Origin of the sequence: Paraburkholderia sp. GAS42 (genome assembly GCF_050436565.1) — a bacterium.
In the GTDB taxonomy this organism is placed as follows: Bacteria; Pseudomonadota; Gammaproteobacteria; order Burkholderiales; family Burkholderiaceae; genus Paraburkholderia.
Genome location: NZ_JBNDML010000002.1, coordinates 342,903 through 458,245 on the forward strand (window position 1 = coordinate 342,903; position 115,343 = coordinate 458,245).

Here is a 115,343-nt window from a genome sequence, read left to right on the forward strand (position 1 = left end):
CGTGGAAGCCGCGGCAGCACATAACTGACGTTGCGTTGTCCGTACAACGGTCAACTGTTGCGCCGCGATGGCGGCGGCGCGCGGGACAACAGCACGTTCGTTCGCACGTGTGCCTTGAGCGCTTTGCCCGTCACGTTGGTCGACGATGCCGTCACGATCGCACCTCTTACGGTACCCGTTGTGACCTGCTTGACGATTGACCCGCCTTCATGCGTTGCCTTGCACTGGATGATATTTAGCGCACCGCGCCATGCGTGGAGCGCCGTCGAGCGCTTCGCAAACCCCCGACTGCCGTGATATAAGCGCAGAACCGACTTGTTCATCGCTGCATCGGAAGTTGACCTGGGGGATAAGCAATGAAGCTGTTTAACAATGCGAAATCGTCGGCAACGGGCTTTGCGCTGGTTGCGCTGGTATCGGCTTCGACGGCCTTTCTCGAGACCACGCCGGCCGTTGCGAAGGGCGTCGTCAAACCACAACCGGCCGTACTGAACGCGTCGGCGATCGCGGTCGCCGACAAATACAGTGCGGATGCTGCCGAACAGATCTTCAAGGAAGGCGGCAACGCGGTCGATGCTGCTGTCGCGATCGCCTTTACGCTTGCCGTGACGTATCCGGAGGCGGGCAACATTGGCGGTGGCGGCTTCATGTCGCTGTACGTGAACGGCAAGCCGTATTTCATCGACTATCGCGAGCGCGCGCCGCTCGCCGCGACCCGCAACATGTACCTCGATGACCAGGGCAACGTCATCAAGGGCAAGAGCCTCTTTGGCTACTACGCCGTCGGCGTGCCGGGCACCGTGGCGGGCATGTGGGAAGCACAGCACCGCTTCGGCCGGCTGAGGTGGAAGCAGGTTCTTGCACCGGCGATCAAGTACGCAACGGACGGTTTCGAAGTCGACGAGCAGCTCGACAAACGTCGCGAAGCAGCGTCGAAAGATTTCGACGGCAAGACCAACTTCGACACGTATTTTGGCAACCTGAAGCAGGGCGTCAACTTCAAGCAGCCTGATCTGGCCGCGGTGCTGACGCGCATCGCGCACGACGGCCCGAAGGACTTCTACAACGGCAAGACTGCTGATCTGATTGCGGCATCGATGCGCGGCCATGGCGCGATCACGAAACGGGACCTGCAGGACTATCGTGCTGTGTGGCGCAAGCCGATCGAAGCGAACTGGAATGGCTACCACGTGATTACGGCGCCGCCGCCGAGCTCGGGCGGTATTGGCCTTGTGCAGCTGTTGAAGATGAAGGCGGATCTCGCGCCGGACTTCAAGGATGTGTCGTTGAATTCGGCGCAATACGTGCATCTGATTGCGGAGATCGAGAAGCGCGTATTTGCTGACCGCGCGCAATACCTGGGCGACCCGGATTTCTACAAGGTACCGGTCGCGCAGTTGACTGACGACGCCTACATTGCAAAGCGCGCTGCCGAGGTGAACCCGACTACGCCGTCGGACACTAAGAGTGTGCAACCGGGCCTTGGCACATCGATGCCGGAGAAGGCGGAGACGACGCACTTCTCGGTGGTGGACAAGTGGGGCAATGCGGTGTCGAACACGTACACGATCAACGGCTACTTTGGCTCGGGCGTCGTGGCGGAGGGGACGGGCATTGTGTTGAACGACGAGATGGACGACTTTGCGGCGAAGCCTGGCGTGCCGAACATGTTTGGCGTGGTGGGGAGCGACGCGAACTCGATCGAGCCGAAGAAGCGCCCGTTGTCGTCGATGTCGCCGACGATCTTGACGAAGGACGGCAAGGTATCGCTGGTGATTGGCACGCCTGGAGGCTCACGCATTTTCACGTCGATTTTCCAGGTGATCAACAACGTTTACGACTTCAGGATGCCGTTACCGGAAGCGGTGTCCGCGATGCGCTTCCACCACCAGTTGCTGCCGCCGAACACGATTTTCTGGGAGCCGTACAAGCCGATCGATGGCGAGCTGGCGAAGGAGATCGAGGCGAAAGGTTACGTGCTGAAGGGCCAGGACTTTAGCGGCGACATCCAGGCGATCAAGATCAACGGCGACACCCCGGAACCCGTTTCCGACCCACGGGGGAGAGGCGTAACGCGGGTAGTTCAGTAAGCGTCGTAGCTGAAACGACGCAACAGGACGGGCATCGAAATTCGATGCCCGTCTTTTATTGGAAAAGCAGCACTTCACACGAAATACTGCACGGCGACGCACGAAGTGCGAAGCCGGATGAATGAGCGCTGTGTCACGAGCGATGCTGTGCGAGGGAACGGCCCGTGCGCGGACCCATACCGCGTGAAGTGCGGGGGCGACACTTCATGGGGTGCCATTCCCCGACGATGATGCACCGAGAGGCGGGGCGTTATCGAAGCGCCTTTCTTTTGCCTACTTTTCTTTGGCAAGGACAAAGAAAAGTAGGTGCCGCCCCGCACAGGGGCGACGCCAATAGACCGACACGAATACAAGGAAAGGCCAAAACAAACCAAACCAAACCCAAACCAGAACCAACCCTAAAGCTTCAAAATCCGCTCAAAAAACCGACACCACGCGGCAGCGTGATCCGCATCATCAGAAGAAGATAGAGATGACGACAAAGAAGAAAAAGCCTCATCCCCAGCCCGCCGGCAGGCAAAAACAAACCGTTCAAGCGCTTCGCGATCAGCGAACTCAAGTTCATGCTGCGCAGCAACAACCACAACCCGCGCGGGTCCGCGCCTGACTCTGGGAATGCCGGAATCATCATATCCAGCGATATCCCGTGCAACTTTCACCTGGTAGTCACGGGCCAAGTCGCTCTCCTCAGCAGCTGATCGATCTCCCCAGTATAGGCAACGAAACGGCTAACTGGCCTGCTCAACCGGTGTCAACGCCAACTCAAGCTTTTGCGCGCCACGCAGCACGGCCACCGAAACGACCCGATCGATCCGCGAAGCACCGAGCGCGCGCTGCAATCCATCGACGCTATCCACTTCCACGCCGTCAACCGCAACAATCGTATCGTCCATGCGCACGCCGGCCGCCGCCGCCGGACTGCCTTTGACGACCTCCATCACATGCACCCCGCTGACCAAATTCAGCCCGAAATACCGCTGCACACGCCGCGAGATGGGCGTCGTCGTGCCGGCCACGCCAATATAGGCGCGCCGCACGCGCCCATACGCGAAGAGCTGCATGATCACCCACTTCGCCGTATCGATCGCCGTCGCGAAGCAGATCGCCTGCGCGCCGGGGATGATCGCGGTGTTCACGCCAACCACCTGGCCCGCCGAATTGATCAGCGGGCCGCCCGAGTTGCCCGGGTTCAGCGCGGCGTCGGTCTGGATCACGTCGTAGATCATGCGTCCGGAGTTCGAGCGCAACGAGCGGCCGAGCGCCGATACCACGCCCGTCGTGACCGTCTGCGCAAGCCCGAGCGGATTGCCGACCGCGATCGCGATCTGCCCGACGCGCAGCTTGCCGGATTCGCCCAGCTCGACGTGTGGCAACGGTTCGGGCGAGCCGATCCGCAGCACCGCGAGATCGCTGTCCGGATCGTCGCCGACGAGATCGGCGTCGAATTTCGCGCCGTCGGCGAGTGTCACGCGAATATGCGTCGCGCCGTGCACGACGTGGCTGTTGGTCAGCAGATAGCCGTCAGGCGTGAAGAGAAAGCCCGAGCCAGTGCCACCGCGCGTGCCGCGGCCGTGGCCATGATGGCCATTAGCGTCGCCCGGCAGGCGCCGTTCGACCGAAATGAACGCGACGGCCTGCTGCACGCGTTCGAGTGCGCCGATGACCGTGCGGGAGTACGCGTCGAGCAGCGCGTCGTCGTCGGCGAGGGGGAGCGCAGCGGTAGCGTCGGCCGCATCGGGCGCGCCGGGCGGCAGATCATCGATGAAACGGGGACGGCTTCCCATGATGAAGCTCCAGATAGATGGATACGCAGATGCAGGGTCGCGCCGCCGTTTTTCAAGAGCCCTGAAGAGCGCGTGCACAGGCGCCTGTGAGACACTTCCCTGACGCCTGCCTTGCAGCGGTCTTCAGGGACCCGCGGGGCGGCTCAGCGAGCCGTGGCGCGAGGACGGCAAGACTCAACGGACCTGCCATGCCGCCACGCCGCAGCGGCCCGCAGCGCCAAAGGAGCACGACAGCATGAACCAGCCAGCGAACCCGTCCACCCCGAACGCGCCGCGTGTCGAATCGCTGAGCGCGATCACGCTCGCGACGCACGACATGGCGCGCGCGGTGGCGTTCTACGAGGCGCTCGGTTTTCCTCGCCGGTTCGGTGGTCCTGACGAGGCATTTACATCATTCGCGCTGGGCACGTCATTCCTGAACCTGATTGCCGACACGCGCGGTCCGATCAACTGGTGGGGGCGCGTGATCATCCATGTGTCGGACGTAGACGGCATGTACCGGAAGGCGGAAGCCGCCGGCCTCAAGCCGGAATTCGCGCCATCCGATGCGCCGTGGGGCGAGCGATACTTTCATATCGTCGACCCGGACGGGCACGAGTTGAGCTTTGCGCGTCCGCTGCAAGGCGACAACAGATAAGTCCGTCTTCGCTGTCCGCCCGTTTCGAAACGCAGGAAAAGCGGCTGCCGTCAGGCTTCTGATCGTCGCCAGAAACTCGCTATGATGTCCCTTTGCCGTTTGCAAATGACTCAGGACAGGGCCTCGGCCGCTGGCCTCGCCGCATACGTCAAGACGAACCACCGCCGCACCGTATGACAGCCACGCCGGGGTAACACGCTTGACACCTCGCGCTTCGATAATCGACCCGCCGACGCTGCACGCATCTGGCGTGCAGCCCCCGTTTTGCAGCCTGCTTCCGTCGCACAGGAGAATGACGATGAAAGAACATGACATGGCCCACGACGCCGCGGCATTCGCGGAACGTCAGCGCCGTTTCGAAGAAGACCTCATCGATGCATACGACGAGGAACTCGAAATGGAAGTGGACGATCGCATCATCGACGGCGCGGACGGCCTGACCGCTGAAGCCCGCGAAGCGCGCAAGCACTATTTCCGCGAGCTGTTCCGCCTGCAGGGCGAACTCGTCAAACTGCAGGACTGGATCGTGCACACGGGTCACCGGCTCGTCGTGATCTTCGAAGGCCGGGATGCAGCGGGCAAGGGCGGAGCGATCAAGCGCATCACGCAGCGTCTGAACCCACGCGTGTGCCGCGTGGCCGCGCTGCCTGCGCCGAACAACCGCGAACGCACGCAGTGGTATTTCCAGCGCTATACGCAGCATCTGCCGGCCGGCGGTGAAATGGTGCTGTTCGATCGCAGCTGGTACAACCGGGCGGGCGTTGAGCGCGTGATGAATTTCTGCTCCGACGACGAGTACGAAGAGTTTTTCCGCTCAGTGCCGGAGTTCGAAAAGATGCTGGTGAGAAGCGGCATCCAGATCGTCAAATACTGGTTTTCGATCACCGACGAAGAGCAGGAAATCCGCTTCCAGAACCGCATTCACGATCCGCTCAAGCAATGGAAGCTGAGCCCGATGGACCTGGAAAGCCGCCGTCGCTGGGAAGCCTATACGCAGGCGAAAGAAGTCATGCTACATCGCTCGCACATTCCCGAAGCGCCGTGGTGGGTCGCGCAGGCCGTCGACAAGAAGCGCGCGCGTCTGAACTGCATTCACCATCTGCTGAGCCAGGTGCCGTATCACGAGATCGAGCATCCGACGATCTCGCTGCCCGACCGCGTGTTCAACACGGAGTACATCCGCCAGCCGGTGCCTGCTTCAATGATCGTGCCGGAAATCTACTGATTCGACCGGGCATAAAAAAGGCGGCGCGCAGTTCAATATGTGCGCGCCGCCTTTTTCGTTATGTCGATGCCGCTTTAGAACACGTGGCGGAACACCCAGTAAAGCCCGCCCGCCAGCACGATCGAAACCGGCAGCGTCAGCACCCATGCCATCACGAGGCTGCGCACGGTGTTCCATTGCAGGCCGGAACCGTTGGCGGCCATCGTACCCGCCACACCGGACGACAGCACGTGCGTCGTCGAAACCGGCAGACCGTACACGTCCGCCGCGCCGATCGTCAGCATCGCGACCAGTTCGGCGGATGCACCTTGCCCGTACGTCAGATGCTGCCTGCCGATCTTTTCGCCGACTGTCACGACGATCCGCTTCCAGCCGACCATCGTGCCGAGCCCCAGCGCGATCGCGACCGCGACCTTCACCCACGTCGGAATGAACTTGGTGGCGTGGTCGGTCTGCTTCTTGAAGTTGTCGATGGCCTTGAGGTCGTCGGCGGCGAAGGCGGGTTGCTTCGCCTTTTCCATCAGACGGATCGCTTCGGACGCGACGTACATGTTGTTGCGCACGTTATCGACCATGTCCTTCGGCACGCTGGCCATCGAACCCGACGAGCCGACCTGCTGCCCGATCAGGTCGATCAGCTGTTTCAGCGCCGGCACCGTCGCGGGCGCGAGCTGGCGCGTCTGCACGAAGGCTTCCACGTCGGCCCGCGGATTCGCCGACAGCGGCGCGCCGTTCGTGTACTTCGCGAGCGTCGTGGACGTCTGTTGCGCAACGGCGAGGAACGTCTGCGTTTCGGAGGTCGTCACGGCCTTGTTCAGTGCGAATGAAGTGGGCACCGTGCCGATCAGGATCAGCATGATGAGGCCCATGCCTTTCTGGCCATCGTTGGAACCGTGCGCGAACGAAACGCCCGTACAGGTGAGGATCAGCAGGCTGCGGATCCAGAACGGCGGCGGCTTTTTGCCCTTCGGTTCCGCGTAGAGCGACGGCACGCGCACGACCGCCTTCAACACGAGCAGCAGCAGTGCGGCCGCCAGAAATCCGATCAGCGGCGAAAACAGCAGCGCCTTGCCGACGCCGAGCGCCTGGTTCCAGTCCACGCCGCTCGTGCCCGACGAACCATGAATCAACTGGTTCATCAGGCCCACGCCGATGATCGAGCCGATCAACGTATGCGAACTCGACGACGGCAGCCCGAAATACCACGTACCCAGATTCCAGATGATCGCGGCGATCAGCAGCGCGAACACCATCGCGAAACCCGCGCTACTGCCGACCTGCAGGATCAGCTCGACAGGCAGCAGCTGCAGGATGCCGAACGCGACCGCGCCGCTCGACGTCAGCACGCCGAGAAAATTCCATGCGCCCGACCAGACGACGGCAAGATTCGGCGTCAGCGAATGCGTATAGATGACGGTCGCGACGGCGTTCGCGGTGTCGTGAAAACCATTGACGAACTCGAACCCCAGCGCGATCAGCAACGCAACGCCGAGCAGGAAGTACGGCACAAAAGCGTTGGGGCGAAGCGGCTGCAGATCGTCGATCAGATGCGTGGCGACGTAAAAGGCGCCCACGGCGATGACCAGCATGAAGACGATGAGGCTCGCGCTCCGGCCTCGTCCAGCTGCTGCTTCCGGTTGCGGATAGGAGAGTTCTGGCATGGGCTTGCCCTGGAGAGATCGGTTTGGGGGGACTTTCGATCGTGCAGGGCGTGTATGTCCGGCTGATGACAGAACGGTGTCGGTATGCCCCTTAAATCGTGCCGAAGAGCGCGCGCGGGCGATCTTTCAGCGTGCCCGCAAGCAACCGCAGCGCGCTCACCAGCTGGTCGCGGCTCGACGCGCACGCGAGATTGATCCGCACGCCGTGCTCGATCTCCGAGCGGTCGACTGCAAAGGCCGACGACGGCATCACGATCACGCCGCGCGCCTTCGCATTGGCCGCGAAATCGTCGGCGCGCCACGGTGGCGGCAGCCTGAGCCAGACAAACATGCAGGCCGGATCGGACTCCAGCAGTTCCTGAGGCAGCAGTTCGCGCGCGAGGTCGTGCCGTGCGCGGATTTCGGCGAGTTGTGCATTCATGATGTGGCGCGCGGTGCCGTCCTCGATCCATATCGACGCGATCAGCATCGACATCGGCGCAGGCATCCACGCGGTGGTGCGCACGGCCTCCGCACAAAGCGCGGAGCTATCCGGTGGACTCAGCAAATACCCAAGACGCAGGCCCGGCGCCAGGATCTTCGACGTCGCGGCGATGTGAAACGTCAGTTCGGGGCAGAGACTTGCGATGGCCGGCAGACGCTGGGACACAAGCGGACCGTAAACGTCGTCTTCGATGATGGTGACGCCGTGCCGGCGCGCGACATCGACGAGTGCCATCCGGCGTTCGAGGCTCATCGTCGTGACGGTCGGGTTCTGCAGGTTCGGCACGGTGAAGATTGCTTTCACCCGCGTGCGGCGGCAGAGGCGGTCGACTTCATCCGTCAGCAGCCCGTCGCGGTCGCTCGGCACGCCGACAATCTCGAACTGGAACACGGGCGCGAGCGCCTTCAGGCCGTAGTACGTGAGCTGGTCGGCGAGGATGACGCCGTCCGTGCCGATCAGGCTGTTCAGCACGGCGTAGAGGCCGTGCTGCGCGCCGCTCGTCACCACGACATGATCCGGCTCCGGCGTGAAGCCGGGCGCGGCCATCCACTTCGCGCCGGCGGCGCGCGCCCACAGCGGCCCCTGCGGCGGCTGGTATTCCTGTAGCGACGGATAGCGCGGATCGCGCGGCAACTCGGCAAGCGTACGCGCGAGGCAGTTCAGGAATTCGCCTGTCGCCGGACGGTTCACGGTCAGATCGACGGCCGCGTTGTTCACGGCGCGTGCCGGTTCGACGCTCGGCATCGCGCCACCCGTCACGAGCGAGCCGCGCCGTTTGCTGCCGATCACGAGGCCACGCAGCTGGAGTTCCCTGTACGCGCGCGATACCGTCGACACGTTGATACCCAGCTCCGTCGCAAGCTGGCGCTGCGGCGGCAGCCGGCTGCCCGGCGGATAGACGCCGCTGCGGATCTCATCCTCGATCGAACTCGATACCTCGACATACGTGGCGCGTTTTGCTCGCGTTGGCGAACGCGCCGCTGTTTCTGACGCGCCTGCGCCATTGTCGGCCCGCGTTGCTGGTTTGTCCGAAGCCATTCTCTTGCGCGTCTCCATACAAAACCGGTTTTGTCCGCAGCTTCGCGGCAAGTGTCCCGATTCTATACCAGTTAAGGCGCGCTACAACGTCCTGAAGGGTGGCAAAGAGTGCGCCAGCATCGCGCCAGGGAAAATCCCATGCCACACAATCAGTATTTTAATTGCACACAAAAAATTCTTGTGTGATTCTAGAGTCATGGTTTGTCTGGTGCGTGGACGCGACCGCCGGTCGTCGAGCGTCGCACCGGTATGCGGAGGGGAAAGGGAATGGCGGAGATTGCCATCGTCGGCGCCGGATTTATCGGGCTTGCGAGCGCTGCCTGGCTGATGCGCGACGGCCATCGCGTCACGTTGTTCGACCCTTCGGGCGTCGGGCAGGGGGCGTCGTTTGGCAACGCGGGAACGTTCGCGCACTACGCGTGCATTCCGGTGAACAACCCGTCCGTGTTTCGCGATCTGCCGCGCTTTCTGCTATCGAGCGAAAGTCCGTTCCGCTTGCGCTGGCGCTATCTGCCGCACCTCGCGCCGTGGCTGGTCCGTTTCCTCATGAGTTCGACGCCGCATCGGTACGAGGCGAGCGCCCGCGCGCTGGCCGCGCTGCTTGGGCACGCGCAGGCCGGTTACGGGCCACTCCTCGCCGGGCCTGAACTCCAGCAGTTCGTGCGCTCACGCGAATGCCTGTACCTGTATTCGAACGGTGCGTCGTTCGATGCGGCGCGTCGTGCGCTGGATCTTCGACAGAAGCTCGGCGTCAGCTTCGACGTGCTGGCCGCGGATGACATCCGGCAACTCGAACCCGCGCTCGCGCCGATCTTCGAGCGCGGCGTGCTGTTCAGCGACAGCTGGCATTTCTCGAATCCGCAAAGCTTTCTGCAGACGCTCTTTGAACACCTCGCCGCTGGCGGACTGACGCTCGAACGCTCGACGGTGAGCGCCGTACAACCGGCGGCCGATGGCGCGTCGCTGGTTATCGAAGGCGGCACGCAACGTCGCTTCGATTACGTGGTGATCGCTACCGGCGCGCGCTCCGCAACGTTCGCGCAGCAGTGCGGCGATCGCGTGCCGCTGGATACCGAGCGTGGCTATCACGTGCGTTATCCCGGCGCCACGCAGCTGATTTCGCGGCCGGTCGGCTGGGCCGAACGCGGCTTTTACATGACGCCGATGAGCGATGGCATCCGCGTCGCAGGCACGGTCGAACTGGGTGGATTCAGCGATACGCGCAACCGCTCGCTGCTCGATCTGCTGACGTTTTCTTCGAAGCGCGCGCTACCGGGGCTCGATTCACCGGATAGCAGCTGGCTCGGGTTTCGTCCGACGCTACCCGACGGCCTGCCGGTGCTCGGCCGGTCGCGGGCCAGTGAGCGCGTGATCTACGCGTTCGGTCACCAGCACCTGGGGCTGACGCTCGCGGGCGTGACGGGCCAGATCGTGGCCGATCTGGTGGCACGGCGAGCGCCGCCACTCGACCTCGGGCCTTACGCAGCGGCGCGTTTCTAACGATCGAAGGAACCGCGCGAAAGCGCCGCATCGGATTGCTGCCATCGCAGGACGACCTCGACGTGTCGCGCGTCGGGCCAGTCGATACCACCACGCGCGACGTTTATATCGTAAAGGAGCGCATCATGAATCGCCGCTATTGGCTTTTGAGTCTGGCAGTCTGCGCGCTGGGTGCGCAGATACCGTCTTCGTGGGCTGCCGATCCCGACGTTGTCAAAATCGGTTTTGTCGGGCCATTGACGGGCCCGGTTGCGCGTGTCGGCAAGGATCTGCAATACGGCGCGCAGCTCGCGCTCGACGAGGAAAACGCGAAGCATCCGACCGTCGCGGGCAAGCCCGTCAAGTTCGTGCTCGACGTGCAGGACGATCAGGCCGACCCGCGCGTCGCGATCCAGGTCGCGCAGAAGCTGGTCGATGATGGTGTTGTAGGCGTGATCGGCCATTACAACTCGGGTTGCAGCATTCCCGCATCGACGGTCTACCATCAGGCGAACGTCGCGATGATCACGCCTGGCTCGACCAACCCGCAACTGACCAAACAGGGCTTCAAGAACGTGTTCCGCACGATGGGTCATGACGGTGTGGGCGGCATCGTCGCGGGGCATTTCGTTGTCGAGCAGCTGAAGGCGAAGCGCATCGGCATCATCGACGATCGCACGGCGTTCGGTCAGGGCCTCGCCGATGCATTCGAAAAAGGCGCGAAGGAGGCGAACGGTAACATCGTCGATCGCGAGTTCACGAACGACAAGGCCGTCGACTTCCGCGCGATCCTGACAACGTTGAAGAGCAAGAATGTCGACGTGATTTTCTTTGGCGGTCTGGATGAGCAGGGCGCAATGCTCGTCAAACAGATGCGTTCACTCGGCATGACGGCCCAGCTGTTCGGTGCGGGCGCGCTGAAGAGCAATGCCTTCCTGCAGATTGCCGGCACATCGGGTGAACGCACGCAGGATCTGGAGCCGGGTCCTGCGCTGGACAAGCTGCCCGCTGCCCAGGAATTCGGCAAGCGGTACAAGGCGCGCTTTAACCAGGACGTCGAGTTATACGCGCCGTTCGCGTACGACGCGGCGCTGGCGATGATCAAGGCCATCCACGATGCGAATTCGCTCGACCGGCAGAAGATTGTCGATAGTCTGGCGAAGGTGTCGGTGACAGGCGTCACGGGCAAGATCTCGTTCGATCCCTATGGCGATCTGATCAAGCCGCCTTATACGCTGTTCGAAGTGCAGCAGGGACAGTGGAAGAGCCAGAAGACGATTGGCGGCACCTGATTTTCGGGTGCATCGAAGCGGCCGGCTGCGTTTTCGCAGCCGTCCGCTTCAAGCCGGCTGGAACAGATCGCGCGTCCGTTTTTGCATCGAAAAGGCCGTTCCGACATCGTTGTCGAACGGTCTTTTTCTTTTTGCGCGCGTGTGCCTGGATGCAATCCCTTCTGATGCAAAACGTTATGCGTGTAGCTTTGCGTGGCGACGCGTTGACAACCGATAGCGATTACGAAGACGCCTCGGGAAAAATCGCGCGGCCTTGCGTCATGTCGCGCAAGGCATCGCGCGCGCCGTCGATCGCGGTGACGGGCAGGCGGATGGTCAGCTGCACGGCCATGCCGTAAGCGCTTTCGGCGAGTGCGTGATTTTCCTGCTCGATCCAGCGGCGCACGCGCGCTTCGTCCGGGTAACTGATCTCGACAGTCAGCGACGCCTGGGCGATGCGCTCGACGCGCGGGGCATCCTGAAGCGCTGTCGCGATCGCATCGGTATAGGCCCGCACGAGCCCGCCCGCGCCAAGTTTGACGCCGCCGTAATAGCGCACGACCGCGGCGAGCACACCGTCCAGGTCGTGATGCCGCAGCACCTCCAGAATCGGCCGGCCCGCGGTGCCCGAAGGCTCGCCATCATCGGACATGCCGGATTGCCCGCCTGCCAGCAAGGCCCAGCACACGTGCGTGGCGCCCGGGTGCGCCTCGCGCAGACGACGCAGTTCGGCCATCGCCGCATCGCGGTCCTCGACGGGAATGGCGTGCGCGATAAAGCGGCTCTTGCGGATCTCGAGTTCGGCAGTGAGGGCGTCGGGAAGCGTGTAGGTCGGCAAGGCGAGGGCGTGCTGCGAAGAGAGGGAAACGTCGGCCGTAAAGAAAGGTTCAGGCGTCATGGTAACGGATCGCCTGCGCGCGGGCGTTCTCCCGGATCGTCACAACGCTTTGGCGAATTTCGCAACGGTGTCTTGCATGAACGCGTAGTGACGTTCTCCGGGACGAACCGCATAATGGCTTCTGTGGCGGATCTAGCTCCCGGCTGGGGCGAAACCGGGTTCCTCACCTGGTCGATCCGTCATCTCTCTTTCGTCCATTGCGTCCATTTTGTCCTCTATCACGCTCACGGCCGAGCGGCATTCTTCGATCAAACCCCGGAACGTCGTGGTGCTGAGTGTGCCGGCCGGCACGCTATCAGGTGTGCCGTCCAGCGGCGCGCCGAAGGCGAGAATGAGCGTGGCGGGCGTCTCCCGCGCGCGCACGCGTCGCACGAGATTGCGCAGATAAGGCGGCGATTCTGCCGCGTCAAGCGAAATCACAGACATCACCGGTACTCGATTGACATCGAGCGTGGCCGCATCGCCGCGACGGAAGCGCTCGTACGTCGTCGAGACGCAGGCTATCCGGTAGCGCGTCAGCAACTGCACTGCCATCGCAGTCGCGACTTCATCGAACGCGCCACGCCCGGAGATGCACAGCACGGGCTCCGCGCGTAACGCGACTGTCGATGCCTTCGCCTCATCGTCAGATGTCGCTGTGGCATCGGGAAGCGCAAGCACATCCTGCACGCCTTCCACCGCTTCGAGATTTTCGACGATATCGACCAGCGCCTCGTTGATCCGCGTGAGCTGTTCCGAATGCAGCACGCCGCGCAGCGCATCGTTGCGTGCGAGACGAAGCCCTTCGAGCACCACCTGATCGTAGTAATCGATCAGCGACATCTCACCGAGCAGCCGCTCGGCCTGCACGATGGCTTCATGCAGATCGTTCGCCAGCAGCCGTTGATAGAAATTCTGCGCAGGCGTCAGCGCCGGCTGGTCGCCCAGCAGCACGGTCAGGAAATTGAGCCGGTCGGCGTAGCGGCCGAGTGTGACGACGCACAACGTGAGCGGCGTCGACAGCACGAGGCCCACCGGGCCCCACAGCCAGCTCCAGAAAATCGCCGCGACGATCACCGCGAGCGGGGACAGCCCCGAACGATGTCCATACAGGAACGGCTCGGCGATCTGCCCGGCCACGACATCGACGACGATGAACAGCACGAGCGTCCACACGGCCATAGTCCATTGCGGCTGGATGGCGGCCGCGAGACACACGGCCAGCGCCGCCGCAATCCAGATTCCGATATACGGGACGAACCGGAGCAGGGCGGCGATCACGCCAAACAGCAGCGCACCCGGTACGCCGAGCAGCGCGAGTCCGATCGCGATCACCGCACCGACGCCGAGATTCAGACCCAGCTGCGCGATGAAATAGCGGCTCAGACGAACCGCGGCGTCATCGATTGCGGTGGTCGCGCGATGCAGGTCGCTGGATCCGAAGAGGCTGATCAGGCGATCGCGCAGATCCTCGCGTTGCAGCAGGATAAAGATCGTCACGACCAGCACGATGAAGGTCGTCTCGATCGGCGCGATCGCGGGAGAAAACGCGCGTTGTGCAAGCTCGAGCGGCGTCGGTACAGGCTCGTGGACCTCGACCGGCATCGGCACGGCGGGCGTGCCGCGGGCGGGCCGGCCTGTTACGCGCGGCGCCGGTCGCGAAGGAGCGACGCGTTGCAGCGTGCTCGCGGCCCGGCTGAGCCATACGTCGGCGCGGCCGACCGTCTTCTCCTGCACGGTTTCGATCTTGCGCTCGATCGCCTGCTGATACTGGGGCAGGTCGGCCGCGAGCTGGACGATCTGCGCGCCGATCAGCGCGCCCGCGCCCAGCAGTACCGCGAGCGCGAGAAATACCGCGATGAAGATCGACGGCAACTGGCCCATATGCAGGCGCCGCAACGTGGTGACGAGTGGCGCGAGCAGGAAGCTGAGCAGGACCGACAGAATGATCGGAATGAGGACGGCGCGCCCGAAGTACAGCCCGCAGACCACCACGACGCCTGTGACGACCGACGCCAGACCGTGCAGCGTCGGCGTACGCGGCGGATACACGCGATTGGGCCTTCCGTGTGGGGGCAACGGGAGTTTCATGGATCAGGGTTCCGGGTGACAGGGTGCATCGCCGCGCGAAGGCGGCCTTAGCAAATAAACAGGGAAGTCGCAGCAATCCGCATGCCCGATGGTGTTCAGCCGGCGCGTCCGGAACGCCCGGCGCCGGCGGAACGATCGGTGCGATCGCGACGATCAGTGCGTCCTTCGAGTATGCGCTGTGATGCGGGGCGGGGCCAACAGGATTGACCCCACCCTGGGCGCGTTCACGGGCAATGCCATCTGACGGCTTCAGACCTCGCTGCCGGCCGTGCTCGCCGGATCGGCGCTGCGCCCATCGGCCGCTGCTTTTTCCTCTTCACGCCACTGCTGCCGCGAGCGGTACATCTTTTGCAGTGCGAGCCTCGCCATCTTGACCCAGCCTGACGGACGAGGATCGGCCAGCATGCTGAGTGCGCGCGCGTAATCGAGCGTCAGACCGGGCGTCCAGGCCATCGTCGTCGCGCGTTTGCGGATCTGCGCGGCCACCCAGAGTTCGGGTGTGGTCAGCACGCGCACGAAGGGCCGCCAGCCACCCTTCCGGTGCCACACCCGGGCCGACGCGCCTTCGATCGCGGCTTCCAGCGCGCGCGAGACGGTGCTCGAGCAGTTACGGTGCGTGAGGTTGTAGGTCGCGTCCTGCCGGTACGCCTGCCAGAACCGGCGCAGCCGCTCGGGATCGTAATTGCGGATGCGGACCTGGATCGTCGATGGACACCATGCTTTCGATTCGGTCGCGTAGTCGGGCTGAAACACGCCGGGCACGTCGTTCTCGGGCGTAGCGCGGAGGATGCGCGTGAAGTCATCAGGCGAACGGTCGATTTCGACGCCCGGATACAGGCTGATATAGATGCCTTCGGGTGATTCGAGCGCGGCGTGGCCGGTCGAGATCACGCCGTTGCGATCCACCGCGGCGATATAGCGGTCGACGATCAACTGACGCCGCGCTTCCGACTTCGACGACCCGACGGGCGTCCACACGTGCACGGTCAGCGCGGGCTCGTCGGGCGCGGGCGGCCCATCCCATTCGACGACACGGTGCTTCTGCCGCTCGACCGGTGTCGCGCTCGCCACCTGTGCGGCAGCTTCGCGTTCAACGGCCGGATTTGCCGCGAGTCGCCGCACGCGTGAGGCAAGCAGGATCATGTTCCAGCCGGCGAATATCAGGCCGAGCCCAAGGCAATATGGCACCGTACCCACATACCAGGTGGGAAACGGCTGATAGAAAAAGATCGCAAGCGCGATTTCGACGATGCCGCCCGCTATCGCAAGACGCCACGTGCGATAGCGCACGACTTTCGCGGAGACGATCTGCAGCAGGCCGTCGGCGAGAAAGAGCGTGCCGAAAATCATCGAGAGGATGAAATTGCCGTGGTGATGGCCGGCCAGAATCAGCAGGGCAGCGACGCTGAACGCCGTGCCCTTCACATAGCGCAGCGTGCGCTGGCCGCCCATGCCGGTCCATGCGACGGCCAGCGTTGCCAGCCCTTCCAGCAATAAAAGAAGCGCAAACGGCGTGATCGGGAAATACAGCGCGTTGTCGAGTGCGTCGATGAAGACGACGACGCCGACGATCACGCTGATCCAGCCCATCATCATCAATGGCCGCCAGCGTGTGCGCAGATAGTCGACACCCAGCAGGATCATCACCAGACGAACCATCGCAATCCTCCAGAAACCGTGTCAGTTGCGGGACAGTACACGCGGGCGCCCTGTATTCACATGGCGACGTCAGGTAAGGCCGGATCAAGTCTTCGCTTGATATTAGCGGTTCGGTTCAGCGAGAACAAATGTGGGTGGCCGCCACGATCATCGTCAGGCCGGAGGGGCCGGGTCGCCGGTCGTCGCATCTGCTATCCTCATTCACGGAGACGTTTTGCAAGCCACAACTTGAATCGTCATAGGATCGCGAATCGCGCCTGATGCAGATCAGCCATCTATTCCGTCGTCTGCAGACGCTCATCGGTTCGCCGCGGATGGTGATCGCGGGCGGCGTAGTGACGGCGCTCGGCATGCTGGGCATCTGCGCCGTTCTGCTGTATGAAGGTCGTCAGGATGCGCTCGCGCATGCGACTGAATCCTCGCGCAACACACTGCTCGTGATCGAGCGCGACATCGCGCGCAACGTCGAACTTTACGATCTCTCGTTGCAGGCAGTGGTCGATAACGTCCGTCAGCCCGATGTCATGTCGTTGCCGGATCAGCTACGCAACGAGCTGTTGTTCGACCGTGCCGCCACCGCCAAAGACCTGGGTTCGATGCTCGTGCTCGACAGGGCGGGCAACGTCATCATCGATTCAGGCTCGGAGATTCCGCGTCGGGGCAACTTTGCCGACCGAAACTATTTCACCGTCCACCGCGATAACCCTGACGTAGGCCTTTATCTGAGCCCGCCGTACGAATCGCGTTTGCGCGGCGGCGACCCAAGCATTGCGCTAAGCCGTCGCATCAATAATCCCGATGGTTCGTTTGCCGGCGTCGTAGTCGGCGCGGTCCGGCTCGAGTATTTCCGGCGGTTGCTGTCTGGCCTTCAGCTCGGCCCGCACAGCACGATGGCGCTTATTCACGCGAACGGGCAGTTGATCATGCGCGCGCCTTACGACCCGAAGATCATTGGGCGCGATCTGAATGGAACCGGTCCGTTCGAGCGGATGATCGCGCAGCCCGAAGGGCAGTTTGTCGATCAGGCGTCGATCGACGGTATCCGTCGCGTCTACACATACAAACGGCTGACCGGTCTGCCGCTGATCATGGAAGTGGCGCCCGCCGAGGCCGACATTTACGAGGCGTGGAAGGGACGGGCCGCCCGGATCGCGATTCTGATGACCGTGTTCGGCCTGACGTTTATCGGACTGTCGGTGCTGCTGGCGTCGTCGCTTGCAAAGAAAGCGCAGGCGGAACTGATGCTGACGATGCTGTCGCGAACCGACAGCCTGACCGGCCTGAACAACCGCCGCGCCCTTGATGATCTGCTGGCCCGCGAATGGCAGCGTGCACGACGCTCGAAGGAATCGCTGTCGATACTCTTCGTCGATGTGGATTACTTCAAGGCCTATAACGACGCATATGGCCATCAGGCCGGCGACGACGCACTCGCGGCGGTTGCGCGCTGCATCTCGGCCAATATCCGTCGCCCCGGCGACAGCGCGGCGCGCTACGGCGGCGAGGAATTCGTGATCGTGTTGCCGGATACGTCCGGGCCCGGTGCACTCGGCGTGGCGGAGACCATTCGCATGAAAGTGGCGGCGCTCGGGGTCGAACACGCGACGAGCCAGCAGGGGCGCCTCACGGTAAGCATCGGCGTCGCGACGTGGCAGGGCAAGAAAACCGATACCGTCTACCACGTCATCCGGGCCGCCGACGAAGCGCTTTACACCGCGAAAGCCTCGGGTCGCAACACGATATCCGCGACCATTCTGGCGTGAGCCTGAGCCCTGGCATCGGCGAGCCCGCCCGCTCAACTGTCGACGATCGTACTCAGGTTGTTGCGCACCCTTTGCAGCAGTGAAATAAGCTGCTGCGCTTCCTCATCGCTAAAGCCGTTTAACGCTTCGGCCGCAACCTCATCGCCCACGATGCGCGCCCTGCCGAGCGTCTGTTCCGCCTTTTCGGTCATCCGGATCTGCCGTTCGCGGCGATCCTGCGGATTCATCGAACGCTCGATCCAGCCGCCTTCCGCCATCCGGTCGAGCAGGCGCCCCGCCGAAATGGGTGCGACTTCAAGCAGATCGGCGAGTCGCGCCTGATTGACGTCGCCGTAATGCGACAGGTAGGCGAGCGCGCGGCACTGGGCGCGCGTGAGATCGATCGACGACTTCGCGAGGTCGTCGAAGCGCTTGCCAGCAAGGCGCCCGACATCCGACACCAGAAAGCCAAAGCGCTGTTCAAATGGGGTTTTCATCGGCCAATTATACGAAAGCTTGCGGCATCAAAGCGGCGCGCGGAGCTATCGTCTCTACCCATTGCGAGGCAGACGGCGATCTATATAATAAGCATGCTTACTATTTATGACGCTTCGTGTGATTCCTCCTCATGTCATCTGAAACACATCCGGACAGCGCCGCCGAACCGCTCAACCGGCCCATGATCACGATCTCGATCATGCTCGCGACGCTCATCCAGACGCTCGACAGCACGATCGCCAACGTTGCGCTGCCTCATATGCAGGGCACGCTGTCCGCGTCGCAGGATGAAATTACATGGGTGCTGACGTCGTACATCGTTGCGGCGGCGATCGCCACGCCGCTGACCGGCTGGCTGTCCGACCGCCTCAGCGTGAAGCGGCTGCTGGCGCTGTCGATTGCGGGCTTCACGGTGGCTTCGGCGTTGTGCGGGCTATCCGAAACGTTGACGCAGATTGTCGGGTCGCGGCTGTTGCAGGGCATTTTTGGCGCGTCGCTGGTGCCGCTGTCGCAATCGATCCTGCTCGACATCAATCCACGCGAGAAGCAGGGGCAGGCGATGGCGGTGTGGGGCATGGGCGTGATGGTGGGGCCGATTCTCGGGCCGACGCTCGGGGGATGGCTCACCGACAGCTATAACTGGCGCTGGGTATTCTTTATCAACGTGCCGATCGGCGCGTTCGCGCTCTTTGGCGTCTTGACGTTTTTACCTTCGCGGCCTGCAGAACACGATGCGAAATTCGATGCGTTCGGCTTCGCGACGTTGAGCCTTGCGATCGGCGCGTTTCAGGCGATGCTCGATCGCGGTGAACAACTCGACTGGTTCGGCTCGCTGGAAATTCGTATCGAGGCGCTACTGGCTGCACTCAGCTTCGCATTCTTTCTCGTGCACACCGCGACGGCTGGCGCAAAGTCGTTCTTTCGCTACGAGTTGCTGAAGGACCGCAATTTCGCCACAGGTACGTGCTTCATCTTCGTGATCGGCGCGGTGATGTACGCGACGCGTGCGTTGCTGCCGCCGATGTTGCAGAACCTGATGAACTATCCGGTCGCAACGACGGGCCTTGTGACGGCGCCGAGCGGCGCCGGTACGATGATCGCGATGCTGTTTGCTGGCCGGCTGCTCAAACGCGTGGACGCGCGCGTGCTTCTACTGGCAGGCTTCCTGATTTCGGCGTTTGCGCTGTGGCAGATGATGCACTACACGATCGTGCTATCGGCGTCCGACATCATCTGGCCGGGCGTGATTCAGGGCTTTGGGCTCGGCCTCGTGTTCGTGCCGCTGAGCGCACTGGCATTCTCGACGCTCACAGCCAGCCTTCGCGCGGACGGCACTGCAACATATAGCCTCGCGCGCAATATCGGCAGCAGTATTGGCATTTCGATCGTGCAGACGCTGGTGACGCGTAATACGCAGGTCGCGCACGCCGGCCTTGCGGCGAACGTCACGGTATTCAATCCCGCGGTCCGGCCGATGCTCGACAGTGGTTCGAACTACAACATGGCGGTGCTGGACCAGATGATCAACCAGCAGGCTTCAATGATCGCGTATCTGAACGACTTCAAGCTGATGTTTGTTGCGACGCTGCTGGTCGTGCCGCTGATTCTGCTGATCCGTCCTGCGAAGGCGCCGGCAGGTGCAATGGCCCATGTAGCGATGGATTGAGCGCGCACGCACCTTTAGCGGGTCAGGCGCGATCGGGTCAATCCCGGTATATTGACCGGGTTGTGCGCGATCTGGAGCCGGTCCCGGTCCGCGCGCACTGAATCGACCGATACCAGGCGCCACGCGCGCCCCAGGCAGGAGACACCATGTTCGACCTGACGACCCTCAGCACCTTCGTAGCCGTGGTGCTCGGCCTGTTCCTGATTCCCGGGCCGGCCGTGCTGCTGGTCTTGACCCGCACCGTGCAGGGTGGTCGCAAGACCGGCATTCTCACCGGGCTTGGCATTGCAAGCGGCGATTTCGTTCACACGCTGTGTGCGTCGGTCGGACTGTCCGCGCTGCTGATGACATCGGCACTCGCGTTTAACGTCGTCAAACTGGTGGGTGCCGCTTACCTCGTCTATCTCGGCGTGCGCGCGCTGATGGAAAAGCCGTCAGACCCGACGCTGCCGAAAGTGGCGGCCGTCACGCCCTCACGCGCTTTCTTTCAGGCGATCCCCGCGGAAGTGCTGAACCCGAAGACCGCGCTCTTCTTTCTCGCGTTTCTGCCGCAGTTCGTGCACCCGGAGCATGGCTCGTCGTTCGTGCAGTTCACGGTGCTCGGGCTGATCTTTGTGGGCTTGAGCGCGGCTTATACGACGGCCATCGTGCTGACTATCCGTCCGCTCGGAAAGCTCGTGAAGCGTCTGTCGTGGTTAAGCCGCTGGCAGGGCAAGATCGTCGGCACGATCTTCATTTCGCTCGGACTGAAGGTGGCGACGCAGCATCGCTAACCGCCCGCGGCTCGCAGATTAACCATCGGCCAGCATCAGTTGCCAGGAAATGCCGAAGCGATCGTCTTGAACCACGCCTAACGTCTGCTAAACGCCTACGCGATAGCGTGTGGCCTGCCGGTAAACCTCGCCAGGACGCAACACCACACGCTCGCGCTCGCTTTCTTCCATGTTGATCTGGTTCGGGAACGCGCCGGGCTCGAGACACAGCCCGGCGTGCTTGCGATACACCGCGCCATTGCGACCCACGATACCTTCCACATAGTTGCCCGTGTAGAACTGCAGACCGCGTTCATCGGTCGAGACGGTGAGCTCGCGGCCGCTGCCTGGTTCGTACACGCGCGCCACCTGGCGTACCGGACGCAACGTTGCCTCGGGCGCGGGCATATCGTCCAGCACGTAGCAATGATCGAAGCCGCCGGCGCGTGCAAGCTGCGCATGCGGCCAGTCGAGCCGTGCGCCGACCGGCGCGCTCTGCCGGAAGTCGAAGGCATTGCCGGCCACTTCCGCGCGACGGCTGGGGATCAGCTCCGTGTCCACTTCGAAGAACGTGTCGGCCTCGATCGTCATCACGTGGCCGCGAATGTCGGTATCCGGCTGGCCCGTCAGATTGAAATACGGGTGACTCGTGAGGTTGAGCGGCGTGGGTGCATCCGAAACCGCTTCGTAGTCGATGGCGAGCGTGCCGTCGTCGTCGAGCGTGTAGCGCACCTGAACCGTCACGTTGCCCGGAAAGCCCGCGTCACCTTCCGCGGATTCAAGCCGCATGACGAGCGCGCCATTATCTTCGCTGACGTCCCACATCGCCCGGTGGAATCCCGCTGCGCCGCCGTGCAGCAGATTAGGGCCGTCATTGCGATCGAGTGTGTATTCGATGCCGTCGAGCGTGAAGCGCGCATGCGCGATACGGTTTGCCCAGCGGCCAACCAGCGCGCCCATATACGTCGAGGCCGCGAAGTATTCGGCGGGCGTGTCGTGGCCGAGCAGGATATCGTCCAGACGTCCTGTGCGATCGGGCGCGTGCCACGAGACAAGCGTCGCCCCGAGATCGCTGATCGCGACCTTCATGCCATGTGCGTTGCGCAGCGTGAAGAGCTGCACAGGGTCGCCGCTCGCGAGCGTGCCCCATGAGGCGGAAGAAAGATGGGCGCTATTGATCATGTCGTCGAAAAATGTGAGGTGGGGGTACAACCCGGAATCAACCCGGCGCAGCCGACGACTTCGCGCGTTCCTGATACTCGCGCGGCGTGCAGCCGAGTTCGCGACGAAACACCGCGTACATGTATTGCAGTGACGTGAACCCGCAGCGGATCGCGACTTCCGCGCTCGACGCGTCGCGCTTCGCAAGCATGGTTTTAGCGGCATCGAGTTTGTGACGCAGGATTTCCTGATGCACGGTGCACTGCAACTCGCGGCGGAAATACTCTTCAAGCGATGAGCGTGATACGCCGACATAATCGGCGACCTGTTCGGTACGGATGCCCTGACAGGCGTATTGGCGGATGAAGTGCCGTGCGCGCATCACGTACGGACTCGAAAGCGGTTGATGCTTTGTCGATTCAAGCACATTGATGCCGACAGGCGGCACCAGGATGCGACGTCCCGGAAAACGCGCACCATGCAGCATCTGATGCAAGAGATGCGCAGCGGTACGGCCCATCTCCTCGGTGCCCTGAATCACCGAAGAGAGTGGAATACGCGTGAGCGTACGCGTCAGCGGATCGTTGTCGATGCCGATGATCGCGACTTCCTCCGGCACGGAGATGCCGGCCATCAAACACGCCTGCAACAGATGTCGTGCGCGCGCGTCGGTAACGGCAATGATGCCGATGGGCTTGGGCAATTCCTTGAGCCACGCCGCGAGTTGCTCGCTTGCCTGATTCCAGACCGGTGCGCTTGTCGGCAGGCCGCGATAGATCTCGATATCGAGGCCTTCCGCATCGAGCAGATGCGTGAACGCGAGTTCGCGCTGCTGCGCCCAGCGGTTCTCGGGGGCTTCGGGCAGGCTGTAGAACGCGAAACGCTGCAGGCCTGCTCCAATCAGATGCGTGAATGCAAGCGAAACGAGCTTGGCGTTATCGGTCGCGATATAGGGAAGGCCAGGTGGATACTGCGTCGCGTCTTCATACGATGAGCCGACGGCGACGACTGGCAGCGCACAGTCGCTTAGGGCCTCGCAAACGGCGGGATCGTCGAAATCCGCGATGATGCCGTCGCCGTCGAACCGCTCGATGCCCGCCAGCCGGCAGCGAAAATCGTCTTCGAGGAACAGGTCCCAGGCGACGCGCGTCGACAGCAGATAGTTGCCGATGCCCGTAATGATCTCGCGGTCATACACCTTGTTCGCATTGAACAGGAGCGCGATGCGGTGAGTCTTCTGGGGTGTCAGGGCTCGGGTCATCACTCGGATGGCGTGCGATGTAACGACATTCGCCAACCATTGTCTCCTGTTGGGCACGGCGGCCAGGCCCGCGCCGGTTTTAAGTGTCCGGTTATTTTAGGCCCGGAAACCCGCGCCTGGGCGACCGATTCACGTTACCCGCGAGAAACATCACACAAGCTGCGCAATTTCGCAATTGCCGGGCTGTGTCGCGCACGGCAGCATGGCGTCACCCCTGCATCAACCGGCCCGATGTGACGGGCAATTCCGGTTGCGGCGCAACATGACATCAGGAGACACCATGTCCTTTTTCGAACACATTCCCGCAGTGCAATATGAAGGTCCGCAATCAGACAATCCGCTCGCTTACCGGCATTACGACCGGAAAAAAGAGGTGCTCGGCAAGACGATGGAAGAGCATCTGCGGGTTGCCGTCTGTTACTGGCACACGTTCGTGTGGCCGGGCACCGACATCTTCGGGCAGGGCACGTTCAAGCGCCCGTGGCAGCAACCAGGCGATGCGATGGAGCGTGCGCAGCAGAAGGCGGATGAAGCATTCGAGTTTTTCACAAAGCTTGGCGTGCCGTACTACACGTTCCATGACACCGACGTTGCGCCGGAAGGCACGAGCCTCAAACACTACGTCGAGAATTTCTCGCGCATGAGCGACTATCTCGCGCGCAAGCAGCAGGACACCGGCATGAAGCTGCTGTGGGGTACGGCGAACCTGTTTTCGCATCCGCGCTATGCGGCGGGTGCGGCAACGAGCCCGAATCCTGAAGTGTTTGCCTATGCTGCAACGCAGGTATGTCACGCGCTCGACGCGACGCTCAAGCTCGGTGGCGACAACTATGTGCTGTGGGGCGGCCGTGAAGGCTATGACACGCTGCTCAACACCGATCTCGTTCGCGAGCGCGACCAGTTTGCGCGCTTCCTGAACATGGTGATCGAGCACAAGCATCGGATTGGCTTCAAGGGCGCGCTGCTGATCGAACCGAAGCCGCAGGAGCCGACGAAACATCAATACGACTACGACGTCGCGACCGTACACGGCCTCCTGCGCCAATACGGCCTGCAGGATGAGATTCGCGTGAATATCGAAGCCAATCACGCGACGCTCGCCGGGCACTCGTTTCATCACGAGATCGCAACGGCGTTTGCGCTCGGCATATTCGGCAGTCTCGACGCGAATCGCGGTGATCAGCAAAACGGCTGGGATACGGACCAGTTTCCGAACAGCGTCGAGGAAATGACGCTCGCGCTCTACGAAATCCTGCGTCATGGCGGCTTTACGACGGGCGGCATGAACTTCGACGCCAAAGTACGGCGGCAGAGCGTCGATGCAGAAGACCTGTTCTATGGCCACGTCGGTGCGATCGATGTGCTGGCGCTCGCGCTGGAACGTGCCGCGGTGCTGGTCGAGAACGACCGGCTGCAGAAATTCCGTCAGCAGCGTTACGCGGGCTGGGACACGGAATTTGGCCGCAAGATCCTGTCGGGTGGGTATTCGCTGTCGACGCTGGCAACGGATGCGGCTGCTCGCGGCGTGAATCCGCAGCATGTCAGCGGCCACCAGGAGCGGCTTGAGAACATCGTGAATGAGGCGATTTACGGGCCCCGCTAAACAGATCGCATGCGCTTTCAAAGCCGCTAAAAAACGTTAGCGCGACCCGTCAAATTCACAATGAATGACGGGTCGGCAAGGCGCACACTTGCGCGAAAAAAGGATGGAGACAATGTTCATCGGTATTGACCTTGGCACGTCGGGCGTCAAGGCCGTGCTGCTCGATCGTGACGGACGCGTGCGCTCTACGGCGGGACAAGCGCTCACTGTCAGCCGCCCGCATCCGCGCTGGTCGGAGCAGTCGCCTGAAGACTGGTGGAGCGCCACAACGGCCGCAATCGGCGATCTGCTTGCGCAGGTTCGCGTGGAAGGCATCGACACGGCGCGCATCGAAGCGATCGGCCTTACTGGACAGATGCATGGCGCGACGCTGCTTGACGCGCAAGGCGACGTACTGCGTCCGGCGATCCTGTGGAATGACGGACGCTCGGACGCCGAATGCATCGAACTCGAAGCTGCGGTTCCGCAATTGCATGCGATCGCTGGCAATCTGGCGATGCCCGGGTTTACCGCACCCAAGCTGCTTTGGGTACGCAAGCATGAACCCGACGTCTTCGCGCGCATCGCTCAGGTGCTGTTACCGAAAGATTATCTGCGTTACCGGCTGACTGGCGACTTCGCGACCGATCCATCGGATGCTGCCGGCACGTTATGGCTCGATGTCGCGAGGCGCGACTATAGCGACGCGTTACTTGACGCTTGCGGCTTGACCCGCGCGCAGATGCCAAAGGTATTCGAAGGCAACCGCATGACAGGCACGCTAAAGCCGGAACTCGCGCGTGACTGGGGATTGAGCGGGATTCCGGTTGTTGCGGGCGGCGGTGATAACGCGGCGGGCGCGGTCGGCGTCGGTATCGTCAAGCCTAGGCAGGCCATGCTTTCGCTCGGCACGTCAGGCGTGTATTTCGCGGTATCGGATGGCTTTCTGGCGAATCCCGCGTCGGCGGTACACAGCTTCTGTCATGCGTTGCCTCAGACGTGGCACATGATGTCGGTGATGCTTAACGCGGCGGGATGTATCGACTTTTGCGCGCGTCTTACGGGGTATGCGGATGTGCCGGCGTTGCTGGCGGACGCCGAGGCAAACGCCGGCAGCCGTCGCGCGTGGTTCCTGCCGTATCTGACGGGCGAGCGCACGCCTCACAACAACGTCAACGCAAAGGGCGTCTTTTACGGCATGACGCCGGAAACGACGCGCGCCGATCTTGCTAACGCGACGCTCGAAGGTGTCGGCCTTGCGCTGCTCGACGGCATGGACGCTTTGCATGCAGCGGGGCTCGTGCCCGACGAAATCACAGTGATCGGCGGCGGTTCGCGCAGCGCGTACTGGACGCAAATGCTCGCCGATATCGCCGGCCGTCCGTTGACATTGCGCTCAGGCGGCGAGGTCGGCCCCGCGCTCGGCGCTGCGCGCCTCGCGCATCTGGCCGTCGAACCGTCTGCGTTACTCGAAGCGGTTTGTCCCACGCCTGAAGTGGTCGCGGTTCGCGAGCCGGATGCGACACGCCACGCGTGGTATCGCGACGAGCGTCGTCCCACTTTTCACGCGCTGTATCGCGCGCTCGAACCCGTGTTTGCGACCAGTCCCTAGCGGACCGGAAGACGCAGATCGATGGTCGCGGCCAGCGTAGCCGCGACGCGAAGAGGTAGTCCCTTTGTTGTCATTTGCCCGGTCGCGCGGTCTTCCCGCGCGTGCCATCTGATGCAGCATGAAACGATCATAACGAGGAGTGAGACATGAAATTCAAAACGCGCCGTTCCGTACTCGGTTCGCTCTTGTGTGGAGCGATGGTAGCCAGCCTGTCCGTTGTCGCGCCGCTAGCGCACGCGGGCAAGGACAACCCTGAAATCGGCTTCTGTATCGACGATCTGCGTGTCGAACGCTGGTCGCGCGATCGCGATTATTTTGTGGCAGCTGCACAGAAGCTCGGTGCCAAGGTATCGGTGCAATCCGCCGATGCAAGCGAAGAACGTCAGATTGCGCAGATCGAAAACCTGATCTCACGGGGTGTCGATGTGATCGTCATCGTGCCGTTCAATTCGAAAACATTAGGCAACGTAGTGGCCGAAGCGAAGAAAGCGGGCATCAAGGTCGTATCGTATGACCGACTGATTCTCGATGCCGATGTCGATGCGTACATCTCGTTCGATAACGAAAAGGTCGGAGAAATGCAGGCGCAGGGCGTATTCAACGCGCAACCGAAGGGCAATTACTTCCTGCTGGGCGGCGCGCCGACCGACAACAACGCGAAGATGTTGCGCGAAGGCCAGTTGAAGATCCTGAAGCCGGCCATCGATCGCGGCGACATCAAGGTCGTGGGTCAGCAGTGGGTGCCGGAGTGGAGCGCTTCGACGGCGCTTCGCATCACGGAAGATGCGCTTACCGCGAATAACAACAAGATCGATGCCATCGTCGCTTCGAACGACGGCACGGCTGGCGGCGCGATCCAGGCGCTGGCCGCGCAGAAGATGGCGGGCAAGGTGCCTGTGTCGGGCCAGGATGCGGACCTTGCCGCAGTGAAGCGCGTGATTGCCGGCACGCAGACCATGACGGTCTACAAACCGCTTAAGCTCATCGCAGGTGAAGCCGCAAAACTCGCGGTGGATCTGGCGAAGGGCACGAAGCCGGCCTTTAACTCGCAATACGACAACGGCAAGAAGAAGGTCGACACGGTGCTGCTGCAACCGACGCTTCTGACGAAGAGCAATGTCGATGTCGTCGTCAAGGATGGTTTCTACACCCAGTCGCAACTCGCGAGCCAATAAAACGTAAGACGTGCGTGGTCTTTTCCATCTTGCCGGTTAAAGGTGAAGGAGACCGCGCACTTTGCAGCGAGGCAGACGCGAATGGCACAACCCTTACTGACGATGCGCGGTATCGTCAAATCGTTTTCTGGCGTCAAGGCGCTGGACGGCATCGATCTTGCTGTGTCCCCGGGCGAATGTGTCGGACTGTGCGGTGAAAACGGCGCGGGAAAATCGACGCTGATGAAGGTGCTCTCGGGTGTGTATCCGCACGGCACGTGGGACGGCGAGATCCTCTGGGAAGGTCGACCGCTTAAAGCGGCAAACGTGCGTGACACGGAGCGCGCGGGCATCGTCATCATTCACCAGGAACTGATGCTCGTGCCGGAGCTTTCGGTGGCCGAGAACATCTTTCTCGGCAACGAGATCACGTTGCCCGGTGGCCGCATGAACTATGCGGCGATGTATCGTCGCGCCGATGAACTGCTGCGCGAACTCGATATCACAGGCATCAACGTCGCGCAGCCGGTGATGAACTACGGCGGCGGTCACCAGCAGCTGATCGAAATTGCCAAGGCGCTCAACAAGCGCGCCAGGCTGCTGATTCTTGACGAACCTTCGTCTTCGCTGACGGCATCGGAAACGCGCATTTTGCTTAACATCGTGCGCGACCTTAAGAAACGCGGCGTTGCGTGTGTGTACATCTCGCACAAGCTCGACGAAGTCGAAGCAGTGTGCGACACGATCTCCGTTATCCGCGACGGAAAACACGTTGCAACGGAACCGATGCGCGGGCTCACAACCGAACGCATCATCGCGATGATGGTGGGTCGCGAGATCAAGAATCTGTTCCCCCGCGAACCGCATGAAGTGGGCGATGTCATTTTCGAAGCGCGCAACGTCACGTGTTTCGACGTGACGAATCCACGCCGCAGGCGCGTCAACAATGTGTCGTTCGCGCTGCGGCGCGGCGAGATACTGGGTGTCGCCGGCCTGGTGGGAGCAGGGCGCACGGAGTTGATGCAGGCAGTGTTCGGCGCGTATCCCGGTACGAGCACGGCCTCCGTGATGCTCGAAGGCAAGCCGCTCAGAATTCGTGCGCCGATCGATGCCATTCAGGCCGGCATTGCGATGGTGCCTGAAGACCGCAAGCGTCACGGCATCGTTCCGCAGCTCGGCGTCGGGCACAACATCACGCTTGCGGTGTTGCAACGTTTCGCCAAAGGTGGCCGCATCGACGCGGCTGCTGAACTCGACACGATTCACACGGAGATACGCCGGCTGTCGATTCGTGCCGCGCATCCGATGCTGTCGATTTCGAGCCTCTCCGGCGGCAACCAGCAAAAAGCGGTGCTGACAAAGATGCTGCTGACCAACCCCAAGGTGCTGATTCTCGACGAGCCGACACGCGGCGTCGATGTCGGCGCCAAATACGAAATCTACAAGCTGATTTTTCAGCTGGCGCAGCGGGGCATGGCGATCGTGATGGTGTCGTCGGAATTGCCGGAAGTGCTTGGCATCAGCGACCGCGTGCTCGTGATCGGCGAAGGCGAGGTGCGCGGCGACTTCATCAACGATGGCCAGACGCTGACGCAGGAACACATCCTCACGGCCGCGCTGAACCCTGTGAATCCTTCCATGACCCAAACCGGAGCGAGTGCCGCATGACTCCCGACGTCACTTCCCACGGCCCAGGCGACGCAGGTTCGTCGGCCTCGTATGGCGGCGCGCAGCGCTTTCAGCAACTGTTCTCGCGCTACAAGATTCTTGCGCTGCTGCTTGCCGTCGCCGCAATCTGGATTTTCTTTTCGTTCCTGACGCACGGCGCTTTTGTCACACCGCGCAATCTGTCGAACCTGCTGCGACAGATGTCGATCACCGGCATGCTTGCATGCGGGATGGTGTTCGTCATCATCGCGGGCGAAATCGATCTGTCGGTGGGCTCGCTGCTCGGATTGCTCGGCGGCGTCGCGGCCATACTCGATGTGAACCATCACTGGCCGCTCGCTGTAACCGTGCCGGTGGTGATGCTGCTCGGCGTGCTGGTCGGCATGTTCAACGGCTGGTGGTCGACGTATCGACGTGTGCCGTCGTTTATCGTTGGCCTTGGTGGCATGCTTGCGTATCGTGGGATATTGCTTGGCGTGACGGGTGGCTCAACCGTCGCGCCGGTGTCCGATGGTCTCGTGTTTATCGGGCAGGGCTATCTGCCGCGAATTGCCGGGGATGCGCTTGCCGTCGTGCTGTTTGCGCTGCTTGCGTTGTTGACGGTGCGTCAGCGGCGTAACCGGCAGCGTTATGAACTGCCGGTTGTGCCTGTGTGGCAGGACGTCGCGAAGATCGTCGGTGCGGGCGCGATTCTTTTAGCGTTCGTCGCCACGCTGGACCGTTACGGCGGCATTCCAGTGCCGGTGTTGTTGCTGCTCGCGCTGCTGGCCATCTTCACGTGGATCGCGACGCAAACCGTTTTCGGCCGACGTATCTATGCGGTCGGCTCAAACCTGGAAGCGACGCGGCTTTCGGGCGTCAACACCGACCGCGTGAAGCTCGCGATCTTTGCGTTGATGGGGCTGATGTGCGCATTCGGCGGCATCGTCAACACGGCGCGGCTTGCGGCGGGTTCGCCGTCGGCGGGATCGATGGGCGAACTCGATGCGATCGCGGCATGCTTTATCGGCGGCACCTCGATGCGCGGTGGCTCGGGCACGGTGTATGGCGCGCTGATCGGCGCGCTCGTGATGGCGAGCCTCGATAACGGCATGTCAATGCTGGACGTCGACGCCTACTGGCAGATGATCGTCAAGGGCGGCATTCTCGTGCTGGCCGTGTGGATCGACGTGGTCTCGGGATCGAACCGTCGATAGCGCTATTTAACGAGGACGTCGGTCGCCAGATGGTCCGAAGGCACGGTGTCGATCAGGATCACGTCGCCGATGGAATTGTCGGTGCGTAGCGGCAGGATCGCCTGATACGCTGGCGAGCGGTACCACTGATGTGCATGCTCACGATCCGGGAAACGAATAATGATGAGGTCGCCGCGCCATGTTCCTTCGAGTCGCTCGTATGGACCGCCGTGCACCATGAAACGCCCGCCAAAAGGGGCGAGCGTCGCGTCGATGCGTTCAAGGTATTCGACGATGGGCGGTCCCATCGTGACTTCATGCAGATGCGCAACCGCGTAAGTAGACATGGTAATTCCTCGCTTCGTAGTCGGTGCAGGTGGCACCGGTATGAAGCGAGGATAGCGATACGCGTGTTGTGATTCGATTACCTGGGAGGTAATGGCCTGCCTCAGTTCCCCCGAAACACCTGGTCAAACAGCGACGGTGCAATACCACCGCGTGGGCCTTGCGCCGACCCCGTCCCCGACTGAGACGACATCGGCGTTGTCCCGCCCACAGCCTGCGTGGCTTCAGGCGTCGCCGTTTGCTGCGTCGGCTGCGTCGTCGTATCTGTCGAAACGCTCCGGGGATAAGTCGAATCCGACTGGTTCATCGGCGCGTTTTCCTGTGACTGTGCAGCCAGCGACCACACGGACGCCATAACCGCAGCTGCAACGAAAATAATAGCTTTCATGACGGCCTCACCAAGTTAAGTCGACATTTAATCGACTTAAGAATGGTAGGTCGCGAAATGGCGCAGCGCGGCAGCACTTTCCACAATAAACCGTTGCGCGGCGAGCAATCTGTGGGCTGTCTGCAGGGTGCGATAGCGCATCGCAAACCGCTCGAAAGGCCTTTGTCTTGCGCTGCACCGCGAAAGTGCTCAAGAGTCGGAAAAAACGGCCGATAACTGAAACGATGAGGCCGATGAGTTCGCCTCGCTACGCCGCCCAACCGATAACGTGACGAACCTCGCCCAAACGCCGCTTTCCGATCGCCTGCGCTCTCTGATCGACACTGTTCAGCACAACGAGCGCACGCTACGCCGCTTCCAGGACGTGGAACTGCACCTGATCGGCGCGCAGGACTTTCAGTATTTCCTCGACACGCTGTTCTCCCGTCTGCCGCGTGAATTCACGCTGACGAGCGTCCTGCTCTGGCTCGACGACCGCGCGCCGATGCTGCACGAACTGCTGTCGCCGGAAGCGCCTTACAGGCCTGCCAGCCACCAGCTGAAGACCGCGCGCCACATCGGCGAGGCGGGTGCGCAACTGTGTCAGGGCGACCGTCCGTGGCTCGGGACGGCGCGCGAAATGGGCGAGACAGCGCGCAACGCGTTCTTCGAAGGCCAGACGCCAGCCGCCAGCGCAATCGTGCTGCCGCTAACCAGCGCCGGCCGCGCGATGGGTTATCTGTGCCTCGGCAGCGACAACGCAGGCCGTTTCGCGGAAGGCATGGCAACCGACATCCTCGAACGCTTCGCGACAATCGTCAACGCAAGCCTCGACAACGTCGCGCACCGCGAGCGGCTCAAGCAGCTCGGCATGACGGATCCACTCACCGGTCTCGCGAACCGCCGCTATTTCGACGAGCGCCTGCGCGAGGAAACCATGCGCGCGGCGCGTTATGCGCTGCCGGTCGCCTGTCTTTTCATCGACATCGACGGCTTCAAGCAGATCAACGATACGCACGGCCATCCGACGGGCGACCGCGCGCTGGTGCTCGTGGCCGCCTGCGTGCGGCAACAGGTGCGACTGGGCGATACGCTCGCGCGTTACGGCGGGGAAGAGTTCGCCGCGTTGCTGCAGGGCGATCTGAAGGATGCGCTGGTCGTCGCTGAACGGGTGCGCCAGGCAGTATCGACGCTTGAACTGCTCGGTGAAGACGGCACACGCATCGGCTTGACGGTGTCGATCGGCGTATCGGCGCGCACCAGCAAACGCCGCGACGACGCGGCCACGCTTGGCAATACGCTGATCGACGAAGCCGACCGCGCGATGTACAAAGCCAAGCGCAACGGCCGCAATCGCGTGCAGGCGCTCACGAGTGACTCGCCAGACGGGCTTTAAGCTTTAGCCCCATCACGCATCCGGTGGCACGCCGAGCAGTTGCAGCGCGCCACTCGTCACCGACGAAAACACCGGGCCTGCCACGGTGCCGCCATAAAACGTACGTCCCGCCGGGTCGTCGATCATCACGGCGACGATCAGGCGTGGATCGCTCATCGGCGCCATGCCGACGAAGAGCGCACGATAGCGGTTCTTTGCGTAACTTGCGCCCACCTGCTTGCGCGCGGTGCCGGTCTTGCCGCCCACCCGATACCCTTCGATCGCCGCCGCGCGGCCTGTGCCGCCCGGGCCCGTCGCCATTTCCAGCATCGAGCGGATCGACGCCGCGGTAGCAGGCATCGTCACGCGATGACCTGTGCTCCGCGGCCTGGCGTCGACGCCGGTCTGGGCGTGATCGAGCAGCAGCGTCGCGGGATGCAACGTGCCGTCACCCGCATACGCGGTGTAGACCTGCGCGATCTGCAGCAGCGATGCCGACAGACCGTAGCCGTACGCCATCGTCGCCTGCTCGATAGGACGCCAGCGTTTGTAAGGTCGCACCTTGCCGGACGCGACGCCCGGAAACGTCAGTTCCGGCGCCTGGCCAAGCCCGTATTCCTGGTACTTCGTCCAGATCGTTTCCGCGGGCAGGTTGAGCGCGAGTTTCGCGAGCGCGATGTTGCTCGATTTCTGCACGGCCTCGGCCACGGTCATGCGGCCGTGATCCGACGTGTCGTGAATCACGTTCGGCCCGATCCGGTAACTGCCCGGTGTCGTATCGATGATGCTGTGCGGCCGTACCTTGCCTTCATCGATTGAGAGGGCGACCACAAGCGGTTTGATCGTCGAGCCCGGCTCGAACGTATCGACCACGGCGCGGTTGCGCAGTTGCCGCCCCGTCAGGCGCGCGCGATCGTTTGGGTCGAACGTGGGCCAGTTGGCGAGCGCGAGCACTTCGCCATTGCGCGCGTCGAGCACCACGACGCTGCCGGCTTCCGCGCTGTGTTTTTCAACGGCCGAGCGCAATTGCGCGTAGGCGAGCTGCTGGATGCGCCGGTCGATTGTCAGCTGGACCGTCGCGCCGTTCTGCGCGGGCACGAGCGGCCGCGTCTCGGACACCACGCGGCCCAGCCGGTCGCGGATCACTTCGCGCTCGCCAGGTTCGCCGCTCAACCATGCGTCGGCGGCGAGTTCGATGCCTTCCTGGCCTTTGTCCTCGATATCCGTGAAGCCGACCACGTGTGCTGCCGATTCGCCTTCCGGATAGAAGCGCTTCGTATCGGCGATCTGCGTGATGCCCGCGAGGCCGAGTTTGTCGATTTTTTCCGCAGTGTCGGCATCGACCTGGCGCTTGAGCAGCACGAACTGTTTGTCGGCTATGAGGCGACGCCGCAGTTCCGCGACCGGCACATCGAGCATTGTCGCGAGCGGTCCGAACGCGGCTTCGTGAATCAGCCGGGGTGTGGCCCAAATCTCGTAGGTCGCGAGACTCACGGCGAGCATCGCGCCATGCCGGTCGACGATGCGTCCGCGCGTGGCGTCGAGTTCGATCGTGCGCTGATAGCGCTTTTGCCCTTGCCCGATATAGAAGTCCTGATTCGCGACCTGGATCCAGAACGCGCGCCCGACCAGCGACGCAAACGCGGCAAAGATGAGCAGGACGACCAGCTTCGAGCGCCACATCGGCAGACGGGAGGCGAGGATCGGGTTCCTCGTGGCGCCCGCGTGCGGATCGCGGTGCGGTGGCGTGTTCTTCAGGTTCATGCCGCCGATTGTAATGAGATCGTAATCTCTATGCCAGCGCCATGCGGACGGTCCTTGATCACACAACGAGCCGGGCAGGGCTCTGCATCGAACATGGTGCCCGCGCGATACGGGAAACCGGAACGGCAGGTCCAGCCCTGATGCGAACCGGAAAAGAAAACGCCCGGCCGAAAATACTTTTAAAAACCCGGCCGGGCGGTTCGTTCTGTCAATGCGTCGTCCCCGACGCGGCGTGTTTCCGAGGCGCTGCCGATCTCCGGGCGCCTTCTTTTTTTGTTATTCCTGCAAGCGTCGAGTGATCAGGCCGGCAGCGAGAAGCTCGCGATTGCTTCACGCAATACGCCAACCTGGTCCTTCAGCGAGTGCGCCGCCGCTGCCGCCTGCTCGACCAGCGCCGCGTTCTGCTGCGTCACCTGGTCCATCTCACCGACTGCGCGGTTCACCTGCTCGATGCCCGCGCTCTGTTCGCGCGACGCATTGCTGATTTCCTCAAGAATCTCGTTCACGCGACGCACCGACTGCACGATCTCCGTCATCGTCGAGCCCGCATTCGCCACGAGCGATGCGCCTTCTTCCACCGTATCCGTCGATGTTTCGATCAGCGCCTTGATTTCCTTCGCGGCCGTGGCCGACCGTTGCGCGAGGCTGCGCACTTCGGAAGCGACGACAGCGAAGCCGCGTCCCTGTTCACCGGCACGCGCTGCTTCGACCGCCGCATTCAGCGCGAGGATGTTGGTCTGGAACGCGATGCCGTCGATCACGCCGATGATGTCGCCGATCTGCCGCGAGCTGGTGGTGATCTCGCCCATCGTACGCACGACATCGTCGACGACCTTGCTGCCGCGCGTCGCAACATCGGCCGCCTGGCCGGCGAGCTGCGCGGCCTGCAATGCGCTGTCGGCGTTGTGCTTCACGTTGGCCGTCATCTCGTCCATGCTCGACGCGGTCTGCACGAGCGCGGCGGCCTGTTCTTCGGTGCGTTGCGACAGATCGGTGTTGCCGGCGGCAATTTCCGTCGCGCCGACGTTGATGTTGTCCGTACCAAGCCGCACGCGCGAAACCGTATCGACGAGACCGCGCTGCATCGTGTGAAGCGCGAACAGCAGGCTGCTATGGTCGTTGTGGCTTAGCACCGGCACGGTCGTCGCGAGATCGCCATGCGCCATGCGCTGCGCTGCTTCGACTGCTACTTCGAGATCGCCGCCGAGCGTGCGGCGCACGCTGCGCAGCACCAGCATCATCACGACCGTCGCGACGCCGCCGAGCACGGCCGTGATCGCGAGCCAGCGCAGCAGGTTCGCGTAGAACGCCGACTGCACGTCGTCCATGTACATGCCCGTCACGATGATCCAGTCCCACGGTGCGAAGCGCAGCGCGTAGCTTGTCTTCGCGACGGGTTCCTGACTGCCGGGCTTGGCCCACAGATAGTCGACGAAACCGCCGTCGGCAGCGCTAGCTGTCTTCACGATATCGGTGAACAGGTGATTGCCCTTCGGATCAGCGAACTGTCCCAGGTTCTTGCCGACCATTTCCGGCTTGAACGGATGCATCAGCATCACGGGCTGCGAGTCGTTGATCGAAAGGTAGCCGTCCTTGCCGTAGCGCATGGCGGCAACCGTGGCGAGCGCCTGCTTTTTCGCTTCTTCTTCGGTAATCGTGTGTTGCTGCGCAAGCGTGTAGTAACGGTTGACGATGTTGTTGGCCTGCTGAACCAGGAAGGTCAGCTGGTCGCGCCGGTCAGCGATCATTGATTCACGGTTCTGCATCGCGCCGAATGCGCCGATCAGGATCAGACCGATCCAGAGGACGGCGATCATCGAGCCGAGTTTTTTATTGAGAGTCATCTTCTGCATGGTGTACGCGTTTTCCGTCGATCGAAGCAGGCTGAATTGAGAGGCTGGCAGACAGGCGATGCCACGAACGCGTTTACGGCATCGTGTGCTGTGCAGCACAGGAAGGGAAAACCCGTAATTGACAGACAAATAGGGGGATTTCGCCGAGTGATGGAATGCTGTTTTGCGCCGATCGTGACGTTAATCCGTGCGACTTCCGATTGAGTGCCGATAATCAGAATCTGATTTAATCGTTTGCGGCTTTATTCAGCTAATTTCGCCAGAATATGCCACATGACGCAAATGAAAATCGCACAATTTTCCCCGCAACTCCATCAATTGCCATAAGGCTCGCAGCCGGAAGACGGCGCCGTTTTATTTCGTTTATAGTCGCCACTTTCAGTTCGTAAGACACCGCTTTTATATCGCCTGAAGACGATCGATTGCGGCAGATAAAAACCGGGTGGGACGCGAGATTGACGGCCCATTCATTTCAAACCCGATTCCCTTTTGCACTGGAAAAACTCATGCGAGCCATTATTCTTGCTGCGGGACTCGGCCTGCGCCTCCAGCAGCCTCCCGAGGAGCAGTTTCCAAAATGCCTGCTGCGCTTTGACGGCGTTTCGCTGCTCGAACGGCATCTCCAGTTGCTGGACGCCGCCGGTGTCGACGACATCGTGCTCGCGCTGGGTTTCCGGCCCGAACGGGTACGCGACGAACTCGAACGGCTCGGCCGCGAGCCGTATCCCGAGATCGTGCTGAATCTGGATTACCAGCTTGGCAGCGTGCTCACTGTGCACACGGTCGCAGAAGCACTCACGCGCGGCGGCGACGTGCTGCTGATGGACGCCGACGTGCTCTACGACGAACGCATGCTTTCCGCGCTCGTGGCCGGCGAAAACGTCAACCGCATGCTGCTCGATCGCGGCTTCGAACCGGGCGACGAGCCCGTCAAGCTGTGTCTGAAAGATGGCGTGCCTGTCGAATTCCGCAAGCAGCTGGCCGTCGGCCTCGAGTACGACACGATCGGCGAATCGGTCGGCTTTTTCCGCTTCCACGAGGACACTGCGCGACGTTTTGCCGAAATCGTCGCGGGCTATATCGACACGGGTCGCTCGAACATGCCGCATGAAGAAGCGGTGCGCGATCTGCTGCTCGAAGGCAAGCACCCATTCGATATCGCGGACGTCACCGGCGCGCCGTGGATCGAAATCGATTTTCCCAACGATGTGGCGCGTGCCGGCAACGAAGTCCTGCCGCGCCTTCAGAGGACTGTAGGAGTCACACGATGAATGCAAGAGATCCGCTTTTCCTGACTGCTTCGCGCAGCGCCCGGTTGCGCCAGATGCTGGTCGGCAACGAACTCGAATTCCTGATGGAAGCGCACAACGGCCTGTCGGCGCGCATCGTGCGCGAAGCGGGCTTTCGCGGTATCTGGGCGTCGGGCCTCGCGATCTCCGCGCAATATGGCGTGCGCGACAACAACGAAGCCAGCTGGACGCAGGTCGTCGACACGCTCGAATTCATGGCCGACGCCAGCGATCTGCCGATCCTGCTCGACGGCGATACCGGCTACGGCAACTTCAACAACGTGCGGCGTCTGGTGCGCAAGCTGGAGCAACGCGGCGTAGCGGGCGTCTGTATTGAAGACAAGCAGTTCCCGAAAACGAACAGCTTCATCAATGGCGAGCGTCAGCCGCTCGCCGAAATGGATGAGTTCTGCGGCAAGATCAAGGCCGGCAAAGATTCGCAGACCGACGACGATTTCTCGATCGTCGCGCGCGTTGAAGCGCTGATCGCCGGCTGGGGCATGGACGAAGCGCTGCGTCGCGCGGAAGCGTACCGTCAGGCGGGCGCCGATGCGATCCTGATTCACAGCAAGCTGTCACGCCCCGACGAGATTCTCGAATTCGCACGCGAATGGGCGGGCCGCGGTCCGCTCGTGATCGTGCCGACCAAGTACTACAGCACGCCGACTGAAGTGTTCCGCAAGGCCGGCATCAGCACGGTGATCTGGGCGAACCATCTGATCCGCTCGGCAACCACGGCGATGCAGGCCGTCGCGAAAGAGATCTATACGAACGAAACGCTCGTCGACGTCGAAGACCGCATCGCGCCGGTCAACGAAATCTTCCGTCTGCAGGACGCCGACGAATACTCGGAAGCCGAAAAGCGCTACCTGTCGGCATCGCGCACGTCGGGCGCGGCGGTGGTGCTTGCCGCGAGCCGTGGCGCGGGCCTCGAAGCGGTGACGACCGATCGTCCGAAGGTGATGCTGCCGATCGCGGGCAAGCCGCTCTTGCGCTGGCTCGTCGACGCGTTCAAGAAGCAGGGCGTGAATGACATCACAGTGGTCGGCGGTTATCGCGCCGATGCGATCGATACGGCGGGCGTGAAGCTCGTCGTCAACGAGCGTCATGCGGAAACGGGTGAACTCGCATCGCTGGCCTGCGCGATCGATGGTCTGCAAACCGATACGGTGATCTCGTACGGCGACCTGCTGTTCCGCAGCTACATCCTGCGCGATCTCGTCGAAAGCGAAGCGGACTTCAGCGTCGTGGTCGATTCTTCGCTGACGCAAACGGAAAACAGCAGCGTGCGCGATTTCGCGTGGTGCTCGGCTGCCGACGATCGCGGTCTGTTCGGCAACAAGGTGGTGTTGACGCGCGTGTCCAGCGAACAGAAGGATGCGCAAAAGCCGGATGGCCGCTGGGTCGGTCTGCTGAACGTGCGCGGCGAAGGACGTGACCGCTTGAAGGCCGTCGTCGCGAAGCTGCGTGAGCAGAAGGACTTCGATTCGCTCGACATGCCGGCGCTGCTGAACGCGCTCGTCGAAGCGGGCGAACAGATCGAAGTGCAATACGTGCACGGCCACTGGCGCGGCGTGAACGACCTCGAAGATTTCCGTCGCGCGGGCGATTTTGCACATGAGCAGACGCCGTTTGCCGTGGGCGGCACGACCGGCAAGGAGGCTCGATGATCGAAGCCGCGCAGTTTGTCGAAGCGGCGCGTGAACGCGGCTTCGACTGGTACGCGGGCGTGCCGTGCTCGTATCTGACGCCGTTCATCAATTACGTGCTTCAGGATCCGTCGCTGCACTATGTGTCGGCGGCGAATGAGGGCGATGCGGTTGCACTGATCGCAGGCGTGACGCTCGGCGCACGCAACGGCCGGCGGGGCGTCACGATGATGCAGAACTCGGGCCTCGGTAATGCGGTGAGTCCGCTGACGTCGCTGACGTGGACGTTCAAACTGCCGCAACTGCTGATCGTGACGTGGCGCGGCCAGCCTGGTGTGCCCGACGAACCTCAGCACGCGCTGATGGGTCCGGTCACGCCGGCCATGCTCGACACGATGGAAATCCCGTGGGAAACGTTCCCCACTGAAGCGGATGCGATCGGTCCCGCGCTCGACCGCGCGATCGCACATATGGACGAAACCGGTCGTCCGTACGCGCTCGTGATGCAGAAGGGCAGCGTCGCGCCTTATGAACTGAAGCAGGGTGCGGCGCCTCTACGCCGTACGCTGGTCGAGGCGCGCTCGACGTCGACCGGCGCGCCGCAGGATGCGTTGCCGACGCGTCACGACGCATTGCAGCGCGTGATCGCGCACACGCCGGTCGAGTCGACCGTCGTACTCGCGTCGACGGGCTTTTGCGGCCGCGAACTCTACGCAATCGACGATCGTCCGAACCAGTTGTACATGGTCGGCTCGATGGGCTGCCTGACGCCGTTCGCGCTCGGTCTGGCGCTGACACGTCCGGACCTGAAAGTGGTCGCGCTCGATGGCGATGGCGCTGCGCTGATGCGCATGGGCGTCTTCGCGACGCTCGGCGCTTACGGTCCGTCCAACCTCACGCACGTGCTGCTCGACAATGGCGCGCACGATTCGACCGGCGGCCAGTCGACCGTTTCGCCGGCTGTGTCGTTTGCGGGCGTGGCGGCGGCGTGCGGCTATGCGTCGGCCGTCGAAGGCGACGATCTTTCGCTGATCGACGAGGTCCTGACGTCGGCGCCATCCGAAGACGGCACGCGTTTCGTGCGTGTGTCCATCAAGCGTGGCACGCCCGACGGCCTGCCGCGTCCTGTCATCACCCCGCCCGATGTGAAGACGCGTCTGATGCGCCACATCGGCACGGATCAAGGAGTGCGTTGATGCTGTTGCTCAATCCCGGCCCTGTCACGCTGACCGAACGCGTGCGTCAGAGTCTGCTCCAGACGGACCTGTGCCACCGCGAAAGCGAGTTCTTCGATCTGCAGGAAGAAGCGCGCACGCGTCTCGTCAATCTGTACGACCTCGATCCGGCGCAATGGCAGGCCGTGCTGATGACGGGTTCAGGCACGGCGGCCGTCGAAAGCATGATTGCCGCGCTCGTGCCGGACGACGGCAAGCTGCTGATCATCGAAAACGGCGTGTACGGCGAGCGGATCACACAGATCGCGAGCCAGTACCGCATCGCGCATGAAACGGTGAAGCACGACTGGATGCAGGCGCCGGATCTCGACCGCATCACCGCGTGTCTGGATGCCGACCGTGGTTTTACCCACGTCGCCGTGATCCATCATGAAACGACGACGGGCCGTCTGAACGATCTGGCCGCACTCGGCGCGGCGTGCCAGCAGCGCGGCATCCGTCTGCTGGTGGATGGCGTCAGCAGCTTCGCCGCCGAGGCGATCGACTTCGACAACGGCGGCATCGACGCCATCGCGGCGACGGCGAACAAATGCGTGCACGGTGTGCCGGGCGCGTCGTTCGTGATCGTGCGTCGTCCGGCGCTGGTGAACGCCGCCAGCCGCACGTTCTATCTCGACCTTGGGCGTCTCGCGAAGCTTCAGGATCAGCGCAACACGCCGTTCACGCCTTCGGTGCATGCGTATTACGCGCTCGTCGAAGCGCTGCGCGAACTCGAGGACGAAGGCGGCTGGACCGCACGCCACGCACGCTACGCGGCGCTCGCCGAGCAGGCGCGCGCCGGGCTGGCCGCGCTGGGGATCGAGAGCGCGGTGCCGCCGGAGCAGTCCTCGGTGGTTTTGCGCGCGTACAGGTTGCCCACGGGCATCACGTACCCGCAACTGCACGATGCGCTGAAGGCGCGTGGCTTCGTGATCTATGCCGGGCAAGGCGGCCTGTCGGCGGAACTGTTCCGTATCTCGACAATGGGCAACATCCACCCGGCCGATATCGACCGTCTGCTGCAAGGCTTCGCCGGGCTCGTACGCTGACTGGAAGGCGGTGACGAACCAGGGCAGGGCCGCAGCAGCCCGGGCGGCGGGTCAGCAAGGCGGCCCTCTGCCGGACTGTGGTCAGTCCGGCTCGATTACCGGGTCCTTGCTGGGTGGACCATCGGGATGCTGTGGTTCGTCGTTGTGTCCTGGGGAGGGCGGTGCGAGCGGGTCGCCTTCGGGATCGCGCGTCGGGTCCGCGAGCGGGTCGGGAACCGGAGTGGTCTGCATGTCATACGTCATACCTTACCTCGTGTGCGGGGTGCGTCCGCCGGTCGCGGCGGACGCACCGCCTGCTGATCGAGGGACATCCTATCTAGCGTAGGCCAAACGCCGCCGGGATGCAGACGTATCCGTGCGGCGACGCTCATTGACTCGCGTGACGGGCGGGCTTGCGCGTCATGTTCAATTGCCAGTAATGCTCCGGCGCGAATACGTCGTCGCAGCCATGCGGGCCGCAAGCCTTCAACTGGCTGGTGTACGCATTGACCGCTTCGCGCTTGGCCAGCGCCTGGCGCGCCGGATCGATGGTATACAGCGCAACCGGATACACGGGCGTCGCGACGATGCCGCGCCGCGCAAGCTCTTCGAGTCGCGCCTCCACCACGCCCGGCTGACGCCGGTGAATCGCTTCCTCATACCCGAACCACGACAGGTGCGCGAGCCGCGGCAGCACTTCGCAGCACGCATCGGAGACGAGTTCGTGATCGCTGTCAAAGAGGCCCAGCGGCATCAGCAGCGTATTGGCCGTCGATCCATAGATGATCTCTTCGAGCGCGGCGGCGAGCTTGCTGATCGACGGCGAGTCGAGGTACTGGCCGTCGCGAAACGGCATGCGCACAGGGATCGCGTCGAGCGCGGCAAGCGCGTTGTTGTCCTCGATCGTGCGGGCGTGGACCGCTTCGTGCGCGCCGGCGAATCCGGATAGCGCGTCCCATTCGGTATGCATCTCGCGTTCAGGCGGCGCGGCGAACACGGTACAGACGGCGGCATCGGGATGCGTCGCGAGCAGCGCGCCGCAACTGAATACGGCGTCGTCGAAATGCGGAGAAACGACAAAGAGGCGCGGACTGGTTTCGCTCATGGTCTCGTGAGTGACGCAGATCGCACGATGGACGGCGCGACGCGTGTTCCCGGCAGACGGTTCCGTCAGCTTAGACCGGAATGAGGACGCTTGTGTGACCACGTGCCGTATCTGCAAGCGGCGTGCCCGGGTGTCAAGCGGTGAGCGGCGAACTGTGGCGGGAGCGCGGCCCAGGACCGGCGCGGTGCGCCTCAGCAAACCCGTCCTACGCCAGCCCGAGCAGATCGTCCGGCGTATCCACGTCGCGCAGGATGCCCGGATCGTCGACGTCCAGCCGCGTGACGTCGTGTCGCCTGAAGAAGTCGCGCGCGCCCGTATCGCCATCGAGCGCGACCAGCGCATCGAAATGTTCCGCGCCGAATCCCACGGGATGCCCGCGCTCGCCTTTATAGAACGGCGCGACCAGCGTCGCGCCTTCATCGAGCTTTCGGGCCACCGCTTCGATTGTCGAGACCGCGATGCGCGGCATATCGGCCAACGATACGATCCAGCCTTCGGCATCGCGGCTCGCCTCGACCGCGGCCGCCAGGCTCGCGCCCATGCCGCGCTCGGCGTCGACCGAAAACACCACCTCGCAGCCTGCGTCGTTGAGCACGCGCGCAAGCGCGTCGGAACCCGGCCTGACGACGGCCAGCACGAGCGGCACGATCATCAGCAGTCGATGAGCGGCCTCATGCGCGACTGGCCGGCCGTCGGGCAGGTGCGCGAGCAGCTTGTTGCGAATGCCCTCCGGATCGAAGCGCGACCCGTAACCGGCGGCCAGCAGCACGCCAGTGGCGGACGAGGCATAACGCATGGACAGGACCGAGGGAAAGGAGATGTTCCGATTGTGCGGCGCAACGCGCCATCAGGCAAGCCGGGATCGCCGGGAATGCGCGCGGGGACACGCGCCGCCGATGCACCAAAAAAAAGCGCGGTCATGTCGCTCCGACACGACCGCGCACCAATGCGTTTCAGCGTCGTTTCATACGCGCTCTGCATTGCGCATGAAACGGCACTTCACGCTTGCGTGGAACCCGTTATCACCTTGTCGAGTGTAATCGGCAAATCGCGTATGCGCACGCCTGTCGCGTGAAAAACCGCATTCGCGATGGCCGCCGGCACACCTGTAATGCCGATTTCACCAATCCCTTTCGCGCCGAGCGAGTTGATATAAGGATCGACCTCGTCGATGAAGCTGATGTCGATCGCGTTGATATCGGCGTTCACCGGCACGTGGTACTCGGCGAGGTTCGCGTTGACGAAGCGTCCGTAGCGCGTGTCCAGGCTGGTTTTCTCTTCGAGCGCCGCGCCGATGCCCCAGACGATGCCGCCCATCAACTGGCTGTGCGCGGTCTTCGCGTTCAGGAGACGCCCGACGCCGTACACAGAGGTTATCCGCGCGACGCGAATCGTGCCGAGGTCCGCATCGACATGCACTTCCGTGAACACCGCGCCGAATGAGTGAAACGAGAACTTCTGCTTCTCGTCGCCGGGTTTGACGCTGGCATGCGCCTCGATGGGCTGGCCGCCCGCGCGGGCGAGGATCGCGCCGGCCGGATCGCGGCGCGACGCATCCTTCACGCTGATCACCCAGCCGTTTTCGACGGTGACCTCGTCGGGCGTTGCACCGTGGACGGGCGAAGCCGGGTCGGCAATCGCCATTGCCACCAGCTTGCCGCGCACCTGCGTCGCCGCATCGCGCACCGCAGGCGACACGCTCGCGACCGACTGCGAACCGCCCGACACTGGCGCCTGTGGCAGCGACGAATCGCCTAGCGCGAAGCGGATGGTATCGGGCGAAAACCCCATTGCGTCCGCGGCGACCTGGGTCATCACCGTGTAGGTGCCGGTGCCGAGATCCTGCGTGCCCGATGCGACCATCGCGGTGCCGTCCGGCAGAATCCGCGCGATCGCCGCGGCTGCGCTGCGGTTCGCCGGATAGGTGGCGGTCGCCATGCCGAGGCCGATCAGCGTGTTGCCGTTGCGCATCGAACGTGGGGCCGCCGTGCGGTGCGACCAGCCGGATTTCTCCGCGCCGATGCGGTAGCAGTCTCGCAGTGCCTTGCTCGACCACGGCTTGTGTTCCTGCGGATCTTCCTCCGCGTAGTTCTTCAGGCGCAGCGCGATCGGGTCCATCTTCAATGCCCACGCGAGCTCGTCCATCGCGGATTCGAGCGCGAACGAGCCGGTCGTTTCGCCAGGCGCGCGCATGAAGGTGGGCGTGCCGACGTTCAATGGCACGAGACGGTGCGTGGTGGCCTGATTCGGCACGGCGTACAACATACGCGTGACCATCGCGCAGGTTTCGGTCCAGTCTTCGATGACGGACGTATTTGCAAACGTGTCATGCCGCATGCCGGTGAGCGTGCCGTCGCTGCGCGCGGCGATCGTGAAGTGCTGCTCGGTCATCGGCCTGCCGCCGACGGGGCCGAACATCTGCGGTCTTTCCAGCGCGAGCCGGACGGGCCGGCCCGTCTGTTTCGCCGCCATCGCGCACAACGTGACGTGCGACCACGACGAGCCTTTGCAACCGAAGCCGCCACCGACGAACGGCGAGATCACGTGTACGTTGTCGGCGGCGATGCCGAACGTACTCGATACCGCGGTCTTCGTGCCGGAGACGCCTTGTGTCGAGTCGTACAGCGTGAGAGTCGGACCGTCCCAGATGGCCATCGTCGCGTGCGGTTCCATCGGATTGTGATGTTCCATCGGCGTCGTGTAGACCGCGTCGATGCGTGTCGTGCCGCTCGCAAGGCCCGCGTCGATGTCGCCGCGCTGCGTGTCGGTTTGTCGGCCCTGCGGTCGGTCAGGCGCGTGCGCGGTGGATTTCGCGCGTGTGAAATCGAGCGTGGCCTGCGTGGTCTGATATGTGATGTGCAACTGGCGGGCGGCGTCCGTGGCCTGTTCGAGCGTCTCCGCGACGACGACCGCAACCGGCTCATTGCTGTAGTGAACCTGGTTATCCTGCAGTAGCGACAGATGACGGCCTGCGGGCGGCGTGAGCGGCGCGCGTCCGCCGTCGGGCAGCTTCATTGCATTCTGGTACGTCATCACGAGTATCACGCCAGGCATGGCCTGCGCACGTGCAACGTCGATCGAAGCGATGCTGCCGCGCGCAATCGTGCTCGTCACCAGTACCGCATGCGCGAGTCTCGCAGCAGGAAACTCGGCGGCGTAGCGCGCTTCGCCCGTGACTTTCAGCAGACCGTCGGTGCGGTCGAGCGGGTGGCCGATCATGTTCATGCGACACCTCCCTGCTGACCGGCAGCCTGTTTGAGCGCGCGAACAATGGACCGTTGCGCGAGCTGTACCTTGAACGCGTTGTCACGTTGCGGTCGCGCGCCGCGTAACGCAGCCGCTGCGGCGGACTGCAGGTTCGCGTCGCTCAACGTTTGTCCTGCGAGCATCTGCTCGGCGACGTTCGCGCGCCACGGTTTGTGTGCGACGCCACCTAGCGCGATACGCACGCTCTTCACGGTGTTGCCGTCGAGCTGCAGTGCGGCGGCCACTGAAACCAGCGCGAATGCGTAGCTCGCGCGATCGCGTACCTTGAGATAGTGCGCGTGATCGCTGAACATCGGCGGCGGCAGATCGACGGACGTAATCAGTTCGCCTGGCTGTAACGTCGTATCGAGATCGGGACGATCGCCGGGTAAGCGATGAAAATCGCCGAACGCGATCGTCCGTTCACCGCGCGGACCGCTCACGCGTACAACGGCATCGAGCGCCGCGAGCGCGACGCTCATATCCGAAGGATTCACCGCGATGCACTGCGCGCTTGCACCGAGAATCGCGTGCATGCGCGTATGACCATCGATCGCCGCGCAGCCGCTGCCCGGTTCCCGTTTGTTGCATTGAACGAAGGCGGGATCGTAGAAGTAATAGCAACGCGTGCGCTGCATCAGATTGCCGCCGACAGTCGCCATATTGCGCAGTTGCGCCGATGCACCGGCGAGTAACGCCTGAGTCAGCAGCGGATAACGTTGACGCACATACGTGTGATTCGCTGCATCGCTGTTACGTACCAGTGCGCCAATGCGCAGGCCGCCATCGGGCAGCGGATCGATCGTGTCGAGTCCGCGTATATGGGTTATATCGACGAGCCTGACCGGTCGCGCGACGCCACCTTTCATGAGGTCGAGCAGGTTCGTACCGCCGCCGATGAATGCCGTTCCATGCTGTTGCGCTGCGCGGACCGCGCTGGCCACATCGCTGGCGCGTTCGTAGGAGATCGCTTCCATGACGGGTCTCCTCAGGTCTGACCGTCGTTCACCGCGCGCACCGCCGCGACGATGTTCGGATAGGCGCCACAGCGGCACAGATTGCCGCTCATGCGCTCACGAATCTCTTCATCTGAAAGGTGTGGCGGCCGGAAACGCACGTCCCCAGTGACCGCGCTTGCAGTGCCGGCCTTGAATTCATCGAGTAACGCAGTCGCGGAACACAGTTGCCCCGGTGTGCAGTAGCCGCACTGGAATGCATCGTGTTTGACGAACGCCTGCTGGATCGGACTCAACGCGTTGTTGCGCGCGAGTCCTTCGATGGTCGTGATCGCTTCGCCTTCATGCATCACTGCAAGCGTGAGACACGAGTTGATGCGACGTCCTTCGACAAGCACCGTGCACGCACCGCATTGCCCTCGATCACAGCCTTTCTTGGTGCCCATCAGGCCCGCGTATTCACGCAGCGCGTCGAGCAACGTTACGCGTGGTTCGAGATGCAGCGTGTAGTCGCGGCCATTGATGCCAAGTGTGACAGGGCGCGCGGGAACAGGCGTGCGTGCAACTGGCGGCGGCGCAGCGGGTTGCTGCTGGGCGCGCAGTTGCGGCGCGGCGCCGACTGTCGCGGCAGCGGCGGCCGATTGCAGAAAGCGGCGCCGCGATGTGTTCGGCAGGGGCGCTGAAACGGTGGATGAGTCGCTCGGTCCCGTATCGGGATTCTGACGTTCTGGGTGACTGGACATGACGTTCTGCCTGCTCCTTGAAAGGTCGGTGCAGCGTCGCGACACAGCGTGTTCCTGCACCGGGGGACATCGGTTCATTCAGCAATTTCGATGCCACTGGCGAGTGGCGCACAACACACAAAGGCGCGCGTACCGGCAAGGAAAACGTCGGGAAAAAATGGCAACGGAGCGCGTCAACGCTGCACGTTGCGCTTGATGATCGATGAAGTAAAGAGCGTCGCGCGAGGCTTTCTGGATGAAAGCGGAGTGACACATCGATGCGTCGATTTTCGTGATCGTTGCGCTCGCATCTATTTTTTACGGCTGCATCGTAGCCGTATCGAACAGCGTTGCGGCGGACGCACGGTCGGCGGATCGAACTGTTTGCAAGGACGCCTTGCGCTGCACGACAACGCATGCCCGTCGCAGCGTTTGCGCCTTCATCACAACGGCTTCGTCCGACCGGAACAGGGTAGTGAGGTCGATCTGATGTCATGTTGTACGACATCCCATAATTAAAATGCTGCTCGCGGGACCTTTCCGACATCCATTGTCAGGAAAGGCTCAACATCTATAGGTGTAAATGCCTAATTGAAATTCGCCGGGTCATCGCTGATAGTACGTTGTCGTACAACAAGGCGGTGTTCCGACAAGTTGTCGGTTCACCGGCGCACCTGTCAGCCATTAGAAGAACTCCCGTGCTCGATCCAGTCTCTCGCACGCTGGCTCAAGCCAGCGCTGTCGCGGCGCTCCACGCGTCGCAGGGCCGCGCATTCTGGAGTGTCGCCGGGGCACGCGCCTGTGTCGCGGCTCAATGGCCCGCAGCGCTGTAAAGGAAGGTTATGAAGAAGATTGCACTTAGTGGAGCCGGCGGCCAGCTCGGCTCGGTCGTACGGAAAGCGTTGCTCGCGCGCGACATTCCGCTGCGCTCAGCCGCGGGTTCCCGCCCGCTGACACCGCTCGTGGACGGAGAAGATGTGATGCATGGCGACCTGCGCGATCCCGCGGTCGTCGATCGCCTGCTGGAAGGCGTGGATGTGCTCATTCACTTCGCGGGCACGAGCGTGGAACGTCCGCTGCCCGAAATCATTGAAAACAACCTGCGCGGGCTGGTCGAGGTGTACGAAGGCGCCCGTCGGCACGGCGTGCGGCGTGTGGTGTTCGCGAGCTCGAACCACGCGATCGGGATGTACCCGGTCACCGAACATCTCAGCCTCGACTGCGCGTTGCGTCCGGATGGCTTCTACGGCCTGAGCAAGGTGTGGGGCGAATCACTGGCAAGGATGTACTGGGACAAGCACGGCATCGAAAGTGTCTGCGTGCGCATCGGCAGTTGCCTCGAGCGGCCGACCGAGCCGCGGCATCTGAGCACCTGGTTCGGCCACGAGGACCTGATGCATTTTCTCGACCGATGTATCGAGGCCGAGGATGTCGGGTTCACGGTCATCTGGGGCGTCTCGGCCAACAAGCGCAGCTGGTGGGATAACCGTGGCGCCGAACACCTGGGTTACCAGCCGCAGCAGGACGCCGAGGTATACGCCGCGGAAATACTGGCCGCGCCGAACCCGCTCGACGCCCTGGGTCAGCGCTATCAGGGCGGCAGCTTCGTCGGCCTGGATTATTCGCGCGACGACATCGACGCAGACGCGTCGGGCGCTGCTGCCGGTCGGTCGACTTGACCGCGCCGGGCAAGAACCTGCTGGCTTGTCCATCCGCTGGGCGAGCCCGTTGTACGGATGAAGAGCGGCGATGGGGGCCTCGCAGAATGGAACGCTTTGCGGGCGCCACAGAAGGCAAAAAGATTTTTACAGAGGAGTCTAAATGAAAAAAGCAATTGCAACCTCGGCCCTTGGTCTGGTCGCGCTGGGCGCACACGCGCAGAGCAGCGTGACGCTGTACGGGATTGTCGACGCGGGCATCGGGTATCAGAGCAGCCAGACGTCGCTCGGTTCGACAACCGGCGGCCACTCGGTCGTCAAGATGATCAACGGCGTGTGGGCGGGTAGCCGGTTCGGCCTGAAGGGGAGTGAAGATCTGGGCGGCGGCACGAAAACGATCTTCCAGCTCGAAGAGGGCTTTAACAGCGCCAACGGTGCACAGTCGGTCCCGGGCCTCGCGTTCAATCGCCAGGCTTACGTGGGCGTGACCAATTCCTCGTACGGCACACTGACCGCAGGTCGTCAGTACACGTCGTACTACACGTTGCTTTCGCCATACAGCCCGACTACGTGGCTCACTGGCGCCTACGGCGCGCACCCGGGCGATATCGATTCGCTCGATACGCTGTACCGCGCAAACAACTCGGTGGTGTATACGTCGCCGAGCATGTACGGCCTGACGGTGAGCGGGTCTTATTCGATCGGCGGCGTGCCGGGCAGCTTCAATGCCGGCTCGACATGGAGCGCGGCGGCGCAGTACCTGAACGGTCCGGTCGGTATCGCGGCGGGCTTCCAGCGCATCAATAACTCGACGCCTGGCGGCGGTGCGTGGGGCCCTGATTCGACGACATCGAACGCAGGCGCCCAGGCGGCCGTGTCCGGCGTCAACAACGGATATCAGACGGCGCAGGCGCAGCAACGCGTAGCGGTGACGGGTGGTTACGCGTTCACCAAGCAGTGGGACGTCTCGTTCTCGTATTCGAACGTGCAGTACATCCCGGGCACCAACTCGAAGTTCCACGACCAGGCGACCTTCAACACGGGCGGCGCGGTGCTGCACTTCAAGCCGATTACGACGCTGGATCTGGCTGCTGGCTATAGCTACACGCGTGCAACCGAATCGAATGGCATCTCGAGCGCGGCGAGTTATCAGCAGTTCAATCTTTCGCAGTTCTACAGCCTGTCCAAGCGCACCGGGCTGTACGCGCTGGAGGCCTACACGCGTGCGAATGGCCAGACGCTGGGAACGAAGGGCGCGGGCAACATCATCAATGCTACCGCGGTTATCGGCGACGGCCAGAACGGTGCTCCGTCTTCGTCACGCAGCATGTTTGCTGCTGGCGTAGGCATCATTACCAAGTTCTGATCGCGTAGCTGGCTGGCGGCGTCCATGGACGCCGCCACGCATCACATGGCTCGTCCGCTGTAACCCGACGGGCATCTGAAGTCAGTTTCCTGCTGGCTTCAATGGTGTGGGGCGAAGAATTGTCTTCGCCCCACGCTTCCTCCTGATTTGCGCCTCCGCCGACCGTTACGTTGTGCATCGTGTTCAGCGCGACTTCTTTGTTATATGTCGTCGTACATCTAGGCCAACAAGCGAGCTGGTCTGGTTCGGGAAGCCGGTTGTCTCTGCCTGAATATCCTCGAATACGGGCGCGTCAGGTTGCGACGAACATCGGTTATGTTGTAGGATGACCGATATCAAGAGCCTTTATCCAGGAAAAGCAAAATGTCTATTACCGGCGAAATGCTGATTGGCCGCGATGCCGTGCGCGGCGACGAAAAACCTTTGCGTGCGTTTAATCCCGCCACCGGTTCCGAGATCGCCGAGCCGGTCTTCGGCACGGGTACGGTCGCGAATGTGGCGCGCGCGTGCGAACTGGCTCAAAAGGCGTTCGATCCTTACCGCCAGCTGTCGCTCGCAGTGCGTGCCGAGTTTCTCGAACGCATCGCCGACGGCATCACCGCGCTAGGTGACGCACTGATCCAGCGCGCGCACGAAGAGTCGGGCCTGCCGAAAGCGCGCCTCGAAGGCGAGCGTGGCCGCACGACCGGACAGCTCAAGCTGTTTGCGCAAGTCGTACGCGCGGGTCAATGGCTCGCCGCGACGCTTGATTCGCCGCTGCCGGAGCGCAAGCCGTTGCCGCGCTCCGATCTGCGGATGCAGAAAATTCCGCTGGGCCCGGTCGCCGTGTTCGGTGCCAGCAATTTCCCGCTCGCATTTTCGGTGGCGGGTGGCGATACCGCTGCGGCGCTGGCGGCCGGCTGCCCGGTAGTGGTGAAGGCGCATCGCGCGCACCTTGGCACATCGGAGATGGTCGGGCGTGTGATTCAGCGCGTCGCGCAGGAAATGGATTTGCCTGAGGGCGTTTTCTCGATGATCGTCGGCGCCGGGAATTCGGTTGGCGAAGCGCTGGTCGCGCATCCCGCAATCAAGGCGGTGGGCTTCACAGGTTCGCGTGCCGGCGGTACTTCGCTGATGCGGGTCGCGGCTGCCCGTGCTGAACCGATTCCGGTTTACGCCGAGATGAGCAGCATCAATCCGGTTTTCCTGTTGCCAGACGCGCTTTCGGCGCGTGGCGAAAGCATCGCACGCGGCTTTGTCGACTCGCTCGTGCTTGGCGCGGGACAGTTCTGCACCAACCCGGGCCTCGCGATTGCCGTCGATAGCGACGCGCTCAAGGGTTTCGTTGCAACGGCGTCCGAAGCACTGAACCTGAAGCCTGCCCAGACCATGCTCACGGCCGGCATTCATGCTGCGTACGAGCAAGGCGAAGGCAAGCTGGCGGCGATCAAGGGCGTGGAGGCCGTAGCGCACGGCGTCGGCGCCACGGGCCCGACGCAGGCGTGCGCGGCACTGTTCGTGACCGACGCGCAAACGTTCCTGGCAACGCCCGAACTGGAAGACGAAGTCTTCGGCCCCGCGTCGACGATCGTGCGTTGCCGGGACGAGCAGGAAATGCTGGCAGTTGCCGAGCACTTTGCCGGCCAGCTCACGGCCACCGTGCAGATGGACAGCGGCGACCTGACGACGGCGAAAAAGCTGGTTCCGATCCTCGAGCGCAAGGCAGGGCGGATTCTGATCAACGGTTTCCCGACGGGCGTCGAGGTATCGCATGCGATGGTGCATGGCGGCCCGTTCCCGGCCACGTCGGATAGCCGGGTGACGTCGGTCGGTACGACGTCGATCGAGCGCTTCCTGCGTCCGGTGTGCTATCAGGATTTCCCGGCCGGTCTGCTGCCTGAGGCGCTCGCGGATAGCAACCCGCTGGACCTGTGGCGTCGTCGCGATGGCGAAATTACGCGCAGCTAAACGGGTCACCAGGTTAGCTGGATAAAAAAATGGCCGGGAATGTATTCCCGGCCATTTTTCCTTTTAGCGTCCGCTGTTCAATCAGTCGTTCAAATCAGCTGTTCGCTTCAGTTGCTTCGTTGGCGCGCCTCAGCCGCTCGCGGCTGTTGGACAGGTGCATGCGCATGGCTGCGCGCGCGCCTTCCGCGTCGTGCCGCGTGATGGCTTCAAGGATGCTTTCGTGCTCGAGGTTCACGAGCGACAGGTAAGCGTCCGGTTCTGCGCGCGCGATTCCTGCCGAATCGAGCCGGTTCCGCGGAATGAGCGCGCTGCCCATCTGCGTGAGGATGTCGACGAAGTACCGGTTGCCGGTCGCGCGCGCCACCGAGATATGGAACTGGAGATCCGCGTCGACACTGTCGCACCCGTTGTGGCGCGTCGCTTCTATCGCATCGAGCGCTGTGCGCATGTGCGCGAGGTCGTCAGGCGTCGCCCGTTGAGCCGCGAGACCCGCGCATTCCGTTTCGAGGCTGATACGCAGTTCAAGTATCGACAGCACGTCGCGCAGGGTGGTGGCCGGCACCATATCGATACCCAGCTTCTCGCGCGGCGGCTCCAGTACGAAGCTGCCGATGCCGTGCCGTGTCTCGATGATCTTGCCCGCCTGCAGGCGCGAAATGGCCTCACGAATGACGGTGCGGCTCACGCTCAGGGTGACCATCAGTTGCGATTCGGTCGGCAGCTTGTCGCCGGGCTTCAGCGCGTTGGACGCAATCTGCCCGGTGACGTAATTGACGACAAACTCGGCGAGATTGCGGGCGCGTCGTGGCGGTGCCGCGGAAGCCAGTGGTGTTGCCATCGGAAACGCCCTCGAATCAAATAATTGCAGTTATATGCTGCAATTGATTATACCGTCGTCTGACGACTGTTCATACAAGCGGGCGATCATTTCCAGCATCGCCGCGTGGCACGACATTCAGGTGCCGTTCGGGGCGCCGAACGGGGCCGCCCCGCCTGTTTTTCCCGATAGTCGCGGAGGTACGATAACTGCGCGACCGATTACCGCTGGCGCAGTTCGACCCGTTTGATGTCTTTCACGATCACGAGGTAACTGAACACGGTGAGCAAGGCATTCAGCCCCACGAAAACCAGCGCGCCATTGAACGATCCCGTCTTCGCAACGAGATAGCCGATCACGATCGGTGTCACGATGCCGGCCACGTTGCCGAACATGTTGAAGATGCCGCCCGAAAGACCGAGCGCCTCCTTCGGCGACGTATCCGCGACGACAGCCCAGCCAAGTGCTCCGAGACCTTTGCCGAAGAACGCAAGCGACATGAGCGCGACGACGACCCAGTCCGTCGTGACGTAGTTGCAGCCGATGATGCAGACCGACAGCAGCATGCCGCCGACAATCGGCGCCTTGCGCGCAAGCGTCAGCGAATGGCCGCGCCGGATCATGGAATCGGACAGGAAGCCGCCGAGTACGCCACCCGAGAATCCACAGATAGCGGGCAGCGATGCCACCAGACCTGCCTGCAGAATCGTCATGCCGCGCGCCTGCACGAGATAGATCGGAAACCAGGTCAGGAAGAAGTAGGTCAGCACGTTAATGCAGTACTGGGCGAGATAGACGCCGAGCAGCATGCGATTGGTCAGCAACTGGCGCACAAGGAACCAGCCCCCGGCACTCGCGATGTCCTGGGTTTGGGCTTTCCTGTGCCCGTTCACCACGCCGCCGCCCTGCTCGATGTGGTCCAGTTCCGCGCGCGAGACGCGTGGGTGGTCGGCGGGGTTCTTCATCACCTTCAGCCAGGTGAGGGCAAGCAGAAGCCCGGCCACGCCCATCACGACGTAGACCGCGTGCCAGCCGAATGCATGCGTGAGCCACGCCATCAGCGGCGTGAAAATAACCGCCGCGAAGTATTGGGCCGAATTGAAAATGGCCGACGCCGCGCCGCGCTCGGTCGTCGGGAACCAGCTGGCAACGACCTTGGCGTTGGCCGGAAACGCCGGCGATTCCGCAGCGCCCATCGCGAAGCGCAACACAAACAGCGCCGTGACGGCAGCCGCGGCGCTTCCCAGCAAACCGATCGAGCTTTGCAACAGCGTAAACAGCGACCACAGGAAGATACTCGCCGCGTAGACGCGCCGCGCGCCGAACCGGTCGAGCAGCCAGCCGGCCGGCAGTTGCGACAGAACGTATGCCCAGCTGAATGCGGAGAAGATGTATCCCATCCTGATCGCATCGAAGCCGAACTCGGTACGCATCGCCGACCCGGTCACCGAGAGCGTGGCCCGGTCCGCGTAATTGAACGTCGTGATAAGAAAGATCAACAACAGAATCGCATAGCGGACTTTCGTGCGTTTCGCGACGTGAGCGGAGCTCGCGGTGCGGCTCATTTCCATGATCGTCTCCTGAATTTTCAGGCGGGGGTAGAGGCTCCCCAGCTTCGATGCCGTGGCAACCGGCAGTGGCCCGGCACTTCCTGCAATGCGGTGCGCCGTGACGTGACCGGGCACTTAAAAAGACGCCCGGCGACGCTCGCGTCCCGGGCGTTCCAGTCTGCGCCCCGGGGTGCGCATACGCGCGCCCGGCGGCGAGGCGCTTACTGTGCGCCGAGCTTCTTGATGAGCGCGTCGAGCTGGCTCATTTCGTCGTCGGTCAGGTCGGTCAGCGGGGCGCGCACGGGACCTGCGCTATGGCCCACCAGCTTCGCGCCGGCCTTCACGATGCTGACCGCGTAACCCGCGCGGCGGTTGCGGATCGCCAGATACGGCAGGAAGAATTCGTCGATCAGCTTGCCCACCGTTGCGTGGTCGTCAGCGGCAATCGCGCGGTAGAAGTTCATCGCCGTCTTCGGGATGAAGTTGAACACCGCCGACGAATACACCGGTACGCCCAGCGCCTTGTACGCTGCGGCATAGACTTCCGCGGTCGGCAGGCCGCCCAGATACGAGAAGCGGTCGCCCAGACGGCGACGGATCGTCACCATGTTTTCGATCTCGCCCACACCGTCCTTGAAGCCGATCAGGTTGGGGCAGCGGTCGGCCAGACGCTCCAGCATGTCGGCGTTCAGCTTCGAATTCGCGCGGTTATAGATGATCACGCCCATGTTCGGCACGGACTTGCAGACCTCTTCGGCGTGCGCGGCGATGCCTTCCTGGCACGCTTCGGTCAGGTAGTGGGGCATCAGCAGGATGCCGTTCGCGCCGTGACGCTCCGCTTCCTGTGCGTACGCAATCGCAACACGCGTCGGGCCGCCGGCACCGGCGAGGATCGGCACCTTGCCCTTGCAGACTTCCGTGGCCGTACGGACGACGTTCGAATAGTCGTTGTGTGTCAGCGAAAAGAATTCGCCCGTGCCGCCGGCGACGAACAGCGCCGAAGCGCCGTACGGAGCGAGCCATTCGAGGCGCTCGGCATAGGTGTCGGCGCGAAACTCGCGTTGTTCGTCAAAGTCGGTAACGGGGAAGGACAAAAGGCCTTGCGAAACGATCTGCTTCAGTTCCTGCGGTGTTGTCATGGTGAATATCCTGGGCTTCAGTTCGGGTACAGAGAGTTCTTATACGTCATCGTACAACAACAAATCGGGCACTTCAACTGTGATTTGGCGGCATAATGAAGGGTATAGGGTTTATACGGAACACCCCGTCAGCATCGTATGTTGTAGGATGACGTATGAATTGTTGGTGTAGCAGGCGCGAAAGGCGCCATAAGGATCGATGCAATGGAACTGTCTCCGCTCTACATTCGCGTTCACCCCAATGACAACGTCGCGATCGTCGTCAACGACGGCGGCCTGGGTGAGGGCGCAGTATTTCCCGATGGCCTTGTGCTGCGCGAGCGCGTGCCACAAGGACACAAGGTCGCGCTTGCCGATCTTTCGGAAGGCGACGAAGTGATTCGCTATAACGTGGTGATCGGCTATGCACTCAAGTCCCTGCCGAAGGGAAGCTGGATCAACGAACACGTGATCCGGATGCCGAGCCCGCCCGGACTCGAAGATCTGCCGATCGCGACCATCAAGGCGCCGGACATGCCGCCGCTCGAGGGCTACACGTTCGAGGGCTACCGCAACGCTGACGGCTCGGTCGGCTCACGCAACATTCTCGCCATCACCACGACCGTTCAGTGCGTGGCCGACGTGGTTCAGCACGCGGTGACGCGAATCAAGGCCGAGCTGCTGCCGAAGTATCCCAACGTCGACGATGTCGTCGGCCTTGGGCACACCTATGGTTGCGGCGTGGCAATCGATGCCCCCGACGCGTTGGTGCCGATCCGTACTGTGCGCAACATCAGCCTGAATCCGAATTTCGGCGGCGAGGTGATGATGGTCAGCCTCGGCTGCGAGAAGCTGCAGCCAGAGCGCCTGATGCCGCCGGGCACGATTCCCATTGCCGCGGCCGCCAACGTTGCGGAAGTCGCCGACATCGGCGACCTCGAGTCGGACTCGAATGGCGATGTCGTCGTGCTTCAGGACGACGCACACGTTGGCTTCCAGTCGATGATCGACTCGATCATGAAAACGGCCGAAGGCCATCTGAAGCGGCTGAACAATCGCCGCCGCGAGACATGCCCGGCATCCGACCTGGTGATCGGCGTGCAATGCGGTGGCAGCGACGCATTCTCGGGGCTGACGGCCAACCCTGCGGTTGGCTTCGCGACCGACCTGCTGGTGCGCGCCGGTGCGACGGTCATGTTCTCCGAGGTCACCGAAGTGCGCGACGGTGTCGACCAGTTGACGGCACGCGCGGCAAACGCCGACGTGGCGGCGGCGATCATCCGCGAGATGCAGTGGTACGACGATTATCTGAAGCGCGGCGGCGCCGACCGTAGCGCCAACACGACGCCGGGCAACAAGAAGGGCGGCCTGTCGAACATCGTTGAAAAGGCGATGGGTTCGATTATCAAGTCGGGCAACTCGGCCATCTCGGGCGTGTTATCGCCGGGCGAAAAGGTCAAGCAGAAAGGCCTGATCTACGCGGCGACGCCGGCTAGCGATTTCATCTGCGGCACGCTGCAACTGGCCGCGGGCATCAACCTTCACGTGTTCACGACCGGCCGCGGCACGCCGTACAGCCTCGCGGAAGTGCCGGTGATCAAGGTCGCGACGCGCTCGGATCTCGCACGCCGCTGGCATGACCTGATGGACATCAACGCCGGCACCATTGCAACCGGCGCCGCGACCATCGAAGACGTGGGTTGGGAGTTGTTCCGCCTGATGCTCGACGTGGCAAGCGGGCGCAAGCAAACCTGCGCGGAGAAGCTTGGGCTTCACAACGCGTTGACGCTGTTCAATCCGGCGCCGGTGACCTGAGCGTGGTGCCGGTCAGTCGTTAATCAAAAATAACCCGTCCAGAAACCCAGCTACGAGTTCATGACTAAAAAAACAATCCTGAGCGCTATCGCCGGCGCGCTGATCGGCGTCACCGTTTCTGGCGCCAGCCACGCTGCAACTTACGCGTATGTATCGAACGCCGATAGCGAAGATATTTCGGTGTTCAGTCTCAACCGGTCGACCGGGGCGCTCGACGCAGTTGAGACGGTTCACGTCGGCGGGACCGCAATGCCGATGGCAGTCTCTCCGGATCACCACCGCCTGTACGTCGGTCTGCGGTCGAAGCCGTACCGGGTGGTGAGCTTCGCGATCAACCCGATCGATGGCCGCCTGATTCAGCTGGGCACTTCGCCGCTGGCCGAAAGCATGGCGTATCTGTCCACTGACGCAACGGGCCGCTATCTGTTTTCTGCTTCGTACGGCGGCAATCTTCTGGCGGTCAACCCCATCGCTGCCGATGGCGTGGCGGGCGAGGTCCAGCAGACTGTCAGCACTGGGCCGATGGCCCATGCCATCCGCAATGCGCCGGATAACCGCTATGTGTTCGCGTCCGTGCTCGGTTCCGATGCGTGGCTGCGCCTGAAGTTCGACGCATCGAACGGTCATCTGACGCCGGATGCCGCGCCCGCGTACGCGCTGCCGGAAAAATCAGGCCCGCGCCACTTCGTATTCTCGGCGGACCATCGCTTTACTTACCTGATCGATGAACTTGACGGCAAGCTTCATGTGCTTGCCTTCGACGGTACCCGCGACACCGTCAAGCCGATTCAGACCGTCTCGATTCTGCCGCCTGATTTCAAGGGCGACAAACCGTGGGGCGCGGATCTCCATCTGACACCGGATGGCCGCTTCCTGTATGCATCGGAGCGCACGTCGAGCACGCTGGCGGCTTATCGCGTCGATCCGGCGTCGGGCAAGCTCACGCGTATCGGCACGTATCCGACGGAGAAGCAGCCGCGCGGATTCAATATCGATCCGTCGGGCAACTATCTGCTTGCAGTGGGGCAGTTATCGACAAAGATGAGCGCGTATCGCATCGACCGGAAAACGGGTGCGTTGCTTGCGCCTGGGCAGTATCCGGTGGGTAAGAACCCGAACTGGATCGAGTTCGTGGAGTTCGACGGCTCGAACTAACCTGATCGTCGTGTCACGCTGACGCATTCGCGCGTATCTGGCATTCGCGCGAATGCGGCACAGATGGGTGTTTCAAAGCATGTCGAATGGCCCGTGCGGTAGACGCACGGGCCATTTTTTTGGTGTGCGAAATATCCAGGCATCGCGATGCTGCAGCTACACGATTAAATCGTGTTCCAGCGCATGAAGTCACCCAATTTTCGCTCAAGTCGTCGGCTGGAAATGCCGTTAAAACGTCAACGTACAACTTCGGGTTGAAAAGCGGCATGCGCAACATATCGGTTCAAAACAGCCTCCTCGGTGTCTTTCTGGTCTTCGCGACAATGATCGTGATCGGTGGCGTGGTCGGCGTCACGACGCTTAGCCGCGCAAACGCCAACCTGGAGCGCATTCATCGAATTGCGACGCAGGAAATACTCGTGAACGATGGATACAAGGATTCCACCCGTACGCGTGCCGCGTTGACGCGGGCCTACTCAGCGCTGAAAGAACGCAATGACCAGACGACGCGCGATTCGGCGCTGAAAAGCGCGGCGACGACGTTCCAGCGCGCAGCCGACGAAACGGAATCATTCCGGAACGCGGCGGCGTTTCGCGGTCTGGACGACGAGTTGAAGCAACAGCTGGTCGCATCGTCCGCGCGTCTCGCGACGATCCTGAGCCAGGCCATCGACGCGTTGCGCGCGGGCGATACCAACGCCTATGTGCAGATCAACGACCGGGATATCACGGCAGCAGGCCAGGCATACACCGCGAACGTCGAGAAATTCCAGACTCTGGCGAATAACCTGTCCAACGACGCCGTCGCGCAGGTCGACAGGGAATATGTGTGGGTTGTCAGCATGGTCATTGTCGGCGTCTGCGGTGCGCTGGTGCTGATCGTGGTCGCGCACTTCGCCTTGCGGCGTGTTGTTACCGTACCGTTGAAGGACGCGGCCACGTTGCTCGATCAGATTGCGAAAAACGATCTGACGGCTCGCATTCCCGAGGCCGGGAACAACGAGATCGGTCAGCTCTTTGCTGCAATGCGCCGGATGCAGCGCGGTCTGTCGCTGACCGTGGCGAACGTGCGGAGCAGTTGCGAAGCGATTTACAGCGGGGCGCGGGAGATTGCCGCGGGCAACCAGGATTTGTCGAGTCGCACTGAGCAGCAGTCCGCTGCGCTGGAAGAGACCGCCGCCAGCATGGAAGAGCTGACGTCCACGGTGAAGCAGAACGCCGACAATGCACAGCAGGCGAGCCAGCAGGCCGCGAGCGCGGCGCAGGTGGCGCAGGATGGCGAAGGCGTGGTGGATCGCGCAATCCAGACGATGACTGCGATCACGGAGAGCTCGCGCAAGATCGCGGAGATCACCGGCATGATCGACAGCATTGCTTTCCAGACCAACATCCTCGCGCTCAATGCAGCGGTCGAAGCGGCGAGGGCGGGGGAGCAGGGCCGCGGTTTCGCCGTGGTCGCGAGCGAGGTTCGCAGTCTCGCGCTGCGAAGCGCGGATGCTGCAAGGGAAATCAAAACCCTGATTGGCGCGTCCGTGCAGGACGTCGAGAACGGCAATACGCTTGTGACGCGAGCGGGACAATCGATGCGGGACATCGTCGGCGCCGTGCGGAGCGTCGCGGTCATCATGAACGAGATCAAGTCGGCGACGATCGAGCAAGGCACGGGCATCGAACAGGTCGGCCAGGCCGTGAGCCAGATGGACCAGGTCACGCAGCAGAATGCCGCCCTTGTCGAAGAGGCGGCCGCTGCGGCGAACGCACTTGAGCATCAGGCGCAATCCATGACCGAAGCAGTCGCGGAGTTCCGCCTGACACAGGCATCTACCTTGTAATCGTGATGGGCTGAAGCTGGCCCGGATTAATCGATCCCGTGAAAGACGGCGTCGTCCGGTCCGAGATATACCGGCGGACGCCACGCGGCATCACGCATCGAATGCTGCACGAGCTTCTCGACGCCCAGTAGTATCGCGAAAATCGCCATCCGCACGGGAATGCCGTTGTCCGTCTGACGGAAGATCGCGAGCCGCGAGTCGTGATTCAGGTCGACGCTCAGGTCGTTCGCGCCCGGCCGGCTATCGCGCGGCAACGGATGCATGATCAGCGTATCGATGCCGCACACCGTGTCGACCAGCGCCTGATTGATCTGGAAATCCGGCGTGTAGCCTTCGAACGATTCGTCGGTAAAGCGCTCCTTCTGGATGCGCGTTGCGTAGACGACGTCCGCGCCGCGCAGGCCGGCGGTCAGATCATGGGTCTGCTCGATGACGTGTCCGTTGCGCGAGATCTGCTCGACGATATACGTCGGCATTTCGAGCATCGGCGGCGAGACGAGCGTGAACTTGATGCCGCGATAGAGCGCAAGCAGCTTCACGAGCGAGTGCACAGTGCGTCCGTATTTCAGGTCGCCGACGAGCGCGATATGCGCGCCGTCGACAATCTTGCCGAGCCGCGAGAACTCACGCTGGATCGTGTACAGATCGAGCAGCGCCTGGCTCGGATGCTCGCCGGGGCCGTCGCCGCCATTGATCACCGGAATGTTGGTGGCACGCGCGAATTCGGCCACGGAGCCCTGCTCCGGATGGCGGATCACCAGCGCGTCGACGTAGCCGCTCATCACGCGGCTCGTGTCGTAGATCGATTCGCCCTTGGCCATCGACGAAAACGTGAAACCCGTCGTATCGCACACCGAGCCGCCGAGCCGGCAGAATGCGGCGCCGAAGCTCACGCGGGTCCGCGTGCTGGCTTCGAAGAACAGGTTGCCGAGCACCGCACCTTCGAGCACGCGTGAGATTTTCCGGCGGCGTGCGATGGGTTGCATGATGTCGGCCACGCGGAACAGCGCTTCGACCGAGTCGCGTGAGAACTGGTCGACGGATAGCAGCTGCGGCCGGCCTTCGAACAGCATCTGACTCGCTAGCGACTGCGAATCTACGCTTTGCGTATAGCCTTCATTGGGCACGCCGTTAACGACGATTTCCGACACAAAACGCTCGACGATCTCCGGCATGGCGCGCGATTCCTGCGAATCGTCCGGCAGCAGCCACGTATCGAGCGCCCGACGCGATACGCCGATGCGGCTCGCGAAGGTCTCGCGGGTCATGTTCATGCGACGCATCGCGTCGCGCAGGAAGGCTTGCTGAGGAACGCTCATGCGGGTCACCCGTCGGTGGTGGTTGAGGTTGGTTATATACGCTGTGCGTATATTAATTCGACGGTGAGAGAAGTCAAGAAATTTTGCGACAAACCGCCGCTGCCCCGCGCCGATGGCGGGCCCGCCCGAAGAAGGGCGCGCGATCTGGCATTCGTTTGCCCGGCTCGTCGGCACGATGTTCGACGAGCCACGTGAAAGCGCGGACTTACATCATCCCGCCGGAGTTGCTGCTGCCCGCGTTGCCTGTTCCACCGCCTGGTGTCGTTGTCGAAGGCGTGGCGGGAATCGGCTGCGCGGCGCCTGCCGCCGTGACGATTGAAAGCGTTGCGATTTGCGGGCCGCCGTCGCCGATCGCGCCGGCCGCCTGCAGCGCATCGAGATCGTGGTCGATCCCTTGGTGGTTGGGAATAAAGGGCGTGGTCAAAAAGTTCGGCACAGATAGTGTCAACGCGAAATGTTGCTGGAGGCTGGTCACGACGGCGGTCTGCGCGTTCAGCACATCGGTCTGGTTGCCCAGCACCAGCTGAAACCGTGCGTTGCTCGCGAAGCTGGCGAGCAACCCGGCCTCATCTGTGCCGAGCTGGCCGCTGAGATACCCGAGCAGCAGGTCGGTTTCCGGCGTGACGTTGAAGGTGCCGCTGGCGAACGCGACGGAATGGAACGTGCGCCCGTTGGCAGTCGCCGTGACGAGGCAGGGCAGTACGGCCTTGAGTGCGACGTTGAACTGGCCATTGGCGTCTGCGGTCGCGCTTGCCGTTCCCTGCACGCAACTCACGCTGATCGTCGCGCCGGCCAATGCCTTGCCGCTCGCGGCCGTGCCCGATACCGTCATGCTCGATGGCGTCGCGGCTGGACTGGCGCTGCCACCTCCGCCGCCACCGCATGCCGTGAGCGCCAAAAGCATCGCCGCGCACAGTGAAGCGGGCGCGGAGCGAGGGAAACGCGCGTCGTGAATGTTCATGACAGCCTGCCGTCGGTCGATGAGACGAACGCACCCGCGCCGTGCGGTTGCGCCGCCTGCGTGTGATTGACTATTCGACGTAAACGACAGCGACGGTGCGCATATTCCCGACGCGCGCTTTTCTACGCTTTGCAAATTGTTGTCCCCTCGCTCACTTGCGAAGCCAGTACGACTCGCCGAATGCCGGCGCTCCAATGGGACTAAAGTCCCATACCTTGACAACACGATTACAACTAGACTCTTGTCGAGTTCAGTTCGTCCTTGAACTGGCGGAATAAGGCCGGATCGCCGGCTACCAACATCTTGTAGCGGTCGGCGCTAGGAGGCGCCGATCGGCGTGGCCGGGGTCCAGCCACCACGCAACGCAATGCGTTCTGCGCGAGTTCCCCGGCGTCCGATCAAGCTTCAGCGTTTCGACGGAGAACCCCATGACGAATGGAAAATTTCTGGTCGTCGCTACCCTCGTGGCCATGGCGTCAGCGGCGTGGGCGCAGCAGGACACCAGCGTGCAAGTGATGAAAGCGCCGGGCACGGCAACCATCAAGGGAACCAGAAGGGTGACGGCCACGGTGCAGGACATTGATGCCGCGACGAGGACTGTTTTGCTAAAGACGCCAAACGGCAAGGTCGTTGAAGTGGTCGTCGGGGATGAAGCACGCAACTTTGACCAGCTCAAGGTCGGCGACGTCGTCAATGCCGTTTACCGGGAATCACTCACCTTGAGCCTGAAGAAGAAAGGCGGCGACACGCCATCGGTCGAAGAGAATGCTTCGATGGAGCGCGGGCCTGCTGGCGCAAAACCCGGCGGCACCGTGGGCCGGGAAGTGAAAATCGTAGCCGACGTCGTCGCGGTCAACCCAAAAACCAGGACCGTTACGTTGAAAGGCCCCAAGGGCAACACGTTAGACCTGAAAGTGGAGGACCCCGCGCAGTTCGCAAACATCAGGAAGGGTGATCAGGTGGATGCCGTTTACACCGAAGCCCTCGCCATTTCCGTCGAGTCAGCTGTCAAGAAGTAGGTACCTTGCCGGTTTGTTATTCGTCTTCCGCACAGCTAGACTCAACAAGAGGCAACGTGCGGTGGCAACTTGCGACGACGGCCTGGTGGCAAGCAGGCCAGACTGTCGAAAAGGGTCAAGGTGTCGTATTCAGGATTGATTGATCGGCAATCGGCAAACTCCTGACAAAATCCGCGGCCTTGCTCTCAGGAGACAGCGTGAAACACTTCATTGTGAGGCGCACGCCACGCACTATTGCAGGCCTGTCTCTGCTTGCGGCCGTCATCTGGCTGAACCCCGGGCATGCTCAGCCCGTCGAAACAGGGCCGCTGAGCATCAGCGGTTCTCTCGTCGTCCAGGGACCGGTGACGGTGGACGGCCCGCTCACTGTGGCAGGCGATATCTTCGTTCACGGTCCACTTACGGCCGAATGGCTCGAACAACTTCTCCCTAACGACCCCGCAGTGCGCAGGCATTGGGGAGGAAGGACATTTCATGGTCCGCTTACCGTGCACGGCCCACTGATCGTGCATGGCGACCTTGAAGTACGCGGCCCGCTCACGGTGGAGGGGCCTGCCGGTGCCGTTGGAAACATCGATGCCGAAGGCCCGATTGTCGAGCGTCGCTGAGCGCCATGAGCAGGCTGCTCAGCGCAGTCCGTGAACGGCCGCTTCAGGTACACGTGCCCGACAGCATAACGGGTCGAACCCGGCGCGCGGTTGACTGGGAGCACCAGGCAAAGCGCACGATGACGCCCGACAGGTCCTGCTGCCAGGGTTGCACATGCTGTTGCCCGTCCGGCTAGTTCCCGTAGCGACTGACCGCAAAGTCGTCGCTGGTAATCGCCGGCGTTGTGCCCGACATCAAATCCGCCAGCAGTTGTCCCGAACCGCAGGACATGGTCCAACCCAGTGTGCCGTGGCCGGTATTGAGCCATAGACCCTTGATCGCGGTCGGGCCGATAATGGGCGTGCCATCAGGGGTCATCGGCCGCAGGCCAGTCCAGAAGCTGGCTTGTGTCACGTCGCCCGCATGCGGGAACAGGTCGGTGACAACATATTCCAGTGTCTCGCGCCGGGTACCGTGCAGTTCCTTGTCGAAGCCCACCAGATTAGCCATACCCCCCACGCGAATTCGATCTTCAAAGCGGGTGATCGCGACTTTGTAGGTTTCGTCGAGGATGGTCGAGACGGGTGCCTGCGCAGCGTCGGTAATCGGCACAGTGATTGAATAGCCCTTGACGGGATAGACCGGAATGCTGACCAGGCCGCGCAGCAGTGCGGTGGAATAGCTGCCGAGTGCCACAACACAAGCGTCTGCAGTCAATGTTTCGCCGTTCGAATGCACACCCTTTAGCGTGCCGCCTTCGACTACCAGGCCATCGATGCTGCGCTTGAACAGGAACTGCACGTGGCGTGCTTGCGCCATCTCGGCCAGTTTGCTGGTGAACACATGACAGTCACCGGTTTCATCGCCTGGCAAACGCAGGCCTCCGACCAGTTTATTCTTTGAGCCCTCAAGCGCCGGTTCGGCGCGAGCCAGTTCGTCGCGCGACAGCAACTCATAAGACACACCCATTTGCTTCAGAACGGCGATGTCCTTGGCGGTACCGTCCATTTGTTTTTGCGTGCGAAAGACTTGCAGCGTGCCCTGCTGGCGACCTTCATAGGTGATGTGGGTATCGTTGCGCAGCGCCATAAAACAGTCGCGACTATATTCGGCGAGCCGCACCATGCGTGCCTTATTGATCGCATAGCGCTTTTTAGTGCAGTTAGCCAGCATCTGTGTCAGCCATTGCACCTGAAACAAGGTGCCGTCCGGCTGGAGTGACAGTGGCGGATGCTTCTGCAGTAACCATTTGATGGCCTTGGCGGGTACGCCCGGCCCGGCCCACGGCGACGCATAGCCCGGTGAAATCTGGCCGGCGTTGCCGAAGCTTGTTTCGAGCGCTACAGCGGGTTGGCGATCAAGAACCACCACCTCATGACCGGCGCGCGCCAGATACCAGGCGCTCGTGACACCGACCACGCCTGCTCCAAGAATCAAGATTCGCATCAAGGTCTCCTGCAAAAAGACTGTTCATTTCTGATTCTGGTGCAAATGCAAAGTATGAACGATGCGTCGGTGTTGCATAAATCGGCATCCCCTCGTTTTCCCTACACTGAGTCAAGGGGAGGCGATCGGGCCGTGGCGCAGACTCAAAGCATAGTCAGTTGAATAGTATGCGATTTCTGTGTGTGTTCGGGCCGTTTGAAAATCGCGCTGCGCGTCATTCCACCTTGGTCGCAGCGAGCTCGAAGCCTTCGTCGAGCCAGCCTGTGATGCCGCCGATCATCACCTTGACCGGGCGGCCGAGCTGGGCGAGCTTTATCGCGGCGCGTGTTGCGCCGTTGCAGTGAGGGCCCGCACAATAGGTGACGAAGAGCGTATCGCGTGGATACTCAGCGAGCTTCGACGCAACAATCTTTCCGTGCAGCAGATTGACGGCGCCCGGTACATGTCCGCGCGCGAAGAGCGCGGGGCTGCGCACGTCGAGCAGTACGAAATCGATGGAGTGCGGATCGCCGGCTTCAAGTGTCGCATGTACATCGGCACAATCGGTTTCGAACGCGAGCGACGAACTGAAGTGGGTGAGCGCCGCGGCACTATCGGCAGCGGGAACGGCTGAGACGGGCGACATGTGAGATTCCTCATGAGTGTTGATGCGATGCATTGTCCCGTTCTCATGGACAAATGGATAGCGGCGCAATTGACAATATCCGGTAACATCTCGCCATGCATGATCATCTTGTCGTCGCGCTGGTTTACGACCGGCTCTGTACCTTCGAATTCGGCTGCACGACCGAACTGTTCGCGCTCGACCGTCCGGAACTCGGCGTCGACTGGTATCGCTTCGCGGTATGCGCGGCCGAGGGCGGGCCGATCCGTGCGGCCGGCGGCATCACGGTCGCCGCGCCGTATTCGCTGCGTATGCTGGACCGCGCAGACACGATCGTCATTCCCGGCTGGCGCGATGCCGACGAAATTCCGCCTGAACCGCTGTTGAAGAAAATCCGCGCTGCGTATCGGCGCGGCGCGCGGCTGTGTTCGATCTGCTCCGGCGTGTTCGTGCTTGCGGCAGCAGGCGTACTCGATGGCAAGACCGTTACGACGCACTGGCGCTACGCCGAACGTCTCCAGCGCCGCTATCCGCAGGTATCGGTCAAGCCTGACGCGCTGTATGTCGACGAAGGGCAGATCATCACGTCAGCGGGTTCGGCGGCGGGTCTCGACATGCTGCTGCATCTGGTGCGGCGGGATCACGGCAGCGCGGTGGCGAATCGCGTGGCGCAACGGCTTGTTGTGCCGCCGCATCGCGAAGGCGGTCAGGCGCAATTCGTGCCGCGTCCGATGCCGCAGGATGAAAGCGGGCGCCTCACGAAACTGATGGACTGGGTGCGAGCAAACCCGGCGCGGCTGCACACGCTAGACTCGCTGGCGCAACGCGCCGCGATGAGCACGCGCACCTTGCAGCGGCAGTTTCACGATGCAACCGGAATGGCGCCGTATGAATGGCTGGTGCGCGAACGCGTGGCGATTGCGCGCGATCTGCTTGAGCAGCAGGCGCAGTTGCCGATCGCGCGCGTTGCGGAGCTGGCGGGCTTCGGCTCCGAAGAATCGATGCGACGGCATTTCCGCCGCATCGCGCTCACGAGCCCGGCCTCATACCGCCGCAAGTTTTCCGGTCAGGAAACCTCTGTGAGCGCGCATGTTTAACCGGCCCGAATCGGCGCACACTGCGTATTACGACACCGAACACATCGACTGCACAACCTGAGAGCGCGACATGCTGCCTGCTTCCACATTGCAAGAAGTGATCCTGCGAATGACGTTCGCGATGGTGATCGGCGTCATCGTCGGCATCGATCGCAACCTGCGCGGCAAGCCGACCGGCATGAAGACGCTCGGGCTCGTGGCCCTCGGCTCGTGTCTTGCGACGATGGCCGGCATGGGCTTCATCGTCAACGGCATTGCCGCCGATGCGAACGTATCGCGCGTGATTCAGGGCATCGTCACCGGCATCGGATTTCTTGGCGCCGGCGTGATCGTGCAGAATCCGTCGCAGGACAAGATACGCGGGCTCACCACGGCCGCCTCGATCTGGGTTACCGCGGCACTTGGCATCGTGTGTGGGACAGGCGCGTGGTCGGTTGCGGTCGCGGCGCTGGTGCTCGTTTTTGCGTTGCTGACGATCGGCCGCTTCATCGAAAAGCCCCTGCATCGTTTCTGGTTGAGGAGGCCCCAAAAAGAGCGTGAAGAAATCGCGGCCACTGACGATTGATGCGCGGCGTCTCGCGCCGCGCATCGATTCAAACGCGCCATTCCAGCGCGTTATTCAAACGCCTTGTCGTTAGGGTTCGCGTAGAGCTTCTGCAGCGAATCGCTCATCGGAAAATCGAAGCTGATGTTCTTGGGCGGCACGGGTTTCATGAACCATTTGTCGTACATCGTCGTGATTTCAGGGCCTTTCATGACATCCGCCAGCGTGTCGTCGATCAGCTTCCTGAACTCGGGATCGTCCTTGCGCAGCATGAAGCCATACGCTTCTGACGATTGCGGCGTGCCGGTAATCACCCAGTCGGCAGGCTTTGCCGTCAACGCGCGCGTACCCGCAAGCAGCACGTCATCCATCATGTAAGCCACCGCGCGGCCGCTTTCAATCGTAAGGCGGCCTTCGCCATAGTCTTTGGCGCTGATGATCTGCATGTTCATCTTCTTCTCTTCATTCATCTTGCGCAGGATGCGTTCCGACGTCGTGCCCTGATTCGTCACGACGGTTTTGCCGGCGAGGTCAGGGAAATCCTTGATGCCGGCGTCCTTGCGCGTCAGCAGGCGCGTTGTCGCGACAAAGAACGTGTCCGAGAACGACACCTGATTCTGGCGTGACGTCAGGTTCGTCGTGACGCCACATTCCAGATCGACGGTGCCGTTCTGCACGAGCGGTATGCGGTTCTGCGACGTAACGGGGATGAAGCGGACCTTCAGATCCGCCCGCTTTGTCTTTGCCTTGACCGCTGCGATGATGCGGTCGCATAGATCCTGCGAAAAGCCGACCACCTGATTGTTCGTATCGACATAGGAAAACGGCACCGAGGTTTCGCGATGCCCGACTGCGATCACGCCGCTGGTCTGGATTTTCGCGAGCGTAGACGTCGCGTCCTGCGCAAACACGCCCTGCGCGGCGGCAAGACTGGCAACGAGACAGGCAGCGAGAGCGGGCAGTGTCGAGGTTTTCATGGCGTTTTCGGATCGATGTCAGGTTTGGGTGGACGCGAACGGAGCCCCGGGCACCGTTTTGCATTTGTCTACATATGTTGCCATGAAAAAATATTATGCAACATATGTTAACTACCGATGTAGTGCGACCGGCGCGTGCCGGATCGGTGGAACGCCCAGCCCGGATGGGAAGGCGGGGAGTTGAACCGGTGCAGGAAACGGCGGCGCTGTCTTCGCAGGCAACTGACCGAACCAGTCGTTGTTGCCGGGAAAATGCGGGGGAAATGCGGGGGAAAAAGCAGAACACAGCGGCCGGGCGAGGCGGTGAAACGGGCGAAGTGCATCGCTGCGTCGACAAACGGTTCCGGCATTCGTCGGGCGATTCAAGGCTCAGGCTCAGTTTTGAGCTACTTCGTTTGACGGGGTTCGTCTGTTTCTGGCGGCGCGCCGGGCAGCGGCGCATTTAATCCTGATGCGCCGCTCGACGTCGTTCTGCGTTCATTCATGAGAATGCCGTTTTCGTCGAACTCGAACACGACAGTCGACGATCGGGTATCGGCTCCACCGAACAGCGGACCAATGAGGGGAATAAAACTTTCGGGGTGAGGCCTGGATGTGATGAATGAATAGATCAGCACGGTGGATCCATCTCTCAGCGTGGTCTGTACCGTTGGAGACCCGAGCACAGCGACAACGTCTTCAAGGGTGCTGAACCCCCGCTTGAAGTTCGACAATTGCTCCGGTTTGACGTCGATGCCTGCCGATACACAGGCAGCCATCGCGCTGCAAAGCACAATAACCGCATGCATACGCTTCATGTCGGCACCACTGCTATCCCTTGGGCCGCGACCGAAGAATCAATGAACGCATCTTCCGCGCTTGCGTATCCGGTGCGTCGGCGCACGAGCGGCCCGGCCGGACACTTACAGAAGGTCCTATCGCGTCGGCTTGGCTCGTCGGTGCATTTGCCTTTTCCCTTGATCGATGCGATATGGGCGGCATCTCTCGTTCGGGAGACTTCAGAAACGAAGGCGCCAAAACGGGCGGCGCGCCGCGCCTTGATACGCCTTTCTCATAGGATACATCTCCGCTGCGACAAGCGCGCCGCCACGCGCTAGCCAGCCGAAAGCGAGCCGACGCCGACGATTCCTGTCGAGTCAAACGGCGGCTTTTCGGGGCGTGCGCGGGTTTCGTGACCACAAACGCACGCGGGCGTTTCTCTCAAGCCTGGGTCCAGTCCGGCGGCACTTTGCGCTCAAGCGGCATCTGCTGCGCGCTTCGCGCTATCGCAAACATCTCTCGGCCCAATTTGCTGGACTTCCCGCGTGCCGCGAGCGCCCGTCCAGCGCGTGACCGTGTGAGCATCGATGTCGAACAGGTCCAGAACCCGTCCAAGCGTGTGATCGATCATTGATTCGAGACTGTCGGGCCGTGCGTAAAACGCGGGTACGGGCGGGTAGATGATCGCGCCTGTCTCCGTGGCTGCCGTCATGTTGCGCAGGTGCCCGAGATGCAGCGGCGTCTCGCGCACCATCAACACGACCCGCTTGCGTTCCTTGAGCATCACGTCAGCGGCCCGCGACAACAAGGAACCTGTGTTACCCGTTGCGATCTCCGCTAGCGTTTTCATCGAGCAGGGTGCGACGATCATGCCATCGACGCGGAAGGACCCGCTCGAAATGGCAGCGCCGATATCGGTATTTGGATAATGCACGTCGGCCAACGCCTGAACGTCCAGAAGTCGCTGGTCAGTCTCGTACGCAAGGGTGACCTGCGCCGACCGGCTCATCACCAGATGCGTCTCCACCTTCAATTCGCGCAGCAGTTCGAGCAACCTGACGCCATACACCACACCTGAGGCGCCACTGATGCCGACCACGATTCGTGTGGGTCGATTTTTTTCTGTCATGTCTATCTGCCGGAAGCGGACGGAAAAGCTGGCTTTCCCATTCGTGTTGCGAAGGAGGTGGGTGAAGGTTGCATCACACGCGCGTGGCGACACAAACGAAATCTGTTCATGTCTTGCATGAAGCCATTTCATCGAGATCCTGTGCATCGCATGGCTCGTCCTGACACGCATTACAGATGAAATTCATTCATGAGCCGTATGAAAAATCACCGTTTGCGGGGCCGGTAGTTCTCCTTCAGTCTCCGATCAGAGCCTCGTATGCAAAGCCGTGCGGGGCCCTCGAACGTACAGGAGGAGACAGCGCCAGTTCAATGCGAACTCTCGCGGCGGCGCATCGGCGACAGAGTGGGCGAGGCGCGTGGAAACGCTGCGCAATGCTCATCGGTCAGACGCCGGAGTAGCGGACGCGGTCGCAGCAGGATCCACCGCGCATGCGAGCGACGGCGTACGCGTCTGGCCCTTTGACTCACACCGGCGGTGTCTGTCCGTCCCCCTGTACGCGCCGCTGATATGTACGCATGCCGACTGCGAGGCTGACCGGCCCGTGAGGCAATCCCTTTGATTCTCAAACCGGATAACCATGAAGAACTACCCTTCCTTCCAGACGCATCTACAGGCCTTAGAAGAAAAAGGCCTGGTCGTTCACGTTCATCGCGAGATCAACAAAGACACCGAATTGCATCCACTGGTGCGCTGGCAACTGCGTGGCGGGATCCCGGAATCGGACCGCAAGGCATTCGTCTTTCACAACGTCGTGGACAGCAAGGGTCGCAGGTACGAGTTGCCCGTCGTCGTAGGCGCGCTTTCGATCAATCGCGAAGTCTATTCGATCGGCATGGGGGTTCCGGTCGAGGATATCGGAAAGAAGTGGCAGTTTGCCAAGGGCAACCCTATTGAGCCGACCGTGGTGCAAGAAGCTGCGTGTCAGGAGGTCTGCTACATCGGCGACGATCTGGATGTGGACGGTCAAGGTCTCGAACATCTGCCGATTCCCATCTCGACGCCGGGCTTCGACAACGCGCCGTACACAACCTGCTCGCAGTACATTTCCGTGGACCCGGAAAACGGTGTCCAGAACATGGGCACCTACCGGGGCCAGATCAAGGGGAAGCGCCGCGTGGGCTGCAATCCGTCGATCGAAATGGGGCAGGGCATCTATCAGCACTGGCTGAAGTACAAGGCGATGGGCAAGCCGATGCCGGCGGCGCTCGTGATCGGCGGCCACCCGGCCGTGTCTTTCTGCTCGGTGCAAAAGCTCCCGATCGACGTGGACGAACTCGGCGTGGCGGGCGCGATCCTGGGTGAACCGCTGCGCGTGGTCAAGTGCAAGACCAACGACCTGCTGGTGCCGGCCGACGCGGAAATCGTCATCGAAGGTTTTGTTCCGACCGATTCGCTGGAGCCCGAAGGTCCGTTTGGCGAGTCGCACGGGCACGTGAATCTGCAGGAATTCAATCCGTACATGAATGTCACGGCGATCACGCGCCGCAAGAACGCTCATCTGGTTTCGATCATAAGCCAGGTGACGCCAAGTGAAAGCTCACTCGTCAAGAAGGTCGCATTCGAGCCGCTGTTCCTCGATCACCTCAGGAATTCGCTGCGCATCTCTAGCGTGGAGAAAGTGGTGATGCATGAGCCGCTCACGAATCTGCGCAAGCTCGTGATTGTCGTCTTTAGCGACAAGGCGACCGAAACCGAAATCTGGCGCGCGTTGCTGGGTGCAGCTTCGCTTCAGCCGGCGGTCGGCAAGCTGGTGGTGGCGGTGAGCAACGACATCAACCCGGAGAACAGCGACGCGGTCTTCTGGTCAATGAGCTATCGGATGAATGCGATCAAGGACGTGCAGATCATGCACGGACGCGACACGGGGCATGGGCCGCGCACGTCGGGCGCACAGCGCGGCGACGACGCGGTGGATGGCGTGATCCTGATGAATGCGACGCGCAAGGAAAAACTGCCGCCGCTGTCGCTGCCGACGAAGCCGTACATGGAGAACGCGAAAGCCATCTGGGAAGAACTGGGTCTCCCGGCGTTACGCCCGGAATGGCCCTGGTATGGCGTCTCGATGGGGGACTGGGACGAGCGCAATGAAGCCATGGCTCAGCGCGCGGTAAAGAGCGAGTACTTCGACACGGGCGAAGAGCAGACGCACCAGCGCGTTGGCCCGGAATGGATCAACAAGGACTCGGGCTGGTACTTCGAGAAAAACGAAGCGGAGTAGCGATAGTAGGCCCGGCGCGGCCGGCCTGGCATCGAGTCAGACCGGCAGGCGCTTTCGCCTGCGGGGCAGTCGCGCGCCGGCGATGCCGATATCAGATCGCTTCAATAAAACTAGATCAATGGAGGAGATATGCACGGGAAGAGAGGAGTTGTCGCAACAGATCGCACCGGTTGCATGACGCGATCACTGGCCGCCCTGGCGCTTCTTGGGCTCGCCACAGGCGCGGCGCATGCCCAGAGCAGCGTTACGTTATACGGATCGCTCGACGGAGGTCTGCGCAATCTGGTGAACGGGACCAAAGGCGGCGGCGCGGCGCTCACGATGGCGTCAAATGGCACATACAACTCGAATAGATGGGGTTTCGAGGGCAAGGAGGACCTCGGTGGCGGCTACTACGCCCGCTTCAATCTTGAAGCCGGCTACGTGCTGTCGACGGGCGCCAACAACAACACCAGCAATCAGATCTTCCAGCGCACGTCGACAGTCGGCCTTGGCGGTCCGTTTGGTCAGGTCGACATCGGCCATCAGTTCACGCTGCAGCACTTTCTGGTCAAGGATTTCGAGCCGTTCGATTTTCACTACCTCGGCATCACAGAATCGACGGCGATCTCCGGCGGTGTAACTGGACGCGACGACAACGCCATCAACTACCGGGGCATCTTCGGTCCCTGGGTGATTCGCGGCACCTATGCTCTTGGCGGCGTGCCCGGCAGCGCTGCGCATGGCTCGACGTTCGCGGGCGGCTTCAACTACCGCGCGGCGCTGGTCAAGCTGGGAGCTGGCTACACGCACAAGTCGAATCCGTTGTCGGCGACCTCTTCCGCGTATTTCGGAGACGACCAGTACACAGCAGGCGGCACGCTCAGCCTGGGACCCGTCGACGCGATGGTCGGCTATTCGCTCAACATCCAGGACACCCCGGCGTCCGCGAAAAGCCAGACCCGAAATCAGTACCTGTGGGGCGGGCTGCGCTATCAGGCCACGCCCTTTTTCAATGTGACGGCCGCCTACTATGACAACAAGAACAAAACGGCCGCAGTGGATGGGAGAAAGGACGTGGCGATACTGGGGATTGTCTATCTGCTGTCAAAGCGCACCGAACTCTATGCGGACATCGACTATACGAAGTTTACGGGCGGCTATGTGACCAATTCGACGCTCAACCCGTCGGGTCATTCGAAGCAAACTGGCGTTTCGTTTGGTATGAACCACTGGTTCTAAAGCTGCAGCGAACGAACGCTGAAATCCGGTTGGGGTCTCCAGACGCCAACCGGATTTTTTTTGCTTGATGCGCCGGAACGTAAGCGCCTTGAATCATGTTTCAAAGAGGCGGCCGGGCGGCCGCCTTGGTGAAGACTACTTCGCAAACCGCACGATGCAACAAGAAGCCTCAGTGGTCGTCGAGTGAGCCCTGAGCGTTGAAGTGCGCGCGTATCGTTTTCGTGTAGTGCAGGAACGCCGGCGTCGCCATCACTTCGAGTGGACGTGGTCGCGGAAGGTCAATGTCGTAGATGGCGGCAATCGAGCCAGGCCGCTCCGACATGACCAGAACCCTGTCCGACAGAAACACCGCCTCGGAGATGCTGTGCGTGATGAGAAGAACGGTTTTCTTCGATTCCATCCAGATCCGCTGCAACTCCATGTTCATACTTTCGCGAGTCATCGCATCGAGCGCACCGAAGGGCTCATCCATCAGCAGCACAGTCGGCTCGTGCAGCAAGGCGCGGCAAATCGAAACGCGCTGCTGCATGCCTCCTGAGAGTTGCCACGGGTACTTTTCCTCGAATCCCTTGAGGCCTGCCATCTCGATCAGACGCATTGCCCGTTCGCGGGCTTCGCGCATCGGCATCCTGCGCATTTCGGCTTGAAGCAGGATGTTCTGCAGCACGTTGCGCCATGCAAGCAGCACGGCGTTCTGGAACACGATGCCCACGTTCTTTTGCGGTCCCCGTATCGGATTTCCGGAGAGCGTCATCGACCCGGATGAGATCGACTCGAGACCGGCCACCATCTTGAGCAGCGTGCTCTTGCCGCAGCCCGACGGCCCGACGACCGACACGAACTCCTGGTCGCGAATGTCGAAGTCGAGTGGCCGCAGCGCTTCCATCGTGCCTTGACGACTTGCATAACGCTTGGTCACGTCGCGCAACTGGATCAGCGCTCGCGCGGTTGCGGGCGTGGTCGACCGGTGGGGATTGTCGCTAAGCTTGAGTACGGAAGTCATATCGAGGCTGGTTTCGGGAAGTGGGCGGGTGAAGGACGGGGCAAGCGCGCGTCTGCGCGCAAGGCGGCTCATGGTACGAAGACCCCGGTGTAGTATCTGGCCGGGTCGTTCGCTGATTTATCCAGCTTGCTGTATTGCACGATCGCCGACACGGAATCGGTGATGTTCTTCGCGCTGACATGAAAGATGGGCGCGTTCCTGGTTTCGGCCGTGCGGTAGAACGGAATCGTTGCCTTGAGCGTCCGGATCATCGTGTCGCGCGATCCTGCGGCTGGCAGCGTCTTGAGCAAGGCGTCGACGGCGACGGCCGGATCTTTCTCGCTCTCGCTGACCGATCTGGCGGTGGCGCGCATGAAGCGCTTCAGCAAGTCGGCGTTGTCCCTGATCATGTCGTCACGGGCGATGATGCTGAGCGTGGCCACGTTGACGTTGTAGTCCGCAAACAGCAGCGCGTGCGCGGGCTTTCTGGTGGCCTGTTCGACGGAAATCAGTGGCATGGTCGCGAAGCCAACGAGGAGGTCGGCCTGGCCGGTAATCACCGCATTGATCGTCGTTTGCGGATTGCCGGTGATGGTCTTGAAGTCCGATTCCTTCAACCCGACCTTGTTCATGAACATCGTCCACAGCTGGGACGATGCGTCGCCCGGCGCGACCGCGACGGTCTTGCCTTTGATGTCCTGCGGGGTCTTGATGTTCTTTTCCGCAAGACCGACGACCGAAGTCGGATTCTCCTGCATCAGCACGCCGATCGCTTTCACCGGCGCGCCCATCGCCGCGACCTTGACCATCGTGCTGAAGTCGGCATAGCCGATGTCGACGTTATGGGTGGCGACGGCCTGTACGGTCGGTCCGGAGCCGTGCCCTTCCATGAGCTTGAGGTCGATGCCCTCCGCGTCGAAATAGCCCTTCACCTTGCCGAGATAGAACGGCGCGACCGCACCATTGACGGTGTAGTTGAGCATCATGGTGACGGAGTCTTTCGCGAGCGCGTTGCTGCATAAGGCGGCGACGCTGATCGCGGCAGCGGCGAGACGGGATAGGGTTCTGTACTTCATGTTGTCTCCTGCTTGTTATATGACCTGGATATCTGGATGAGAAGCGAGCCGCGGCAGTAGCGGCTCACGAGCGACCCAGGACTCGCGAGCGATGCGACGAGTGCCACGGAATCGCGACGCGTTCGAGCATGTCGATCACCACGAACAGCAGCGCCCCGATTACCGACAGCACGACGAGCGCGGAGAAGATCAGCGGCTGGTCGAAGTTGCCGTTGGCGCGTTGCAGGACGAATCCGAGCCCGGAGTTCGCGCCGACGAACTCGCCGACCACTGCGCCCACTACTGCAAGCGTGATCGACACTTTCATGCTGGAGAAGATCGACGGCAGGGCGTGAGGCAGGCTGATCTTGAAGAACGTCTTTAGCGGTGAACTGCCCATCGATTTCGCGAGGTCGATCAGGTCTTTCTCGACCGACTTGAAGCCCATGACCGTCGACACGACCACGGGAAAGAAGCCGAGCAGAAACGCCACCAGCACGCGCGGGAAAAGACCAAAGCCAAACCAGACGACGAACAAGGGTGCGATCGCCACCTTCGGAATGCTTTGTGAGAACACGACCAGCGGGTACAGATAGCTTTCGATGAGCGGCGACGCTGCTACCAGCATCGCAATCGGCACGCCGATCAGCACCGACAGCGAAAAGCCACCGAGGGTCGCGTAAAGGGTCGGCAGCGACTCCTGCAACAGCATTTGCCACTGGGCGGCGATCTGCTCCATGATCGCCACAGGCGTCGGTACCAGGTATGGCGGGATCTTGAAGATCCGGATCACGAGGTCCCATGTCACGAGCAGAACGAAGATGAGCAGGAGCGGGCGCACCCACTGCGAAGTGAGGATTTTTTTAGCGGAGTTCATGACGTTCGACCTTTGTGATTGACCGATTGAAAAGTGGACCGCCGGACCGGCTAACGGCGATGTGGCTTGTGATGAGCTTGCGGGTGCGCGCGCATTGCGCGTTCGTCACGTAACGGGGCGTTGAGCCGCTGGAAGCAGACGTCGTGGCCATCGGGGCCCCGGGTGCACGGGCGGCCGGTGTGATCGCTGGTGCTTCCGCGACGACGGCGTGCCGATGCGGTACACCTTCGCAGGAAGATTGCAGGCGACCAGGTCAGCGGGCAAACGGTAATTGTTCATGCTGCATATGAGAGAAATTCATCCCGGCCGCGCTGCGCCCGGGTATGCGTGCTGCCCGGAACGGCCATTCGCTGCCAATGAATTGTTTTCATACATCGCATGAAAGATCATCGTTTGCTGCCGTACCGACGGACCAGCAATATCCGGCTGCGGGGCTCAATTCCCGAATCCAACCCTACCCGACAGCCTGCGGAACACGCGATGAACAATCAATTCAATCCCGATCTCGTGTCGTCCCACGTCACAGTGCGAGACGGCACGCGCATCGGATACAGCCTGTATGGCGGAACCCGGAACCCCATACGGGTCGTGCTGGTGCATTCGCTGGCGATGGATCGTCATTTCTGGACACCGGTTGTGCAGAAACTCCTTCCCCGTGCTTCGGTTCTTGCAATCGATGCTCGCGGTCATGGCGCTTCAGACAAGGCTGCGGGCCCGTACACCGTGCCGCTCTTCGCGCAGGATGTGCATGACGTAGTGGCCGCACTGCAATTTCAGCCCGTCCTGATCGCGGGCGCATCGATGGGCGGCTGCGTTGCCCTTCAGCTCGCGGCGACCTGTCCGGATATTTGCACCGCGGTGGGTCTCATCGACACGACCGCGTGGTACGGCGAGACGGCCTCGCAAGACTGGAATGCACGCGCGCAGAAGGCTGAAACCGGTGGCCTGGCGCCGCTCGTCGATTTCCAGGCAACCCGCTGGTTTAGTGACGCGTTCCGTGCCGACCATCCCGACGTACTACAGCGCTGTGTCGACACGTTCCTGCGTAATGACGTCGCTGCGTTCGCCGCGACAGGCCGGATGCTGGGCGATTTCGACGGTCGGGCGCTGATGCCGGATGTCAAGGTGCCGTGCTGTGTGATCGTCGGCGAGGAAGACTATGCCGCGACGCCGGCCATGGCGCGCGCGCTTCATGCAGGGATTGCCGGTTCGACGCTGGTGGAAGTTCCGAAGGCGCGTCATCTGACGCCGCTCGAAACCCCGGACGTCGTCGCCGCGGAATTGCACACCCTGCTCGACCGTGCGCACTGCGCCCGCTAGACACGTTTTCGAAGTGCCGGCAGGCACGCCGCAATCGTGCGGCAATGACCGCGCTTGTCCTGCCGGCGCTCGCGGAACAGATGAAGCGCGCTGCCCGCGCAGCGCGCCACAAAAAAAGGAGTGCACCCGATGATTCCGTTTGAGCTCGCGAGGCCGAGGTCGCTCGAAGAGGCGATTGGGCTGCTGGATCCGGAGGATCCAGACATTCGCCCGGTCGGCGGCGGCACGGCGGTGATGTTGATGATGAAGGCCGGCGTGCTGCGACCCACGCGGCTCGTAAGCCTGCGTGACATCGAACCCGCGTATTCGCAGGTGCGGATCGGCGGGAACGGCGAATTGCGCATCGGCGGACTGACGCGCCTCGCAACGCTCGAACACTCGCCTCTCGTCAAGGAGGGCTGGCCGATGCTCTCGCGCACGCTCCGGACGCTTTCGAACGTGCGCGTGAGGAACGTTGCGACGATCGGCGGCAACCTGGGTCACGCGGACCCGCACATGGACCTCCCGCCGGTGCTGACCTCGCTCGGCGCGCGGGTCACGTTGAGCGGCCCGCAGGGCGAGCGCACGGTGCCGATGGAGCAGTTGTGCACGGGCTACTACGAGACGGTGCTGGCCCGCAACGAGCTGATCTCGGAAGTGATCGTGCCGCCACAAGCCGGCAGGCCCGCCGCGTACATGAAAGTGACGACGCGCGCGGCCCATGACTGGCCCGCGCTTGGCGTCGCCGTTGTGCTCGACATGCAGGGTCCGCGGATTCGCAACGCGAGCGTGATCGTCGGCGCCGCGACCGACAAACCGACGCGGCTGACGAAGACTGAGGCGTTACTGCGCGATGCGCTTCCCGACGAGATCACCTTGCGTCGTGCCGGCGAAGAGGGCGCGCAGGAGCTGGATATCGTCGGCGATCCCCACGGCTCGGCCAGCTACAAGAAACAACTGCTCAGGGTTTATCTGGGTCGCGCAGTGCGTTCGGCACTTGCCGCCACCGCTGGCAAACCTGCCGGCCATCACGGAACCCATGCATCATGAAAATCGAAACGGCTCTGGACGAGCAACCAGCAGAGAAGCAGGTGGGCCGCTCCCTAAACCGCCTCGAAGCGCGATCGAAGGTGACCGGGCGCGCGGAATACATTCATAACCTCGTGCTGCCGCGCATGCTTTACGGCAAGATATTTCGCAGCACCGTCGCGCACGGCAGGATCGTCAGCATCGACACGAGCGCGGCGCGCGAGATGGAGGGCGTCTTCGGCGTCTACACCGCGCAGGACATCCTGCAGGTCATCCCCGAGCCCTATTTCGGTCCGGCCTTCCATGACCAGCCGATTCTCGCGCTCGAGAAAGTCCGTTATATCGGCGAGGCGGTTGCCGTCGTGCTCGCGGCCGATCCGCACGTCGCCGAGGAGGCCACGCATCTGATCATGGCCGAGTACGAGGAATTACCCGCCGTGTTCAACGAAGTCGAAGCGGCGAAATCGGGCGTTCTCGTACACGATTTCCTGAGGCCAGCCGGCACGTTTCCCGATCTGAAGCATCTGGCCGGTCGCAGCGGCACTAACGTCGCGCTCGATTTTCAGCTCAGGCGTGGCGATGTCGACGCGGCATGTGCGGCCGCGGCACACGTGTTTGAGGACACGTTCACGACGCAGCAGGTGATGCATACGCCACTCGAACCGATGGTGTCGATTGCGGAGCCGGGCGAGGACACGCTGACGGTGCACACCGCGTCGCAGAGTCCGTCGTTCGTGCGGATCGAAATCGCGCGCCTGCTCGGCTGGGCGGAAAACCGCATACGCGTGAAGTCGGCGCTGCTGGGCGGCGGTTTCGGTGCGAAGCTGTATATCAAGCTCGAGGCGCTCGTGGTCGCGTTGTCGTTGCTCGCACGGCGCCCGGTAAAGATTTCGCTGACGATGGAAGAGCAGTTCTTCACCATCACAAAGCATGCAACGACGTTCCGGATGAAGACCGCAGTCTCGGCCGACGGCCGCATCACCGGCCGCAAGTGCGAAGTGTGGTGGAACGGCGGCGCTTATGCGGATATCGGCCCGCGCGTCACGCAAAAATCGGGCTTCACCGCGTCGGGGCCCTACGACATCGAGAACGTCTCGATCGATTCCTACGCGGTGTATACGAATCTGCCGCCTGCCGGCGCCTTCCGCGGCTTCGGTATTCCGCAGATGGTGTGGGCCTATGAGAGCCACGCGGACATGATCGCGCGTGCGCTCAGGATCGATCCGGTGGAGTTCCGTCGCCGCAACATTCTGCGGGAGGGACGGCCGCATGCAACCGGCACGCCGATGCAGGATGCGGCCATCGACCTCGTGCTCGAGCGCGTCGCCGGGCGGATGAACTGGAACGCACCGTTCGAGCGCGGCACGGGCACGGTGCGTCGCGGGCGCGGCATCGGTATCGGCTTCAAGGCGCTGGTCGCGCCGACGACTTCGGTTGCGATGGTGAGTCTCGCTGGCGACGGCAGTTGCACGGTCTATTCCAGTACGGTCGATATGGGCCAGGCGTCGGAGACGGCGATCGCGTTGATGGCGGGCGAAGTGCTCGGCGTTCCGGCCGAAAGGATCAAGGTGATGCGGCCGGATACCGACGTCACGCCTTACGACATGGCCACGCTCGGTTCACGTTCGACGTTCCATATGGGACACGCGGTGCGTCTCGCGGCGGAAGACGTATGCAGGAAGCTCGTCGACATCGCGAATGAACTCGGCGTGTCACCGGTTCCGGCGGCACGTGCCGGCGAGTTGCTGCGGCGCAAGTATGGTATGCAGGCCGGCAACGTCGTCGGTATCGGCAGCTTCATTCCGGCCTACGAGTCGCCTGCGTATGAATCGGGACAATCGGAGAACATCACGCCGAACTGGATGGTCGGCGGCTGCGGCGTGGAAGTGGAAGTCGACACCGAGACGGGGCATTTCAAGCTGATCCGCTTCGAGCACGTCGTCGATTGCGGTACGCCCATCAATCCCAAGGTGGTCGACACGCAGATTTCGGGCGCGGCGATCATGCAGCTCGGCATCACGATGTTCGAGCGCATGGAGTTCGATGAAGTGGGGCAGCTTCGCAATGCTTCATTTGCCGAGTACAAGATCCCGGGCATCCATGACATCCCGCCTGTGATTGGCCGCGAGACCGTCGACTCGGTGCAGCACAACGGCCCGTTCGGCGCGAAGGGCGTCGGAGAGAGCTCGACCTTCGGTGTCGCATCGGCCATCGCCGAAGCGATCGAGGACGCGGTGGGCGTTCGGCTCAAATCGTTGCCGCTGACCCCCGAATCCGTTTTCCGCGCGTTGTGCGTCTTGCGCAACGCGCCGCTGTCCGAGGAGTAGTCCATGAGTGCCACGTCCATTACGATCCACTTCACGCTGAACGGCGAACCGGTGAGCGCGGTCATCGAACCGCATCGAACGATTCTCGAAGTCTTGCGGCAGCACTTTTCGCTGTATGGTGCCCGGGAAAGCTGCGGTCAGGGGCTGTGCGGGTGTTGTACGATCATCGTGAACGGCGAGAGTGTGTCGGGTTGCCTGTTTCTGGCAGCGATGGTCGACGGTGGCGAAGTCGTCACGATCGAACATCTCGATGCCAACGGTCAGCTCGATCCCGTGCAGCAGGCGTTCATCGAATGCGGGGCGTTTCAGTGCGGATTCTGCACATCCGGCTTCATCTTGATGAGCCACCAGTTGCTCGACCGCAATCCCGACCCGACCGAAGCCGAAATCAGGCATTTCCTGTCCGGCAATCTGTGCCGTTGTGCGGCTTACCCCGAGATCATCGAAGCCGTTAAACTCGCGGCGCAAATGCGCAGGTCGGAACAGAAGGAAGTGCTCGCATAAAGCAGTCGCGCTTGTCCCGCGCATCGGTTCAGCGGTGCAGACATCGCATGAAGCCGGCTGTGTGGAGAACAACAACGAAGGAGACAGTCGATGCAGCGACCCTTGGAAGGGCAGGGTGACGGCACGCGTGGGTCGCGCATGCCGACCGCGGTCACGATCAACGACGGCGTTGCGCACGTCGTCTGGTACCGGTCGATCAACCGGCAACAATGGAGCGCGCTCGTTGCGTCCAATCTCGGGTGGTTCTTCGACGGCTACGAGACCTACGCGCTGATTCTCACAGTCGGCGGCGCACTCGGTCAGTTGCTCGAACCTTCCGCGCATGCGCAGATTCCGTTCTACGCGGGTCTCACCATCGCATTGACACTGCTTGGATGGGGCATCGGCGGACTGGTCGGCGGTGTGCTCACCGACTACATCGGCCGCAAGCGGATGATGATGCTGGCGATTCTCGCGTACTCGCTCACTACGGGCCTGAGCGCGCTCTCGTGGAACTGGGCGTCGTTTGCGGCGTTGCGCTTCGTAGTCGGGCTGGCGATGGGTTCGGAGTGGGCGACCGGCACCGCCATGACCGCCGAAATCTGGCCCGACCAGCATCGAGGCAAGGGCGCGGGACTCATGCAGTGCGGCCTCGGTATGGGTTTCTTCGTGGCATCGCTGGTGTGGCTTTTCATGAGCGGCATGGGTCAGCATGCATGGCGCTATATGTATCTTCTCGGTGTACTGCCGGGACTGGCTACCTTGTGGATGCGCGCCGGTATACCGGAGTCGGAGCAGTGGGCACGTGTCGACGCGGACCGCAAGGACGCGCAGGTTCGAAGGAAGGCCGGCATGGCGCTCGACGATCGGGAACAGGCCCTCGCGCGTCTCACGCTGTTCGACCTGTTTGCGCAACCGAAATTGCGCCGTCGCACCGTGATTGCCGTGTTGATGTCGCTTAGCACGACGCTGGGCTGGTGGGGTATCTCCACGTGGGTGCCGCCGTATATCGGTTCGGTCGCGGCGCAAGCGGGGCTTTCAGCGCCGGCCTGGGCGAGCTTTGCGGGCATGGCATACAACGTGGGCGCGATCGCAGGCTACATTGGTCTCGGCTTTCTTGCGGACGCGTATGGGCGCAAGCGTGTCACCATCCTGTTCTTCGCGATGGCGTTCGTGCTGACGCCGGTGCTCTTCATGTGGACGCACGATGTCGTGCTCCTGCTCGCGGTCGCGTGCGTCACGGGATTCTTCAGTCTCGGCCAGTATACGTGGATGCCGACATGGCTACCCGAACTGTATCCGACGCGTGTACGCGGCACGGCGATAGCCTTCTGCTTCAATGTCCCACGCTTTCTTGCGTGGAGCGGTCCGCTCGTCGCAGGAACCCTGATCGCGCGCTTTGGTGGCTACGGTCATGCGGCAGTGACAGTCGGTTTCATCTATCTCGTGGGTCTCGCGCTGGCTCCGCTGCTGCCGGAAACGCGAGGCAAACCCTTACCTGAGGAGGTTTGAACAATGAATTTCGTTTTTACGGCCGATGCGCCGGCGCCGGGGGGGCACTATTCGCAGGCAGTTCAGGCGGGTGGCTTCACATTCGTGTCCGGCATGCTGCCGGGGCCGGGTGTCGCAACCGAAGGCCCGGACAACTTCGAGCGTCAGGTGCGCGCGACGCTGCAGCATTGTGAGCACGTCCTTGCCGAAGCAGGATGCAGGCTGACCGACGTCGTGCAGTGCACCGCCTATATCGTCGGTGTCGGGCACTGGCCGGAATTCAACCGCATCTATGCGGAGTACTTCGGCGACCACAAGCCGGCGCGCGCCGTCGTGCCGGTACCGGAACTGCATCATGGATTTCTCGTCGAGCTGCAGATGGTGGCCCATACATCGGCTTGACGAAGGAGCCGCCACCAGTGGGGCGTTGACGGGACAGGAGAACAGCGATGGACAGCATTGACGTAGCCGTCTTGCAGCATGCAGTCGACTGGCTCAGGGCCGGTCGCCGCGTCGTGCTCGTCACCGTGACCCGGACGTGGGGCTCCAGTCCGCGGCCTGTCGGCTCGATGCTGGCAATGCGTGATGATGGCGTCGTAAGCGGTTCGGTGTCAGGCGGATGCGTCGAGGACGATCTGATGGATCGTGCGCGACGGCAATTATTCGCCGGCGAGCGGCCGGAGGTGGCCACTTACGGCATCAGCGCGGAAGAAGCCCTGCGTTTCGGCTTGCCGTGCGGAGGCACGATGGAGCTGGTCATCGAGCCGCTTTGGGGTGACGGGTCGCTGGCTGGACTCGTCGATCTCGCGGCGCAACTCGCACAGGGCGCGCTGATCGGACGCGAACTGGATATCGCAAGCGGGCGCACGCGTCTTCGTCGTGCATTGCCGGACGAACAATTGCGCTTCGACGGCAGGACGCTCGTGACCGTGCACGGTCCGCGCTATCGTCTTCTGATCATCGGCGCGGGCGATCTGTCGCGCTTCCTTGCGACGATCGCATGCGGACTCGGCTATCAGGTGACCGTCTGCGACCCGCGGGAAGAATACGCCGATGCGTGGAGCCTGCCGAACGTGAGCATCGTGCGCTCCATGCCCGACGACACGGTGCTCGATATGCGTCTCGACGCGCACAGCGCGGTCGTCGCACTGACGCACGATCCAAAGCTGGACGATCTTGCCCTGATCGACGCGTTGAAGACGGATGCGTTCTACGTTGCCGCCATCGGCTCGCGCAGAAACAGTGACAGGCGACGCGAACGCCTCAAGCTCTTCGACGTCAGCGATGCGCAGCTTGGCCATTTGAGCGGACCAGCGGGCATTTTCATCGGCAGCAGGACGCCGCCGGAGATTGCCGTTTCGATCGCCGCGGAGATGACGGCTGCGAAGAACGGCGTGAGCTTGCCGAAAACGCTTCAGGTCGCGCAGGCGAAGGCCGCGCATGAGGACGTTTCCGCGCATGCCCTTTGCCCCATCCTGGCAGAGACAGTTTGACGGTTCTGGCGGCGCGACTACTCGCACTCGGGTAGATCCCTGGCGGTATTGACGATTTGCCACCACTGTTGCCGCAACTCGTCGCGCAGGATCTTGCTGCGGGCGTTCCGCGGCAGCGATGCCACAAGATAAACGTGCTTCGGCCATTTCTCTCGGGGGAGATGCGCTCGACAGTACGCACACAACTCTTCCGCATCGGGAGCGGTGCCCGGGTGCGGGACGACGAAGCATACGGATTCCTGCCCGTACACGGGGTCGGGAACGCCGAGGGCCGCTACGTCCTGCACGTCCGGATGGCCCAGCATCGCGTCCTCGATTTCCTGCGGAACGATCTTGACGCCGCCGCGGATGATCAGGTCGTCCATCCGCGCTGCCATTCGTACGAAGCCGTCCGCGTCACGCGCCGCAACGTCACGGGTAAAGAGGGGCGCACCACGAATGGGTTTGATGGTGCCGTCCGAACACAGCAGCCCGAGCGCAAGCTTGGGTCCGCTCACGACCACCTGGCCTTCCACGTCGGGGCCGCACGACACGCCATCGGGGTCGACGATATCGAACTCGATATGTGCGACGGGATAGCCGACGGTGCCGATCCTGCGTCGTTGCGCCCGGTTGCCGCACATCCAGCCCGCCTCCGACGAGCCGTAGAGGTTCAGTATCCGGATGCCATAGTGCTTTTCGAAACGCGCCCACTGGACGGGCGACAGCGGAGCCGTGCTGCAGGTCATCGCGCGCAGCGTCGCGAAGCTTCCGTCACGGGTGTCGACAGGCGCTTCGAGTAGCATGTTCAGCACCGTCGGCACGCCCGCGCTCACGGTGACACGATGGCTCTTGATCCAGTCCGCGAACCGGCTCATGGAAAAACGGCGTGCGACGCATAGCGTCGAGCCAAGCTGCAGGAACGGCATCAAACTGAGAATCTGCGCCGAATACCAGTCGAACGAACGATACTCGAGCGCGCGGTCGTCGACGTTCAAACCCAGCAGATCGATGCTGTCGAGACTGTTCAGCCAGTAGCACGCGTGATCGTACACGACGATCTTCGGCATGCCGGTCGTGCCGGACGTACAGCACATCGATGCAATATCGCCGGGTGCGGATGCCGTGGCGCCGTCTGGAAGGGCGACGTCGTCGCGATCGTCGCTGGCGAGCCGTAGCGTCTCGGGCGCGGCCTCATCTGCGCCGGTTGACGACCAGGCAGCAAAGCGCATCACCGGCCCGTCCGTTACCGCACAGATACTGTCGTCCCCATTCGCGGGAGCGAGGACGAGCGCGGGCGCGATGGTGTCGATCAGCGTGCGGGCGATCGCGGGACGGACGAAGGACACATCCAGCGGACACACGACCGCGCCGATGCGCCAGATGCCAAGCCACAGAAGCAGTTTGTCCAGCCCCTCCGTGCCGGCGAGTACGACGCGCTCGCCCTTTTTTATACCGCGGCGCAGTAACTGGCGTCCAATTCCATCTACGACACCCGCCAGTTCTTTGAAGGAGATGCTCTTGCGGTCATCGACGTCGACGATCGCAGGTTTTTCGGGCGTCCGCCGCCTATGCTGCTCGAGCAGAACCGCTACGGTGCAATACGGCGGGTCGGCTACCGGCTGAGAGGTGCTGGACATGGAGCCATATGGCCTTCGACTGACGACGCGGACGAAGCATGGGGCGTCGCAGAAGCTGTCTTGCGAGCCGGGTTTTCACCTAGTCGCGCAAGCGCCCATTCGCGAAACTGCTCCACCTTCTTCATCCTGGCCTTGTCGTTTGGCGACGTAACGAAATAGGCGGAGTTCGACGGCACTCGCAGGTCGAATGGCGCCACCAGTTTGCCGCTCGCGAGATCGGCGTCGACGAGCGGCGTGCGGCCGATGGCAATGCCGACACCGTCGACTGCGGCGGCGAGCGACGTCAGTTGCAGATGGAATACCGACTCGCCGGCGAATTCGACGGGTTTCTGGACGGCTGCTTCGAGCCACGCGGGCCAGTCATCCTGATACATCGAGTAAAAGTACGTGCGAATCTGCCGCATCCGCGCGAGGCCTTCTGCGATCGAGCCGAATTCGCCAGTCTCCGCGAGCACCGCTGGCGAGCAGACAGGGAAGAACTCTTCGCCATGCAACCGGTCGGCTCGCGAGGATGCCCAGCGCCCCGAGCCGTAGCGAATCGCGACGTCATAACTGTTGCGCTCGAATTCGTTGAAGGTCGAACTGGTGGCGAGATGAACAGTGATCTCGGGATGGTCGCGCTGGAATTCCGGCAGCGCCGGGATGAGGCATTTCACGGCATACGTCGGCAGGCAGGTGACAGTTAGAACCGTGCTCGGTTTTTTCTTGCGCGCGTGTGCCGTTGCAATCGACAGAAGATTGATCGCTTCGTGCACGGAATTCAGATACTCGCGTGCGGCCGGCGTCAGCGTGAGCACGTTGCGCCGACGAACGAACAGCTTGATTTCCAGCCGGTCTTCAAGGGTCTTGATCTGATGGCTGATTGCGGTTTGAGTCAGTTCAAGTTCCTGTGCTGCGCGCGTGAAGCTGAGATGTCGCGACGCTGCTTCGAAAGCAAGCAGGCTCTGCAAGGAGGGAATGTACGGTCTCATTCGGCGTCAGGGCGGTGCGAGGTCGTCAGGTATCCGATTGTAGTCGGTTTCATTGTTGTGTTCGCGCGCCGGGTTCATACGAATGCGCAACGCGGCTCCCAATGGAAAGGGAATGACGGATGATCAGCCGGTTATGCCCAGCGAGGAAATGAAAGTTTCTCATGTCGTGTATGAGAAAAGTTAGTTTGCGCGTGCGGAAAGCGCTCATGCACTCTTCGATCTTGCTGCCCAACGCATTGAATGACGAACCGTGGTTCCTCGAAGTAACGGCTTCGCAGACGCTAGCGCATCAACCATTCTGAATTCGGAAAACCATGACTATCGCAAGAGTGAAGGTCCGGACCCCACTCGTGGAGATGGAAGGCGACGAGATGGCCCGCGTCCTGTGGCAATGGGTCCGCGATGAATTGATTCTGCCGTTCGTGGACGTGAGCCTCATTCAGTTCGATCTCTCCATCGGCAACCGCGACAGGACGGACGACCAGGTGACACTGCAAGCCGGACAGGCGGCGAAGGAATACGGCGTGTCGTTGAAGTGCTCGACCATCACGCCGGATCGCGCAAGGCAGCAGGAGTTCGGACTCGCACGGCTTTATCCGTCGCCTAATGGGACGATCCGTAACGCGCTTGACGGAACGATATTCCGTGAGCCGATTATCTGCGTCAATGTCCCGCGCCTCGTCGCGCATTGGAACCAGCCGGTGGTGATCGCGCGTCATGCGTTCGGCGAGCAGTACCGCGCGAAGGAAATAGTCGTGGGCGGCGCCGGCACGATGAAGCTCGTGTTCGAACCGGCTGACGGCGGCGAGCCGCTCGTTCAGACCATTCACGAATTCCCGGGTGCCGGCGTGGCGCTCGGCCTCTTCAACCTCGACGAGTCGATTCGCGGATTCGCTCGCGCGTGCCTGAACTTCGGGCTGCAGAGGGGCTACCCCGTTTACTTTTCACACAAGGGTACCGTGCTCAAGCAGTACGACGGACGTTTCAAGGAGATCTTCGCCGAGGTGTTTGAAGAGTTCGCACAGGCGTACGAGGCGGCGCAGCTCATCTATGAGCCGCGTCTGATCGACGATATGGTTGCGTTCAGCCTTAAATCGTCGGGTGGTTATCTCTGGGCCTGCAAGAACTACGATGGCGACGTGCAGTCGGACTATCTCGCACAGGGCTACGGATCTCCGGGCCTCATGACGTCCGTGCTGATGTCGCCCGACGGGCGTTGCATGCAGACGGAGACAGCACACGGTACGGCGGTGCGCCACTACCGGCAGCACATGCGAGGCGAGCCGACATCGAGCAATCCGCTCGCGACGATCTTTGCGTGGAGTCGGGCGCTCTGGCAGCGGGGCCGCCTCGATGAGACGCCCGATGTGATGAACTTTGCGGCGACACTCGAGCGGACATGCATCGAACTGGTCGAAGCCGGCACCATGACGCGCGACCTGGCGCTGCTGATCAGCCAGGATAGCCCTTACGTCGGAGCGGACGCATTCGTGCGGCGCGCTGGGCGTGCGTTGCAGGCGCGCCTGAATTGATGCATGGCTCGGGGACGGATTCGCCGCGATCCATGACACGCGATGTTCACGACGCGTGGACAACAGATTGGGAGCGGCGCGCACAAAGGCCTTCCAGGTAGCGGGTGTGGAGAACAATTTTGAATATCGATGTGCTGGATAACCCCTTCCTGGCGAGCCTGGGCGCCACACGTACCGGGTGGCGCGAAGGCTTTGCGGAGTTTTGTGTCTGCTTTCATCCTGCGTTGCTGAACAGGCAGGGCGTGCTGCAGGGCGGTGTGATCGCAACGCTGCTCGATGCTGCCTGCGGATATGCGGGCCTTTACAGTCCCGATCCGCAGCGGCCGGTTCATGGCGTGACGCTTTCGCTGACGTTGAACTTCCTCGACAAAGGCCTCGGTGACACGGTCATTGCGCGAGGTTTCCTCGAACGCAAGGGCAAGTCGATTTTCTTCGCGCGTGGCGAGGCATGGATCGACTCCACGACGCTCATCGCGACCGCACAGGGCACATTCAAATACGCCGGAGGCCGTGCAAGGCGGGAACAGCTGGCGCGCGGGAGCAGCGGAAGCGACTGAGCGGCGCGCCGCCCCCATGTCGCCTCGCCCGCGCATGAAAGAATCTCATCCCCAGCATGAAAGATGGTCGTTTGCGCCCGTCCTGCGATTGCTTCAATGTTCCATTCGAGAAGCGATAGAACAGCAAGGCAGCGTATCCGCTGCGGCAGCGCATGACGCGCATGAATATCAAGGAGACCGAGAAAGTGACAAGTACGTCGACGACCCATTCGCTCGACCTCAGGGCCTGGCTCGAAGAGGCACGCTCGCTTGGCGAGCTGACTGAGGTGTCGGGAGCCGACTGGAATCTCGAACTCGGCGCGATAAGCGAGCTCAATGTGAAGAAAGAGCGGCCGTCTGCACTGCTGTTCGACGATATTCCCGGCTACCCGAAGGGCTTTCGGGTGCTGACCTGCAGCACGGCAAGCCCGGCGCGTCTGTCCTCGATCCTGCGCATCGGTCATGAGTCCACGCATCGGGGGCTCGTAGAGACGCTGCGGGGAAGGCCGAAGCAATGGCAGTCGCAGGCCCCGGAATACGAACCCGTCACCGTTGCCAACGGGCCTATCTTCGAGAATGTGCAATCCCGCGACGATGTCGATCTGTTCTCGTTTCCGTCGCCGCTGTGGCACGAGAAAGACGGCGGCCGCTATATCGGCACCGGCTGCATGGTTGTCACCAGGGATCTCGACTCGGACTGGGTCAACGTCGGCACGTACCGTGTGATGATTCACGACAGGAATCATGTCGGACTCGACATGATCCCCGGCAAGCACGGCGCGATCCAGTACGACAAGCACATGAAGGCCGGCAAGCCATTTCCCGTTTCGATCGTGATCGGCTGCGATCCGCTCGGCTATCTGATATCGGGCATCGAAGTGCCGTTTGGCATGTGCGAACTGAACTATGTCGGCGCGATCCTGAAGCAGCCGGTGTCGGTCGTACACGGCCAGTTGACCGGTCTGCCGTTCCCGAGCGCGTCGGAGATCGTCATCGAAGGGTACGCGCATCCGGGCGACGTGAAGATCGAAGGCCCGTTCGGCGAGTTTCACGGCTATTACCCGGGCAAAGCGGAAACCGCGCCCGTGGTGACGATCGAGCGCATCTACTATCGCAACGATCCGATCATCATGGGCAGCCCGCCGGCGAAGCCGCCTAACGACTACTCCTATTCGAAGGCGGTCATGCGCTCGGCGCTGCTGCTCGACGCATTGCAGGCTGCCGGCGTGCCCGACGTCGAAGGTGTGTGGGCACACGAGATTGGCGGCGCGCGCATGTTTAACGTCGTGTCGATCAGGCAGCGCTATGCGGGACATGCTCGCCAGGCTGGGCACATCCTCAGCCAGTGCGGCGTCGGCGCTTATATGTCGCGCTATTCGATCGTGGTAGACGAGGATATCGACCCGTCGAATCTTCAGGAGGTCATGTGGGCGGTGGCAACGCGCACCGATCCGGATATCGATATCGACATCATCAAGAGAGGCATGGGATCCAAGAACGACCCGATGTCGATCGCCAATCCCTACAAGGCGCCGTTCAACGCCAAGGCAATTATCGACGCATGTCGTCCCTATGACTTCCTCAAGGAGTTTCCGGAAGTCGCGGAAGCGAGCAAGGAACTGCAGGAAAAAACGCGCGCGAAGTGGCAACACATCCTGGGCTAGCCGGCTGATGCAGCGCCGATGTTCGATGAGGTGATTCACCTGCACGTGCGGGCCGGCAAGCGAGCCGCGGTGACGGCGTAATTGACCCGGCACCGTTGGCGCGTCACCCGGAAGCTTCAACACCCAACCATGCTTGATCGCAACGCCCTGCGAGGGGCTCGCCTGCCCCGGCGATGTCCGGGGAAGGAAAAGGAGAGTTGTAAATGGAACTGACTGGCGAACAAATCTTGCCGCTGCCGCGAGAACGTGTCTGGGCGGCATTGAACGACCCCGAGATCCTGAAGGCCTCCGTGCCGGGTTGCGAGTCATTCGAACGTGTGGATGAAAATCAGTTTCAGATGGTGATGGCCGCTTCGGTCGGCCCTATCAAGGCCCGTTTCAAGGGCAAGATGACGCTGACTGACTTGCAGCCGCCCCAATCCTATTCGCTGACGTTCGAAGGCTCCGGTGGCGCAGCCGGGTTCGGCAAAGGTGGCGCGCGTGTCGATTTGCTGCCCGAGGGCGTGGGTACGAAGCTCGTATACAAATCGCATGCTCAGGTGGGCGGCCGCCTTGCACAAGTCGGCGCGCGACTGATCGACGGCGTGGCGAAAAAGATGGCGGAAGACTTTTTCGGTCGCTTTACTGCGGCCGTAACGGGTCCGCAAACGCAAGTCGAAGTCGATGGGGCGATGATCGGCCAGCCGGGTGACGCTCGCAGGTCAACGCCGATGGCAGGCAGCGCTATACCGGGTGCAAGCGCAGCCACCCAGCGCGGTGCCGACGACACCAGGGCGACCGGCAACCGCAAGGTGTGGCTCTGGGCGGCCGGCGCGATCCTGGTGGTCGCTGCGGCCGCCGCCTACACGCTGCACTGATACGAAAAGCCTGGTAAATCCCGCACGTCTCGCACTACCGGCAGCACCAGACCGGCCGCCTGACGATCAATAAGCGGGTATCGAATGAGGAGACCGAGATGCAGGAAGGCGGCGTGTTGCAGAGCACAGTGAGCCGGAGTCAGGCGTGGGAACCGATGGCTGGCGCATCGTCGGCGAGAGCGGAGCTGATTCGACGCATCGAAAGCGTGCCGTTCTCGTGGTGGCATACGAAGGCTCGCATCATTGTGGGCAGCGCCACCTTTTTTGACGCGTTCGATGCCCTGTCGATTGCCTTTGTGCTTCCAGTGCTGATCGGCTTATGGCACATCGAACCGTTGCAGATCGGTGTGCTCATCGGCGCCAGCTACATCGGGCAGTTCGTCGGTGCGCTGATTTTCGGCTGGTACGCCGAACGCCACGGCAGAATCAGGAGCGCAACGATCTCCATCGGCATTATGTCCGTGATGAGCCTCGGTTGTGCGCTGAGTGGAAATTTCATGATGTTGCTCGCCTGCCGGTTCGTTCAGGGTATAGGCGTGGGTGGCGAAATGCCGGTTGCCGCGACCTACATCAGCGAACTTTCCAACGCGCGCGGCCGGGGCAAATACTTCATGCTGTACGAGGTGATCTTCCCGGTTGGCCTGATGGCGACCGGACAAATCGGCGCGTGGCTCGTGCCGACGATCGGCTGGAAGATCATGTTCTGGATCGGTGCGGTGCCGGGGCTGTTGATTGCCGCGCTAGTGTCGCGGCTTCCGGAGTCGCCGCGCTGGCTTATCAGCAAGGGCCGTCTCTCCGAAGCCGAAGCCGTGATACGTGAAATGGAGGCAAGCACCGAGCGGCGCATTGCACCAGGTCAATCCGTGCAGCAACACAAAACCGAAGCGGCTTCGAAGGCCGGCTGGCGGGAAGTCCTGTCGCCGCTTTATCGCAGCCGCACGTTGATCGTGTGGCTTCTGTGGGCCAGCGCCTTTTTCGTCGCCAACAGCCTGAACAACTGGTTGCCTACGCTGTACCGCTCTGTGTATCACCTGCCATTACAAACCGCGTTGCGCGCTGCATCGATGACAAATGTCGCGCAGGTGGTGCTGCTGCTCGTATGTGCATACAGCATTGATCGCGTAGGACGTCGCAGCTGGACGGTCACAGCCTTTGTTGTCGCGGCCGCGCTGCTGGCTGCCCTGGGCTTCTTCGGCGCGCATAGTGTGTGGGGCGTGATGATGCTCGGTACGGTGAGCTACGGGTTGATCGGCTCGATTGCCGCAGTGCTTTACCTGTACACGCCCGAGGTCTATCCGACGCGTATGCGCGCCACCAGCACCGGCCTCGCGACTTCGTGGTTGCGCCTGGCATCGGCGGTCGGACCTTCTCTCGCTGGCCTGCTGTTGCACAAGCAGGGTATCGGATCGGTATTCCTGATGTTTGCGGGAGTGAGCGTAGTCGGTGCGCTAGGCGCCTTGAAAATGATCGAGACACGTGAGCGGAGTCTCGAAGAGATCGCACCCTGACGCGCGGCAATGGGCTGCGATGACTTTTAAAAGACGAGACGCACGGGTTGCAGGAAATCGTGCAGTCCGTTTGCGTTGGCAAGTGAACTAGCCTCCCGGGTTACCTATATGGTCGACATCAACGCACCGCATGCGACATCAACCGCAAGAGGCGATTTTGACGCGTGGCCTTGCGCGCTGCAAACGCTCCTTGACGGCATGGATATCGAGTCAAAGAGCAGTTTCACCGCTTCGCTGCTCGCGGTCGACGAGAGCGCCCGGGTGCGCACTTCGCTACTGAGTGTTGGCGAACTCTTCGTGCCCGACGCACGTACGCTGTGCTTCGCGTTGTGGTCCAGTTCACGGACCGCGCGCGCAGTCCATTCGACGGGGCGCGCAGCACTGACTTTTGTCTTCGACGAAGCTTTCTATCAGTTGCAGTTGAATGCTCGTCCGGTTTCCTGCGGCAATTTTCCGCTGACGTGTTTTGTGGCGACCATCGAGGCGGGAGAGTCGCAGCGGGTGGACTATGCACGCTTGACGACTGGAATCAGTTTTCAGCTACAGCAACACAAGACCGTGATCGAGCGCTGGTACGGACAGGTGCAGGTATTGAAGCGACTGGCAAGCATGCATGCTTGAACAGCGCCCGACCGACCGCGTGCGTCATCGACTGTAATCAATCGCTTCCGTGGAATCCAGGCATGCGCCGTACTGCGCACTGTATGTAGCGTTAAGATAAAGGGTTTACGCTACAACGGGTCTTCGGAGGCCAATCATGAAAGGTCTTTTTCAAGCTGCCGCGATCGCGGCAGTACTTGCTGCGCCTCTTTCCTCACATGCTCAGTCACAATCATCCGTTAGCCGCGCGCAAGTGCGGCAGGAACTGATTGAAATCGAGAACGCCGGCTACAACCCGTCGACGTCCGACTCCACCGCCTATCCGGAGAACGTTCAGGCAGCTGAGCGTCGTCTGGATGCCCGCAATGGGCAAGATAGCGCCTATGGGGGTGTAGCCGCGGGTTCAGGGCGCTCAGGCAGCGGAAGAACGTTCTATGAAGGCGACGACACTCAATAACGCGGTCTATGCGCCGAGCAGCACGCCTGTACGCACCGGACGCGTGCCCGTGACGCGCCCAAGCGGCGCGCCCGCAGTCGCGAAGCGGATGGCACGCCGCATATAGAGGACGCCATCCGTGTGGCTGCTGATCGTGGTCGTCTCGTCCGTCAGTGGATCGACGATGTCGAACAGCGGGTCGCCCGCGCGGATCGTGTCGCCGATTTTTGCCCGATGCACGACGATGCCGCTGACAGGCGCATAAAACTGCTCGCTGCCAGCGAGCGGAGTCGCGGGAAAAGGCAGCGGCGGCAGCGCTTTCGGCTCGCCGCGAATCGCCCCACGCGACATGAGGTAATCGATGATCGCGTCGGCGTCCTGCTGCGCAACGGCGTACGACACATCGCGCTGTCCGCGGCATTCGACCGTGACCGCGAGCGTGCCATCCGGTACGGGCTTGCCGGCAGGCATCTGCTGCTGAAGATTCCACCAGATCAGGCTGTGCGCCTCGTCAAAGGCCTGGCCGCCGGAGTGGGTGGCGAGTAGCGAGGCTTCGGCGCCGAGATAGCGGGCAAGCGGTTCGATCGACGGCCACGCGGCTTCGGTCGTGTACACGTGCATCACGGCTTCGAGCGAGCAATGCAGATCGATGACGAGGTCCGCATCGAACGACTGCTTGAATAGCGCAAGTTGCAACGATTCGAATTCGGTCAGCGGCGCCTGCTGCGCGAGTTCTTCGCGCAGCAGTTCACGGATGATGTCGCGATTGCGCATGGCATCGGCGCCGAGCCGATCTTTCGCGCGCTCGGCGAGCGTCGGAAACGCCAGGAAGTGACGATTGAAGTTCTTGCCGCTCGCAAGGTCGAAGCGTCCGATGAACTGTCCCATCACGTATTGTCCGAGGCCGACCGGATTGGCGACCGGCACCAGCACGATTTCCGCGGCCAGCGCTCCGGCCGCTTCGAGTTCGAGCAGACGGCGTTTCAGCAGAACGGCCGTGAGCATCGCAGGCGTTTCGTCCGCGTGCAGCGACGACTGAATGTAAATTTTTTGCCCGCTGTCCGATGAATCCGACGAGGGACCAAAGTGGAAACTCACCAGTTCGCGGTGCGTGCCGACGGCGGGTGACAGAAGGGGCGTGGTCTGCTTTTGCATGCGTGTTCCGGTCAAAGAGACGTTGCGGCACTTTACTGCAGGGTTGTGGCCCTGCGCCGCGGTTCGTTACGGTCGATAGCGAGAGTGTGTGCACGCATGCTAAGGCATAGAGGTGAATCGCAAAAGAGCAGTCCGGGCTATCATGATCACTTTATGTGATCGCAGATCTGCGGCCTATGGCGCTGACACTTTCCCAATTGCGCGTGTTTTCCGCGGTCGCGCAGCATGGCAGCATCCGCGCGGCGTCGCGTGCGCTGGGTATCGCGCAGAGCGGCATTACGCATCAGTTGCAGAACCTCGAACTGATGCTCGGCACCACGCTCGTCACGCGCACCAATCGCGGCATCGCGTTGACGGCGTTTGGCCAGCGTCTGTTGGTGCGGGCGGGGACGATTCTCGGTGAGTGCGAACGGGCCGAGCAGGAGATGCAGCAGTTGAGCGGCGATTACACGGGCGAGGTCTCGTTCGGTATGTCCACTGAACCGCTGATCGATGCGCTTGCACCGGTTCTTGCCGAATACCACGCGCGTTTCGACAAGGTCGCGTTGCGTCTGCGTACCGGCACGTCGCGGATGATGATCTCGCGGATTCGCGATGGCACGCTCGATTTCGCGGTGGCGCTGGTATCGAAAGAGAGCGATACAGCGGATCTCTCGGTGACGACGCTGTATCCGTCCGATCCGGTGATTGTTTGCCGACGCGGCCATCCAAAAGCATCGGCGACCTCGCTGGCTGAACTGGCGGACTGCACGTGGGTGGCGACGCCGTCTCCCAACCCCGCCGGCGACGTGCCGTCGAACCGGCTGGCCGATCTGTTCGTCGAACACGGCCTTGCGCCGCCGAAGGTCATTGCCACCGTCGAAGGTCTGTTCGAGGCGCTTCATCTTGTCGCGCAGACGGACTGTCTTTCGCTGGAACCGTCGATCCTCACGCAGCGCGGGCTTTTCGCTCAAACGCTGGTGACGATCCCCGTGCGCGAACGTGTGACGCCGCAGGACGTCTGCCTGCTTCAGCGCGCGTCGATGCCGCTGACGCCAGCAGCCCAGCAACTCGCGACGATGCTCGCGTCATACACCCGAACCCTGCATGCGCCCCGCAATGCCGACGCGGAAGGCGGCGCGTCGTTAAGCGATTGAAGCGCGGCCCGTCACCTTGGCGCTTCTTTATGCATGCGCCGGATCGGGCCGCGCGCCCGGATGCTCCACGACGGTATCGTCGATCGGAAAATGCAGCATCGCTGCAAACACCCCCGCAATGGCCGTAGCGCCCCATATCAGCGAATACGAACCGGTCACATCGAAGACGAATCCACCCAGCCACGCGCCCAGAAACGAGCCGAGTTGATGGCTGAGGAAGCACACGCCGAACAGTGTGCCCAGATGACGCGTGCCGAATACCTTCGCGACGAGTCCACTAGTAAGTGGCACCGTTCCGAGCCAGGTGAGACCCATCACCGCTGCAAAGACGGCAACCGAGACCGTTGTTTTAGGCAGAAGGAAGAAGATCGCGATGGCGGCGCCCCGGATCAGATAAAGCCAGCCCAGCACGTACTGCTGGCGAAAGCGTCCGCCCAGCCACCCGCACGCCCAGCTGCCTGCCATGTTGAAGAGGCCGATCAGCGAAAGCGCGGTTGCGCCTGCACCAACGGGCATGTGGCAGAGAAACAGATAGCCCGGCAAGTGCGTGGCGATAAAGGCAAGCTGGAATCCGCAGGTAAAGAAGCCGATGGTCAGGAGGCGATATCCGCGATGCCGGCATGCCTGTGCAACGACGGTCCGCAAGGACGACGCGGGCGGCCCCGAAAGCGGCGCAGCGCCTCCATTCCGGCGATCAAGCAACACGCCAAGCGGCGCGGCCACGATCAGCACGAACGCGAGCACGAGAAGCGACGATGCGATCCCCGACGTTTGCCGGACCGTCTGTGCGAGCGGCACCATGAGCACCTGACCGAGCGAGCCGCCCGCGCTCGCCAGCCCCATCGCCACGCTGCGCTTTTCGGCGGAAGCCAATCGACCGACCGCGGTGAGCACCACACCGAAGCTCGTGCAGCTGATCCCGATGCCGACCAGCACGCCCATGCCGACGACGAGCAACGCAGGCGATGACGTCAGCGCCGCAAGGGCCAGGCCGCCCGCGAAGGCGACCGCGCCGAACGCGACGACCGGTGTGCATCCGTAGCGGTCTGCTGCCGCGCCCGCGAATGGCTGCGCGAATCCCCACACCAGGTTGTGCAATGCGATGGCGAACGCGATGAGCGTGACAGGCACGCCGCGGTCAAACGAGAACGGGCCGATGAAAAGGCCGAAGGTCTGGCGTACACCCATCGCTGCACTCAGGATGAGTGCAGCCGCAACGATCACGAGTGCGGTGCGGGTTTGCTGGGATGCAGGGTGCGTGTAGTGTGCTGTCGACATCGTTCAGTCCTCCTTGCGCCAATACTGGCAGCGGGTGACTGAGGCATCAAAGGAAAAGATTTTGACGACAGGTGAGGGTGGCTCACCTGAACATTCAGGAAGCGGGCGCGGTTCGGTCAGGATCTTCGCTGCGCGGTTCCAGATCGACAGCAGCGAAGGTGTCTGCATTGTCTTCGACGGTTGCGGCTTCTTCGAGCAGCCATTGCCGGAAGGTGGCGAGATCGGGGCGATGATCGGCGGCTTCCGCGCTCACGAGCCAGTACGCGGTGCCGGCGACAATCACCTCCGGACTGATTTCGACGAGCGCGTTCGCAGTGAGTTCGCGATCGACGAGCGGCCGTCTTCCAATCGCCACGCCCATGTCCATTACGGCGGCCTCGTACGCAAGCTGGACGGTATCGAAGCGCATGCCGCCTGACGGTTCGATATCCTGCCTGCCTGTTCCGTCCAGCCATGCCTGCCAGTCTTCGCTTGCTGAATCGACGTGAAGCAGCTTTGCGCGACGCAGATCGATGTTGCCCTCGCTATCGATGAGCGTAGCGCGGTACGCCGGACTGCACACCGGCACCAGGCGTTCGCCGAACAACCGGTGCCATGTCGCGCCGGCAACCGGTTTGCGGCTCAACCGGATTGCGAAATCGAAGCCATCGTTGGGGAATTCGACCAGCCTTCGCGAGGTATCGACGGTCACGTTCGCGTCGGGCCAACGGCTGCGGAATGCGTGCAGTCGCGGCAATAGCCAGCGGGACGCGAGGGTGGGCGCGCAGCTCACGGCGATCGTGCGATGCGCCCGCCTGTCGGGCAGACGCTGTGTACCGGTCGCAATCAGCTCAAACGCTTTGGAGATGTACGGCAGATAATCCGCGCCCTCGGATGTGAGCGAAAGCCCACGAGGTTCGCGAACGAAGAGTTCGACGCCGAGTGCCTGTTCAAGGCCGACGATCGCATGACTGACAGCGCTTGGCGTCACGTTGAGTTCCGCTGCCGCGAGCTTGAAACTCTGATGTCTCGCGGCCGCTTCAAAGAATCGGAGCGACGAAAGCGGAGGAAGACGAAGCGGCATTGCATCTCCAGCGAAGCAGGTTTCAGGCGTGATGGTTGGGCACCGCGAAGCTGGACGGCTCTGCGGAAGCTTAAGCGGGTCGACTGTGCTCATCATAAATGCAATGCGCGTCGTCGAGAATGCGCATCAACGAGCGTGCGTTGCGCTGCCCTGATCTTCGAGGCAGTTATTGAAGATCACACGCGTCTGTCCCACGCTCACTGGTCCGGCTTCAGTGGCTGCGCGCGCTCCACTCGCATACGCCCAGGCGGCTCGAAATAGGTCCCGAAACGCACGAGCCCCGCTTTTTTCAGGTGACAGGTCATCCAGAAGCTGACCAGCAGGCCGGGGTCGGGCCTGTCGTCGACCTCGACATCAATTGCGCGGATACGCGGCTCGAACTTCAGCAGTGTCGTCTCCATCTGGTTCCTGAGGTCGTGAACGGAGGCAGGAAGATTCCTGTACACATCGGTGAGATCCGGGAGCCCATAGTCGGGCACGTGCTTCAGCGCTCCGGCGCGCGTGTTCAGGATGCGCCGGATATTCGCCTGGACGCTGAGAATCTCGAGCGTCTTGTCGTCGTGAGCTTCGAGCGGCTCGCCGTCAATATGTCCGAGCAGCATGTCGTAAAGGGAGGGGCCGGCGGGCATCGCACTGGCCTCAGGTCGAAGCTTCGGTGGCAGGAACATGACCGACCGTTTCGTTGTGTTCGCCGTCGGCGCGGTCGACGAAATCGATCATGAGGTTGCCTTCATCCGACGCCCCGAAGGAAGTCCCCTTGGGGGACATCGACAGCCGGATCTCGGCGGGTGCCAGACCATCGGCCATCCTGGCGAGCAGTTCACGCGACACTGCCGGCAGAATCCGCTGGTTTAGGAGCGCGTCAACGTTGCGCGCACCGGACTCCCGCGCGAGACACAGTTGCGCGAGGGATGCCGTCAGCGCCTCGTCGCACGAAAGCGCAACGTTATGTTGCCGGCGCAGGCGCTCAGCCACCTTGCCGATTTTCAGTTTCACGATGGATTCGAGCGCCGCCGCTTCCAGTGGGCGGTAGACGAGCGTCTGGAAGCGCGCAAGCAACGCCGGCTGGAAATGCGCGACGAGTTGCGGACGGATCGCCTCGAGCAGTTCATCCTGTGAGATGGCCGGATTATCCGCCGTCGCTTCGTCGATCTGCGCGCTGCCGAGATTCGACGTCATCAGGATCACACAGTTGCGAAAATCGATCTCGCGGCCCTCGCCGTCTCGCATCGCACCGCGGTCGAATACCTGATAGAAGAGGTCTAGCACGTCGCGGTGCGCCTTCTCCACTTCGTCGAGCAGCACCACGCAGTACGGCCGTTGCCGCACCGCTTCGGTGAGCACGCCACCCTTACCATAGCCGACGTAGCCCGGGGGCGATCCCTTCAGTTGCGAGACCGTGTGGGCTTCCTGGTATTCCGACATGTTGATGACGGTCAGCGCCGATTCGCCACCGAACAGCAGGTCGGCGAGCGCGAGAGCCGTTTCCGTCTTGCCAACGCCGGATGGACCGGCGAGCAGGAAAACACCCAGCGGAGCGTGTTCGGTTTTCAGGCCTGCCCTGGCGGTGCGCAGGCTCTCGGCGAGCGCGGCGAGTGCATCGTCCTGTGCGACAACCCGTTGGGCGAGGCCGTGTTCGATCGCAAGCAGACTGCGCAGTTCGTCTTCAACCAGATTGCCGACAGGCACACCCGTCCATTCGGACACGACACGCGCGATCGCCTGCGCATCGACGTCGGCGAAGACCAGCGGCGTCTTGCCCTGCGCATCTGACAGATTACGCTGTGCGGCCTCGATCGTTGCGGCGTCGCTGCCAGTTTCTCGATGGCCGAGCAACCCACTGACCAGTTCGAGTTCGCGCGTGTAGCGTTGCTGCAACTGCTCGCTTTCTGTTCTCGCCGCGGCGAGTGCCTTGTTCAGCGTTTCACGCTCGCCAGCCAGTCCCGGCACACCAACCTGCTGATCGGAATCGAGCGTGGCAAGCTCAAGTTCCAGCGCGGTCACCGTTGCGGCGGCACGCTGCAAGTCCGGCGGCGGCGATTCAAGTCCCATGCGCACACGTGCGGCAGCCGTGTCGATCAGATCGACCGCCTTGTCCGGTAGTTGACGCGCCGGGATGTAGCGACGCGACAGCTTCACCGCAGCTACGATCGCTTCGCCGCGGATATGCACGTTGTGGTGTTTCGCATAGCGGCTCGCCAGTCCGCGCAGCATCAGGCACGCCGCGTCGTCGTCCGGTTCCTCGACCTTGATGACCTGGAAGCGTCGCTCGAGCGCGGCGTCGCGTTCGAAGTATTCCTTGTATTCGGCCCACGTGGTCGCCGCGATGGTGCGCAGCTCGCCACGCGCGAGCGCGGGTTTCAGCAGGTTCGCGGCGTCGGCGCCGCCGGCGGCGTTGCCTGCACCGATCAGCGTGTGGGCTTCGTCGATAAAAAGCAGGATCGGTACGCGCGAGGCCTGCACTTCGTCAATCACGTTCTTCAACCGCTGCTCGAATTCGCCTTTTACACCTGCGCCCGCCTGAAGCAGACCGAGATCGAGCGTGAGAATGCGCACGTCACGAATGACATTCGGCACGCTGCCTTCAGCCACGCGCAGTGCGAGCCCTTCGACAAGCGCAGTCTTGCCGACACCCGGCTCCCCGACGAGAATCGGATTGTTCTTTCGACGTCGGGCGAGCACGTCGACCATCTGCTGGATTTCGCGATCGCGGCCGAAGACCGGGTCGATGTCGCCGCGCCGCGCTTTTTCGGTCAGGTCGATGGCGAAGCGGGCGAGGGCGTCACCGTCTGTGCTTCGGCTCACTCCAGCAGAGGGCGGCGCCTTCCGTTGCGCCCCGCCTTCTGTCACCGCAATACCGTCGGGCGATACAGGTGCTTCGCTTTCCGCGGCGTTCCCCACATCGTGCCGCACTCCCTCAACCGAATACCGGTCCAGTTCACGCAGCAGCCGCTGGATCTGGGTGGAGCTCACGGACAGAAGCGGCCAGGCGTCGGTCGCGCGCAGCACATGCGGCGCATCTGCAACCGCCTGCAGCAGGTTCGCCGAACGGATCGGCTGCGCGGAATCACCAGCTGACGCATGGAGCCAGGCGCTTTCGAGCACACTCGCGAGTGACCGGGAAAGGGACGGCTTGCCACGCAGCTCGCGAGGCAGACGGTCAATCGCCGTGAGCAGCGCGTTCCATACGGCATCAATGTCGATCTCATAGCGGCGCAGGATCGCGGGAATATCGCCGTCGCCTGCTTCGATGAGCTTCAGCAGCCAGTGCTCGACGGTTATCTCACTGGCAAGGCGCGCGTTACAGAGATTCGCGGCCGCTTCAAGCGCGCTCGCGCAATGCGGATTGAGTTTGCGAAGCAGATGAGTGGTGTCGCGCATCGTCATGGTGGTACCCGGTCCTGGGGCGCGGCAGGGAAGAGGTCTGCCGGTAACAAAAAACGCCAGTCCACAGGGTGAACTGGCGAAACGACGGTCGGCACACAACCGATGCGGGGATCAGTCGGGCCGGTACCGGCCTCCTGAGAGACTGTCGCTTAGGAGCGCTCGTTCCACGTGTCCTTGTGGATGATGTTGCCGTCCTTGTACGACCACGTGATGGTTTCGTAGCGCAACTCGACCTCTTCGAGGTGGTTGTGCTTCTCGTAATCAGGGTTCTTGATGTCGAGCATCTTCGGGCGAACGGCGACAATCTTCACGTTGTCGAGCTTCGTGTTGAAGTACTCCTTTTCCTTGCCCGCGTCGTCGATCTTGTACCACTTGACCTCGACAGACTTGAGCGTCTGTCCACTCGTGACGGCCTTGTACAGGTATCAACTTCTCCTCGAGTATTTCAGCTTTCCTGAGAAATTCCTCTTCGTTGATCTCTTCGGCATCGATCTCGCCGCGCTGGCCCCAAGCGTCACCGAATTCGAGGTCGAAGTCGTGCTCAACCAGACGTATCCGGCGGATCTGCGATTCTCCGAAAAGAACATCAGACTCTTTTGCGTGCCGATCATCAACCTGTTCCGGCTCGACGCGGAGCCGGTCCGCGTCAATCACCACGAAACCGAATACGCGGTACGGCCACGCCAGCGTCACGGCGGCCACGTCGAGACGTATTCGGTCGACGCCCTGGACGCACACGATCACGACTCAGGGGCGCGCGTCGAGTACGTGCCGTTCTCCAGTTTCAAACATCGCGGCGGCATGCTGCGGCACGATGCACCGGAGCGCTACTATCACACGCGCGTTCAGCAGGGGGTGAAGGGGCTTTACGAAACGTGGGTGGTGCTCGGTGGCCACGCATGGGAAAACGCGGAAGACCTGCCGCGCGAGACGCTCTCATTGCGCGTCACCGGCACGAACGGGATGCTGCCGCGCAAGGGTCTGCGCGAGGCCAGCATCAACGAACTGATGAGCGGCGTACCGAACGTAGCGCGCGTGCGCAATCTCGTGTCGCCGACCCTGCCATTGCACCCGCCAACGGGCGACCGCTTCCAGTGGCGGGTGCTTTCTCATCTGGCGCCGAACTACCTGTCGCTGATCGATGCCGAAGTGCTGCGCGGCACGCTCGCGCTCTACGACTGGACGGACGGCGAGATGAACCGTCGGCGTCTTGACGGCATCCAGAAGGTCACCCGCAAGGGCCTGCGCAAGGTAACGGGCGGGGCGGTCGAACGCGGCCTGCAGATCGAGGTGACGCTCGACAGCCGGGCGTTCTCGGGCGAAGGCGACCTGATGCTTTTCGGGGAACTGCTGCACCGTTTCTTCGAACTGTATGCCGACGTGAATCTTTTCACGCGACTGGTGATCGTCAGTCTGCCGACCCAGGAGCGTATCGAATGGCCGGCGAGCAAATCGGACCGGGCGCCGATATGAGCGAAGCGGACGACGTGCGCTACGGCATGGGTGGCATGGGCTTGCGAAGGCCAAAGCTCGCGCCGTTCGTGCGCGCGGTGCTTGCCAGCGCACCGCGGATGAATATCTTCCAGCTCTGCCGTCTGCTCGAGCTGCATACGCCGGAGCTCCCGGGTTTCGGCTCGCAGGACGCGCTGGAGCATGAACCCGTTCGATTCCGGCCGAAGGGACGCGTGGGCTTTCCAGGCTCCGAAGTGGCGGGGGTGGAGTTCGATGAAGAGCGGTCGGAGGCGCCGCCCTCGGTGCGCACGACCTTCCTCGGGCTGTACGGTGTGAACGCGGCGATGCCGTCTCACTTGATCGACGACATCGTGCTGCGGCGCGAAGGACACGAGAAGGCGATGGCCTTTCTCGACATCTTCAATCATCGCGTCGTCACGCTCCTTTACCGCGCCTGGCTCAAATACCACTATCCGGTCAGCTTCCGTGCGGGCGGGACCGACGATATCTCGAACTATCTGCTGTGTCTGGCGGGTCTCGGGATCGGTAACGCGGCGCATAAGTCGGGCCTCGCCCCTTCAAGACTGCTGGCCCTGCTGGGGCTGTTCACGCAACGCACGCGCCCAGCCGAAGGGCTCGCGGGCGTGGTGCGGCACCTGCTGGACGGCGCACAGGTTGCGGTGCGCGAGTTCTATCCGGTTTGGACGCCTGTCGGGACACCCCAGGGGCTGACAGCCCGGTCGCCGCGGCGAGCTGCGGGCGGTAAGACGCTGAGTGGTCTGGGCGACGGGCACGTGCTCGGCTCGCGCCTGCTCGACCATTCACAGGCGGTGCTCGTCACGATCCAGCCGCTCGATGCCGCGCAGACTCATGCACTACTGCCTGGCGAGCCGCTACATGACGACCTGATGCGCCTGGTGGCCGTGTATCTGGGCCAGAAGGCCGACGCCATCCTGTGCATGAAGATCCCCGCGGCAAATGCGCCGCAACTCGCACTGACTGCCGGGCCACCTCCGGCGGGCGTGCACCGGCCACGTCTTGCCTGGACGGCGTTGCTTACACCTGCCGCCAACCAGACGGTAACGATTAACCTCGGGCGATACGACTCGCTGAACCCGTGAAAAATCGAGCGCCATGACAACAATGAAGAAACTTGCTGGTGGCCTAGTGCTTCTGCTCTTGAGCACTATGCTCTCCAGTTGCCACGCAGCCGCAGACACTATGGGCTTGGGTGTCGTCGGATACAACCATACCGACCACGACATCGGCGATTTCTCTGTCAACGGCGAAGCTGGCTCGTATGTTGGCAAGCACGAAGAACATGGCGAAGCCTGTTGTGTTTCCCTCCCAGCGAAATTCACTTCCGGCATGACCGTAACGGTGACCTGGACCGATGAATACAACAAGCACCCCCAAATCCGGACCGTTCCTGTGCCACCTTACACGCCTGAGGACAGCGGCGTATTTGCGGTGCACTTTCTGCGCAACGGCGATATCAAGGTCTTCGTTACAGACCTCGTAATTATAAGCAATCCGGATGGCCCACTGAAGGGCGACGAAGCTCGTATGTGAAAATAATAAGGATAACAAAATGTATCGTCTATTAAAAACCCTTGCATGTATCGTGATACTCGCACTGTCGACTGCTTTGCTCGTCCATCGCAATGCGGCAGCCGATGACACCATGGGCCTCGATGTTGTGGGCTACAACCATACCGATCATTCTATCGGCGATTTCTCGGTCAACGAAGAAGCTGGCTCGTTTCTCGCCAGGCACGAGCAGGGAGGCTTTGCTTGTTGTGTGTCCCTGCCTGCGAAATACACGCCTGGCATGACCGTGACAGTGACCTGGACGGATGAATACAACAAGAACCGTCAAAGCCGGACCGTTCCTGTGCCACCTTACACGCCTGAGGACAGCGGAATGTTTGCTGTACATTTTCTGAGCGGTGGTCAGATCAAGGTGTTTGTCACGATGTACGGCCCGAGACACCCCAACTACCCGCTGAAGGGCGACGACGCTCGGATGTGAAAATAATCAAGGGATAACAAAATGTATCGTCTACTCAAAATCCTTGCATGTATCGTGATACTCGCACTGTCGAGTGCCTTGCTCATCCATCGCAATGCGGAAGCCGATGGCACCATGGGCCTCGATGTTGTGGGCTACAACCACACTGATCACGATATCGGCGATTTCTCTGTCAACAGCGAAGCTGGCTCGTATGTTGGTAAGCACGAGCAGCATGGATTTTCCTGCTGCGTTTCCCTGCCGGCGAAATACAGTCCCGGCATGACAGTGACGGTGACGTGGACGGATGAATACAACAAAAACCCTCAGATCCGGGCCGTTCCTGTGCCACCTTTCAAGCCAAAAGACACTGGCGTATTTGCGGTGCATTTTCTGCGCAACGGTGATATCAAGGTCTTCATTACAGATCTCGTAATTATAAGCAATCCAGATTACCAACTGAAGGGCGACGAAGCTCGCATGTGAAAACAATAAGGATAGCAAGATGTATCGTCTACTCAAAATTCTTGCCTGTATCGTGATACTCGCACTATCGACTGCTTTGCTCGTCCTTCGCAATGCGGCAGCCGACAACACCATGGGCCTCGATGTTGTGGGCTACAACCATACCGACCACGATATCGGTGGCTTTTCGGTCAATAGTGAAGCTGGTTCGTATCTCGGCAAACACGAGGGTGGCGGAGGATTTGCCTGCTGCGTGTCCCTGCCGGCGAAATACACCTCCGGCATGACCGTAAAGGTGACGTGGACGGATGAATACAACAAGAATCCCCAAAGTCGTACTGTCGCTGTTCCTACCTTCGGTCCAAAGGACACGGGGGTATTTGCTGTGCACTTTCTGCGTAACGGTGAGATCAAGGTTTTCGTCACCGACCTCGTTTTCATAACAAATCCGGACTACCCACTCAAGGGTGACGAAGCAAGGATGTAGATCCAATAACAAGGACGATGAAAATGTCTTATACGCTCACGAGACCGGAACCTCTGCCTGCAGATGGCTATCGCAAGCTTTCCCCGCGCGACATGGCACGAAGAGCCGCTGCAATGGCCTGTATACACAAGCAGGAAGCCGGGCATTGCCAGGGGCAAGTCTATGCCACCGTATTCTTCGATGGCACGGGCAACAACCAGGATTGGGTTGAGCCGAAAACCACCGGTAATCAACGGGATCGAAACAAGCACAGCAATGTTTCGCGACTTTACAATGCACGCGTTGATAAGTCTGACGAAGGATTATTCTCTTTTTATATTCCTGGTGTCGGTACGCCAATGGAGGAGATCGGTGACAACAATCAGAGCGGGAACACGCTCGGAATGGGTGCTGGCTACATGGGTGCTGACCGCATTAACTGGGGCATCACGCGGATCTTAAACGCGATACATACGTATGCCACCGATGGTCATGTGCTGCTTACCAATGATGCGGCAAAACAACTCGTTAATTCCATCAGTTCCAGCTCAAGTTCCAACTCCGCAGGAGTGATGGGGCAAACGTTCGCCAACTCCGTTACGGTCGGTCTAGGGGCAAAGTTAGGGCAGATGCTGGCGAACATGGCTATGGAAAAGCAACGCCGTGTTGCGGCCCTGCGCAAATGGGAAGACAAGCTCGAAGGGGTCCTGAACAGCGGCCAGCGCAAGGTTAAGTCTGTCAACGTCGCGGTGTTCGGCTTTTCGCGTGGCTCAGCAGAAGCCCGCGCGTTTGCAAACTGGTTGAGCGAGTTGCTTAAGAAGAACGATGGCGGCTATTACACACTGGCAGGCGTTCCGATACGTCTGTATTTCATGGGGCTGTTCGATACCGTCGCATCGGTAGGTATCCCGAACATGATGCCTGGTGTGAATGGACATATGGCATGGGCAGATGGCACACAGCCGATTCCAGGGATAGTGGAGCAGTGCGTCCATTTCATTGCGCTGCACGAGCAGCGGGCGTGCTTTCCGCTCGAAATGGCCTCTAACGTGCGTCAGGTGGCGTACCCTGGTATGCACTCAGACGTAGGCGGCGGATACCTGCCAACCGAACAGGGAAAATGCGGACAGTTGTCACAGATTCCGTTGAACGACATGTACTACGAAGCAGTCAAAGCGGGTGTTCCGCTGTTGTCTCGCGATGAAATCGATAATCGGCCTGAGCAGAAGGCAGCCTTCGAAATTCCGACCGATCTGCTCTCAGCCTATAAAGCCTACTGGAGCGATAACCACATCATCACAAGTGCGTCAGGCGAGAGCGGTGTGCTGGATATGATTCGTCAGCACACGCGCCAGTATCTGCAATGGCGAAAAGCGCTGCCGGCCAAAGTGGATCTTGAAAACCGCGATTTCTATAATCACGCCACAGCCGATGACCGGGACCAGCTGAAGGAAGCTCAGAACGGTCTCGCAGAACAGGTGAATGCAATGCGCGCCACCCTGCAATCTCCGCTGAAAACGGCAGGAACCGACGCGCTCCTCAATCTGCTGTCACCTGCCGTGGCAGCAAAATACGCGTGGGAACACCGTCCTGGCAGCAGCGAAACGCGCGAGCTGTTTTCGGCAGTAGTCGAGAACGCCGAAGTGCCCGTTGGAGTAGAAAAGCTATTTAATGGCTACTTGCACGATTCGCGCGCAGGATTCCGCATTCCGAAGAAGATGGAGCCACAGGACATTACGGGCGGCTACCTGCGCTATCGGAACGTCTATCAGAACAACCATGAGCAGACGGTGGCAGCTCTGACACAGGACGATGGTGCCACGTTGGCTGAAAATATCACGGAGAAAGCGTTGAATGGAACTGACGAAGAAGCCACGGTTTGAGCAGATTTTGCACGTGTTGCGGGCATTCTCAAAATCTCGATCGCGACGACTCGCTGAACGCATGAATCACGAAGAATCCGTGCGGACATTTCCTGTAGTGGTCGTCGTAGGTTTGTGCCTCACTCTGTCGGCCTGCGGAGCATGGCAGTCCGTCTCGGAAGGCACAGCGAGCACATACAACGCCGTGTTTCACAAGACAGTCAAGACATTGAACGTTGACCTGAGCGCGCGTTCCGCGTTGAACAGCGGGGCAGCCGGAGAGCCGCTGTCGGTCGCGGTACGAATCTACCAGCTGAAGGACCGCAAGGCGTTCGATGTCGCTTCCTACGATGACCTGCTGCAGAACGACCGCACGGTGCTCGCCCAGGATCTGCTGGATACAGCGAGCGCGATTGTCACGCCTGGAGGAGCGGTCAACCTGTCTCAGCCGATACGCGCTGACACGCAGTATGTCGCCGTCGTTGCATTCTTCCGCGACTCGGCGGGAGGTGGTAACTGGCGCCGCGTGTTCCCTAAAAAGGCGCTCTCGCCCGACAATCCGCTAAAGCTGCAACTGATCGACAACGAACTTGTTGTGACTAGCGACGTACCAGAAGAGCGGCCCGCGCCATGATTGCCGCGGACCTCTTCGTGACGCCGAGGAACTGGCCAGCCGTGCAGGGACTGGTGACGACTTCGGCGCAGCCCGCTTCGCTGGCTACGCCGCCGGAATGTGTTGTACCCGATCGTTGCACGCCGGCGTACATCCAGTCGGGCCTGCAATGTGAACTGCTTGCGCCTACAACGATAAATGACTGTCGGCGTGCGTCATGGATGCTGGCGCGCCAGGCTTCAACGAGTAGGCGCCGTGCTCGCCCGACACGAAGACGCAATCGCGGCCTTTCGCTTTCGCCGCATAGAGACAGCGGTCAGTCTCCATCATCCAGGCCGTGAAATCGGTCATGCCGGGCCGGTAGCAGGTGAGGCCGGCACTCGCCGTGCAGCGCAGCGCGCGGTCAGGGTTGCCGGTGCGCAGGCGCAGATCGAGCAGCAGCAATTCGACCATCGGTTGCGCATCCGCCAGTTTCAGCCCCGGCAGAATGACGGCGAATTCCTCGCCACCATACCGGCCGACAATATCGCCGGGCCGCAGCGTCATCTGCAGAAAATGCGCGAAGCTGCGCAGCGCCGCGTCGCCGGCGGCGTGGCCCTCGGTGTCGTTGACGCGTTTGAAGTGATCGAGATCGAGCAGCAGCAGGCAGCATGACGCGCCACCCGCGCGGCAGCGTTCGAATTCGATGGCAAGCAGGTCTTCCCAGTGGCGACGGTTCCACAGACCTGTCAGCCCGTCGGTACGGCTCAGGCGTTCCGATTCGCGCGCGTGCAACGCCAGTTTCTGCGACATGCGGTAGGTGGACCAGCCGAGCGCAAGCGGGTACAGCACCAGAAACGGCACACATGCGATAACCGTCGGCATCTGCGATTGCGGCTCGAACGTCAGGCCGAGCGTCAGCACGCCAATCGCAAAACCAGAGAAGTGCGCGACAACACCACGCAGAAAGAAACGCATGCCGCCGGCCGCGATGTTGTCCATGCTCAGCATCGCGAGAATCAGCACGCACGGCAGCAGATTGAAGCGCATCGCGACCACCCACAGGCCGCCGAAGATTGAATCGATCATCAGATTGCAGCGTTCGCCGCGATACGGGATCTGCCAGGTCAGCGCCGCGCGATACGCGACGTGAGGCCAGATAAAACCGTGAAAGACGAGTAATGCCCACAGCCAGAGGCTTGCATGCAGCTGATAGAAAACCGATGCGACGCAGAAAAAGCCGATACCGAGGCCGATCATGCGCAGACGATAGACCCGCCCGGCGAAACGCTTTCCTTTGCCTGCATATCGATTCGTGCTCAACGCTGTCCCCGATGTCGGCGGTAGGCTGGGATGTCGCTTAGGTACAGCGCTCGCCGATGATTGTATCTGATGCAAGCTTTGCCGGGCGACGATGTTGCTACGTCCGAAACGGTTTTGCAGGGATATCCGGCGCGGGCGCGCCAAAACGTCGACGTAAGGCGCGTAAGGAATGAGCCTGCGCGTTCGCCTTATGTGCGTCCATGAGCAACCCTGCGTGCAACCGCCGCGCTGCGTAGCGATGCATCAAACGTTGGCCAGCGCCTCGACGGTCATATCGACGATTGCGCGAAGTCGCGCGACGCGACGCAGGTCGCGGTGATAGCCGAACCAGACATCGCGTCCCGGCGGCGTTTCGCCCAGATCGATGCGCTGCAGGCCCGGCGTCGTATCGCCAAGCGGGCAGGGCAACACGGCAAAGCCACCTCCTTCCGCGCACATACGCGCCTGCGCGCCGCGATTGTTGCTGCCGAACGCGATGGTTGCTTTCGGCAGCATGCGTTTGACCCACACGACGTCAGGCAAGACATCGAATGCGCTATCCATGCTGATGAGCGTGTGACCTTCGCCGTCGCCTGCGCGCGGCGGGACGAGATCGCTGCGCCCGTATAAGGCGTAATCCATGTGCATCAGCTTGCGCTGGATGACATCGGGTTCGTCGAAGGGGGTGATGCGAAACGCGAGGTCGGCTTCGCGACGCGCGAGGTTGTAGGGGCGCGAATCCGTCACGAGTTCAAGGGAGACGCCTTTGTGCCGGGCCAGAAATCTCGCGAATACGGGCGTCAATACGTGGACGCCGAACCAGTCCGAAGACGATACGCGCAAAACGCCGGTCAGCTGTGCATCGCTGCCGGCAAGCGCGCGCGTGAAGCCGAGCGCTTCTTCTTCCATTCTTTCGGCGTACGCGAGTACCGCTGCGCCTTCATCGGTCAGGACGAAGCCGTCGCTGGTACGCTGGAAAAGCACGTGGCCGAGCGCTTCTTCCAGCGCGCGCAGCCGGCGGCCCATCGTCGGCTGGGTCTGGCCGACCTGCTTCGCCGCCGCGCCCAGCGTGCCGCTGCGCGCGATGGCAAGAAAGATCCGCACGTCATTCCATTCAGGATTGTGGCCAGTCATTTTCGTTTGGAGATCATGCAAAAACGTAGATTTACATGCTGTTTCGCATGAACCAGTATGGATGCATCTCCTCCTTCCTTCAACAGGGAAAACATCATGTCCATGCAGGCACTCGTTCTCAATCGCTATAACGGTCCGCTCGAAATGACGGATCTCTCGAGACCCGAACCGTCGCGCGGCCAGGTGCTTGTGCGCATCGCGGCAAGCGGGCTGAATCCGCTCGACACCAAGATCCGCGCCGGTAGCGCTGCGCACGCGAAGCATCCGTTGCCGCTCGTGCTGGGCATCGATCTCGCGGGTACGGTCGAGGCGGTCGGCACGGGCGTCAGCGCATTCAAACCCGGCGACGAGGTGTACGGGATGACGGGTGGCGTCGGCGGTATCCAGGGATCGCTGGCGCAATACGCGGCCGTCGATGCGGACCTGCTTGCGCTGAAGCCTGCCACGTTGACCATGCGCGAAGCCGCTGCGCTGCCGCTCGTGTTCATTACCGCGTATTCGGGCATCGTCGACCGGGCGCGCGTGCAGGCGGGTCAAACGGTGCTGGTGCAAGGCGGCGCGGGTGGCGTCGGACATGTGTCCGTACAGCTCGCGGCCGCGCTGGGCGCGAAGGTGTTCGCCACGGCGAGTTCGCGCGATCTCGACCTTGTCGCGCGCCTCGGTGCGACAGCCATCGACTATCGTGCGCAGTCCGTCGAGCAATACGTGGCGTCGCTGACAGAAGGCGCGGGTTTCGATGTCGTGGTGGATACCGTAGGCGGCGCGACGCTGGACGCGTCGTTCGCGGCGGTGAAGCATTTTGGTCACGTGGTGAGCGCGTTGGGCTGGGGTACGCATGCGCTGGCGCCGCTCTCGTTTCGCGAAGCCAGCTATTCGGGCGTGTTTACGCTGCATCCGCTACTGAGCGGCGAGCGCCGGGCGCATCATGGTGCGATATTGCGCGATGCCACGCGTCTCGTTGAAGCAGGCAAGCTCACACCACGGCTTGATCCGCGACGCTTCGACCTTGCTTCAGCAGAACGCGCGTACGAAGCGATCACGAGCGGAACCGCGCGAGGCAAGATCGTGGTGGACGTCGCGTGATACGTGCCGCCTGTACATACGGCGAATGAGGGCGTGGTTGCAGCGAGTGCGCACAATGCCGGGCGGACGTGTACATTGTCCTTTGCATCCTGTTGCAAATAATGGGAGCCACGGACCTGAATCACTTCGCAGTATCCGTCAGGCTCCGTGTATTCAACGATCGTTCCTGGCGTGGAGGCCAACATGACAATGTCTTGCACAAAAAGCGCGACGCTGCTGCTCGTATCGGCAGCTTTGAGCTTCGGGTTCGCGACTTCGACGATGGCTCAAGGCGCGAGTGATGCTGCCCCGGGCAATGGCGCAGCCGCGGCAATGACCCCTGCCAGTCCGACCAAAGCGGAGAAAAAGGCCGCAAGAAAGCAGGCGCGGGCGAAGAAGAACGCGGAACTGAAGAAGCTCGAAGATGCGGGCTACAACCCGTCGCAGAACGATCCGAACTATCCGGACAAGCTGCAAAAGGCAGAGAAAAAGGCGGGCATCGGTCAGGCCGCCAGCCAGTAAGACCGGACCTCGCTGCGGGCGCTGGAAGGCGCCCGCAGCGTTATGCATTGAACCACGATGCGGTTTTACCGAAGGCTTTCGAGTCCCGGGCTTTTCGTCTGGTTTTCAGTTGGCGCGTGTAAAAGTGCGTTGACCTCCTATCGAGCTGTATCTCAAAAACAGATAGTGCATATCCCTGATATCGCGTTGCGCGATACGGTCTGTGTTCGTCACACTGGGTGCAAATCATTCGCCGCATTCAGGAGACAGACATGCGCACTCAGGTTGGCATCATCGGTGCCGGGCCGGCAGGCCTCCTTCTTTCCCATCTTCTTCATCTTCGCGGCATCGAGTCCGTTGTGCTCGAAACACGCGGCCGCGAGCAGATCGAATCCACTATCCGCGCCGGGGTGCTCGAACAGGGCACGATGGATCTGCTCATCGAATCCGGCGTGGGCGCGCGGATGCAGGCGGAAGGTGCGCTGCATCACGGTTTTGAACTCGCGTTCGAAGGCAGGCGGCGCCGCATCGACCTGACCGGACTGACGGGCCATTCGATTACCGTCTACGCGCAGCACGAAGTGATCAAGGACCTTGTCGCCGCGCGCGTGGCCGCTGGCGGCGAACTGCGTTTCAATGTCTCCGATACATCACTGCACGGTCTCGATACCACGACGCCCTCGATCCGCTATCGTCACGAAGGCGAAACGTGCGAACTGCAATGCGATTTCGTGATTGGCTGCGACGGCTCGCAAGGCGTGTCGCGCGCAGCGATCCCGCAGGCTTTGCGAAAGGATTACGAACGCGTGTATCCGTTTGGCTGGTTCGGCATTCTGTGCGAGGGCAAGCCTTCGTCGGACGAATTGATCTACGCCCGTCACGATCGCGGATTTGCACTCGTGAGTACGCGCTCAGCACACGTGCAGCGGATGTATTTTCAGTGCGACCCGAAGGATTCTGTCGAGAACTGGTCGGATGACCGGATCTGGGCCGAACTGCATGCACGGGTCGATTCGGAAGATGGCCAGAAGGTTGTGGACGGGAAGATCTTCCAGAAGAACATTGTCGGGATGCGCAGTTTCGTATCGACCACGA

Annotated in this window: 99 protein-coding genes and 3 pseudogenes (2 of these 102 cut by a window edge); 58 read left to right on the forward strand and 44 right to left on the reverse strand. The window is 61.9% G+C overall.

Going from position 1 to position 115,343, the window contains the following annotated elements:
* On the forward strand, positions 1 to 24 hold the end of the coding sequence (locus P3T16_RS04175) for an MFS transporter (protein ID WP_429254346.1). The gene continues 1,380 nt to the left of window position 1, outside the view; the window shows 24 of its 1,404 coding nt (coding positions 1,381-1,404); the start codon falls outside the window, past its left edge; the stop codon is at positions 22 to 24.
* Between the two features lie 26 nt (positions 25 to 50).
* Here P3T16_RS04175 and P3T16_RS04180 read toward each other — a convergent pair whose 3' ends face one another.
* Complete coding sequence (locus tag P3T16_RS04180) at positions 51 to 323, reverse strand: hypothetical protein (protein WP_429341272.1); 273 nt, start codon at positions 321 to 323, stop codon at positions 51 to 53.
* A gap of 33 nt (positions 324 to 356) precedes the next feature.
* Here P3T16_RS04180 and ggt point away from each other — a divergent pair, with 33 nt between their 5' ends.
* The gene (gene ggt, locus P3T16_RS04185) at positions 357 to 2,090 is read left to right on the forward strand and encodes a gamma-glutamyltransferase (RefSeq protein WP_429254347.1); all 1,734 of its coding nucleotides are present in this window, start codon (positions 357 to 359) and stop codon (positions 2,088 to 2,090) included.
* A 406-nt stretch (positions 2,091 to 2,496) separates the two neighbouring features.
* On the opposite strand, the gene P3T16_RS04190 is transcribed toward ggt, so the two are convergent.
* Both P3T16_RS04190 and P3T16_RS04195 read right to left on the reverse strand, forming a co-directional pair.
* Positions 2,497 to 2,721, reverse strand: a complete 225-nt coding sequence (locus tag P3T16_RS04190; protein WP_429341273.1) for a hypothetical protein — start codon at positions 2,719 to 2,721, stop codon at positions 2,497 to 2,499.
* A 97-nt stretch (positions 2,722 to 2,818) separates the two neighbouring features.
* Positions 2,819 to 3,874, reverse strand: a complete 1,056-nt coding sequence (locus tag P3T16_RS04195; protein WP_429341274.1) for a S1C family serine protease — start codon at positions 3,872 to 3,874, stop codon at positions 2,819 to 2,821.
* A gap of 235 nt (positions 3,875 to 4,109) precedes the next feature.
* Here P3T16_RS04195 and P3T16_RS04200 point away from each other — a divergent pair, with 235 nt between their 5' ends.
* Positions 4,110 to 4,511, forward strand: a complete 402-nt coding sequence (locus P3T16_RS04200; RefSeq protein ID WP_429341275.1) for a VOC family protein — start codon at positions 4,110 to 4,112, stop codon at positions 4,509 to 4,511.
* Positions 4,512 to 4,809: 298 nt separating this feature from the next.
* A complete protein-coding gene (gene ppk2, locus P3T16_RS04205; RefSeq protein WP_429341276.1) occupies positions 4,810 to 5,736 on the forward strand; it encodes a polyphosphate kinase 2 in 927 nt (308 codons plus the stop codon).
* Between the two features lie 74 nt (positions 5,737 to 5,810).
* Here ppk2 and P3T16_RS04210 read toward each other — a convergent pair whose 3' ends face one another.
* Both P3T16_RS04210 and P3T16_RS04215 read right to left on the reverse strand, forming a co-directional pair.
* A complete protein-coding gene (locus P3T16_RS04210) occupies positions 5,811 to 7,397 on the reverse strand; it encodes an inorganic phosphate transporter (protein WP_429341277.1) in 1,587 nt (528 codons plus the stop codon).
* A gap of 91 nt (positions 7,398 to 7,488) precedes the next feature.
* A complete protein-coding gene (locus tag P3T16_RS04215; RefSeq protein ID WP_429341278.1) occupies positions 7,489 to 8,919 on the reverse strand; it encodes a PLP-dependent aminotransferase family protein in 1,431 nt (476 codons plus the stop codon).
* Positions 8,920 to 9,186: 267 nt separating this feature from the next.
* Between P3T16_RS04215 and P3T16_RS04220 the strand changes: the two genes are divergently transcribed.
* Complete coding sequence (locus tag P3T16_RS04220) at positions 9,187 to 10,419, forward strand: NAD(P)/FAD-dependent oxidoreductase (RefSeq protein WP_429341279.1); 1,233 nt, start codon at positions 9,187 to 9,189, stop codon at positions 10,417 to 10,419.
* Positions 10,420 to 10,544: 125 nt separating this feature from the next.
* Positions 10,545 to 11,690, forward strand: a complete 1,146-nt coding sequence (locus P3T16_RS04225) for a branched-chain amino acid ABC transporter substrate-binding protein (protein WP_429341280.1) — start codon at positions 10,545 to 10,547, stop codon at positions 11,688 to 11,690.
* Positions 11,691 to 11,910: 220 nt separating this feature from the next.
* Here P3T16_RS04225 and P3T16_RS04230 read toward each other — a convergent pair whose 3' ends face one another.
* The 3 genes from P3T16_RS04230 to P3T16_RS04240 all read right to left on the reverse strand — a co-directional run bounded on the left by P3T16_RS04230 (position 11,911) and on the right by P3T16_RS04240 (position 16,296).
* Positions 11,911 to 12,567: an IMPACT family protein gene (locus P3T16_RS04230; protein ID WP_429341281.1), complete on the reverse strand. Its 657-nt coding sequence runs from the start codon at positions 12,565 to 12,567 to the stop codon at positions 11,911 to 11,913.
* A 132-nt stretch (positions 12,568 to 12,699) separates the two neighbouring features.
* Positions 12,700 to 14,637, reverse strand: coding sequence for an AI-2E family transporter (locus P3T16_RS04235; protein WP_429254357.1), 1,938 nt, complete (start codon positions 14,635 to 14,637; stop codon positions 12,700 to 12,702).
* 249 nt (positions 14,638 to 14,886) lie between these two features.
* On the reverse strand, positions 14,887 to 16,296 hold the full coding sequence (locus P3T16_RS04240) for an HdeD family acid-resistance protein (protein ID WP_429341282.1): 1,410 nt from the start codon (positions 16,294 to 16,296) through the stop codon (positions 14,887 to 14,889).
* Positions 16,297 to 16,556: 260 nt separating this feature from the next.
* Here P3T16_RS04240 and P3T16_RS04245 point away from each other — a divergent pair, with 260 nt between their 5' ends.
* Positions 16,557 to 18,059 (forward strand): diguanylate cyclase, encoded by a 1,503-nt coding sequence (locus P3T16_RS04245; protein ID WP_429341283.1) that lies wholly within the window; start codon positions 16,557 to 16,559, stop codon positions 18,057 to 18,059.
* 32 nt (positions 18,060 to 18,091) lie between these two features.
* Here P3T16_RS04245 and P3T16_RS04250 read toward each other — a convergent pair whose 3' ends face one another.
* Positions 18,092 to 18,535 carry a MarR family winged helix-turn-helix transcriptional regulator gene (locus P3T16_RS04250; RefSeq protein WP_429254360.1) on the reverse strand — a complete coding sequence of 148 codons (444 nt, stop codon included), beginning with the start codon at positions 18,533 to 18,535 and terminating at the stop codon, positions 18,092 to 18,094.
* A 131-nt stretch (positions 18,536 to 18,666) separates the two neighbouring features.
* Here P3T16_RS04250 and P3T16_RS04255 point away from each other — a divergent pair, with 131 nt between their 5' ends.
* Together P3T16_RS04255 and P3T16_RS04260 are read left to right on the forward strand one after the other, a co-directional pair.
* The gene (locus P3T16_RS04255) at positions 18,667 to 20,202 is read left to right on the forward strand and encodes a DHA2 family efflux MFS transporter permease subunit (protein WP_429341284.1); all 1,536 of its coding nucleotides are present in this window, start codon (positions 18,667 to 18,669) and stop codon (positions 20,200 to 20,202) included.
* Positions 20,203 to 20,348: 146 nt separating this feature from the next.
* Complete coding sequence (locus tag P3T16_RS04260) at positions 20,349 to 20,975, forward strand: LysE family translocator (protein WP_429341285.1); 627 nt, start codon at positions 20,349 to 20,351, stop codon at positions 20,973 to 20,975.
* A gap of 87 nt (positions 20,976 to 21,062) precedes the next feature.
* Here P3T16_RS04260 and P3T16_RS04265 read toward each other — a convergent pair whose 3' ends face one another.
* Positions 21,063 to 22,136: an aldose epimerase family protein gene (locus P3T16_RS04265; RefSeq protein ID WP_429341286.1), complete on the reverse strand. Its 1,074-nt coding sequence runs from the start codon at positions 22,134 to 22,136 to the stop codon at positions 21,063 to 21,065.
* Between the two features lie 37 nt (positions 22,137 to 22,173).
* Positions 22,174 to 23,376 (reverse strand): XylR family transcriptional regulator, encoded by a 1,203-nt coding sequence (locus P3T16_RS04270; protein ID WP_429341287.1) that lies wholly within the window; start codon positions 23,374 to 23,376, stop codon positions 22,174 to 22,176.
* A 280-nt stretch (positions 23,377 to 23,656) separates the two neighbouring features.
* On the opposite strand from P3T16_RS04270, the gene xylA reads away from it, so the two are divergent.
* From xylA to P3T16_RS04295, 5 genes are all read left to right on the forward strand, one after another.
* Positions 23,657 to 24,979: a xylose isomerase gene (gene xylA, locus P3T16_RS04275; protein ID WP_429341288.1), complete on the forward strand. Its 1,323-nt coding sequence runs from the start codon at positions 23,657 to 23,659 to the stop codon at positions 24,977 to 24,979.
* Between the two features lie 112 nt (positions 24,980 to 25,091).
* Entirely contained in the window at positions 25,092 to 26,570 is a 1,479-nt protein-coding gene (gene xylB / locus P3T16_RS04280; protein ID WP_429341289.1) for a xylulokinase, read from the forward strand.
* A gap of 146 nt (positions 26,571 to 26,716) precedes the next feature.
* Complete coding sequence (gene xylF, locus P3T16_RS04285; protein ID WP_429341290.1) at positions 26,717 to 27,745, forward strand: D-xylose ABC transporter substrate-binding protein; 1,029 nt, start codon at positions 26,717 to 26,719, stop codon at positions 27,743 to 27,745.
* An 81-nt stretch (positions 27,746 to 27,826) separates the two neighbouring features.
* Complete coding sequence (xylG, locus tag P3T16_RS04290) at positions 27,827 to 29,392, forward strand: D-xylose ABC transporter ATP-binding protein (RefSeq protein WP_429341291.1); 1,566 nt, start codon at positions 27,827 to 27,829, stop codon at positions 29,390 to 29,392.
* Positions 29,389 to 30,588, forward strand: coding sequence for a sugar ABC transporter permease (locus tag P3T16_RS04295; RefSeq protein WP_429341292.1), 1,200 nt, complete (start codon positions 29,389 to 29,391; stop codon positions 30,586 to 30,588). Before xylG ends, P3T16_RS04295 begins: the two co-directional genes overlap by 4 nt.
* Before the next feature lie 2 nt (positions 30,589 to 30,590).
* Here the strand turns inward: P3T16_RS04295 and P3T16_RS04300 are convergent, their stop codons facing one another.
* Together P3T16_RS04300 and P3T16_RS04305 are read right to left on the reverse strand one after the other, a co-directional pair.
* Positions 30,591 to 30,914: a DUF1330 domain-containing protein gene (locus P3T16_RS04300; protein WP_429254369.1), complete on the reverse strand. Its 324-nt coding sequence runs from the start codon at positions 30,912 to 30,914 to the stop codon at positions 30,591 to 30,593.
* A gap of 101 nt (positions 30,915 to 31,015) precedes the next feature.
* Positions 31,016 to 31,300, reverse strand: coding sequence for a hypothetical protein (locus P3T16_RS04305; protein WP_429341293.1), 285 nt, complete (start codon positions 31,298 to 31,300; stop codon positions 31,016 to 31,018).
* Positions 31,301 to 31,568: 268 nt separating this feature from the next.
* Here P3T16_RS04305 and P3T16_RS04310 point away from each other — a divergent pair, with 268 nt between their 5' ends.
* Positions 31,569 to 32,675: a diguanylate cyclase gene (locus P3T16_RS04310; protein ID WP_429341294.1), complete on the forward strand. Its 1,107-nt coding sequence runs from the start codon at positions 31,569 to 31,571 to the stop codon at positions 32,673 to 32,675.
* A 12-nt stretch (positions 32,676 to 32,687) separates the two neighbouring features.
* On the opposite strand, the gene P3T16_RS04315 is transcribed toward P3T16_RS04310, so the two are convergent.
* Both P3T16_RS04315 and P3T16_RS04320 read right to left on the reverse strand, forming a co-directional pair.
* The gene (locus P3T16_RS04315; RefSeq protein WP_429341295.1) at positions 32,688 to 34,418 is read right to left on the reverse strand and encodes a peptidoglycan D,D-transpeptidase FtsI family protein; all 1,731 of its coding nucleotides are present in this window, start codon (positions 34,416 to 34,418) and stop codon (positions 32,688 to 32,690) included.
* A 299-nt stretch (positions 34,419 to 34,717) separates the two neighbouring features.
* Positions 34,718 to 36,262, reverse strand: a complete 1,545-nt coding sequence (locus P3T16_RS04320) for a methyl-accepting chemotaxis protein (protein WP_429341412.1) — start codon at positions 36,260 to 36,262, stop codon at positions 34,718 to 34,720.
* Positions 36,263 to 36,777: 515 nt separating this feature from the next.
* Here P3T16_RS04320 and P3T16_RS04325 point away from each other — a divergent pair.
* The 4 genes from P3T16_RS04325 to P3T16_RS04340 are packed head-to-tail and all read left to right on the forward strand — an operon-like array spanning position 36,778 to position 41,472.
* Positions 36,778 to 37,542, forward strand: a complete 765-nt coding sequence (locus P3T16_RS04325; protein ID WP_429341296.1) for an NTP transferase domain-containing protein — start codon at positions 36,778 to 36,780, stop codon at positions 37,540 to 37,542.
* Positions 37,539 to 39,230, forward strand: a complete 1,692-nt coding sequence (gene aepX / locus P3T16_RS04330; RefSeq protein WP_429341297.1) for a phosphoenolpyruvate mutase — start codon at positions 37,539 to 37,541, stop codon at positions 39,228 to 39,230. Before P3T16_RS04325 ends, aepX begins: the two co-directional genes overlap by 4 nt.
* Entirely contained in the window at positions 39,227 to 40,405 is a 1,179-nt protein-coding gene (gene aepY / locus P3T16_RS04335) for a phosphonopyruvate decarboxylase (protein ID WP_429341298.1), read from the forward strand. Before aepX ends, aepY begins: the two co-directional genes overlap by 4 nt.
* Complete coding sequence (locus tag P3T16_RS04340; protein ID WP_429341299.1) at positions 40,405 to 41,472, forward strand: 2-aminoethylphosphonate aminotransferase; 1,068 nt, start codon at positions 40,405 to 40,407, stop codon at positions 41,470 to 41,472. The genes aepY and P3T16_RS04340 overlap by 1 nt, the downstream gene beginning before the upstream one ends.
* A gap of 81 nt (positions 41,473 to 41,553) precedes the next feature.
* Here P3T16_RS04340 and P3T16_RS04345 read toward each other — a convergent pair whose 3' ends face one another.
* The 6 genes from P3T16_RS04345 to P3T16_RS04370 all read right to left on the reverse strand — a co-directional run bounded on the left by P3T16_RS04345 (position 41,554) and on the right by P3T16_RS04370 (position 47,501).
* Positions 41,554 to 41,715, reverse strand: coding sequence for a hypothetical protein (locus tag P3T16_RS04345; RefSeq protein WP_429254377.1), 162 nt, complete (start codon positions 41,713 to 41,715; stop codon positions 41,554 to 41,556).
* Between the two features lie 124 nt (positions 41,716 to 41,839).
* Positions 41,840 to 42,556: a PIG-L family deacetylase gene (locus P3T16_RS04350; protein ID WP_429341300.1), complete on the reverse strand. Its 717-nt coding sequence runs from the start codon at positions 42,554 to 42,556 to the stop codon at positions 41,840 to 41,842.
* 205 nt (positions 42,557 to 42,761) lie between these two features.
* The gene (locus P3T16_RS04355) at positions 42,762 to 43,352 is read right to left on the reverse strand and encodes a nucleotidyltransferase family protein (protein WP_429254379.1); all 591 of its coding nucleotides are present in this window, start codon (positions 43,350 to 43,352) and stop codon (positions 42,762 to 42,764) included.
* 203 nt (positions 43,353 to 43,555) lie between these two features.
* Positions 43,556 to 45,781, reverse strand: a complete 2,226-nt coding sequence (locus tag P3T16_RS04360) for a xanthine dehydrogenase family protein molybdopterin-binding subunit (RefSeq protein ID WP_429341301.1) — start codon at positions 45,779 to 45,781, stop codon at positions 43,556 to 43,558.
* Positions 45,778 to 46,779: an FAD binding domain-containing protein gene (locus P3T16_RS04365; protein WP_429341302.1), complete on the reverse strand. Its 1,002-nt coding sequence runs from the start codon at positions 46,777 to 46,779 to the stop codon at positions 45,778 to 45,780. Before P3T16_RS04365 ends, P3T16_RS04360 begins: the two co-directional genes overlap by 4 nt.
* Positions 46,780 to 46,790: 11 nt before the next feature.
* Complete coding sequence (locus P3T16_RS04370; RefSeq protein ID WP_429341303.1) at positions 46,791 to 47,501, reverse strand: 2Fe-2S iron-sulfur cluster-binding protein; 711 nt, start codon at positions 47,499 to 47,501, stop codon at positions 46,791 to 46,793.
* Positions 47,502 to 48,322: 821 nt separating this feature from the next.
* On the opposite strand from P3T16_RS04370, the gene P3T16_RS04375 reads away from it, so the two are divergent.
* The 3 genes from P3T16_RS04375 (at position 48,323) to P3T16_RS04385 (ending at position 52,451) form a co-directional block, all read left to right on the forward strand.
* Positions 48,323 to 49,159, forward strand: a complete 837-nt coding sequence (locus P3T16_RS04375) for an NAD-dependent epimerase/dehydratase family protein (protein ID WP_429341304.1) — start codon at positions 48,323 to 48,325, stop codon at positions 49,157 to 49,159.
* A 142-nt stretch (positions 49,160 to 49,301) separates the two neighbouring features.
* On the forward strand, positions 49,302 to 50,504 hold the full coding sequence (locus P3T16_RS04380) for a porin (protein WP_429341305.1): 1,203 nt from the start codon (positions 49,302 to 49,304) through the stop codon (positions 50,502 to 50,504).
* A 363-nt stretch (positions 50,505 to 50,867) separates the two neighbouring features.
* On the forward strand, positions 50,868 to 52,451 hold the full coding sequence (locus tag P3T16_RS04385) for an aldehyde dehydrogenase (NADP(+)) (RefSeq protein WP_429341306.1): 1,584 nt from the start codon (positions 50,868 to 50,870) through the stop codon (positions 52,449 to 52,451).
* 94 nt (positions 52,452 to 52,545) lie between these two features.
* Here the strand turns inward: P3T16_RS04385 and P3T16_RS04390 are convergent, their stop codons facing one another.
* The 3 genes from P3T16_RS04390 to kdgD form a co-directional block, all read right to left on the reverse strand.
* Positions 52,546 to 53,289, reverse strand: coding sequence for a FadR/GntR family transcriptional regulator (locus P3T16_RS04390; protein WP_429254386.1), 744 nt, complete (start codon positions 53,287 to 53,289; stop codon positions 52,546 to 52,548).
* A gap of 200 nt (positions 53,290 to 53,489) precedes the next feature.
* On the reverse strand, positions 53,490 to 54,839 hold the full coding sequence (locus P3T16_RS04395) for an MFS transporter (RefSeq protein WP_429341307.1): 1,350 nt from the start codon (positions 54,837 to 54,839) through the stop codon (positions 53,490 to 53,492).
* Positions 54,840 to 55,039: 200 nt separating this feature from the next.
* Complete coding sequence (gene kdgD, locus P3T16_RS04400) at positions 55,040 to 55,957, reverse strand: 5-dehydro-4-deoxyglucarate dehydratase (RefSeq protein ID WP_429341308.1); 918 nt, start codon at positions 55,955 to 55,957, stop codon at positions 55,040 to 55,042.
* A 204-nt stretch (positions 55,958 to 56,161) separates the two neighbouring features.
* Here kdgD and garD point away from each other — a divergent pair, with 204 nt between their 5' ends.
* The 3 genes from garD to P3T16_RS04415 all read left to right on the forward strand — a co-directional run bounded on the left by garD (position 56,162) and on the right by P3T16_RS04415 (position 60,738).
* Positions 56,162 to 57,751 carry a galactarate dehydratase gene (garD, locus tag P3T16_RS04405; protein WP_429341309.1) on the forward strand — a complete coding sequence of 530 codons (1,590 nt, stop codon included), beginning with the start codon at positions 56,162 to 56,164 and terminating at the stop codon, positions 57,749 to 57,751.
* Between the two features lie 60 nt (positions 57,752 to 57,811).
* On the forward strand, positions 57,812 to 58,906 hold the full coding sequence (locus P3T16_RS04410; RefSeq protein WP_429341310.1) for a lactonase family protein: 1,095 nt from the start codon (positions 57,812 to 57,814) through the stop codon (positions 58,904 to 58,906).
* A gap of 266 nt (positions 58,907 to 59,172) precedes the next feature.
* Positions 59,173 to 60,738, forward strand: coding sequence for a methyl-accepting chemotaxis protein (locus P3T16_RS04415; RefSeq protein ID WP_429341311.1), 1,566 nt, complete (start codon positions 59,173 to 59,175; stop codon positions 60,736 to 60,738).
* A 26-nt stretch (positions 60,739 to 60,764) separates the two neighbouring features.
* On the opposite strand, the gene P3T16_RS04420 is transcribed toward P3T16_RS04415, so the two are convergent.
* A complete protein-coding gene (locus tag P3T16_RS04420) occupies positions 60,765 to 62,057 on the reverse strand; it encodes an aspartate carbamoyltransferase (protein WP_429341312.1) in 1,293 nt (430 codons plus the stop codon).
* Positions 62,058 to 62,262: 205 nt separating this feature from the next.
* On the reverse strand, positions 62,263 to 63,018 hold the full coding sequence (locus P3T16_RS04425) for a carboxypeptidase-like regulatory domain-containing protein (RefSeq protein ID WP_429341313.1): 756 nt from the start codon (positions 63,016 to 63,018) through the stop codon (positions 62,263 to 62,265).
* Between the two features lie 428 nt (positions 63,019 to 63,446).
* Here P3T16_RS04425 and P3T16_RS04430 point away from each other — a divergent pair, with 428 nt between their 5' ends.
* Together P3T16_RS04430 and P3T16_RS04435 are read left to right on the forward strand one after the other, a co-directional pair.
* Positions 63,447 to 64,037, forward strand: a complete 591-nt coding sequence (locus tag P3T16_RS04430; protein WP_429341314.1) for a hypothetical protein — start codon at positions 63,447 to 63,449, stop codon at positions 64,035 to 64,037.
* Between the two features lie 197 nt (positions 64,038 to 64,234).
* Positions 64,235 to 64,645, forward strand: a complete 411-nt coding sequence (locus P3T16_RS04435) for a hypothetical protein (protein ID WP_429341315.1) — start codon at positions 64,235 to 64,237, stop codon at positions 64,643 to 64,645.
* 172 nt (positions 64,646 to 64,817) lie between these two features.
* Here P3T16_RS04435 and P3T16_RS04440 read toward each other — a convergent pair whose 3' ends face one another.
* Both P3T16_RS04440 and P3T16_RS04445 read right to left on the reverse strand, forming a co-directional pair.
* On the reverse strand, positions 64,818 to 66,071 hold the full coding sequence (locus P3T16_RS04440) for a D-amino acid dehydrogenase (protein WP_429341316.1): 1,254 nt from the start codon (positions 66,069 to 66,071) through the stop codon (positions 64,818 to 64,820).
* Between the two features lie 214 nt (positions 66,072 to 66,285).
* Positions 66,286 to 66,696, reverse strand: a complete 411-nt coding sequence (locus P3T16_RS04445) for a rhodanese-like domain-containing protein (protein WP_429254397.1) — start codon at positions 66,694 to 66,696, stop codon at positions 66,286 to 66,288.
* A gap of 95 nt (positions 66,697 to 66,791) precedes the next feature.
* Between P3T16_RS04445 and ftrA the strand changes: the two genes are divergently transcribed.
* Positions 66,792 to 67,772, forward strand: coding sequence for a transcriptional regulator FtrA (ftrA, locus tag P3T16_RS04450; RefSeq protein WP_429341317.1), 981 nt, complete (start codon positions 66,792 to 66,794; stop codon positions 67,770 to 67,772).
* Between the two features lie 70 nt (positions 67,773 to 67,842).
* Positions 67,843 to 68,337 carry an MgtC/SapB family protein gene (locus tag P3T16_RS04455; protein WP_429254399.1) on the forward strand — a complete coding sequence of 165 codons (495 nt, stop codon included), beginning with the start codon at positions 67,843 to 67,845 and terminating at the stop codon, positions 68,335 to 68,337.
* 50 nt (positions 68,338 to 68,387) lie between these two features.
* Here the strand turns inward: P3T16_RS04455 and P3T16_RS04460 are convergent, their stop codons facing one another.
* Both P3T16_RS04460 and P3T16_RS04465 read right to left on the reverse strand, forming a co-directional pair.
* Positions 68,388 to 69,293, reverse strand: coding sequence for a glutamate/aspartate ABC transporter substrate-binding protein (locus tag P3T16_RS04460; RefSeq protein WP_429341318.1), 906 nt, complete (start codon positions 69,291 to 69,293; stop codon positions 68,388 to 68,390).
* A gap of 386 nt (positions 69,294 to 69,679) precedes the next feature.
* On the reverse strand, positions 69,680 to 70,090 hold the full coding sequence (locus tag P3T16_RS04465; protein WP_429341319.1) for a hypothetical protein: 411 nt from the start codon (positions 70,088 to 70,090) through the stop codon (positions 69,680 to 69,682).
* 262 nt (positions 70,091 to 70,352) lie between these two features.
* Here P3T16_RS04465 and P3T16_RS04470 point away from each other — a divergent pair.
* A pseudogene (locus tag P3T16_RS04470) lies at positions 70,353 to 70,625 on the forward strand (hypothetical protein); the annotation flags it as partial.
* On the opposite strand, the gene P3T16_RS04475 reads toward P3T16_RS04470, so the two are convergent.
* Positions 70,528 to 71,181 carry a UbiX family flavin prenyltransferase gene (locus tag P3T16_RS04475; RefSeq protein ID WP_429254402.1) on the reverse strand — a complete coding sequence of 218 codons (654 nt, stop codon included), beginning with the start codon at positions 71,179 to 71,181 and terminating at the stop codon, positions 70,528 to 70,530. The pseudogene P3T16_RS04470 and the gene P3T16_RS04475 sit on opposite strands and share 98 nt — an antisense overlap.
* A 580-nt stretch (positions 71,182 to 71,761) precedes the next feature.
* Between P3T16_RS04475 and P3T16_RS04480 the strand changes: the two genes are divergently transcribed.
* Positions 71,762 to 73,402 (forward strand): UbiD family decarboxylase, encoded by a 1,641-nt coding sequence (locus P3T16_RS04480; RefSeq protein WP_429341320.1) that lies wholly within the window; start codon positions 71,762 to 71,764, stop codon positions 73,400 to 73,402.
* Positions 73,403 to 73,576: 174 nt separating this feature from the next.
* Complete coding sequence (locus P3T16_RS04485) at positions 73,577 to 74,623, forward strand: porin (protein WP_429341321.1); 1,047 nt, start codon at positions 73,577 to 73,579, stop codon at positions 74,621 to 74,623.
* 169 nt (positions 74,624 to 74,792) lie between these two features.
* Here P3T16_RS04485 and P3T16_RS04490 read toward each other — a convergent pair whose 3' ends face one another.
* The 3 genes from P3T16_RS04490 to P3T16_RS04500 form a co-directional block, all read right to left on the reverse strand.
* Complete coding sequence (locus tag P3T16_RS04490) at positions 74,793 to 75,626, reverse strand: ABC transporter ATP-binding protein (protein WP_429341322.1); 834 nt, start codon at positions 75,624 to 75,626, stop codon at positions 74,793 to 74,795.
* A 68-nt stretch (positions 75,627 to 75,694) separates the two neighbouring features.
* Positions 75,695 to 76,681 carry an ABC transporter substrate-binding protein gene (locus tag P3T16_RS04495; protein ID WP_429341323.1) on the reverse strand — a complete coding sequence of 329 codons (987 nt, stop codon included), beginning with the start codon at positions 76,679 to 76,681 and terminating at the stop codon, positions 75,695 to 75,697.
* 64 nt (positions 76,682 to 76,745) lie between these two features.
* Positions 76,746 to 77,537 (reverse strand): ABC transporter permease, encoded by a 792-nt coding sequence (locus P3T16_RS04500; RefSeq protein ID WP_429254407.1) that lies wholly within the window; start codon positions 77,535 to 77,537, stop codon positions 76,746 to 76,748.
* Positions 77,538 to 78,017: 480 nt separating this feature from the next.
* On the opposite strand from P3T16_RS04500, the gene P3T16_RS04505 reads away from it, so the two are divergent.
* The 7 genes from P3T16_RS04505 (at position 78,018) to P3T16_RS04535 (ending at position 85,659) form a co-directional block, all read left to right on the forward strand.
* Positions 78,018 to 78,857, forward strand: a complete 840-nt coding sequence (locus P3T16_RS04505; RefSeq protein ID WP_429341324.1) for an alpha/beta fold hydrolase — start codon at positions 78,018 to 78,020, stop codon at positions 78,855 to 78,857.
* 129 nt (positions 78,858 to 78,986) lie between these two features.
* Positions 78,987 to 79,886, forward strand: coding sequence for an FAD binding domain-containing protein (locus P3T16_RS04510; RefSeq protein WP_429341325.1), 900 nt, complete (start codon positions 78,987 to 78,989; stop codon positions 79,884 to 79,886).
* Positions 79,883 to 82,192, forward strand: a complete 2,310-nt coding sequence (locus P3T16_RS04515) for a xanthine dehydrogenase family protein molybdopterin-binding subunit (protein WP_429341326.1) — start codon at positions 79,883 to 79,885, stop codon at positions 82,190 to 82,192. Before P3T16_RS04510 ends, P3T16_RS04515 begins: the two co-directional genes overlap by 4 nt.
* Positions 82,193 to 82,195: 3 nt before the next feature.
* Entirely contained in the window at positions 82,196 to 82,696 is a 501-nt protein-coding gene (locus P3T16_RS04520) for a (2Fe-2S)-binding protein (RefSeq protein WP_429254411.1), read from the forward strand.
* A gap of 90 nt (positions 82,697 to 82,786) precedes the next feature.
* Complete coding sequence (locus P3T16_RS04525; protein WP_429341327.1) at positions 82,787 to 84,187, forward strand: MFS transporter; 1,401 nt, start codon at positions 82,787 to 82,789, stop codon at positions 84,185 to 84,187.
* A 3-nt stretch (positions 84,188 to 84,190) separates the two neighbouring features.
* Complete coding sequence (locus P3T16_RS04530; RefSeq protein ID WP_429341328.1) at positions 84,191 to 84,568, forward strand: RidA family protein; 378 nt, start codon at positions 84,191 to 84,193, stop codon at positions 84,566 to 84,568.
* Between the two features lie 47 nt (positions 84,569 to 84,615).
* Positions 84,616 to 85,659: an XdhC family protein gene (locus P3T16_RS04535; protein WP_429341329.1), complete on the forward strand. Its 1,044-nt coding sequence runs from the start codon at positions 84,616 to 84,618 to the stop codon at positions 85,657 to 85,659.
* Between the two features lie 17 nt (positions 85,660 to 85,676).
* On the opposite strand, the gene P3T16_RS04540 is transcribed toward P3T16_RS04535, so the two are convergent.
* A complete protein-coding gene (locus P3T16_RS04540; RefSeq protein WP_429341330.1) occupies positions 85,677 to 87,278 on the reverse strand; it encodes a class I adenylate-forming enzyme family protein in 1,602 nt (533 codons plus the stop codon).
* Positions 87,254 to 88,249: a LysR substrate-binding domain-containing protein gene (locus P3T16_RS04545; protein ID WP_429341331.1), complete on the reverse strand. Its 996-nt coding sequence runs from the start codon at positions 88,247 to 88,249 to the stop codon at positions 87,254 to 87,256. Before P3T16_RS04545 ends, P3T16_RS04540 begins: the two co-directional genes overlap by 25 nt.
* Before the next feature lie 314 nt (positions 88,250 to 88,563).
* On the opposite strand from P3T16_RS04545, the gene P3T16_RS04550 reads away from it, so the two are divergent.
* The 7 genes from P3T16_RS04550 (at position 88,564) to P3T16_RS04580 (ending at position 95,403) form a co-directional block, all read left to right on the forward strand.
* Positions 88,564 to 89,781, forward strand: coding sequence for an NADP-dependent isocitrate dehydrogenase (locus tag P3T16_RS04550; protein WP_429341332.1), 1,218 nt, complete (start codon positions 88,564 to 88,566; stop codon positions 89,779 to 89,781).
* 119 nt (positions 89,782 to 89,900) lie between these two features.
* On the forward strand, positions 89,901 to 90,338 hold the full coding sequence (locus P3T16_RS04555; RefSeq protein ID WP_429254417.1) for a PaaI family thioesterase: 438 nt from the start codon (positions 89,901 to 89,903) through the stop codon (positions 90,336 to 90,338).
* Positions 90,339 to 90,499: 161 nt separating this feature from the next.
* The gene (locus tag P3T16_RS04560; protein WP_429341333.1) at positions 90,500 to 91,981 is read left to right on the forward strand and encodes a UbiD family decarboxylase; all 1,482 of its coding nucleotides are present in this window, start codon (positions 90,500 to 90,502) and stop codon (positions 91,979 to 91,981) included.
* 203 nt (positions 91,982 to 92,184) lie between these two features.
* Positions 92,185 to 92,838, forward strand: coding sequence for a CoxG family protein (locus P3T16_RS04565; protein WP_429341334.1), 654 nt, complete (start codon positions 92,185 to 92,187; stop codon positions 92,836 to 92,838).
* A gap of 98 nt (positions 92,839 to 92,936) precedes the next feature.
* Positions 92,937 to 94,346, forward strand: coding sequence for an MFS transporter (locus tag P3T16_RS04570; RefSeq protein ID WP_429341335.1), 1,410 nt, complete (start codon positions 92,937 to 92,939; stop codon positions 94,344 to 94,346).
* A 108-nt stretch (positions 94,347 to 94,454) separates the two neighbouring features.
* Positions 94,455 to 94,967 (forward strand): hypothetical protein, encoded by a 513-nt coding sequence (locus P3T16_RS04575; RefSeq protein ID WP_429341336.1) that lies wholly within the window; start codon positions 94,455 to 94,457, stop codon positions 94,965 to 94,967.
* A 136-nt stretch (positions 94,968 to 95,103) separates the two neighbouring features.
* Complete coding sequence (locus tag P3T16_RS04580; protein WP_429254422.1) at positions 95,104 to 95,403, forward strand: DUF4148 domain-containing protein; 300 nt, start codon at positions 95,104 to 95,106, stop codon at positions 95,401 to 95,403.
* Positions 95,404 to 95,409: 6 nt separating this feature from the next.
* On the opposite strand, the gene P3T16_RS04585 is transcribed toward P3T16_RS04580, so the two are convergent.
* The gene (locus P3T16_RS04585) at positions 95,410 to 96,537 is read right to left on the reverse strand and encodes a succinylglutamate desuccinylase (RefSeq protein ID WP_429341337.1); all 1,128 of its coding nucleotides are present in this window, start codon (positions 96,535 to 96,537) and stop codon (positions 95,410 to 95,412) included.
* Positions 96,538 to 96,713: 176 nt separating this feature from the next.
* Between P3T16_RS04585 and P3T16_RS04590 the strand changes: the two genes are divergently transcribed.
* A complete protein-coding gene (locus P3T16_RS04590; RefSeq protein ID WP_429341338.1) occupies positions 96,714 to 97,673 on the forward strand; it encodes a LysR substrate-binding domain-containing protein in 960 nt (319 codons plus the stop codon).
* A 27-nt stretch (positions 97,674 to 97,700) separates the two neighbouring features.
* Here the strand turns inward: P3T16_RS04590 and P3T16_RS04595 are convergent, their stop codons facing one another.
* The 5 genes and pseudogenes from P3T16_RS04595 to tssD all read right to left on the reverse strand — a co-directional run.
* Positions 97,701 to 98,951, reverse strand: a complete 1,251-nt coding sequence (locus P3T16_RS04595; RefSeq protein WP_429341339.1) for an MFS transporter — start codon at positions 98,949 to 98,951, stop codon at positions 97,701 to 97,703.
* A gap of 94 nt (positions 98,952 to 99,045) precedes the next feature.
* Positions 99,046 to 100,014 carry a LysR substrate-binding domain-containing protein gene (locus P3T16_RS04600; protein WP_429341340.1) on the reverse strand — a complete coding sequence of 323 codons (969 nt, stop codon included), beginning with the start codon at positions 100,012 to 100,014 and terminating at the stop codon, positions 99,046 to 99,048.
* Positions 100,015 to 100,211: 197 nt separating this feature from the next.
* A complete protein-coding gene (gene tssE / locus P3T16_RS04605; protein ID WP_429341341.1) occupies positions 100,212 to 100,643 on the reverse strand; it encodes a type VI secretion system baseplate subunit TssE in 432 nt (143 codons plus the stop codon).
* 10 nt (positions 100,644 to 100,653) lie between these two features.
* Complete coding sequence (gene tssH, locus P3T16_RS04610) at positions 100,654 to 103,401, reverse strand: type VI secretion system ATPase TssH (RefSeq protein WP_429341342.1); 2,748 nt, start codon at positions 103,399 to 103,401, stop codon at positions 100,654 to 100,656.
* A gap of 149 nt (positions 103,402 to 103,550) precedes the next feature.
* Positions 103,551 to 103,826: pseudogene (tssD, locus tag P3T16_RS04615) on the reverse strand (type VI secretion system tube protein TssD); the annotation flags it as partial.
* On the opposite strand from tssD, the pseudogene tssF reads away from it, so the two are divergent.
* From tssF to tssJ, 8 genes and pseudogenes are all read left to right on the forward strand, one after another.
* A pseudogene (tssF, locus tag P3T16_RS04620) lies at positions 103,825 to 104,874 on the forward strand (type VI secretion system baseplate subunit TssF); the annotation flags it as partial. The pseudogenes tssD and tssF sit on opposite strands and share 2 nt — an antisense overlap.
* The gene (tssG, locus tag P3T16_RS04625) at positions 104,838 to 105,974 is read left to right on the forward strand and encodes a type VI secretion system baseplate subunit TssG (protein ID WP_429341343.1); all 1,137 of its coding nucleotides are present in this window, start codon (positions 104,838 to 104,840) and stop codon (positions 105,972 to 105,974) included. The pseudogene tssF and the gene tssG, both read left to right, overlap by 37 nt.
* A gap of 22 nt (positions 105,975 to 105,996) precedes the next feature.
* Positions 105,997 to 106,425 carry a DUF3304 domain-containing protein gene (locus tag P3T16_RS04630; RefSeq protein WP_429341344.1) on the forward strand — a complete coding sequence of 143 codons (429 nt, stop codon included), beginning with the start codon at positions 105,997 to 105,999 and terminating at the stop codon, positions 106,423 to 106,425.
* Positions 106,426 to 106,444: 19 nt separating this feature from the next.
* Positions 106,445 to 106,885: a DUF3304 domain-containing protein gene (locus tag P3T16_RS04635; RefSeq protein WP_429341345.1), complete on the forward strand. Its 441-nt coding sequence runs from the start codon at positions 106,445 to 106,447 to the stop codon at positions 106,883 to 106,885.
* Between the two features lie 21 nt (positions 106,886 to 106,906).
* Complete coding sequence (locus P3T16_RS04640) at positions 106,907 to 107,350, forward strand: DUF3304 domain-containing protein (RefSeq protein WP_429341346.1); 444 nt, start codon at positions 106,907 to 106,909, stop codon at positions 107,348 to 107,350.
* Between the two features lie 19 nt (positions 107,351 to 107,369).
* Positions 107,370 to 107,816 carry a DUF3304 domain-containing protein gene (locus P3T16_RS04645; RefSeq protein WP_429341347.1) on the forward strand — a complete coding sequence of 149 codons (447 nt, stop codon included), beginning with the start codon at positions 107,370 to 107,372 and terminating at the stop codon, positions 107,814 to 107,816.
* A 23-nt stretch (positions 107,817 to 107,839) separates the two neighbouring features.
* Positions 107,840 to 109,678, forward strand: coding sequence for a T6SS phospholipase effector Tle1-like catalytic domain-containing protein (locus tag P3T16_RS04650; RefSeq protein WP_429341348.1), 1,839 nt, complete (start codon positions 107,840 to 107,842; stop codon positions 109,676 to 109,678).
* Positions 109,679 to 109,739: 61 nt separating this feature from the next.
* On the forward strand, positions 109,740 to 110,291 hold the full coding sequence (gene tssJ, locus P3T16_RS04655) for a type VI secretion system lipoprotein TssJ (RefSeq protein WP_429254433.1): 552 nt from the start codon (positions 109,740 to 109,742) through the stop codon (positions 110,289 to 110,291).
* Between the two features lie 165 nt (positions 110,292 to 110,456).
* Here the strand turns inward: tssJ and P3T16_RS04660 are convergent, their stop codons facing one another.
* Complete coding sequence (locus tag P3T16_RS04660) at positions 110,457 to 111,572, reverse strand: diguanylate cyclase (RefSeq protein ID WP_429341349.1); 1,116 nt, start codon at positions 111,570 to 111,572, stop codon at positions 110,457 to 110,459.
* A 243-nt stretch (positions 111,573 to 111,815) separates the two neighbouring features.
* Positions 111,816 to 112,685, reverse strand: a complete 870-nt coding sequence (locus tag P3T16_RS04665) for a LysR family transcriptional regulator (RefSeq protein ID WP_429341350.1) — start codon at positions 112,683 to 112,685, stop codon at positions 111,816 to 111,818.
* Between the two features lie 96 nt (positions 112,686 to 112,781).
* Here P3T16_RS04665 and P3T16_RS04670 point away from each other — a divergent pair, with 96 nt between their 5' ends.
* From P3T16_RS04670 to P3T16_RS04680, 3 genes are all read left to right on the forward strand, one after another.
* The gene (locus P3T16_RS04670) at positions 112,782 to 113,768 is read left to right on the forward strand and encodes a zinc-dependent alcohol dehydrogenase family protein (RefSeq protein WP_429341351.1); all 987 of its coding nucleotides are present in this window, start codon (positions 112,782 to 112,784) and stop codon (positions 113,766 to 113,768) included.
* A gap of 183 nt (positions 113,769 to 113,951) precedes the next feature.
* The gene (locus P3T16_RS04675; protein WP_429341352.1) at positions 113,952 to 114,269 is read left to right on the forward strand and encodes a hypothetical protein; all 318 of its coding nucleotides are present in this window, start codon (positions 113,952 to 113,954) and stop codon (positions 114,267 to 114,269) included.
* Between the two features lie 251 nt (positions 114,270 to 114,520).
* A protein-coding gene (locus tag P3T16_RS04680) for a 4-hydroxybenzoate 3-monooxygenase (RefSeq protein WP_429341353.1) crosses the window boundary here: on the forward strand, positions 114,521 to 115,343 show its 5' portion. It continues 350 nt past the right edge of the window; the window shows 823 of its 1,173 coding nt (coding positions 1-823); its start codon is at positions 114,521 to 114,523; its stop codon lies off the right edge, out of view.

Coding starts and splice junctions, on each gene's coding strand:
- P3T16_RS04365 (WP_429341302.1), bottom strand. CDS start 46,779: ATGGAAGCGATCTCCTACGAACGCGCCAGCGATGTGGCCAGCGCGGTC.
- P3T16_RS04230 (WP_429341281.1), bottom strand. CDS start 12,567: ATGACGCCTGAACCTTTCTTTACGGCCGACGTTTCCCTCTCTTCGCAG.
- P3T16_RS04595 (WP_429341339.1), bottom strand. CDS start 98,951: ATGTCGACAGCACACTACACGCACCCTGCATCCCAGCAAACCCGCACC.
- P3T16_RS04635 (WP_429341345.1), top strand. CDS start 106,445: ATGTATCGTCTATTAAAAACCCTTGCATGTATCGTGATACTCGCACTG.
- kdgD (WP_429341308.1), bottom strand. CDS start 55,957: ATGACAACACCGCAGGAACTGAAGCAGATCGTTTCGCAAGGCCTTTTG.
- P3T16_RS04510 (WP_429341325.1), top strand. CDS start 78,987: ATGATTCCGTTTGAGCTCGCGAGGCCGAGGTCGCTCGAAGAGGCGATT.
- P3T16_RS04420 (WP_429341312.1), bottom strand. CDS start 62,057: ATGAGCGTTCCTCAGCAAGCCTTCCTGCGCGACGCGATGCGTCGCATG.
- P3T16_RS04520 (WP_429254411.1), top strand. CDS start 82,196: ATGAGTGCCACGTCCATTACGATCCACTTCACGCTGAACGGCGAACCG.
- xylF (WP_429341290.1), top strand. CDS start 26,717: ATGAAATTCAAAACGCGCCGTTCCGTACTCGGTTCGCTCTTGTGTGGA.
- P3T16_RS04500 (WP_429254407.1), bottom strand. CDS start 77,537: ATGAACTCCGCTAAAAAAATCCTCACTTCGCAGTGGGTGCGCCCGCTC.
- P3T16_RS04360 (WP_429341301.1), bottom strand. CDS start 45,781: ATGAACATGATCGGCCACCCGCTCGACCGCACCGACGGTCTGCTGAAA.
- P3T16_RS04515 (WP_429341326.1), top strand. CDS start 79,883: ATGAAAATCGAAACGGCTCTGGACGAGCAACCAGCAGAGAAGCAGGTG.
- tssJ (WP_429254433.1), top strand. CDS start 109,740: ATGAATCACGAAGAATCCGTGCGGACATTTCCTGTAGTGGTCGTCGTA.
- garD (WP_429341309.1), top strand. CDS start 56,162: ATGGAACTGTCTCCGCTCTACATTCGCGTTCACCCCAATGACAACGTC.
- P3T16_RS04340 (WP_429341299.1), top strand. CDS start 40,405: ATGCTGTTGCTCAATCCCGGCCCTGTCACGCTGACCGAACGCGTGCGT.
- xylA (WP_429341288.1), top strand. CDS start 23,657: ATGTCCTTTTTCGAACACATTCCCGCAGTGCAATATGAAGGTCCGCAA.
- P3T16_RS04440 (WP_429341316.1), bottom strand. CDS start 66,071: ATGCGAATCTTGATTCTTGGAGCAGGCGTGGTCGGTGTCACGAGCGCC.
- P3T16_RS04260 (WP_429341285.1), top strand. CDS start 20,349: ATGTTCGACCTGACGACCCTCAGCACCTTCGTAGCCGTGGTGCTCGGC.
- P3T16_RS04215 (WP_429341278.1), bottom strand. CDS start 8,919: ATGGCTTCGGACAAACCAGCAACGCGGGCCGACAATGGCGCAGGCGCG.
- P3T16_RS04580 (WP_429254422.1), top strand. CDS start 95,104: ATGAAAGGTCTTTTTCAAGCTGCCGCGATCGCGGCAGTACTTGCTGCG.
- aepY (WP_429341298.1), top strand. CDS start 39,227: ATGATCGAAGCCGCGCAGTTTGTCGAAGCGGCGCGTGAACGCGGCTTC.
- ppk2 (WP_429341276.1), top strand. CDS start 4,810: ATGAAAGAACATGACATGGCCCACGACGCCGCGGCATTCGCGGAACGT.
- xylG (WP_429341291.1), top strand. CDS start 27,827: ATGGCACAACCCTTACTGACGATGCGCGGTATCGTCAAATCGTTTTCT.
- tssG (WP_429341343.1), top strand. CDS start 104,838: ATGGCCGGCGAGCAAATCGGACCGGGCGCCGATATGAGCGAAGCGGAC.
- P3T16_RS04540 (WP_429341330.1), bottom strand. CDS start 87,278: ATGTCCAGCACCTCTCAGCCGGTAGCCGACCCGCCGTATTGCACCGTA.
- tssH (WP_429341342.1), bottom strand. CDS start 103,401: ATGACGATGCGCGACACCACTCATCTGCTTCGCAAACTCAATCCGCAT.
- P3T16_RS04410 (WP_429341310.1), top strand. CDS start 57,812: ATGACTAAAAAAACAATCCTGAGCGCTATCGCCGGCGCGCTGATCGGC.
- P3T16_RS04425 (WP_429341313.1), bottom strand. CDS start 63,018: ATGAACATTCACGACGCGCGTTTCCCTCGCTCCGCGCCCGCTTCACTG.
- P3T16_RS04195 (WP_429341274.1), bottom strand. CDS start 3,874: ATGGGAAGCCGTCCCCGTTTCATCGATGATCTGCCGCCCGGCGCGCCC.
- P3T16_RS04460 (WP_429341318.1), bottom strand. CDS start 69,293: ATGAAAACCTCGACACTGCCCGCTCTCGCTGCCTGTCTCGTTGCCAGT.
- P3T16_RS04545 (WP_429341331.1), bottom strand. CDS start 88,249: ATGAGACCGTACATTCCCTCCTTGCAGAGCCTGCTTGCTTTCGAAGCA.
- P3T16_RS04375 (WP_429341304.1), top strand. CDS start 48,323: ATGAAGAAGATTGCACTTAGTGGAGCCGGCGGCCAGCTCGGCTCGGTC.
- P3T16_RS04380 (WP_429341305.1), top strand. CDS start 49,302: ATGAAAAAAGCAATTGCAACCTCGGCCCTTGGTCTGGTCGCGCTGGGC.
- P3T16_RS04565 (WP_429341334.1), top strand. CDS start 92,185: ATGGAACTGACTGGCGAACAAATCTTGCCGCTGCCGCGAGAACGTGTC.
- P3T16_RS04265 (WP_429341286.1), bottom strand. CDS start 22,136: ATGATCAATAGCGCCCATCTTTCTTCCGCCTCATGGGGCACGCTCGCG.
- P3T16_RS04225 (WP_429341280.1), top strand. CDS start 10,545: ATGAATCGCCGCTATTGGCTTTTGAGTCTGGCAGTCTGCGCGCTGGGT.
- P3T16_RS04210 (WP_429341277.1), bottom strand. CDS start 7,397: ATGCCAGAACTCTCCTATCCGCAACCGGAAGCAGCAGCTGGACGAGGC.
- P3T16_RS04315 (WP_429341295.1), bottom strand. CDS start 34,418: ATGAACCTGAAGAACACGCCACCGCACCGCGATCCGCACGCGGGCGCC.
- P3T16_RS04245 (WP_429341283.1), top strand. CDS start 16,557: ATGCAGATCAGCCATCTATTCCGTCGTCTGCAGACGCTCATCGGTTCG.
- P3T16_RS04345 (WP_429254377.1), bottom strand. CDS start 41,715: ATGACGTATGACATGCAGACCACTCCGGTTCCCGACCCGCTCGCGGAC.
- P3T16_RS04355 (WP_429254379.1), bottom strand. CDS start 43,352: ATGCGTTATGCCTCGTCCGCCACTGGCGTGCTGCTGGCCGCCGGTTAC.
- P3T16_RS04250 (WP_429254360.1), bottom strand. CDS start 18,535: ATGAAAACCCCATTTGAACAGCGCTTTGGCTTTCTGGTGTCGGATGTC.
- P3T16_RS04665 (WP_429341350.1), bottom strand. CDS start 112,685: ATGACTGGCCACAATCCTGAATGGAATGACGTGCGGATCTTTCTTGCC.
- P3T16_RS04300 (WP_429254369.1), bottom strand. CDS start 30,914: ATGTCTACTTACGCGGTTGCGCATCTGCATGAAGTCACGATGGGACCG.
- P3T16_RS04495 (WP_429341323.1), bottom strand. CDS start 76,681: ATGAAGTACAGAACCCTATCCCGTCTCGCCGCTGCCGCGATCAGCGTC.
- P3T16_RS04475 (WP_429254402.1), bottom strand. CDS start 71,181: ATGACAGAAAAAAATCGACCCACACGAATCGTGGTCGGCATCAGTGGC.
- P3T16_RS04560 (WP_429341333.1), top strand. CDS start 90,500: ATGAATATCAAGGAGACCGAGAAAGTGACAAGTACGTCGACGACCCAT.
- P3T16_RS04600 (WP_429341340.1), bottom strand. CDS start 100,014: ATGCCGCTTCGTCTTCCTCCGCTTTCGTCGCTCCGATTCTTTGAAGCG.
- P3T16_RS04395 (WP_429341307.1), bottom strand. CDS start 54,839: ATGGAAATGAGCCGCACCGCGAGCTCCGCTCACGTCGCGAAACGCACG.
- P3T16_RS04480 (WP_429341320.1), top strand. CDS start 71,762: ATGAAGAACTACCCTTCCTTCCAGACGCATCTACAGGCCTTAGAAGAA.
- P3T16_RS04590 (WP_429341338.1), top strand. CDS start 96,714: ATGGCGCTGACACTTTCCCAATTGCGCGTGTTTTCCGCGGTCGCGCAG.
- P3T16_RS04220 (WP_429341279.1), top strand. CDS start 9,187: ATGGCGGAGATTGCCATCGTCGGCGCCGGATTTATCGGGCTTGCGAGC.
- aepX (WP_429341297.1), top strand. CDS start 37,539: ATGAATGCAAGAGATCCGCTTTTCCTGACTGCTTCGCGCAGCGCCCGG.
- P3T16_RS04585 (WP_429341337.1), bottom strand. CDS start 96,537: ATGCAAAAGCAGACCACGCCCCTTCTGTCACCCGCCGTCGGCACGCAC.
- P3T16_RS04455 (WP_429254399.1), top strand. CDS start 67,843: ATGCTGCCTGCTTCCACATTGCAAGAAGTGATCCTGCGAATGACGTTC.
- tssE (WP_429341341.1), bottom strand. CDS start 100,643: ATGCCCGCCGGCCCCTCCCTTTACGACATGCTGCTCGGACATATTGAC.
- P3T16_RS04530 (WP_429341328.1), top strand. CDS start 84,191: ATGAATTTCGTTTTTACGGCCGATGCGCCGGCGCCGGGGGGGCACTAT.
- P3T16_RS04190 (WP_429341273.1), bottom strand. CDS start 2,721: ATGATGATTCCGGCATTCCCAGAGTCAGGCGCGGACCCGCGCGGGTTG.
- P3T16_RS04465 (WP_429341319.1), bottom strand. CDS start 70,090: ATGAAGCGTATGCATGCGGTTATTGTGCTTTGCAGCGCGATGGCTGCC.
- P3T16_RS04415 (WP_429341311.1), top strand. CDS start 59,173: ATGCGCAACATATCGGTTCAAAACAGCCTCCTCGGTGTCTTTCTGGTC.
- P3T16_RS04675 (WP_429341352.1), top strand. CDS start 113,952: ATGACAATGTCTTGCACAAAAAGCGCGACGCTGCTGCTCGTATCGGCA.
- P3T16_RS04200 (WP_429341275.1), top strand. CDS start 4,110: ATGAACCAGCCAGCGAACCCGTCCACCCCGAACGCGCCGCGTGTCGAA.
- P3T16_RS04350 (WP_429341300.1), bottom strand. CDS start 42,556: ATGAGCGAAACCAGTCCGCGCCTCTTTGTCGTTTCTCCGCATTTCGAC.
- P3T16_RS04535 (WP_429341329.1), top strand. CDS start 84,616: ATGGACAGCATTGACGTAGCCGTCTTGCAGCATGCAGTCGACTGGCTC.
- P3T16_RS04305 (WP_429341293.1), bottom strand. CDS start 31,300: ATGAAAGCTATTATTTTCGTTGCAGCTGCGGTTATGGCGTCCGTGTGG.
- P3T16_RS04370 (WP_429341303.1), bottom strand. CDS start 47,501: ATGTCCAGTCACCCAGAACGTCAGAATCCCGATACGGGACCGAGCGAC.
- P3T16_RS04670 (WP_429341351.1), top strand. CDS start 112,782: ATGTCCATGCAGGCACTCGTTCTCAATCGCTATAACGGTCCGCTCGAA.
- ftrA (WP_429341317.1), top strand. CDS start 66,792: ATGCATGATCATCTTGTCGTCGCGCTGGTTTACGACCGGCTCTGTACC.
- P3T16_RS04255 (WP_429341284.1), top strand. CDS start 18,667: ATGTCATCTGAAACACATCCGGACAGCGCCGCCGAACCGCTCAACCGG.
- P3T16_RS04550 (WP_429341332.1), top strand. CDS start 88,564: ATGACTATCGCAAGAGTGAAGGTCCGGACCCCACTCGTGGAGATGGAA.
- P3T16_RS04295 (WP_429341292.1), top strand. CDS start 29,389: ATGACTCCCGACGTCACTTCCCACGGCCCAGGCGACGCAGGTTCGTCG.
- P3T16_RS04485 (WP_429341321.1), top strand. CDS start 73,577: ATGACGCGATCACTGGCCGCCCTGGCGCTTCTTGGGCTCGCCACAGGC.
- P3T16_RS04575 (WP_429341336.1), top strand. CDS start 94,455: ATGGTCGACATCAACGCACCGCATGCGACATCAACCGCAAGAGGCGAT.
- P3T16_RS04525 (WP_429341327.1), top strand. CDS start 82,787: ATGCAGCGACCCTTGGAAGGGCAGGGTGACGGCACGCGTGGGTCGCGC.
- P3T16_RS04640 (WP_429341346.1), top strand. CDS start 106,907: ATGTATCGTCTACTCAAAATCCTTGCATGTATCGTGATACTCGCACTG.
- P3T16_RS04270 (WP_429341287.1), bottom strand. CDS start 23,376: ATGACCCGAGCCCTGACACCCCAGAAGACTCACCGCATCGCGCTCCTG.
- P3T16_RS04505 (WP_429341324.1), top strand. CDS start 78,018: ATGAACAATCAATTCAATCCCGATCTCGTGTCGTCCCACGTCACAGTG.
- P3T16_RS04570 (WP_429341335.1), top strand. CDS start 92,937: ATGCAGGAAGGCGGCGTGTTGCAGAGCACAGTGAGCCGGAGTCAGGCG.
- P3T16_RS04235 (WP_429254357.1), bottom strand. CDS start 14,637: ATGAAACTCCCGTTGCCCCCACACGGAAGGCCCAATCGCGTGTATCCG.
- P3T16_RS04445 (WP_429254397.1), bottom strand. CDS start 66,696: ATGTCGCCCGTCTCAGCCGTTCCCGCTGCCGATAGTGCCGCGGCGCTC.
- P3T16_RS04325 (WP_429341296.1), top strand. CDS start 36,778: ATGCGAGCCATTATTCTTGCTGCGGGACTCGGCCTGCGCCTCCAGCAG.
- P3T16_RS04180 (WP_429341272.1), bottom strand. CDS start 323: ATGAACAAGTCGGTTCTGCGCTTATATCACGGCAGTCGGGGGTTTGCG.
- P3T16_RS04490 (WP_429341322.1), bottom strand. CDS start 75,626: ATGACTTCCGTACTCAAGCTTAGCGACAATCCCCACCGGTCGACCACG.
- P3T16_RS04630 (WP_429341344.1), top strand. CDS start 105,997: ATGAAGAAACTTGCTGGTGGCCTAGTGCTTCTGCTCTTGAGCACTATG.
- P3T16_RS04240 (WP_429341282.1), bottom strand. CDS start 16,296: ATGGTTCGTCTGGTGATGATCCTGCTGGGTGTCGACTATCTGCGCACA.
- ggt (WP_429254347.1), top strand. CDS start 357: ATGAAGCTGTTTAACAATGCGAAATCGTCGGCAACGGGCTTTGCGCTG.
- P3T16_RS04645 (WP_429341347.1), top strand. CDS start 107,370: ATGTATCGTCTACTCAAAATTCTTGCCTGTATCGTGATACTCGCACTA.
- P3T16_RS04385 (WP_429341306.1), top strand. CDS start 50,868: ATGTCTATTACCGGCGAAATGCTGATTGGCCGCGATGCCGTGCGCGGC.
- P3T16_RS04390 (WP_429254386.1), bottom strand. CDS start 53,289: ATGGCAACACCACTGGCTTCCGCGGCACCGCCACGACGCGCCCGCAAT.
- xylB (WP_429341289.1), top strand. CDS start 25,092: ATGTTCATCGGTATTGACCTTGGCACGTCGGGCGTCAAGGCCGTGCTG.
- P3T16_RS04650 (WP_429341348.1), top strand. CDS start 107,840: ATGTCTTATACGCTCACGAGACCGGAACCTCTGCCTGCAGATGGCTAT.
- P3T16_RS04430 (WP_429341314.1), top strand. CDS start 63,447: ATGACGAATGGAAAATTTCTGGTCGTCGCTACCCTCGTGGCCATGGCG.
- P3T16_RS04320 (WP_429341412.1), bottom strand. CDS start 36,262: ATGACTCTCAATAAAAAACTCGGCTCGATGATCGCCGTCCTCTGGATC.